The sequence below is a fragment of the Herbiconiux sp. L3-i23 genome (assembly GCF_023734115.1).
GTDB lineage: Bacteria > Actinomycetota > Actinomycetes > Actinomycetales > Microbacteriaceae > Naasia.
The window spans coordinates 223,785-339,127 of sequence record NZ_AP025737.1; the positions used below are offsets into that span (position 1 = coordinate 223,785).

General features: G+C 69.5%; 96 protein-coding genes, 3 tRNA genes, 1 other RNA gene and 2 pseudogenes (2 of these 102 cut by a window edge). 71 read left to right on the forward strand and 31 right to left on the reverse strand.

Annotated features, from left to right (window positions below):
* Positions 1–690, forward strand: partial view of a carbohydrate ABC transporter permease gene (locus NGH83_RS01180; RefSeq protein ID WP_251857256.1) — the 3' portion only. It extends 303 nt beyond the left edge of the window; only the last 690 of its 993 coding nucleotides appear in the window; the start codon falls outside the window, past its left edge; it ends in the stop codon at positions 688–690.
* A 133-nt stretch (positions 691–823) separates the two neighbouring features.
* On the opposite strand, the gene NGH83_RS01185 is transcribed toward NGH83_RS01180, so the two are convergent.
* Positions 824–1,303, reverse strand: a complete 480-nt coding sequence (locus NGH83_RS01185) for a hypothetical protein (RefSeq protein ID WP_251857257.1) — start codon at positions 1,301–1,303, stop codon at positions 824–826.
* 483 nt (positions 1,304–1,786) lie between these two features.
* Here NGH83_RS01185 and NGH83_RS01190 point away from each other — a divergent pair, with 483 nt between their 5' ends.
* On the forward strand, positions 1,787–2,173 hold the full coding sequence (locus NGH83_RS01190) for a ribbon-helix-helix protein, CopG family (RefSeq protein ID WP_251857258.1): 387 nt from the start codon (positions 1,787–1,789) through the stop codon (positions 2,171–2,173).
* A 2-nt stretch (positions 2,174–2,175) separates the two neighbouring features.
* Complete coding sequence (locus tag NGH83_RS01195) at positions 2,176–2,481, forward strand: YrhB domain-containing protein (RefSeq protein ID WP_251857259.1); 306 nt, start codon at positions 2,176–2,178, stop codon at positions 2,479–2,481.
* Between the two features lie 88 nt (positions 2,482–2,569).
* Here NGH83_RS01195 and NGH83_RS01200 read toward each other — a convergent pair whose 3' ends face one another.
* Positions 2,570–3,199 (reverse strand): CPBP family intramembrane glutamic endopeptidase, encoded by a 630-nt coding sequence (locus NGH83_RS01200; protein ID WP_251857260.1) that lies wholly within the window; start codon positions 3,197–3,199, stop codon positions 2,570–2,572.
* 25 nt (positions 3,200–3,224) lie between these two features.
* Here NGH83_RS01200 and NGH83_RS01205 point away from each other — a divergent pair, with 25 nt between their 5' ends.
* Together NGH83_RS01205 and NGH83_RS01210 are read left to right on the forward strand one after the other, a co-directional pair.
* Positions 3,225–3,992: an RHS repeat-associated core domain-containing protein gene (locus NGH83_RS01205; protein ID WP_251857261.1), complete on the forward strand. Its 768-nt coding sequence runs from the start codon at positions 3,225–3,227 to the stop codon at positions 3,990–3,992.
* A 995-nt stretch (positions 3,993–4,987) separates the two neighbouring features.
* Positions 4,988–5,326 (forward strand): hypothetical protein, encoded by a 339-nt coding sequence (locus tag NGH83_RS01210; protein WP_251857262.1) that lies wholly within the window; start codon positions 4,988–4,990, stop codon positions 5,324–5,326.
* 120 nt (positions 5,327–5,446) lie between these two features.
* Here NGH83_RS01210 and NGH83_RS01215 read toward each other — a convergent pair whose 3' ends face one another.
* From NGH83_RS01215 to NGH83_RS01235, 5 genes are all read right to left on the reverse strand, one after another.
* Positions 5,447–6,040: a recombinase family protein gene (locus NGH83_RS01215; RefSeq protein ID WP_251857263.1), complete on the reverse strand. Its 594-nt coding sequence runs from the start codon at positions 6,038–6,040 to the stop codon at positions 5,447–5,449.
* Positions 6,041–6,261: 221 nt separating this feature from the next.
* Positions 6,262–7,995, reverse strand: coding sequence for an ABC transporter ATP-binding protein (locus NGH83_RS01220; RefSeq protein ID WP_251857264.1), 1,734 nt, complete (start codon positions 7,993–7,995; stop codon positions 6,262–6,264).
* Positions 7,976–9,769 (reverse strand): ABC transporter ATP-binding protein, encoded by a 1,794-nt coding sequence (locus NGH83_RS01225; protein ID WP_251857265.1) that lies wholly within the window; start codon positions 9,767–9,769, stop codon positions 7,976–7,978. Before NGH83_RS01225 ends, NGH83_RS01220 begins: the two co-directional genes overlap by 20 nt.
* A gap of 54 nt (positions 9,770–9,823) precedes the next feature.
* Positions 9,824–10,444: a class II aldolase/adducin family protein gene (locus NGH83_RS01230; protein ID WP_251857266.1), complete on the reverse strand. Its 621-nt coding sequence runs from the start codon at positions 10,442–10,444 to the stop codon at positions 9,824–9,826.
* The gene (locus NGH83_RS01235; RefSeq protein ID WP_251857267.1) at positions 10,441–11,223 is read right to left on the reverse strand and encodes a DeoR/GlpR family DNA-binding transcription regulator; all 783 of its coding nucleotides are present in this window, start codon (positions 11,221–11,223) and stop codon (positions 10,441–10,443) included. The genes NGH83_RS01230 and NGH83_RS01235 overlap by 4 nt, the downstream gene beginning before the upstream one ends.
* 85 nt (positions 11,224–11,308) lie before the next feature.
* Between NGH83_RS01235 and NGH83_RS01240 the strand changes: the two genes are divergently transcribed.
* From NGH83_RS01240 to gtfA, 4 genes are read left to right on the forward strand one after another with little or no spacing between them, the layout of a single operon-like run.
* Positions 11,309–12,781: an L-fuculokinase gene (locus NGH83_RS01240; RefSeq protein ID WP_251857268.1), complete on the forward strand. Its 1,473-nt coding sequence runs from the start codon at positions 11,309–11,311 to the stop codon at positions 12,779–12,781.
* Between the two features lie 22 nt (positions 12,782–12,803).
* Positions 12,804–13,715 carry a hypothetical protein gene (locus NGH83_RS01245; protein ID WP_251857269.1) on the forward strand — a complete coding sequence of 304 codons (912 nt, stop codon included), beginning with the start codon at positions 12,804–12,806 and terminating at the stop codon, positions 13,713–13,715.
* Positions 13,715–14,389 carry an aspartate/glutamate racemase family protein gene (locus NGH83_RS01250; protein ID WP_251857270.1) on the forward strand — a complete coding sequence of 225 codons (675 nt, stop codon included), beginning with the start codon at positions 13,715–13,717 and terminating at the stop codon, positions 14,387–14,389. Before NGH83_RS01245 ends, NGH83_RS01250 begins: the two co-directional genes overlap by 1 nt.
* Positions 14,386–15,867 (forward strand): sucrose phosphorylase, encoded by a 1,482-nt coding sequence (gtfA, locus tag NGH83_RS01255; RefSeq protein ID WP_251857271.1) that lies wholly within the window; start codon positions 14,386–14,388, stop codon positions 15,865–15,867. Before NGH83_RS01250 ends, gtfA begins: the two co-directional genes overlap by 4 nt.
* A 48-nt stretch (positions 15,868–15,915) precedes the next feature.
* Here gtfA and NGH83_RS01260 read toward each other — a convergent pair whose 3' ends face one another.
* A complete protein-coding gene (locus NGH83_RS01260; RefSeq protein WP_251857272.1) occupies positions 15,916–18,399 on the reverse strand; it encodes a hypothetical protein in 2,484 nt (827 codons plus the stop codon).
* Positions 18,400–18,640: 241 nt separating this feature from the next.
* On the opposite strand from NGH83_RS01260, the gene NGH83_RS01265 reads away from it, so the two are divergent.
* A complete protein-coding gene (locus NGH83_RS01265) occupies positions 18,641–20,008 on the forward strand; it encodes an ABC transporter substrate-binding protein (RefSeq protein WP_251857273.1) in 1,368 nt (455 codons plus the stop codon).
* An 846-nt stretch (positions 20,009–20,854) separates the two neighbouring features.
* The gene (locus NGH83_RS01270) at positions 20,855–21,199 is read left to right on the forward strand and encodes a GIY-YIG nuclease family protein (protein ID WP_251857274.1); all 345 of its coding nucleotides are present in this window, start codon (positions 20,855–20,857) and stop codon (positions 21,197–21,199) included.
* 4 nt (positions 21,200–21,203) lie between these two features.
* Here NGH83_RS01270 and NGH83_RS01275 read toward each other — a convergent pair whose 3' ends face one another.
* From NGH83_RS01275 to NGH83_RS01285, 3 genes are all read right to left on the reverse strand, one after another.
* A complete protein-coding gene (locus NGH83_RS01275) occupies positions 21,204–22,421 on the reverse strand; it encodes a DUF3500 domain-containing protein (protein WP_251857275.1) in 1,218 nt (405 codons plus the stop codon).
* Positions 22,422–22,593: 172 nt separating this feature from the next.
* A complete protein-coding gene (locus NGH83_RS01280; RefSeq protein ID WP_371872806.1) occupies positions 22,594–23,454 on the reverse strand; it encodes a carbohydrate ABC transporter permease in 861 nt (286 codons plus the stop codon).
* Positions 23,455–23,531: 77 nt separating this feature from the next.
* Complete coding sequence (locus tag NGH83_RS01285; RefSeq protein WP_251857277.1) at positions 23,532–24,506, reverse strand: carbohydrate ABC transporter permease; 975 nt, start codon at positions 24,504–24,506, stop codon at positions 23,532–23,534.
* A 420-nt stretch (positions 24,507–24,926) separates the two neighbouring features.
* On the opposite strand from NGH83_RS01285, the gene NGH83_RS01290 reads away from it, so the two are divergent.
* From NGH83_RS01290 to NGH83_RS01300, 3 genes are all read left to right on the forward strand, one after another.
* Complete coding sequence (locus tag NGH83_RS01290) at positions 24,927–26,645, forward strand: ABC transporter ATP-binding protein (RefSeq protein ID WP_251858571.1); 1,719 nt, start codon at positions 24,927–24,929, stop codon at positions 26,643–26,645.
* Positions 26,646–26,792: 147 nt separating this feature from the next.
* Positions 26,793–28,157 carry a cystathionine beta-synthase gene (locus tag NGH83_RS01295; protein WP_251857278.1) on the forward strand — a complete coding sequence of 455 codons (1,365 nt, stop codon included), beginning with the start codon at positions 26,793–26,795 and terminating at the stop codon, positions 28,155–28,157.
* Between the two features lie 29 nt (positions 28,158–28,186).
* Positions 28,187–29,344 (forward strand): cystathionine gamma-synthase, encoded by a 1,158-nt coding sequence (locus NGH83_RS01300; protein WP_251857279.1) that lies wholly within the window; start codon positions 28,187–28,189, stop codon positions 29,342–29,344.
* A 25-nt stretch (positions 29,345–29,369) separates the two neighbouring features.
* On the opposite strand, the gene NGH83_RS01305 is transcribed toward NGH83_RS01300, so the two are convergent.
* Entirely contained in the window at positions 29,370–29,750 is a 381-nt protein-coding gene (locus NGH83_RS01305; RefSeq protein ID WP_251857280.1) for a helix-turn-helix domain-containing protein, read from the reverse strand.
* A gap of 109 nt (positions 29,751–29,859) precedes the next feature.
* On the opposite strand from NGH83_RS01305, the gene NGH83_RS01310 reads away from it, so the two are divergent.
* Positions 29,860–30,507, forward strand: a complete 648-nt coding sequence (locus NGH83_RS01310; protein WP_251857281.1) for an NAD(P)-dependent oxidoreductase — start codon at positions 29,860–29,862, stop codon at positions 30,505–30,507.
* Between the two features lie 39 nt (positions 30,508–30,546).
* Here the strand turns inward: NGH83_RS01310 and xylB are convergent, their stop codons facing one another.
* Both xylB and xylA read right to left on the reverse strand, forming a co-directional pair.
* Positions 30,547–31,998, reverse strand: a complete 1,452-nt coding sequence (xylB, locus tag NGH83_RS01315) for a xylulokinase (protein WP_251857282.1) — start codon at positions 31,996–31,998, stop codon at positions 30,547–30,549.
* A gap of 124 nt (positions 31,999–32,122) precedes the next feature.
* Entirely contained in the window at positions 32,123–33,313 is a 1,191-nt protein-coding gene (gene xylA / locus NGH83_RS01320) for a xylose isomerase (RefSeq protein ID WP_251857283.1), read from the reverse strand.
* Positions 33,314–33,419: 106 nt separating this feature from the next.
* On the opposite strand from xylA, the gene NGH83_RS01325 reads away from it, so the two are divergent.
* The 7 genes from NGH83_RS01325 to NGH83_RS01355 all read left to right on the forward strand — a co-directional run bounded on the left by NGH83_RS01325 (position 33,420) and on the right by NGH83_RS01355 (position 43,048).
* Positions 33,420–34,646 carry an ROK family transcriptional regulator gene (locus tag NGH83_RS01325; RefSeq protein ID WP_251857284.1) on the forward strand — a complete coding sequence of 409 codons (1,227 nt, stop codon included), beginning with the start codon at positions 33,420–33,422 and terminating at the stop codon, positions 34,644–34,646.
* Between the two features lie 9 nt (positions 34,647–34,655).
* The gene (locus NGH83_RS01330; protein WP_251857285.1) at positions 34,656–35,804 is read left to right on the forward strand and encodes an ROK family transcriptional regulator; all 1,149 of its coding nucleotides are present in this window, start codon (positions 34,656–34,658) and stop codon (positions 35,802–35,804) included.
* 143 nt (positions 35,805–35,947) lie between these two features.
* The gene (locus NGH83_RS01335) at positions 35,948–37,237 is read left to right on the forward strand and encodes an ABC transporter substrate-binding protein (RefSeq protein WP_371872722.1); all 1,290 of its coding nucleotides are present in this window, start codon (positions 35,948–35,950) and stop codon (positions 37,235–37,237) included.
* Positions 37,238–37,351: 114 nt separating this feature from the next.
* Entirely contained in the window at positions 37,352–38,335 is a 984-nt protein-coding gene (locus NGH83_RS01340) for a carbohydrate ABC transporter permease (protein ID WP_251857287.1), read from the forward strand.
* A 23-nt stretch (positions 38,336–38,358) separates the two neighbouring features.
* On the forward strand, positions 38,359–39,231 hold the full coding sequence (locus NGH83_RS01345; RefSeq protein WP_251858572.1) for a carbohydrate ABC transporter permease: 873 nt from the start codon (positions 38,359–38,361) through the stop codon (positions 39,229–39,231).
* Positions 39,232–39,293: 62 nt separating this feature from the next.
* Positions 39,294–41,633, forward strand: coding sequence for an alpha-xylosidase (gene yicI / locus NGH83_RS01350; RefSeq protein ID WP_251857288.1), 2,340 nt, complete (start codon positions 39,294–39,296; stop codon positions 41,631–41,633).
* On the forward strand, positions 41,627–43,048 hold the full coding sequence (locus tag NGH83_RS01355) for a GH1 family beta-glucosidase (RefSeq protein WP_251857289.1): 1,422 nt from the start codon (positions 41,627–41,629) through the stop codon (positions 43,046–43,048). Before yicI ends, NGH83_RS01355 begins: the two co-directional genes overlap by 7 nt.
* Before the next feature lie 514 nt (positions 43,049–43,562).
* Here the strand turns inward: NGH83_RS01355 and NGH83_RS01360 are convergent.
* Both NGH83_RS01360 and NGH83_RS01365 read right to left on the reverse strand, forming a co-directional pair.
* Positions 43,563–44,639, reverse strand: coding sequence for an ABC transporter permease (locus tag NGH83_RS01360; RefSeq protein ID WP_251857290.1), 1,077 nt, complete (start codon positions 44,637–44,639; stop codon positions 43,563–43,565).
* Positions 44,636–46,111 carry a sugar ABC transporter ATP-binding protein gene (locus NGH83_RS01365; protein ID WP_251858573.1) on the reverse strand — a complete coding sequence of 492 codons (1,476 nt, stop codon included), beginning with the start codon at positions 46,109–46,111 and terminating at the stop codon, positions 44,636–44,638. The genes NGH83_RS01360 and NGH83_RS01365 overlap by 4 nt, the downstream gene beginning before the upstream one ends.
* A 291-nt stretch (positions 46,112–46,402) precedes the next feature.
* Between NGH83_RS01365 and NGH83_RS01370 the strand changes: the two genes are divergently transcribed.
* The 5 genes from NGH83_RS01370 (at position 46,403) to NGH83_RS01390 (ending at position 52,399) form a co-directional block, all read left to right on the forward strand.
* The gene (locus NGH83_RS01370; protein ID WP_251857291.1) at positions 46,403–47,449 is read left to right on the forward strand and encodes a substrate-binding domain-containing protein; all 1,047 of its coding nucleotides are present in this window, start codon (positions 46,403–46,405) and stop codon (positions 47,447–47,449) included.
* Between the two features lie 95 nt (positions 47,450–47,544).
* Complete coding sequence (locus NGH83_RS01375) at positions 47,545–48,690, forward strand: Gfo/Idh/MocA family protein (RefSeq protein ID WP_251858574.1); 1,146 nt, start codon at positions 47,545–47,547, stop codon at positions 48,688–48,690.
* Between the two features lie 58 nt (positions 48,691–48,748).
* Positions 48,749–49,750 carry a sugar phosphate isomerase/epimerase gene (locus tag NGH83_RS01380; protein WP_251857292.1) on the forward strand — a complete coding sequence of 334 codons (1,002 nt, stop codon included), beginning with the start codon at positions 48,749–48,751 and terminating at the stop codon, positions 49,748–49,750.
* Positions 49,751–49,826: 76 nt separating this feature from the next.
* Positions 49,827–51,077, forward strand: coding sequence for an ROK family protein (locus NGH83_RS01385; protein WP_251857293.1), 1,251 nt, complete (start codon positions 49,827–49,829; stop codon positions 51,075–51,077).
* Positions 51,078–51,169: 92 nt separating this feature from the next.
* Entirely contained in the window at positions 51,170–52,399 is a 1,230-nt protein-coding gene (locus NGH83_RS01390) for a multidrug effflux MFS transporter (RefSeq protein WP_251857294.1), read from the forward strand.
* On the opposite strand, the gene NGH83_RS01395 is transcribed toward NGH83_RS01390, so the two are convergent.
* Positions 52,396–53,592 carry a cation:proton antiporter gene (locus tag NGH83_RS01395; RefSeq protein WP_251857295.1) on the reverse strand — a complete coding sequence of 399 codons (1,197 nt, stop codon included), beginning with the start codon at positions 53,590–53,592 and terminating at the stop codon, positions 52,396–52,398. The genes NGH83_RS01390 and NGH83_RS01395 overlap by 4 nt on opposite strands.
* 31 nt (positions 53,593–53,623) lie before the next feature.
* A complete protein-coding gene (locus NGH83_RS01400) occupies positions 53,624–54,118 on the reverse strand; it encodes a cation:proton antiporter regulatory subunit (RefSeq protein ID WP_251857296.1) in 495 nt (164 codons plus the stop codon).
* A gap of 81 nt (positions 54,119–54,199) precedes the next feature.
* Between NGH83_RS01400 and NGH83_RS01405 the strand changes: the two genes are divergently transcribed.
* Genes NGH83_RS01405 through menC form a run of 3 tightly spaced genes read left to right on the forward strand, consistent with a single transcriptional unit; the run spans position 54,200 to position 57,374 of the window.
* Complete coding sequence (locus NGH83_RS01405; protein WP_251857297.1) at positions 54,200–55,474, forward strand: saccharopine dehydrogenase family protein; 1,275 nt, start codon at positions 54,200–54,202, stop codon at positions 55,472–55,474.
* Positions 55,471–56,271, forward strand: coding sequence for a GNAT family N-acetyltransferase (locus NGH83_RS01410; RefSeq protein WP_251857298.1), 801 nt, complete (start codon positions 55,471–55,473; stop codon positions 56,269–56,271). The genes NGH83_RS01405 and NGH83_RS01410 overlap by 4 nt, the downstream gene beginning before the upstream one ends.
* Entirely contained in the window at positions 56,268–57,374 is a 1,107-nt protein-coding gene (menC, locus tag NGH83_RS01415) for an o-succinylbenzoate synthase (protein WP_251857299.1), read from the forward strand. The genes NGH83_RS01410 and menC overlap by 4 nt, the downstream gene beginning before the upstream one ends.
* Here the strand turns inward: menC and NGH83_RS01420 are convergent.
* Positions 57,371–57,991 (reverse strand): hypothetical protein, encoded by a 621-nt coding sequence (locus NGH83_RS01420; protein WP_251857300.1) that lies wholly within the window; start codon positions 57,989–57,991, stop codon positions 57,371–57,373. The two genes, menC and NGH83_RS01420, sit on opposite strands and share 4 nt — an antisense overlap.
* Before the next feature lie 668 nt (positions 57,992–58,659).
* Positions 58,660–58,744, reverse strand: a tRNA-Ser gene (locus tag NGH83_RS01425).
* 63 nt (positions 58,745–58,807) lie between these two features.
* On the opposite strand from NGH83_RS01425, the gene ffs reads away from it, so the two are divergent.
* Positions 58,808–58,904, forward strand: an RNA gene (gene ffs, locus NGH83_RS01430) — signal recognition particle sRNA small type.
* A gap of 13 nt (positions 58,905–58,917) precedes the next feature.
* Here ffs and NGH83_RS01435 read toward each other — a convergent pair.
* Positions 58,918–61,350 carry a LuxR C-terminal-related transcriptional regulator gene (locus NGH83_RS01435; protein ID WP_251857301.1) on the reverse strand — a complete coding sequence of 811 codons (2,433 nt, stop codon included), beginning with the start codon at positions 61,348–61,350 and terminating at the stop codon, positions 58,918–58,920.
* 320 nt (positions 61,351–61,670) lie between these two features.
* Between NGH83_RS01435 and NGH83_RS01440 the strand changes: the two genes are divergently transcribed.
* The 14 genes and pseudogenes from NGH83_RS01440 to NGH83_RS01505 all read left to right on the forward strand — a co-directional run bounded on the left by NGH83_RS01440 (position 61,671) and on the right by NGH83_RS01505 (position 77,145).
* Complete coding sequence (locus NGH83_RS01440; protein ID WP_251857302.1) at positions 61,671–62,339, forward strand: SipW-dependent-type signal peptide-containing protein; 669 nt, start codon at positions 61,671–61,673, stop codon at positions 62,337–62,339.
* 4 nt (positions 62,340–62,343) lie between these two features.
* Positions 62,344–62,889, forward strand: a complete 546-nt coding sequence (locus tag NGH83_RS01445) for a signal peptidase I (RefSeq protein WP_251857303.1) — start codon at positions 62,344–62,346, stop codon at positions 62,887–62,889.
* A complete protein-coding gene (locus tag NGH83_RS01450; RefSeq protein ID WP_251857304.1) occupies positions 62,886–63,635 on the forward strand; it encodes a hypothetical protein in 750 nt (249 codons plus the stop codon). Before NGH83_RS01445 ends, NGH83_RS01450 begins: the two co-directional genes overlap by 4 nt.
* A complete protein-coding gene (locus tag NGH83_RS01455; RefSeq protein ID WP_251857305.1) occupies positions 63,632–65,365 on the forward strand; it encodes a choice-of-anchor G family protein in 1,734 nt (577 codons plus the stop codon). The genes NGH83_RS01450 and NGH83_RS01455 overlap by 4 nt, the downstream gene beginning before the upstream one ends.
* Before the next feature lie 53 nt (positions 65,366–65,418).
* Positions 65,419–67,260 (forward strand): annotated as a pseudogene (locus NGH83_RS01460) (DNA polymerase III subunit gamma and tau); the annotation flags it as partial.
* A gap of 189 nt (positions 67,261–67,449) precedes the next feature.
* Complete coding sequence (recR, locus tag NGH83_RS01465; RefSeq protein WP_251857306.1) at positions 67,450–68,055, forward strand: recombination mediator RecR; 606 nt, start codon at positions 67,450–67,452, stop codon at positions 68,053–68,055.
* 55 nt (positions 68,056–68,110) lie between these two features.
* A complete protein-coding gene (locus NGH83_RS01470) occupies positions 68,111–69,394 on the forward strand; it encodes an aspartate kinase (protein WP_251857307.1) in 1,284 nt (427 codons plus the stop codon).
* 36 nt (positions 69,395–69,430) lie between these two features.
* Positions 69,431–70,519 carry an aspartate-semialdehyde dehydrogenase gene (locus NGH83_RS01475; RefSeq protein WP_251857308.1) on the forward strand — a complete coding sequence of 363 codons (1,089 nt, stop codon included), beginning with the start codon at positions 69,431–69,433 and terminating at the stop codon, positions 70,517–70,519.
* A 42-nt stretch (positions 70,520–70,561) separates the two neighbouring features.
* Positions 70,562–72,040: a malate:quinone oxidoreductase gene (locus NGH83_RS01480; RefSeq protein ID WP_251857309.1), complete on the forward strand. Its 1,479-nt coding sequence runs from the start codon at positions 70,562–70,564 to the stop codon at positions 72,038–72,040.
* A 44-nt stretch (positions 72,041–72,084) separates the two neighbouring features.
* A complete protein-coding gene (locus tag NGH83_RS01485) occupies positions 72,085–73,113 on the forward strand; it encodes an Rv2578c family radical SAM protein (protein WP_251857310.1) in 1,029 nt (342 codons plus the stop codon).
* A 232-nt stretch (positions 73,114–73,345) separates the two neighbouring features.
* Positions 73,346–74,599, forward strand: coding sequence for a sensor histidine kinase (locus NGH83_RS01490; RefSeq protein ID WP_251857311.1), 1,254 nt, complete (start codon positions 73,346–73,348; stop codon positions 74,597–74,599).
* On the forward strand, positions 74,596–75,744 hold the full coding sequence (locus tag NGH83_RS01495; protein ID WP_251857312.1) for a hypothetical protein: 1,149 nt from the start codon (positions 74,596–74,598) through the stop codon (positions 75,742–75,744). Before NGH83_RS01490 ends, NGH83_RS01495 begins: the two co-directional genes overlap by 4 nt.
* Before the next feature lie 10 nt (positions 75,745–75,754).
* Positions 75,755–76,471, forward strand: a complete 717-nt coding sequence (locus NGH83_RS01500; RefSeq protein WP_251857313.1) for a response regulator transcription factor — start codon at positions 75,755–75,757, stop codon at positions 76,469–76,471.
* 38 nt (positions 76,472–76,509) lie between these two features.
* Positions 76,510–77,145 (forward strand): thymidine kinase, encoded by a 636-nt coding sequence (locus NGH83_RS01505; RefSeq protein ID WP_251857314.1) that lies wholly within the window; start codon positions 76,510–76,512, stop codon positions 77,143–77,145.
* A 36-nt stretch (positions 77,146–77,181) separates the two neighbouring features.
* On the opposite strand, the gene NGH83_RS01510 is transcribed toward NGH83_RS01505, so the two are convergent.
* From NGH83_RS01510 to NGH83_RS01525, 4 genes are all read right to left on the reverse strand, one after another.
* A complete protein-coding gene (locus tag NGH83_RS01510; RefSeq protein WP_251857315.1) occupies positions 77,182–77,364 on the reverse strand; it encodes a hypothetical protein in 183 nt (60 codons plus the stop codon).
* A gap of 169 nt (positions 77,365–77,533) precedes the next feature.
* Positions 77,534–77,607, reverse strand: a tRNA-Pro gene (locus tag NGH83_RS01515).
* Positions 77,608–77,687: 80 nt separating this feature from the next.
* Positions 77,688–78,620 carry a metallophosphoesterase gene (locus NGH83_RS01520; RefSeq protein WP_371872723.1) on the reverse strand — a complete coding sequence of 311 codons (933 nt, stop codon included), beginning with the start codon at positions 78,618–78,620 and terminating at the stop codon, positions 77,688–77,690.
* Complete coding sequence (locus tag NGH83_RS01525; protein ID WP_251857317.1) at positions 78,608–81,214, reverse strand: transglycosylase domain-containing protein; 2,607 nt, start codon at positions 81,212–81,214, stop codon at positions 78,608–78,610. Before NGH83_RS01525 ends, NGH83_RS01520 begins: the two co-directional genes overlap by 13 nt.
* Positions 81,215–81,290: 76 nt before the next feature.
* Between NGH83_RS01525 and NGH83_RS01530 the strand changes: the two are divergent.
* Positions 81,291–81,434 (forward strand): annotated as a pseudogene (locus NGH83_RS01530) (DUF4177 domain-containing protein); the annotation flags it as partial.
* A gap of 14 nt (positions 81,435–81,448) precedes the next feature.
* A complete protein-coding gene (locus NGH83_RS01535; RefSeq protein WP_251857319.1) occupies positions 81,449–81,919 on the forward strand; it encodes a RidA family protein in 471 nt (156 codons plus the stop codon).
* A gap of 28 nt (positions 81,920–81,947) precedes the next feature.
* On the opposite strand, the gene acs is transcribed toward NGH83_RS01535, so the two are convergent.
* Entirely contained in the window at positions 81,948–83,954 is a 2,007-nt protein-coding gene (acs, locus tag NGH83_RS01540) for an acetate--CoA ligase (RefSeq protein ID WP_251857320.1), read from the reverse strand.
* A 777-nt stretch (positions 83,955–84,731) separates the two neighbouring features.
* On the opposite strand from acs, the gene NGH83_RS01545 reads away from it, so the two are divergent.
* From NGH83_RS01545 to NGH83_RS01590, 10 genes are all read left to right on the forward strand, one after another.
* Positions 84,732–85,808 carry a CpaF family protein gene (locus tag NGH83_RS01545; RefSeq protein WP_251857321.1) on the forward strand — a complete coding sequence of 359 codons (1,077 nt, stop codon included), beginning with the start codon at positions 84,732–84,734 and terminating at the stop codon, positions 85,806–85,808.
* Entirely contained in the window at positions 85,808–86,695 is an 888-nt protein-coding gene (locus NGH83_RS01550; RefSeq protein WP_251857322.1) for a hypothetical protein, read from the forward strand. Before NGH83_RS01545 ends, NGH83_RS01550 begins: the two co-directional genes overlap by 1 nt.
* A gap of 100 nt (positions 86,696–86,795) precedes the next feature.
* On the forward strand, positions 86,796–87,041 hold the full coding sequence (locus NGH83_RS01555; protein WP_251857323.1) for a DUF4244 domain-containing protein: 246 nt from the start codon (positions 86,796–86,798) through the stop codon (positions 87,039–87,041).
* Positions 87,042–87,081: 40 nt separating this feature from the next.
* The gene (locus NGH83_RS01560; RefSeq protein ID WP_251857324.1) at positions 87,082–87,381 is read left to right on the forward strand and encodes a TadE family type IV pilus minor pilin; all 300 of its coding nucleotides are present in this window, start codon (positions 87,082–87,084) and stop codon (positions 87,379–87,381) included.
* Positions 87,371–87,763: an Rv3654c family TadE-like protein gene (locus NGH83_RS01565; protein ID WP_251857325.1), complete on the forward strand. Its 393-nt coding sequence runs from the start codon at positions 87,371–87,373 to the stop codon at positions 87,761–87,763. Before NGH83_RS01560 ends, NGH83_RS01565 begins: the two co-directional genes overlap by 11 nt.
* Before the next feature lie 126 nt (positions 87,764–87,889).
* On the forward strand, positions 87,890–90,697 hold the full coding sequence (gene topA / locus NGH83_RS01570; RefSeq protein WP_251857326.1) for a type I DNA topoisomerase: 2,808 nt from the start codon (positions 87,890–87,892) through the stop codon (positions 90,695–90,697).
* A complete protein-coding gene (gene tmk / locus NGH83_RS01575; protein WP_251857327.1) occupies positions 90,694–91,314 on the forward strand; it encodes a dTMP kinase in 621 nt (206 codons plus the stop codon). The genes topA and tmk overlap by 4 nt, the downstream gene beginning before the upstream one ends.
* A gap of 16 nt (positions 91,315–91,330) precedes the next feature.
* Positions 91,331–92,494 (forward strand): DNA polymerase III subunit delta', encoded by a 1,164-nt coding sequence (locus tag NGH83_RS01580; RefSeq protein ID WP_251857328.1) that lies wholly within the window; start codon positions 91,331–91,333, stop codon positions 92,492–92,494.
* Entirely contained in the window at positions 92,491–94,026 is a 1,536-nt protein-coding gene (locus NGH83_RS01585) for an alpha/beta hydrolase (RefSeq protein WP_251857329.1), read from the forward strand. Before NGH83_RS01580 ends, NGH83_RS01585 begins: the two co-directional genes overlap by 4 nt.
* A gap of 59 nt (positions 94,027–94,085) precedes the next feature.
* Positions 94,086–94,161: transfer RNA gene (locus NGH83_RS01590), tRNA-Thr, on the forward strand.
* A gap of 137 nt (positions 94,162–94,298) precedes the next feature.
* On the opposite strand, the gene NGH83_RS01595 is transcribed toward NGH83_RS01590, so the two are convergent.
* Entirely contained in the window at positions 94,299–95,564 is a 1,266-nt protein-coding gene (locus NGH83_RS01595) for an MFS transporter (protein ID WP_251857330.1), read from the reverse strand.
* 350 nt (positions 95,565–95,914) lie between these two features.
* Here NGH83_RS01595 and NGH83_RS01600 point away from each other — a divergent pair, with 350 nt between their 5' ends.
* From NGH83_RS01600 to NGH83_RS01610, 3 genes are all read left to right on the forward strand, one after another.
* Positions 95,915–96,676, forward strand: coding sequence for a hypothetical protein (locus NGH83_RS01600; protein WP_251857331.1), 762 nt, complete (start codon positions 95,915–95,917; stop codon positions 96,674–96,676).
* 100 nt (positions 96,677–96,776) lie between these two features.
* Positions 96,777–97,769: a Gfo/Idh/MocA family protein gene (locus tag NGH83_RS01605; protein WP_251857332.1), complete on the forward strand. Its 993-nt coding sequence runs from the start codon at positions 96,777–96,779 to the stop codon at positions 97,767–97,769.
* Positions 97,770–97,788: 19 nt separating this feature from the next.
* On the forward strand, positions 97,789–99,192 hold the full coding sequence (locus tag NGH83_RS01610) for a D-alanyl-D-alanine carboxypeptidase/D-alanyl-D-alanine-endopeptidase (protein ID WP_251857333.1): 1,404 nt from the start codon (positions 97,789–97,791) through the stop codon (positions 99,190–99,192).
* Positions 99,193–99,682: 490 nt separating this feature from the next.
* Here the strand turns inward: NGH83_RS01610 and NGH83_RS01615 are convergent, their stop codons facing one another.
* Positions 99,683–100,579 (reverse strand): ribokinase, encoded by an 897-nt coding sequence (locus NGH83_RS01615; RefSeq protein WP_251857334.1) that lies wholly within the window; start codon positions 100,577–100,579, stop codon positions 99,683–99,685.
* 98 nt (positions 100,580–100,677) lie between these two features.
* Here NGH83_RS01615 and NGH83_RS01620 point away from each other — a divergent pair, with 98 nt between their 5' ends.
* On the forward strand, positions 100,678–101,256 hold the full coding sequence (locus tag NGH83_RS01620) for an isochorismatase family protein (protein WP_251857335.1): 579 nt from the start codon (positions 100,678–100,680) through the stop codon (positions 101,254–101,256).
* A gap of 37 nt (positions 101,257–101,293) precedes the next feature.
* Positions 101,294–102,781, forward strand: coding sequence for an NAD-dependent succinate-semialdehyde dehydrogenase (locus NGH83_RS01625; RefSeq protein ID WP_251857336.1), 1,488 nt, complete (start codon positions 101,294–101,296; stop codon positions 102,779–102,781).
* 127 nt (positions 102,782–102,908) lie between these two features.
* On the opposite strand, the gene NGH83_RS01630 is transcribed toward NGH83_RS01625, so the two are convergent.
* Both NGH83_RS01630 and NGH83_RS01635 read right to left on the reverse strand, forming a co-directional pair.
* The gene (locus NGH83_RS01630) at positions 102,909–104,798 is read right to left on the reverse strand and encodes an ABC transporter ATP-binding protein (RefSeq protein ID WP_251857337.1); all 1,890 of its coding nucleotides are present in this window, start codon (positions 104,796–104,798) and stop codon (positions 102,909–102,911) included.
* A gap of 77 nt (positions 104,799–104,875) precedes the next feature.
* Positions 104,876–105,091 carry a hypothetical protein gene (locus NGH83_RS01635; RefSeq protein ID WP_251857338.1) on the reverse strand — a complete coding sequence of 72 codons (216 nt, stop codon included), beginning with the start codon at positions 105,089–105,091 and terminating at the stop codon, positions 104,876–104,878.
* Between the two features lie 187 nt (positions 105,092–105,278).
* Here NGH83_RS01635 and NGH83_RS01640 point away from each other — a divergent pair, with 187 nt between their 5' ends.
* The 9 genes from NGH83_RS01640 to NGH83_RS01680 all read left to right on the forward strand — a co-directional run bounded on the left by NGH83_RS01640 (position 105,279) and on the right by NGH83_RS01680 (position 115,278).
* Positions 105,279–106,166 carry a transketolase gene (locus tag NGH83_RS01640; protein ID WP_251857339.1) on the forward strand — a complete coding sequence of 296 codons (888 nt, stop codon included), beginning with the start codon at positions 105,279–105,281 and terminating at the stop codon, positions 106,164–106,166.
* The gene (locus NGH83_RS01645; RefSeq protein WP_251857340.1) at positions 106,163–107,137 is read left to right on the forward strand and encodes a transketolase family protein; all 975 of its coding nucleotides are present in this window, start codon (positions 106,163–106,165) and stop codon (positions 107,135–107,137) included. The genes NGH83_RS01640 and NGH83_RS01645 overlap by 4 nt, the downstream gene beginning before the upstream one ends.
* Positions 107,130–108,632 (forward strand): FGGY family carbohydrate kinase, encoded by a 1,503-nt coding sequence (locus tag NGH83_RS01650; RefSeq protein ID WP_251857341.1) that lies wholly within the window; start codon positions 107,130–107,132, stop codon positions 108,630–108,632. Before NGH83_RS01645 ends, NGH83_RS01650 begins: the two co-directional genes overlap by 8 nt.
* A gap of 35 nt (positions 108,633–108,667) precedes the next feature.
* On the forward strand, positions 108,668–109,315 hold the full coding sequence (locus NGH83_RS01655; RefSeq protein ID WP_251857342.1) for a DUF2291 family protein: 648 nt from the start codon (positions 108,668–108,670) through the stop codon (positions 109,313–109,315).
* Positions 109,312–110,862 (forward strand): sugar ABC transporter ATP-binding protein, encoded by a 1,551-nt coding sequence (locus tag NGH83_RS01660; RefSeq protein WP_251857343.1) that lies wholly within the window; start codon positions 109,312–109,314, stop codon positions 110,860–110,862. Before NGH83_RS01655 ends, NGH83_RS01660 begins: the two co-directional genes overlap by 4 nt.
* Positions 110,859–112,022, forward strand: a complete 1,164-nt coding sequence (locus tag NGH83_RS01665) for an ABC transporter permease (RefSeq protein ID WP_251857344.1) — start codon at positions 110,859–110,861, stop codon at positions 112,020–112,022. Before NGH83_RS01660 ends, NGH83_RS01665 begins: the two co-directional genes overlap by 4 nt.
* A 111-nt stretch (positions 112,023–112,133) precedes the next feature.
* Positions 112,134–113,120, forward strand: a complete 987-nt coding sequence (locus NGH83_RS01670; RefSeq protein ID WP_251857345.1) for a D-ribose ABC transporter substrate-binding protein — start codon at positions 112,134–112,136, stop codon at positions 113,118–113,120.
* Between the two features lie 84 nt (positions 113,121–113,204).
* On the forward strand, positions 113,205–114,206 hold the full coding sequence (locus tag NGH83_RS01675) for a sugar phosphate isomerase/epimerase (RefSeq protein ID WP_251857346.1): 1,002 nt from the start codon (positions 113,205–113,207) through the stop codon (positions 114,204–114,206).
* 31 nt (positions 114,207–114,237) lie between these two features.
* Positions 114,238–115,278 carry a sugar-binding transcriptional regulator gene (locus NGH83_RS01680; protein WP_251857347.1) on the forward strand — a complete coding sequence of 347 codons (1,041 nt, stop codon included), beginning with the start codon at positions 114,238–114,240 and terminating at the stop codon, positions 115,276–115,278.
* A 25-nt stretch (positions 115,279–115,303) separates the two neighbouring features.
* Here the strand turns inward: NGH83_RS01680 and NGH83_RS01685 are convergent, their stop codons facing one another.
* Positions 115,304–115,343: the final stretch of an RbsD/FucU family protein gene (locus NGH83_RS01685; protein WP_251857348.1), read on the reverse strand. It continues 386 nt past the right edge of the window; 40 of the gene's 426 nt are visible here — the last part of the coding sequence; the start codon falls outside the window, past its right edge; it ends in the stop codon at positions 115,304–115,306.

The following is a 115,343-nucleotide window of genomic DNA, read 5'->3' on the forward strand; positions in this document are numbered from 1 at the left end:
TCGCCCCAGCTCGGCGCCTACTTCGCGAACTCGCTGTTCATCGCGATCCCGGCGACGCTGTTCCCGCTCGTGCTCGCCTCGATGGCCGCGTACGCCTTCGCGTGGATCAAGTTCAAGGGCAGTGGCGCTCTGTTCATCCTGGTGTTCGCGCTGCAGATCGTCCCGCTGCAGATGGCGCTCATCCCGCTGTTGCAGCTGTTCAGCGCCGCGCTGCGCCCCGGCCAGGAGTGGCTGCACGATGTCATCCCGTTCATCCCGACGCAGAACTATCTGCCGATCTGGATCGCGCACACGATCTTCGCCCTGCCGCTCGCGATCTTCCTGCTGCACAACTTCATCTCCGAGATCCCCGGTGAGGTGATCGAGGCGGCACGTGTCGACGGCGCGAGCCACACGCAGGTGTTCTTCCGGATCATCCTGCCCCTCGCGATCCCCGCCATCGCATCGTTCGCGATCTTCCAGTTCCTCTGGGTCTGGAACGACCTGCTGGTGGCGTTGATCTTCTCCGGCGGCACGCAGGACGCGGCCCCACTCACACAACGATTGGCCGAGCTGACAGGTTCGCGAGGTCAGGAGTGGCAACGTTTGACGGCGGCCGCGTTCGTCTCGCTGGTGGTGCCGCTGATCGTGTTCTTCAGCCTGCAGCGCTACTTCGTGAGAGGTCTGCTCGCGGGATCCACGAAGGGCTAGCGACTGATCGAAGCGCCGAGTTCTGTCGGTGTTGTTGCTGCAGCACCGACAGAACTGGGTGATTCATGGCGCGTCCGGGCTTGATGCCCCGTATCGGGTTCGCCGCCGCCTGGCGCGACGTCCGTCAAGTCGGCTAGAACGAACGAGGCGCGAACAGGCCCGACGCGTCCGGCATGATCAGCTCGTTCGTCAGCTCCTGCGGGGTCCGCCAGACGAGGTGGCTGACCTCGAGCGCCGACCAACGCCCCGGACGTCCGACCGAGAATTCGGCGTCACCGCCGGCATAGCGCAGCACGATCTTCTCCGCCCCCTCCTCGAGCTCCACCCCCGGCGCGAGCTCAGCGGTGTCGACGCGGGGCAGCCCCTCCTTGGCCCGCCAGATCCGGGCCAGGAGCAGAACCAGCAGCAACTCCGCCGTTGTCTGATCGGAGAAGGTGCCGATCAGGTTCGCGGACCGCTCCACCTTCACCACGGCGAACCGGTCGCCGGCCCGGCGGACCTCGTGAGCGACCTCGAAGTCACCCCACCCGACGATCGTGTCCGGCGACGCCGAGCTCGGAATGAGCCCCGCCATCGACGCCCACACGTTCAAGACCTCTTCGGTTTCCGCCACTGGGTGCCCTTCGGGATGCCGCGCGGGCGCGGCCGAGGAGGACCGCCGCGCGGCCGCCTAGTCGTTGTTCGTCTGCATGTCGTGCTGATCGTAGTTCCTCCGCGGGGACCGGGATCGCACCGCCGGAGCCCCCCGGAACGATCACCACCACTCACAACGCCGCTAACCAGGTCGCCGGAACGAGCGCTGACTACTCAGACTGGGACTGACCCGCTCCCCACAAAACGGTGAGCAGCATTTCTGCGCCTGAGCAACCGATTCGGTATTCGCTCACCGACGGTGTGCGTCTCGTGGGACGCGCGTCGACGGCGCCCCGTGGGCTGATCTGTTCGTCGGACCGAGCCGCGACGGCTCGACCGTGGTCGAATTGTTCGCGCATCTGGACGTCAGGGCGCAAAACGTCCTGATCTTTCACGTCATGCCCGCCCGCCCCTCGACTCTGCGACGGGCGAGGCAGATCATCGAAGAACGGAGGAACCCCAAATGAGCACCACTCAGAAGACGGACCCGCTGGTCGGCGGACCGGTCAGCGATGAGGAACAGGCCGCCTACTCGGCATGGTCCGACCGGATCGAAGCCGACGACTACGAGCCCGCCCCGGACGGGGAGGTCTTCGTCGGAGAAGACGCAGCGCGCAGCGCGACCGAGCTGCTGGAAGCGATCATCGGCGCCGACGCTCTCACCGAAGCGATCGGACGCGGCCGCCCAGGACTCGAGGGCAAGGCCGGCGTTGGGCCCTCGGTGAAGCGACAGGTGCGCCTCCCGCAGGACCTCGACGCACGGCTCGCCGCCCGCGCCGAAGCCGAGCACGTCGAGCTCAGCGTCATCATGCGCCGAGCCCTTGACGTCTACCTCAAACAGATCGCCTAGCGATGCGGACCCACGCCGAGGCCCGGGCCGAAGCGGCAGCGATCCTCGCCCAACTCTCAGAGCGGCAGGGCGTCGCCCTCGCGTTCTACGCCGGCCAGCACGGCGTGCCCGAGAGCGAAGACCACATCGACGTATGGGTGTTCAACTGGAACAGCGCCACCTACCAGCGCACCGGCAATATCCGCAATCAGATCCTCATGGGTCCAATCGCCGTGCCGAAAGACGACCGGCCGGCAGTGATTCTAGGTACCGCGGGCACGACGGCAGAAGAACTCGACCGCTGGAGATCCGGCGCCAAGCGGCGCTGAGCGACGTCCGTATGAGGATCCACAAGCGGGACTCGGCGCACATCAAAGCATCCTCGTCCCGTGACGGCCACACCGTCGTGAGGGCGATCTACCGGGTGAGCGTGCTGGCGGGAGTGGTGCGGCGGTTCTTGATGAGGAAGATCGCGACGAGCGCGAGCACGGTGTAGACGATGTTGATCGTCCCGGCGAGCGAGAGGAGGGTGCCGTCACCTTCGCTGCTGCCGTGGGCGTCGATGCCGCCGGTGGCGAGGATGGTCGTCGGGTCGGTGGCGGCGTGGAGCAGGATCGGCCAGATGAGGCGGCCGGTGAGGCGCAGCGAGAGGTACATCATGCCGCCGAACCCGAAGGTGTAGACCACCGTCACCAACACGGCGACGGGCGACTGGCCTGAGAACACATTTCCCGAGTGCAGCAGCGCGAAGTACAGGGTGGACAGTACGAACACGAGCCGTTCCCCGTAGCCGCCGCGGCGCAGCATCGTCACGACTAGGCCACGGGTGAGCAGTTCTTCGGCGAAGCCGACGCACAGCCCGAGGAACAGCAGCGACAGCACCACCGCGACCGAGTACGCCGACCAGTTCGTCGCGACCAGTCGCATGACGACGGGGATCAGGACCAGCGCAACAGCGATCCACATCCAGGCGCGCCCCCGCACTGGCTGAGGGCCGAACACCTCCCTAGTCCAGCCGACGGATCGGGCGAACAGGAGCAGCAGCACGCCGCCAAGGAGGATGGGAAGCGCGGTGGAGAAGAAGATGCTCAGCGGCGTCGACCGCGGCGGAGTGACCTCCTTCGACCCCGGCAGCACCTACTACCCAACCGGGCAGGGCAACACCGAAGCCCTCGGCACCTCCGGCGCCACCAACGCCTACTGGATCACCAGCCGACTCGGCCTCCTCGCCGAGAAGTACGTCGGAGCCAGCGCCGCCGTCTATGAACGCGACGGCAACGGGCGAGCGATCGGCGCCCGCGACGCCTCCGACCCCACGATGGCGTACTACGTCACCGACGCCCTCGGCTCAGTTATCGGCCTCTTCTTCGGCGACGGAAACTACGCCGGCGGCTACTCCTACGACCCCTACGGCCAAACCCGCTACCAAACCGCGGGCTACGTCATGGACCTCAACCACCTCCGCTACATCAGCGGCCAATGGGACTCCGACGCCGGCCTCTACAAGCTCGGAGCCCGCTTCTATGACCCCAGCATCGGCCGCTTCAACCAGGCTGACCCGTCGGGACAGGAAGAAAATCCCTATAGCTATGCCGGGTGCAACCCCGTCAATGCGACAGACCCCACCGGACTCGACGCGGCGTGCAATCTGGCAATCACTGCCTTCGTTCTCGCTGCGGTGGGCTTCGTTACGAGCGCCGCGACTCTAATCATCTCGGCCTTCGCCGCGGCACCGACCTTCGGAGTGTCCGCTGCGGTCGGCGCGTTGGGAGCCGCAGGGTTCATCGTGTCGGGCGCCGGCCGTGTGCTCGCAGGAAAAGGGATAGCAGACTTCTGCTGATGAGAAGGATTCCGAACGCCCTGCCCTTCGCGTTACTCGCAGCGGGAGCAGCTGCCTCCAGCGTTGCATTGTTCCTAATCGCCGCGATCGTCGCCTCCGAAGTGAGCTGGGTTGCGACAGTGTTCGGTGTAGTGGCGGCGGTTGTCGCTGCTGCTTCCATCGTTGGATTTGTGATCGTGAATGCGCGTCGGTAACCCTGACGACGGCCGTTCTAGAACCAACCCATGGCTGCCCGTCGAGACGGGGCAAGAGCCGGCGCCCGCGGGCTCAACTTGTTCGGCATAGCTGCCTCAAGCGCGCATTCGCGGCGTGGTTAGGAGCGGGCCCCTTGTGCGTCAGAAAGGGGATCCGAGCGGGCAGGAGGGCATCCCTACGCCTACGCCGCCTGTAACCCCGTGAATGCCTCAGACCCCTCCGGACTCGAATGCAACTTGGTGACCCTCGGAACGTATGCAGGATTCGGGGCGGCCCTCGGCGCGGTCGGCGGTGGAGCAATCGGCGGCTTTGTTGGGACGCTTGGAGGGCCGTTCGTGCCTGTCACCGTTCCGGGTGGAATTGGAGCAGGAGCTGCGATTGGCGGTCTCATTGGAGGGGTAGCGTCGACCGCGGCCGGCCTCAGTGAGGACTGCTATCTTGCGGAGTAACCGCTGGCAGAGAGGCGAGAATGTCCGATGACAGACCGTTGGCTAGTTCCTCTCCTTATTCCCGTCGTGCTCGGTGGCGCCGTTGTGGGTTACTTTGCGGCACCGCTTCCATCCGGTACCTGGCTGGTGGTGCTACTCGGATACTTGATCGGAGTGGTTCCGGTTTACCTCGCTTGCTACGGCGCCTGGAAACAGCAACGGAAGCGCGTCTGACACATCGGGGGTCGACGAACCGGTCCCGGTCCGAATGTGACGTTCGCTAAGGAGCGAGGCGAGATCGCCACCACGCGAGCCCCGCTTCCTTAAGGCGATCCCTATGGGGACAGCTGCGCTGCGCGGGACAATGCCGGGGTGATCTATCGCGCTCTGACTTTCACCGTCCAGGCATGGCAGGCAGTTGACGCAGCGATCGACAGCAGCGTATCGATCGACGTAGTCGAAGGCGACGTGGTGTCAGCCATGAGGGGGGCCGTCGTTCGCGACGCGGGCTGGCGCGCCAGCTTCCACGCGCACGGACAGAACTTCGGGAGCGGCTGGCCCCCGGGCGAGGAAGAGCTAACCCTCGAGCTGTCGAAGGAGCACTGGCAGTATGTGGCTGATCAGCTCGAGCGATGGCAGCGCGTCTCCGGTTCGGACGTGCTCGATGCGGTTCTCGATGACGTCCGAACGGCGCTTTCTACGCGTCCGTAACGGGTTCGTCCAGCGGGAGTCGCAAGTCGATGCGCGATGGCCGAGGCGGCGGGAGAGTAGCAGTCCCGTAAGACCCGTCCGAAAGGATTCCCGCTCAGGGGACCGTTACTGATCCCTCCGTCAGGTTACCGCCGACGTCGCGAGCTCACGCGATCGCCGGTAGAACGAGGCGCGAGACATTCCGAGGTCTCGCGCCACCTGGGCGGCAGGCTCGCCGCTTTCGACGAGTCGGATGGCGCTGCGGATCTGGCTGTCGGTGATGCGTTGCGGACGGCCGCCGAGATCCTTGCCGGCTTCGCGCCTCTTGCTGACCGAGTCGGTCACTCGCTCCCGTTTGATCTCGTACTCCATCTGAGCGAGGGCGGCCATGATCGTGAACAGCATCGACCCCATTGGGGTGGAGGTGTCGACGTCGCCGCCGCCGAGGTTGAGGACGCGGAGGCCGGCGCCTCTAGTTCGGAGCTCGTCGGCGAAGGCGAGCATGTTGTGTGTGGATCGGCCGAGTCGGTCGAGTGTGGTGATGACGAGAGTGTCGCCGGGGTGCAGGGCCTCGAGCGCTCGGTCGAATTGTGGCCGGGAGGCGAGTGCGCCCGAGACGCCATGATCGGTGTAGAGATCGTCTCTACGTATGCCGGCCGCGAGGAGGTCCGTTTCCTGCCGGTCAGTGGATTGGTTGCGGGTCGAGACCCGCGCGTACCCGATCAGCTTTGCCATCTCGACCTCTATGTGTCTCGTAACCAACGTTGCAGTCATGAGGATAGGCGCTCACTTGTGATACATAGTTGCGAGACTTACCGTTGCGCGGAAATGTGGACTCCGCCCCTGTTCGAATCGACTGTATACGAGACGTCTCGTATCCCAAGGGATATGGGACGGTTCCGTTGTTTGCAAGGGCTAGCCGTCGCGCTACTTGCAGGCGGAGACGATCGGCGACGTCAGGAGTTCCAGGTGCGCCAGAGTTCGGCGTAGTCGCCGTTCAGCGCCATGAGCTCCTCGTGGCTGCCGACCTCGGTGAGGTTGCCCGCCCGCATCACCGCGACCCGGTCGGCGTCGCGCGACGTGTGCAGGCGGTGGGCGATCGCGATGACGGTGCGTCCGCGCAGCACGGCCGACATGGTGCGCTCGAGGTCGCGGGCGGCACCCGGGTCGATGAGCGACGTCGCCTCGTCGAGCACCAGGATCGACGGATCGAGCAGGATGAGGCGGGCGAGCGCCAGCTGCTGCGACTGGCCGGGGCTCAGCGCCATGCCGCCGGATCCCACCATGGTCCGCACGCCCTCGGGCAGCACCGACACCCACGGCCACGCGTCGACCACCCGCAGCGCCGAGATCAGCTCCTCGTGCGTCGCGTCGGTCTTGGCGAGGCGCAGGTTCTCGGCGATCGAGCCGACGAAGAGGTGGTGCTCCTGGGTGACGAGCGCGACCTGCTTGCGGAGGTCTTCGACGGGAAGGTCGACGAGCCGCACGCCGCCCACGCGGACATCTCCGGAGGTCGGGGTGTCGATCCCGGTCATCAGGCGGGCGAGGGTCGACTTGCCGGAGCCCGACGGGCCGACGATCGCGAGGCGTTCGCCGGGTTCGAGGTCGAGGTCGATGCCCTTGAGCACGTCAATGCCCTCGCGGTAGGAGTAGCGGACGTCGCTCACTGTGAGCTCGTCGCCCTCGGGAGTCTCGCCGGTCGCATGCCGGTCGGGGGGTACCTGGCCGACTCCGACGATGCGGGACAGCGCCGTCGTCCCAACCTGGATCTCGTCCATCCACGCGATCAGCTCGTTGACCGGCCCGACGAGCTGGGTGGCGATGAGGGCGACCGAGGTCACCTCGCCGATCGTCGCGCCGCCGGTGCCGATCAGGTACGTGCCCCACGCCACCACGACGATGATCGGCAGCAGGAAGGCGAAGTCGGTGAGAGGGAAGAACACCGATCGCAGTCCGAGCGTGTAGCGCTCGGTGTCCCGGCGTTCGCGCAGTGCCGCGTCGACCTCACTGCGACGCACCGGCGCGAGCCCGAGCGCCTCGATCGTGCGAGCGCCCTCGACGGTCTCGCTGATGGTTCCGCTGAGGCGCGCGAACGAGGCGAGCTGTCGCTGGTAGCCGGCGCCCGCCCGCCGCAGGTACCAGCGGCTGGCGAGCACGAGGATCGGCACTCCGACGAACATCGCCAGCGCGACGACCGGGTTGATGAACAGCGCCGTCCCGGCGGTCAAGAGGGCGGTCACGCTGGCGACCAGGATGCGCGGCACCCCGAAGCGGACCGTCTGCGCGATGCTCTCGACGTCGTTGGTGGCACGGGAGAGCAGGTCGCCCGTGCCGGCCTTCTCGACGGTGGCGAGCGGCAGTCGGGTCACATCGTCGAGCAGGTTTTCGCGCAGGATGGCGAACACCGTCTCGCCGAGCACGAGCGACTGGCGCTGCGCGAACCGGATGAGCAGGGCCTGCGCGACGACGGTGCCGAGCAGCAGGCCGGCGGCCTGCAGGATGGACTGGTCGCTCGCGCGCCCCTCGGTGATGGAGTCGATCACCGCGCCGATGACGACGGGGCTCACGAGACCGGCGATCGCCGCCAGAGTGTGCAGGGCGAGCGCGACGGCGAGCTCGAGCTTGTGCGCCCTGATCAGGCGAGCGCCGGTGGCCCTGACGGCGGCGGTATCAGCGATCGGCAGCAGCATCGCGGTTCTCCTCAGGGGTCCGGGTGACGATCGAGCGGTAGACGCGAGCGGCGTCGTCGTCGCGCCCGAGCAGATCGCCGTGGCGACCCTCGCCGACGACGCGGCGGTCGTCGAGGACGAGTACGGTGTCCGCCTTCTCGAGCAGGAGGGGACTCGCGGTGACCACGACGGTCGTGCGGCCCTCCCGCGCGTCGGCGAGACGCTCGGCGATGCGCTGCTCGGTGCGCGAGTCGACCGCGCTCGTCGGCTCGATCAGTACGAGCACCTCGGCGTCGGTCAGCAATGCCCTCGCGAGGCTCAGGCGTTGCCGCTCGCCACCCGAGAACGAGCGGCCCCTCTCGGTGACGGTCTCCTCGAGTCCCTCGGGCAGGGCCGAGACGGTCTCGGCGACGGCCGCCGTCTCGATCGCGGAGTTGACGCGCCGGATCTGGCCCGTCGCCGTGCTCGTGTACTCGGCCTGCCGGATCGGTGCGAGGTCGAGGCCTTCGAGCAGCGAGCCGCGGAACATGTGCGGCATCGCGTCGTTCACGACGATGCGCTTGCGCACGACCGACAGGGGGACGCTCGTGCTGTCGATCCCGCCCCACAGCACCGGCGCATCCGACGCGGCGAGGTCGTCGAATCGCCCGAGCCGGGTGGCGACTGCGGCGGCCTCGTCGGGGTTGCGGGAGACGATGGCGGTGAACCGGCCCGGCGCGATGTGCGCGCCGCTCGCCACGTCGACGAGTTCCGCGTGCTCGGGCGGCACCTGGGTGGCGTCGGGTCGATCCTGCACCGCAGCCTCGACGCGCAGCACGTCGAGCACCCGGCGGCTGGCGACGAAGCCGCGGGTGAAGACGCCGATCGCCTCCACCCCCGTCGAGATCGGCTGCACCAGGAACGACGCGTAGCCGTAGACCGTGACGAGCTCGCCGGGTGTCGCGCGGCCGTCGAGCACGAGGCGTGCGCCGTAGATCGCCATTGCGGCAAGGAAGATGCCGGGGATCAGCACCTGGGCGGCGTTCAGCCACGACTGCACCGACGCGACCTCGGCGCCGGACCGGCGCACGGCCTGCGACCTGGTCGTGTAGCGCTCGACGAACGCCTCCTCGCCGCCGACGCCGCGGAGGATGCGCAGGCCCGCGACCGCGTCGGCGCCGAGGGTCGCAAGGGCGCCGAACTGTGCGCGCTGCTTGGCCTGCTTGTACTGCAGCGGGCGCACGAGGAAGGCGAGGATCAGCGACGAGACCGGAACGCTCAGCAGCGCGATCAGGCCGAGCTCGAACGACGAGGTGAAGAGGATGATCGACACCGCCGCCCAGGCGAGCACGGCTCCCGCGAGCCGCGCGACGACGTCGAACATCTCGCCGAGCCGGTTCGCGTCGGCGGTGACGGTCGCGACGATCTCGCCCGCGGTCTTCTCGCTGGTCAACGCCCGACCGGTGTCCGCCGAGTGATGCCCGATCAGCCGAGCGGTCGATAGCGACGATCGCAGGAAGTTCGACACGGCCATGCGATGGCGCAGCATCCCGGAGAGCGACTGCACCACGACGACGCCGAGAAGGGCGAGGAGCCACGGGCCGACGGCAGCCAGTGATCCCCCCGATCCGGCGTCGATGGCGCGTCCGAGCAGCAGCGGCCACACCGCCTGGCACGCCATCCAGACGATGCCGAAGGCGATGCCGAGAGCGAGGGTGCCGGGCTGGCGGCGGGCCAGCCAGCCGAGAAAGGTCCAGACCGAGCGCAGAGGAGGTCGCTCGGCGGACGGCGAATGCGCGGCGAAGGTGATCGACACGGCGGAAGACTCCTGAAGGAAGTGGGCGTGCGGAGTGCGGTGGACGGCTGCTGGTCAGCGGATGGTGTGCGCGACGTGCAGCCGGTCGGCCTCGCCGGGCGGAAGCGGCCGGACCCGGCGACCGGCGACCAGCAGCTGGATCTGCGCCGCCGCCTCGAGCTCTTCGCTCAGGTCGATCGCGGACGCGATGTCGGCGCCGGCGACGACCGTGCCGTGGTTGCCGAGCAGCATGGCTGCGGTGTCGGCCGCGGCTCGCGCGACCCCCGCCGCCAGATCGTCGCTGCCGGGTGGCGCATACGGGAGCAGCGGCACGGATCGCAGGCGCATCGCGTGGTACGGCGTGAGCGTCTCGAGCGGGAACTCGTTATCCGGCTCGAGGCAGGACAGCGCGGTCGCGTGCGGCGAATGCAGATGCACCACGGCGCCGCTACCCGGTCGCGTTCGATACACCGCGAGGTGCAGCGGCCACTCCTTCGACGGGCGTCCGCGGGGCGGCTCATCGCCGAGCGAGAGCTCTGCGAGATCGGCTTCCGTCACCCGCGACAGGCTCGAGCCGGTCGGGGTGATGAGGATGCGGTCGCCGTCCCGCGCGCTGACGTTGCCGGAACTACCGGGGGAGAGTCCTCGCGTTGCCAGATGACGTGCCGCCTCGATCAGGTCGGCCGCCCTGCTCATCGGACGCCCTCGAGCGGCATCGCCGCGTAGAGCAGCTCGGGCGCCTCGGCGAGAATCGCGCGTTCGACTTCCCCCGTGGCGTCGCTGGTGACCACGGTGTCGATCGACGACAGGCGGCCGAATCGGATGGGTGCTCGCCCGCCGATCTTCGTCGAGTCGACCACGAGGATGGTCCGGCGGGCCGCCGCGGCCATCGCCCGCTTGGTCTCGGCGTCGATCTCATTGACGCAGAGCAGGCCGGTCTCGTCGACCGCGGTGGCCGAGAGCACCGCCACGTCGATGGCGACCCGGTCGAGAACGGCGGTGACGCTGGAACCGCCAAAGGAGCGGGTGGACGGCTCGTACCGTCCGCCGAGCCCGATCAGCTCGATGTCGTCCCGCTCGGTGCACGCCGTGATGACCGGAACGGAGTGGGTGACGACGGTGGCCGGCCCCTCGAGCAGAGCGGCGACGGCCGCCGCGGTGGTGCCCGCGTCGATGGCGATCGTGCCCGCACCACGCAGCAGCTCGGCACAGCGAGCGGCGATCACCTGCTTCTCGAGACCGGCGTGACGGTCGCGCTCCTCGAACGGGGCGCCGCGGGACACGCCGCTCGGCAGGCTGGCGCCGCCGGCCACACGGCGCGCGGCTCCGTCGAGGTGCAGCTGCCGCAGATCGCGTCGGATGGTCATCTCGGAGACGCCGAACTCCTCGGCGATCGCCGAGGAGGAGACGTAGCCGTCGGACGCGATGCGCCGAAGCAACTCCTCGCGTCGAGCCGGAGCCTCCGTGTAGCGCACGACTCAATCCAACTCGCACCGACGAAAAGTTGTCAAGAAGACAACAGAACTTGACTCAAGTGTTCAGAACTGAACACAATCGAGTGTGAGGAGCGACGAGGCCGATGGCAGCACCACGACCGCCCTCGGTGTCGACGTCGGCAGCAGCAACGTCAAAGTCGTCCTCGTCCGCATCGGCGCGAGCGTCGACGAGCTCGCGGTCTGCGCGGCGCCGACCCCGGCCGACGCGGACTCCCTCGTCCGCGTGGTCTTCGATCTGATCCGGAGCGTGGTGGTCTCGGCTCCCGAGACTCCGTCCGCCATCGGGATCGCCTCCATGGCGGAATCGGGCGTGCCGCTCGGGGCCGATGATCGGCCGCTTCGCCCCATCGTGCGCTGGGACGGCGACGACGATTCCGTCGATCTCGAACGTCTGCTCGACGCCTTCGGCGCCGACGAGCTCTACCGCCGCACGGGAGTGCCGGCGCTCGCCAAGGCTCCGCTCGTGCTCTGGGCGGGGCTGCGTCGACGCGAGCCGGAGACCTGGGCGGCGATGAGTCGCTGGGCGGGCGTCGCGGACCTCGTCGGCCTCGCCTTGACCGGCGTGCTCGCGACCGACCACACCCTCGCCGCCCGCACAATGGCGTTCGCGGTGCCGCCCGACCGTGCGCTCGGCGGGTGGGACGAGGAGCTCCTCGCCACCGTCGGCCTCGACGCCAGCCGCCTGCCCGTTGTCCGCCCATCGGGCCAGCCCGTCGGACCCGTCACCGACTCCGTAGCCGCGCGGACCGGCCTTCCCTCCGGGGTTCCCGTGTACATCGCCGGGCACGACCACTCCGTCGGCGGCTGGGCCGCGGGAGCGAGGCGACCCGGCGAGGTCGCCGACTCCATCGGAACGGCCGAGGCGCTCGTGCGAGTGCTCGACGCGGAGCCCGACCGGTCGAGCATCAGACCGACCGGGATGAGCGTCACCCGCTCCGTCACCGGGTCGCCCGTCCTGCTCGCCGGATCCGCGTCGTCCGGCGCATTCGCCAAATGGTGGTTCACCCATCGGACGGGCGTACGCGATCCCGGGGAGGTCCTCGCGGCGCTCGCCGACGAGCCGGTCGCGCCCACCCCGTACACCGTCCTGCCCTACCTCTCGGGCCGTCAGACCCCTGAGCCCGATCGGCGAGCGGTGAGCCGAGTCCTCGACGAAGCGGGCCGCGATGTCGACGCTGCCCGTGGCGACGCGGTGCTGCTCGCTCGCGCGATGTTCGAAGGACTCTCGCTGCACGCGCGGTGGATGCTCGAGACCCAACGCGGCTTCGTGGGCCGCGAAGTCGGAGCCATCCGCGTCCTCGGCGGGCCCGGCGGCGGCAACCGCCCGTGGATGAGTGTCAAAGCGCAGGTGTTCACCGCCCCGACGCGGCTCGCCACCGTCTCGCAACCCGTCGCCACCGGGGCGGCGCTGCTCGCCGCAGTCCGCGCGGGAGCGGTCGCCGACGCCCCCGAACTGCCGTCCGTCGCACTCGAGCGCGATCCCGGAGACCCGTACGACGCCGCCTACCGACGATTCGTCACCGCGGCCACCGCCTGACATCCGACACACCTGGAGAGAGATGACCGACACCCCCACCGCCCCCGCCGTCCCCACGCTCGACGCGATCGCCCGCCCGGGAGGCGGCTTCGCGATGGTCGCCATGGACCAGCGCGAGAGCCTCCGCGCGATGTTCGACGCCGCCGGCGCCGGCCGACCCGACGACGAGGTCCTCATCCGCTTCAAGCTTGACGTCGCCGATGCCCTCGGCGACCTGGCCTCCGGCTTCCTCATCGACCGGCACTACGGCTTCGACCGCGTCCGCGACGGCGGAGTCCTGCCGGCCGATGACGGCCTGATCCTCGCCGCCGACGCCCTGCAGCAGGAGGACGGCGGACCGGTGGAGGAGACCGAGCTCGACGACGTGGTCGTCGGCGGCGAAACCGATCTGACCGGTGTCTCCGCGCTCAAGCTGCTCATCATCTGGCGCCGCGACGAGCGGCGCGAACACCGGGTCGAGCTGGCGCAGCGCTTCATCCAGCGCTCGGCTGAGCTCGGTCTGCTGTCGGTGCTCGAACCCGTCGTCCGTGCGACGCCGGCCGAACTGGACGCCGGCACGTGGGATCTCGACGCGGCGATCCGCGAGGCGGCGCGCGAGCTCTCGCCGCTGCGGCCGAGTCTCTACAAGGCGCAGGTGCCCATGTCGGGCGCGGGAACGCCCGCCGAGCAGCAGGCGGCGAGCGAGGCCCTCGGCGCTGCGATCCAAGGCCCCTGGGTCGTCCTGTCGCAGGGAGTCGAACGCGACCGCTTCCAGGACGCCGTCGAGGCGGCATGCCGTGCGGGAGCGAGCGGTTTGCTCGCCGGCCGGGCGCTGTGGAGCGACGTCGTCGGCGCAGCCGATACCCCCGCTCGACTCCGCGAACTCTCACGGCCGCGACTCGAACGCCTCATCGAGGTCGTCGACGCGTCGGCGCGCCCATGGACGGAGGCCTGATGCCCCGCGTCGGTCTGCTGCACACCGTCCCCGCCCTCGCAGGCTCATTCGACGCCATGCTCAACGGCAGCGATGCCGAGATCGTGCATGTGGTGGACGCGGGGCTGCTCGCCGCGGCGATCGACCACGGAGTCGACGACGCCGTGCGCGCCGAGGTGCTGCGGCACCTGCGCTTCCTCGCCAACGACGGAGCCGACGCGGTGCTCGTCACCTGCTCGTCGATCGGTGAGGCCGTCGAGGCCGCGGCCGCGCAGCTCTCCGTTCCCGTGATCCGCGTCGACGAGCCGATGGCGCACGAGGCGGTCGCGATCGTCCGCGGCGCCGCCGAGGGGCGCGTCCCGCGAGTCGCCGTGCTCGCGACCCTCGACGCGACGCTCGGACCCACCGGACGCCTGCTCGAGCGGGCGGTCGTCGAGGCGGGCGGGGGAGTCGACGTGCAGTCCTCGGTCGTCGCCGAGGCCGCGTCGGCGCGCGCCGCCGGCGACCAGGCCCGACACGACGCCCTCATCCGCGATGCGGCGACAGCGGCCGCCGCATCCGCCGACGTCCTCGTACTCGCGCAGGCCTCCATGGCCGCCGCGGTCGCCGACCTCGAGCTCGGAGTCCCGGTGCTCACCTCGCCCGAGGGTGGAGTCGCCGCCCTTCTCGACGCCGTCCAGGAGGCGCCGGCATGACCGACACCCGCCCCGTCCACCTGCTGACCTACGCCGAGCGCCTCGGCGGGGACCTCGCGGGCGTCGCGCGCCTGCTCGACGGACCGCTCTCCGACTTCGGCGGCGTGCACCTGCTGCCCTTCTTCGTGCCGTTCGACGGCGACGATGCCGGGTTCGATCCCGTCGATCACGCCAGCGTCGACCCGCGGCTCGGCACGTGGGACGACGTCCGCACGATCGCGGCCGACCGCGAGGTCACCGCCGACCTGATCGTCAACCACGTTTCGTCCGGCTCGGCGGAATTCGCCGACTGGCTCGAACGGCAGGAGCTGTCTCCCCACGACGGCATGTTCCTCACCTTCGACACCGTCTTCCCCGACGGCGCGTCCGAAGCGGCGATCACCGCGTTCTACCGGCCCCGCCCGGGCCTGCCCTTCACGGCGTACCGTGCGGCGGACGGGCGCCGCCGCCTGGTCTGGACCACGTTCATGCCGAGCCAGGTCGACCTCGACGTGCGCCATCCGGCCGCCGTCGCCTACCTCGAACGCCTCCTCCGCACCCTCGCCGACGGCGGGGTGACGACCGTGCGCCTCGACGCGGTCGGCTACGCGATCAAGACGCCCGGCAGCGACAGCTTCATGACGGACGAGACGCTCGCGTTCGTCCGGGACATCACGGCGCTCGCCCGCCGACACGGGCTGCGCGTGCTCGTCGAGGTGCACGCCCATTACTCGCAGCAGCTCGCGATCGCGCCGCTCGTCGACCTCGTCTACGACTTCGCGCTGCCGGCGCTGCTGCTGCACTCGCTCGGCACCGGCACGGTCGACCGCCTGACCGAGTGGTTCGCCATCCGCCCTGTCAACGCCATCACAGTGCTCGACACCCACGACGGCATCGGCATCATCGACGCAGGCCCCTCCGCGGAGTCGCCCGGCCTCATCTCGCACGACGAGATGGCGGCGATCTTCGAGCGCGCGAGCGTCGCGACCGTCGGCCACTCGGACATCGCGTCGGTGATCCCCGCGTGGATGACCCTGCCGCACCAGATCAACGCCACCTTCTTCAGTGCGCTCGGCGCCGATCCCACCGCCTACCTGCTGTGCCGCGCGGTGCAGATGTTCGTCCCGGGCGTCCCGCAGATCTACTACGTCGGCCTGCTCGGGGGCGAAGACGACACCGCCCTCTTCGAGCAGACCGGTCAGGGGCGCGACGTCAACCGCCACACCTACTCGCCCGACGAGTTCGAGCGTGCGCTCGGCGAGCCGGTCGCGCAGGCGATCCTCGGACTCGTCCGGCTTCGCAGCCGGCACCCCGCGTTCGACGGGGAGTTCGACTACGAGACCGCCAGTGACGGCGCGCTGTCGATGCGGTGGATCCACGACGCATCGACCGCGCGGCTCGACATCGTCACGGGCCCGACGCCGTCGTTCGTCGTGACGCTCACGGGAGACGAGGGCGAGCGCCGGTTCGACTCGGTCGAGGCGCTCGCCCTCCTCTGATCGTCGGACTCGGTTCCATGATCCGGGTCCGGTCGCCCGCCGTACCGCTCAGACGGTGCGGCGGGCGATGGTTTCCGCGAAGCCGTACGGCGCCAGTTCGACCTCGTCCTGATCGAAGGCCACCGATCCGTCCTCCCAGGCGAGGCTGACGGCAACCGGCTCGCCGCTGGGATTGCGCAGGCGGATCCTCACTCCGCCGTCGGCGAGCGGCCGGAGCTCGGTGAGCACGCGGTCTGCGGGCGAGACGGTGAGTCCGGCTTCCGCGGTCGTGCCGACGATGCCGTCGTAGCCGCGCGAGTGGAGCGGCTGCAGCAGGTCGCGCCCGAACCGGTGCACGGCCTCCTTCGAAACCGTCGCGACGGGGAGGAAGCGGTACCGGTACCGCCACGTGCCGTCCTGGCGGGCCTGGAAGTTCGTGAAGTGCAGGTTGTTCATCAGCCAGCTGTTGATGTGACCGTCGGGCGCCGCGAGCTCCCGCGCCCACCGTCCGGTCTGGAAGTCGCCGAGCTGCACCAGGGGAGCGTCGACCGAGCCCCACAAGACGGCACCGTCCGGTCCGTCGACACCGATGGCGTGCTGGATCGAGTACCAGTCCTTGCTCGTGTCGGGCAGCTGCTCGGCGTCGGCCTCGAACACCGCACCCGCCGTCTCGAGCAGGAACTGCGGGGACCGGATCGCGAACGGGAAGGCGACGAAGATGCTCTCGGGATCGAAGACCTCGGGCTTCACCAGCTCGACCTCGAGTTCGACCAGGTCGCTGTCGTCGAAGACGCGCAGCGTGCTCGTGACGCTGGGAGCCGTCGGCGCCGCGCCCGTCCATCGGATCTCGGTCATTCCGGCGTGCTGCAGCACCTGAGGCGAGCCGTCGCCGGAGGAGACGGATCGATCGAAGATCGGGCCCGGATGGTCCGGGTGGAAGTCCTTCGGGTTGGTCGTCACCATCGGGTGGGTGCTGCCCGCTTCGACCTGCTCGACGACGACGGCGCCGAGGCCGTGGCCCGCGTCCCGGTCGATGAGTTCCCGTCCCGACGCACGGTGCACGAGCGAGACGACGCCTCCGCGGGAGGGATCGACCGTGACCTCGTAACGTCCATTCGCCGCGGAGTCCGCCTCCCGCGTCTCGGGCAGTGACCGGTCGATCGGGACGACCTTCACGCTGAAGGCGGGCACGTCCTCGGCGAGGAAGGTCAGACGCCTCGTGCCGTCGATCTCGACCGTGATGGGCTCGGTTCGATCGACCTCGGTCGGGTTCACGATCGCGATGGAGTCGGACACAGCGTCCCCGCCGTTCCCGCTGGCGGTCAACCGGAAGAGTCCCTCGACGGCGAGGTCGCGGGCGAAGTCGTAGGCCGTGTAGGCGAACGCGGCCTTGCCGTTCCAGTGCGAGAAGCTGAACGTCGAGTACGGCTTCGAGTAGGTCTCCCACGAGCCCCAGGTGTGCTCGTTCCAGAGCATCAGCTGTTCGTCGACCTCGGCGAGATCGTGAGCGATTTCGTCGTCCGATCGGAGACGCACCGGAGCGCGCCGGTATCCCAAGACGGTCGAGAGCGTCGTGTCGCCGTCGCGCTCGCCGCGCAGACGTGCCAAGGCGAGGGACGACTGCGCCGACAGTGCGAGCGACCGAGCCTCCCGATAGACCGCCACCTCGCGGGCTGTCGAACCGTGACCGTGCGACCACCAGTCGGCCCACTCGCCGGAGACGACCGGGATGTCGGCGGCCTCCGCCTGCGGGATCAACAGGTCGAGGGCCGAGTCGATGGTCGCCGTCTCCATCGGGATGTCGGGGTGCGACGCGTTCCAGTGCCGCACCAGCTCGAGGAACAGGGCGGTCGGCCACCGGTTGTCGTTCGCGGCGTGCACCAGCGCGGTGTCGTAGGGGTAGTCGTCCCGCTCGCCGAGACGTTCGATGAAGCGCTCGATGTTCGCAGTGGCGAGGTCCAGGTCGGCGTCGATGATGCCCCACTCCTCGCCGAAGCCGTAGTGGGTCGACAGCCAGACGAAGATGCGCTCACGCGAGGGGGCCTCCCACCAGAAGCCGGTCGGTTGCTCGAACGGCGGCCGCCCGTGGTCGGGGTTCAGCGCCATGACCAGTCGCTCGATGCCGGCCCGTCGCATCGCGGCGACGGAGCCCCACGACAACCCGTTCACGTCGCCGTGCTGCTGGGTGCGCACCGGGATCCCCGCCTCCGCGAATGCGCCGAGCAGGTCGTAGGTTGCGTCGAGCTCCTGCTGCGAGGCCAACTGCGTCGGGTTCAGATAACCGCCCGTGACGGCGATCGCCCCCTCGTCGACACGGTGACGCAGGCGGGCGACGTCTCGTTCGGAGGCGGTGCGGAGAAATCCCAGTGAAGGGCGGGACACTTCGAAGGTCCAACGGAAACCGTCGGGTCCCTCGGTGCCGTGCGCATCGGCGAGATCGAGCACCTCGTGCACGATCTGTCGATGCATGCGATCGATGATGCGCGGGCTGTTGGTGTAGCCGACATCGTGATGCGTGTGGCCGACGAGGACGATTCTTCTGATGGCGCTCACGGAGCTCCTTTGCCCATGGATTCTGAGAACGATTCCACATCATCGTAGTGAGGCTGCAGAGGCAGAAACAACTAGAGATCCGCGGAAAGTCGCGGCAGTGCAGGAGAAGTGTGCGCGAAGGGGTTGTCAATAACGACGCCCTCAGTCATACTCCACCTGGGAAGGATTCCATGCCCCAGGCGTGGGTCGCCCCTCCGTCTGTGCGAGGACGCCTGGCGGATCTCTCCTGAGAGGAAAAGACATGAAGAAGAGGCAGAGGGTTCTTCTCGCTGCGACGGCTGTCCTGTCCGTCGCCGCGCTGACGGCCTGTGGATCAGGAGGGGGCAACACCGCAGCAGATGTTGACTTCTCCGCGGAGCCCACCGGCACGCTGAACGCGTGGGGCTTCGAGAACGCCGACGACGTCGGCCAGTCGCGTATCGATTTCGCGGCCGAGCAGCTCCCCGACGTGGAGGTCGAGCTCGACGCGACCGCGTTCGACGCTCAGAAGTTCACCGCCGCGACCGCGAGCGGCAACGTCCCCGACGTGGTGCAGATGAGCGCCCGCTTCGTGGGCACCTATGCGGCCCGCAACCTGATCGTGCCGCTCGACGAGTGCTACGCGCAGAACGACGTGGACAAGAGCCACTGGTACGAGTCGGTCATGGGCGATGTCACCTACGACGGCGAGATCTACGCCGTGCCGCAGTTCTACCAGCCCCCGGCGATCATCGTGAACACGCCGCTGCTCGAGCAGGCGGGCCTCACCCTCGACGACATCGACACCTCCGACCGCGAGGGCCTCCTCGCCGCGGTGACCGCGATGTACGCCGAGACCGGTGGCAACCCGTCGACCCTGGGACTCGACCCGGCTCTGCCCGGCAACGCGGGTCTGTGGATGCTCGGTGCGGGCGGAACGATCATCGACGACGAGGGTCGTCCGACGATCGACGACCCGACCAACGTCGAGACGCTCACGTACCTCAAGGAGCTGATGGACGCTCAGGGCGGCTACGCCAAGATCAAGAGCTTCATCGACACGTTCGACACCTTCGGTGCCGAGAACCAGTACGTGAAGAACCAGGTCGCGGGTCAGATCAACCAGCAGTGGTACCCGAACGTCCTCGCCGAGAACTCGCCTGAGCTGAGCCTCAACGCGGTTCCGTTCAAGGACTCCGACGGCAACAACTTCACCGTCTCGTCGGGCACCGCGTTCGTCATCCCCGTCGGGGCGAAGAACCCGGCCGCCGCGTGCGCGTGGATGCTGAACCTCACCTCGAACGACGCGTGGATGGCCGCCGGCCAGGCTCGTGCCGACAACATCGCCGCCGAGCCGGGTCGCATCAACACCGGTCTGTTCACGGGTTCGCCCGAGGCCGACCAGATGATCCGCGACGAGTACGTGGTTCCGACCGGTAGCGAGAGCTTCGACCAGATCATCGCCACCTACTACGACGTGGTCGGCAGCGGCCAGTCGTACGGTTCGTCGGCCGCCGGTCTCGAGATCCAGACGGAGCTCGAGAACGCCGTGGTCGCCGCGCTGAACGGTGAGAAGACGCCGGAGGAGGCTCTGGCCGACGGCCAGGCCGCCGCGGAGCGCGCCTACGACGAGGCCACCGCAGCCGGCTGATCCAGCTGAGCAAGAGGGAGGGGCGGCGCCGCAAGGCGCCGCCCCTCCTGCGTTGTGAAGGACCTCGCTCCGCAACGACTGATCTTTCTTCCTGGTCGCTGAGGAGGCCGTTCACGGCCGTCGCGATGCGACATGAGTTCTGGGTTGGCCGCTGTGGGGGATCTGCGGCTGGTGTCATTTCGCGACGGGCCTGGCGGCCCTCCTCAATGACCAGTGGGGCTCTTCGCTCGCGCGCCGTCGGACGTCGCTCCGCTACGACTGTCCTCTCCTTCTGGTCGCTGAGGAGGCCGTTCACGGCCGTCGCGATGCGACACGGGTTCTGGGTTCGCCGCTGCGGGGCATCTGCGGCCGGTGTCATCTCGCGACGGGCCTGGCGGCCCTCCTCAATGACCAGTGGGGCTCTTCTCGCGTGCCGTTGGATGTCGCTCCGCGACGACTGTCGTCTCCTTTTGGTCGCTGAGGAGGCCGTTCGCGGCCGTCGCGATGCGACATGAGTTCTGAGTTCGCCGCTGCGGGGGATTTGCGGCTGGTGTCATTTCGCTACGGGCCTGGCGGCCCTCCTCAACGACCAGTGAGGCTCTTCGCTCGCGCGCCGTCGGACGTCGCTCCGCGACGACTGTCCTCTCCTCCTGGTCGCTGAGGAGGCCGTTCACGGCCGTCGCGATGCGACATGAGTTCTGCGTTCGCCGCTGCGGGGGGATCTGCGGCTGGTGTCATTTCGCGACGGGCCTGGCGGCCCTCCTCAATGACCACGGAATGTCCTCCTCGGCTCCGCTCTCAACGCATCCATCCACGAAACGATGCGGCGAGGCTCTTGCCGACGAGCCGTTCGGCTTCCCTGGCCTCATGAAGAAGGGCTGGGTGTACATCCTCGAGTGTTCCGACGCGACCCTTTACGTCGGGAGCACGAGTCACCTCGAGATGCGGATCCGGCAGCACCTGCAAGGCGAGGGCGCCGCCTACACGCGGTCGCGTCGACCCGTCCGACTGCTCTGGGTAGGGGAGTTCGACCGAGTCGACGACGCGTTCGCCTTTGAGAAGAAGCTGCAGGGCTGGAGTCGTGCGAAGAAAATCGCACTGATCGAGGCCGCGCAGTCCGATCGGTTCAAGGCCGCGTCGCGGAGAGGTGTCCGTCCCTCGACGAGTCATGTCTCGACGGCGCACCTCCCCACGATCGACATCGGGGTGTAGCTGCTCAGCGGGGGGCCGGGCCGCCTTCCATGCCCGTCGAGGCCTGCTGGGTGACGCTGCCTGCGTAGTCGGTCTCCGGGTCGCGGTAGATGGTGTGGATGTGACCCCAGCCCGACGTGACGTACCCACTCACATCGGCGCCGGCCGAGCCCTGCTGGTTCGAGAACTCGATGTAGACATCCGGTCCGGAGATCTGGAAGTAGATGCCGTCGCCCTGAGTCATGTCGTACACCGTCGCCCCGGACCAGTTGACATACGTCTCGTCGAGGGTCGCCTCGATCTCGGCCAACGCGGTGGCGGTGGTCTCCTCGTCGGAGAGCCCGACCCAGTTCGCGATCACCGCAAGCAGCAGCTGCTTCTGCTCGTCGGTCAGCTCAGAGGCCGCGAGCCCGGTGCCCGTCGGGTAGTCGCAGGTGTCGCCGGGGGCGCAGACCAGGTTGCTCACCTCGGTGCCCTGGTAGAGCTCGGCCTTCTGGTCGTCGGTGAGGCTGTCGTAGAAGGCGAACGCCGTCTCGTACATGCCGGCGAGCGGCTGCACCTCGTTGCCCTCGGAGTCGGTGTAGACCGCTGGCTGCGACCCGAGATGCGTCGGCGCGAAGGTCACCGAGTCGGCGGTGCCGTCGAGGGTCGCGTTGATGCCGAGGTGGTGCCCGCCGAACTGGACCTCGAAGGCGCTGGTGTCGGAAGGGTCGCCGAAGAAGGCGATGTAGTACTGGCCGAGCGAGTCCTCGGTGCTGCTGCTGTTCTCCAGCAGGAACTCGTCGCCGCCGATGATGCCGGTCACCGTCTCGTAGCCCGCATCGCTGAGCAGGGCTTCGAGCACCGCCATCGCCGCGGTCCTCTGTTCGGCGGTGAGGTCCTCGAGATTGAGTCCCGCGCGCTCGACGAAGGTCACCGGGAAGTTCGACCACGAGGTCGTCTTCGTCTTGTCGTCGTAGGAGTAGAGGACCTGCTCGCGTTGCTCGTCGGTCAAGGTGGCGAGGAACGCCTCGGCGGCAGCCGTGGTGTCGACGACGGTCTGCTCGGTGGTCGTCGCCGGGGCCGAGGTCGACGCGACCTCGGACGTGGTCACCGTCGACTCGTTTGCGACGGTCGCGGATCCGGTCGCGGTGGTCGCGCATCCGCTCAGGGTGAGACCGCCGATCAGGAGCATGGAGGTGATGAGGAGGGGCCGGGCGCGGCGTCGGTGGAGGCCGCTCGAGTTGTCTCCGTGATCGCTCATGCGGTCGACGGTAGGCAGGAACGCTTTGCGTCCCCGATGCGCTCCCTATGTGGCCCCGATGCAATGCCTGAGGAGGCTAGGCCTTCGTATCGCTTCGCTCAACGGGCGGCGGTGGACAACGGGAGAGGGCCCCGCGCCGAAGCGCGAGGCCCTCTCCGTTACCGCGATGGGCTCAGCCCTTGCGGCCCTGGGTCGCGATTCCTTCGATGAAGTAGCGCTGACCGAAGGCGAACAGGATCAGCATCGGCAGCGTCACCAGCAGCGCCGCGACCATGACCAGCTGGTAGTCACCGTGTCCGCCGTTGGTCGGGGAGAACACGGTCATCGCGTAGGAGATACCGAGCGGGACCGTGAAGTTTTCGGGCGAACCGAAGTTCAGGTAGATCAGCGGTGCCTGCAAGTTGTTCCAGCTCGCCTGGAACTCGAAGATGAACACGATGATGAACGACGGGATCGACAGCGGCGCCGCGATCTTCCAGAACATCCGCCAGTAGCTCGCGCCGTCGACGCGCGCGGCCTCGAACAGCTCCCGCGGCAGCCCCAGGAAGAACTGGCGCTGCAGGAAGATGTAGAACGCCGACCCGAAGAGGTTCGCGCCCCACAGCGGGATGTTCGTGCCGACGAGGCCGACGTTGTTCCAGATCAGGTAGGTTGGGATCAGCGTGACCGCACCGGGGAGCATCATCGTCGCGAGGACCAGCGCGAAGAGCTGGTTTCGGAACGGGAACTTGAAGTACGCGAACCCGAACGCGACGATCGAGCTCGAGATGGTCACGAAACCGGCCGCGAGCACTGCGATCAGGAGGCTGTTGCCCATCCAGCTGAGCAGCGGCAGCTCGTTGAACACCTGGACGTAGTTCTCGGGAACGAGGGTGTTCGGAATGAGCCGGTTGTCGAAGACCTCGCCGCGCGGCTTGAGGCTTGCGGACAGCAGCCACGCGAACGGGTACAGGAACGCGAGCGAGAACAACCCGAGCAGGACCCACAGGGCGACCTTGCCGACGATGCTCGTGATGCTGCGGCCGGGCTTCAGCGGGTCGCCGCCGGTCTCCCGGACCGAGAGGGCCTGGCTCTGGACGGTGACGTTGCCGGATGGCGTGCCGATGGCGGTCACTTGTCATCCCCCTCGTAGTAGACGAACCGGTTGCCGTAGCGGAACTGGAAGAAGGTGATGATCGCGATGATCACGAACAGCAGCCACGCCATCGCCGACGCGAAGCCGAAGTTGAACTGCCGGAACGCCTGCTGGAACAGGTACACCGCGTAGAACAGGGACGATTCGGGTGCCGCGCTGGTCTGGTCGCGCCAGAACAGCAGGAACGCCTGGTCGAAGACCTGCAGAGCAGCGATGGTGAGCACCAGCACGTTGAAGAAGATCGAACCGGAGATCATCGGCAGCGTGATGGTGAAGAATTGACGCACCGGGCCGGCCCCGTCGAGCGACGCGACCTCGTAGAGGTCGCGGGGCACGTTCTTCAGCGCGGCGAGGAAGATGACCATCGTGCCGCTGACGCCCCAGAGCGTCATGATCACGATCGACGGCTTCACCCAGTTGGGGTCGGTCAGCCACTGCGGGCCCTGGATGCCGATGAAGGCGAGCCCCTGGTTGATGGCGCCGTAGTTGCCGTTCAACAGCAGGAGGAAGACCGAGGCGGTCGCGACCGACGGGGTCATCTTCGGCAGGTAGAACAGGGTGCGGAAGACGCCGGCACCGCGTCCGACCCGGTTCAGCAGCATGGCGAGGAACAGCGCGAAGATGATCTCGAGCGGCACTGCCATGACGGCGAAGAACAGCGTGTTCGACAGCGCGGTGAACACCTTCGGCTCTTCGAACAGACGCTCGTAGTTGGCGAAGCCGACGGGGGTCGCCGTGTCGGTCGCGAGCTGGTAGTTCGAGAACGAGATGACGAGGCTGTAGATCATCGCGCCGAGCGTGAAGATCAGGAAGCCGACGATCCAGGGGCTGATGAAGAGGAAACCGGCGGTCGCTTCACGACGGTTGTACTTCTGCTTGAACTTCGGCGGCTTGGCCGGCTTGTCGTCGGCGGGGGTGGCGGCCGCGGGACGCTCGGCGACGGCGGTCACCGTCGTGCCTCTCGTCCCTCGGATCGCTTCGGCGGCTGCGTGCCGTCGGCGCGTGTTGGCTCCATCGTCAATCCTCTCGGAACGCCGGCGTTCCTCATCGGGTGTGGCATCGATTCCACACAAGGTGACTATAAGTCGCGACCCACCCTCGTGCAAGCCGCGAAGGAGCGCTGACAGGCAGATGATAGGGCGCTGACCTGCGTGCCGGACGTGGGCACGCGACAGTGGCCCTGGGCGAACACCGGTCGGCGGTCAGCGAGCCGGTCGTAGGCTCCTCGGGTGAGTTTCGGGCAGGCGGGCAGACCGCGTCGAGGAGTGGCGTCGCAGGACGTCGAGGCGCAGCGTGCCGCGAACGCATCGGCGCCCCAGGTCGACCACCTGCTCCGCCGCATCGCGCGCCTCTTCACCCCGCACAAGGCCATGCTCGCGCTCACGATCACGCTCGTGTTGATCGATGCCGGACTCACCGTCCTGCCTCCGCTGCTCACCGAGCAGGCCTTCGACCGCGGGCTGTTCCCGGCAGGCGGCCCGAACGTGCCGGTGCTGCTCGAGATCGTCGGTCTGATGGTGCTCATCTGGATCGTCTCGGCGGGGCTCGGCATCTGGCAGACCTATCTCACGGCGAACGTCGGCACCAAGGTCATGGGCGCCATGCGGGTCGACCTGTTCCGTCACCTGCAGGGCATGGAGCTCGGCTTCTTCACCCGCACGAAGACCGGCGTCATCCAGTCGCGTCTCGCGAACGACGTCGGCGGGGTCGCCGGCGTGCTGAGCAACACCGTCTCGAGCGTCGTCGGCAACGTCGTCACCGTCACCGCTGCGCTGGTGGCGATGCTGCTGCTCAGCTGGCAGTTGACGCTCGTGGCCGTCGTCCTCCTCCCCGTCCTCGCATTGGCGCAGCGCCGCGTCGGCCGGGTCCGTGCGCGCATCGCGACGCAGACGCAGGAGTCGCTGTCCGACATGACGGCGATCACGCAGGAGTCGCTGAGCGTCTCCGGCATCCTGCTCGCGAAGAGCTTCGGTCGTCAGGGCAGCGAGACCGAGCGCTACGCGCAGCAGAACCGGCGGCAGATCTTCCTGCAGGTGCGGCAGGCGATGAGCGGTCAGGGCTTCTTCGCCCTGGTGCAGATCTTCCTCTCGGTCGTCCCCGCCGCCATCTACCTGGTGTCCGCCTACCTCATCACCGGGGGAGTCGACATCACGGCGGGAACGATCGTCGCGTTCACGACGGTGCAGGCCCGCCTGATGTGGCCGCTGCTCGGCCTCATGCGCGTCGCCCTCGACCTGCAGACGTCGGGTGCGCTGTTCGCTCGCATCTTCGAGTACTTCGACCTGAAGCCGGCGATCGCCGAACCGGCGTCGCCGCAGGCCATCACCGCCGCCGACCCGATCGGGAAGGTGGAGTACGACGACGTGCACTTCGCCTATCCGGACCAGACCGAGGAGGGTCGCGAGACGCTCGCCGGGGTGTCCTTCACGGCGGAGCCGGGCGAGCACGTCGCCTTCGTCGGGTCCTCCGGCGCCGGCAAAACGACCATCGGATACCTCCTGCCGCGTCTCTACGACGTCACCGGGGGAGCGGTGCGGGTGTCGGGGCACGACGTGCGCGACCTACTGCAGGACGACCTGCGGGCGCAGATCGGCATCGTGAGCCAGGAAACCTACCTCTTCCACGCGACCATCCGCGAGAACCTGCTCTACGCCGATCCCGACGCGACCGAGGAGCGGATGCGCGAAGCCGCGGAGGCCGCCGCGATCGCCGGGACCATCGAGTCGTTCCCCGACGGCTACGACACCGTCGTCGGCGAACGCGGCTACCGGCTGTCAGGCGGGGAGAAGCAGCGCATCGCGATCGCGCGGGTGCTGCTCAAGAACCCTCCGATCCTGATGCTCGACGAGGCGACCAGCGCCCTCGACTCGGTGTCCGAGCGCGCCGTGCAGGAGGCGCTCGACCGGCTCTCCGCAGGCCGCACCACGATCACGATCGCGCACCGGCTCTCCACCGTCGTCGACGCGGACGTCATTCACGTCGTCGACAAGGGCCGCATCGTCGAGAGCGGCACCCACGCCGAGCTGCTCGAGCGCGGCGGCGCCTACTTCGAGCTCGCCGTCCGCCAGGGGCTGCGCGAACCCGTGTGAGCGGGCGGGCCAGGAGACCCGCTAGCATGGGCCTCGTGTTCGTGACGTGTTGTTGTCGCTGCCGCTAGACGCCAGCCAACCTCTGTCCTGCCGCCCAGCCGTCGACGACTCCGCTCGACCCGGGCCCGGCCTCACACGAAAGCTCTCATGAAGTACGCGAACTCCGTGCTCGACCTCATCGGCGGCACCCCTCTCGTCAAGCTCAACCGCGTCACCGACGGCATCGCCGCCACGGTGCTCGCGAAGGTCGAGTACGTCAATCCGGGCGGCTCATCGAAGGACCGCATCGCGGTCAACATCATCGACGCCGCCGAGAAGGCGGGGCTGCTGAAGCCCGGCGGCACGATCGTCGAACCGACTTCCGGCAACACCGGGGTGGGGCTCGCGCTCGTAGCGCAGCAGCGCGGATACCGCTGCGTGTTCGTCGTCCCCGACAAGGTCGGCGAGGACAAGCGCAACGTGCTCACCGCGTACGGCGCCGAGGTCGTCGTGACACCGACGTCCGTCGCCCCCGACGATCCCGAGTCGTATTACAGCGTCTCCGATCGCCTCGCCCGCGAGATCCCCGGCGCGTTCAAGCCCAATCAGTACGCGAACCCGAACGGTCCGCGGTCGCACTACGAGACGACCGGGCCCGAGATCTGGAACGACACCGACGGGCGCATCACCCACTTCGTCGCGGGCGTCGGCACCGGCGGCACCATCAGCGGCACCGGTCGGTACCTCAAAGAGATCTCCGATGGGCGCGTCCAGGTGATCGGCGCCGACCCCGAAGGCTCCGTCTACTCGGGCGGGACCGGCCGGCCCTACCTCGTCGAGGGTGTTGGCGAGGACTTCTGGCCGAGCGCCTACGACCCCTCGGTCGTCGACCGCGTCATCGCGAAGAGCGACCAGGAATCGTTCGACCTCACCCTCCGACTCGCCCGCGAAGAGGGGCTCCTCGTCGGCGGATCCAGCGGCCTCGCCGTCGCGGTCGCCCTCGAGGTGGCCGCCGAACTGCCGCCCGACGCGGTCGTCGTCACCCTGCTGCCCGATGGCGGACGCGGCTACCTCGGCAAGATCTTCAGCGACCGGTGGATGCGCTCCTACGGGTTCGCGCAGCTCGGCGACGAGAAGTCGGTGGGCGACATCGTCCGCGCCAAGACCGGGAAGACACCCGGCCTCGTCTACGCGACGCCCGACGCGACGGTGCGCGACGCCATCGCCACCCTCGAGCGCTACGACGTGTCCCAGCTGCTGGTGCTCAAGAACGAGCCGCCCGTCGTGATGGGCGAGGTCGTCGGCGCCATCAGCGAGCGCGAACTGCTCGACCTCGTCTTCAGCGGACGCGCGGCGCTCGCCGATGCGGTTGCGCCCTTCGTCGGCGAGACGCTGCCGCTCATCGGCATCGGCGAGCCCGTCTCCGCCGCCCGCGCGGCGCTCGGCGCATCCGACGCCCTCCTCGTCACCGACGGCGGGAAGCCGACCGCGGTGCTCACCCGCTCAGACCTGCTCACCTTCCTGTCGGAATGACCTCCGGCCCAGAACACGGGAGTTCCACCATGCCCGAAGACGCCGACTACGGCTTCAGCACCCGCGCCATCCGCGCCGGCCAGCATTTCGACCCCACCACCGGCGCGGTCGTGCCGCCGATCTACCAGACCTCCACCTTCGTCCAGGACGGTATCGGCGGGCTGCGCGAAGGCTACGAGTACGCACGCAGCGGCAACCCGACGCGGGACTCGCTGCAGGTGCTGCTCGCCTCGCTCGAGCAGGCCGAGCACGGCATCGCCTTCGCCTCGGGTCTCGCCGCCGAGGACGCGCTGCTGCGCGCGGCCCTGCAGCCCGGCGACCACCTGATCCTGGGCAACGACGTCTACGGCGGCACCCACCGACTGCTACACCGACTCCACGTGCCGGCGGGGGTCGAAGTCACCACGGTCGAGATGAGCGACTCCGACGCGGTGCGGGCCGCGGTGCGGCCGAGCACCCGCATGGTCTGGGTCGAGACCCCGAGCAACCCGCTGATGAAGATCACCGACATCGCGACCCTCGCGGCGATCGGTCACGAAGCCGGCGCGATCGTCGTCGTCGACAACACCTTCGCGTCACCCGCGCTGCAGCGCCCGCTGGCGCTCGGTGCCGACGTGGTCGTGCACTCGACCACGAAGTACATCGGCGGGCACTCCGATGTGCTGGGTGGCGCCGTGCTGACGAGCGACGACGAGCTGGCCGAGAAGATCCGGTTCATCCAGTTCGCCGCCGGCGCGGTGCTCGCCCCGTTCGAGGCCTGGCTGACCGTGCGCGGCATCAAGACCCTTGCGGTGCGCATGGATCGGCACTCGAGCAACGCCCTCGCCATCGCCGAGCACTTCGCCGACCATCCCGCCATCGAGCGGGTCTACTACCCCGGCCTCGCCTCGCATCCCGGGCACGAGATCGCGGCGGCGCAGATGTCGGCGTTCGGCGGCATGATCTCGGTCGCGCTGGCCGGGGGAGAGGCGGCGGCCCGTACGTTCGCCGAGTCGACCGAGCTCTTCCAGCTCGCCGAGTCGCTCGGCGGCGTCGAGTCGCTGATCGGCTACCCCAGCGAGATGACTCACGCGTCGGTGCGCGGTACCCCGCTCGAGGTCGCGCCGAACATCGTGCGCCTCTCGGTCGGCATCGAAGAGGTCGGCGACCTCATCGCGGACCTCGAAACGGCGCTGCCCCGCTCCTGACCGCGTCGCGGTCACGCGGATGCGGTCAGACAGTCGGGACGGCGACCTTGCCGTCGTAGTCGGCCTGCGCATCCCGTACTTCGGCGAAGTGCTCGATCGACCACGTTTCGAGCGCCTTCAGGGGTGTGAGCAGTGAGCGGCCGGCGTCGGTGAGGGCGTATTCGACCCGCGGCGGCACCTCGAGATACGCCGTACGGGTGACGAGTCCGTCGCGCTCGAGGCCGCGCAGGGTCTGGGTCAGCATCTTCTGCGAGATGCCCTGCACCCGCCGTTGCACGTCCGAGAAGCGCAGCGCGCCGTCGGAGAGCGACCCGACGATGAGCACGGTCCACCGATCGCCGATGCGGTCGAGGATGCGCCGCGTCGGGCAGTCGTCCTGATAGGGGTCGAGCGCCGGTGTCGTCATCGTCTGTACCTCGGTTACCGCAAAGTGCCTACTTACTATCGGAAACCTAGTCTCCTACAGTGACTGAAGCAAGGATCGCGTCGATTGCGGCAGGAAGCAGGGAGAATCAATGACCACCATCACCGTTCTGGGCGGAACCGGCTACACCGGAGGGCACGTCGTCGAGGAGGCGTCACGTCGCGGACTCGATGTGCGGGCCGTCAGCCGCTCGACTCCCGAGAGCCCGGTCGAGGGTGTCGAGTACCGTTCGGTGTCGCTCGTCGACGAGTCGGCGCGCGCCGCGGCGGTCGAGGGGACCGACGTGATCGTCGCTGCTCTGTCGCCGCGCGGCGACCTCGCGCAGGGGCTGCCCGACATCTATCTCGACCTCGCGGGCAAAGCGGCCGCGGCAGGCGTCCGCTTCGGTGTGGTCGGTGGGTTCAGCTCACTGCGTCCCGAGGCCGGCGCCCCTCGTTTCGCGGAAGGCGACGACGTCCCGCCGGCGTTCGCCGACGAGGTGCGCACCATGAACGGCGTGCTCGAGTGGCTGCAGAACGAGGCGCCCGCCGAGCTCGACTGGTTCTTCGTGAGCCCGGCCCAGGCCTACGGCTCGTACGCGCCCGGCGAGAAGAAGGGTGCCTACCGCACCGGCGGCGACGTCGCACTGTTCGACGCCGACGGCAGCTCGGCGGTCTCGGGCGCCGACTTCGCGACCGCCATTCTCGACGAGGTCGAGTCGCCGGCGCATACGAAGGCCCACTTCTCCGTCGCCTACTGACCCCTTACCCCCGCGAGCGCGCTCGCGGGGTTGGTGGGACTAGTAGTGCGAGCGGGCTGCGGCGTACTGCTGGCGGATGACGGGTTGGGTGGCCGGCGTCAGGGCCGCAAGAGTGTCGACCGGCCAGGTCGGGCGTTCACCGGTCAGAGCCCACGCGGCCTGCACAGCTCCACCCGATGCCACGTACTCTCCCAGCGCCGGGACCTCGATGGGCGCGTCGAACACTTCGGCGGCGATCCGCTGCACCGCCTCGTTCTGCGATGCTCCGCCGATGAGGAGGATGCGCGTCTCGCGCACGCCGGTTGCCCGTACGGCGTCGAGGCCGTCGGCGAGCGCGCAGAGCATGCCTTCGATTGCGGCCCTGGCCAGGTTCGGGCGGGTGGTCGACGCGAGCGTCATGCCTGACAGCGTCGCGGTAGCGTCGGGGAGGTTCGGCGTGCGCTCGCCCTCGAAGTAGGGGACGAGCACAAGGCCGTCGGATCCGGCGCTCGCGTCCGCCGCGAGGCGCCCGAGCTCGGAATGGTCGACACCCAGCAGAGCGGCGGTCGAGTCGAGGACGCGGGCGGCGTTAAGAGTCGCGACCAGAGGCAGGAACAGGCCGGAGGCGTCGGCGAATCCGGCCACCGCACCGCTCGGGTCCGCGGCGGGCGCGCCGGTCACGGCGAAGACCGTGCCGCTCGTGCCGATCGAAATGACGACGTCGCCCTCGCGGGCCCCGAGGCCGAGCGCCGCTCCCGCGTTGTCACCGGCGCCGGGGCCCACCACTAGGTCAGCAGGGATGCCGGCGGCCGCGTTCGCGACGGTGCGTCCGCCGCTGTCCGACGGCCCGAGCACCCGCGGCAGGATGGCGTCGTGGCCGAGTGCGGCGACGAGCAGCTCGCGGTCGTAGTCATTGGCCTCGGGGTTCCAGTAGGAGGTGCCGCTCGCGTCGGAGCGGTCGGTGACCAAGGCATGGAGGTCGGGGCCGAGCGGCGACTCGCCCTCGGGGCCGTAGCCGAGAAGGCGCCAGGTCAGCCAGTCGTGGGGGAGCGCGACCGCGGCAACGCGTGCCGCGTTGTCGGGCTCGGCGTCGCGGAGCCAGCGCAGCTTGGTCGCGGTGAACGACGCGACCGGGACCGATCCGGTGCGGCGCACCAGCTCGTCCTCGCCGAATTCGTCGATCAGGGCGCGTGCTGCCCGGGCGCTGCGGGTGTCGTTCCAGAGCAGGGCATCGCGGATGACCCGGCCGTCGTCGTCGAGCACGACCATGCCGTGCTGCTGGCCGGCGATCGAGATCGCGGCGACGTCGTCCAGGCCTCCCGCGTCGGCGATGGCGGCGACCAGCGCATCCCACCACGCGGAGGGCGGCACCTCGGTGCCGTTCGGGTGCGAGGCGCGTCCGGTGCGGACGGTCTCTCCGGTCTCGAGGTCGCGGATGACGACCTTGCAGCTCTGCGTCGACGAGTCGACTCCGGCGACGAGCGCGCCGCCTTGAGCCTGTCGAAAGGGCATCGCTCCTCCAGTTTCAGTGAGTAGTCAGTCGCGAAAACGCACGTTCCGGCTGAATCTGCCAGCCGGAACGTGCGTTTATGCCCGCATCCCTGGCGCAAGCGTGCGCCATGGGCCCAATCGGATCTCAGCGGGCGCCGAGGAGGTGTTCGGTGGCCAGCTGCTGGAGGCGGACGAAGCCCGCGCCCTTGCCGCCGAGGTAGGCGTTCGCGTCGAAGTCCTCGTAGGCGGAGGTGTCCGCGAGCAGGTCGTCGTAGCTCTCGCCCGCGTTCAGGGTCGGGGTGCTGAGGTCGGGCACCTTGGCGGCCGCGAGGGCTTCCTGCACCTCGGGGTCGGCGCGGAAGGCGGCGGCGCGCTCCTTGAGCAGCAGGTAGGTGCGCATGTTCGCGGCGGCCGACTCCCACACGCCGGTCTCGTCCTCGGTGCGGCTCGGCTTGTAGTCGAAGTGACGGGGGCCGTCGTAGGCGGGTCCGCCGTTCGGGCCGCCGTTCTCGAGCAGGTCGACGAGGGCGAACGCGTTGTGCAGGTCGCCGTGCCCGAAGACGAGGTCCTGGTCGTACTTGATGCCGCGCTGGCCGTTGAGATCGATGTGGTAGAGCTTGCCGTGGTACAGCGCCTGCGCGATCCCGGCGGCGAAGTTGAGGCCCGCCATCTGCTCGTGCCCGACCTCGGGGTTCAGGCCGACGAGCTCGGGGCGCTCGAGGCTGTTGATGAACGCCAGCGCGTGGCCGAGGGTCGGCAGCAGGATGTCGCCGCGGGGCTCGTTCGGCTTCGGCTCGATCGCGAAGCGGATGTCGTAGCCCTTGTCGGTGACGTAGTCGCCGAGCAGGTTGACGGCCTCGCGGTAGCGCTCGAGCGCCGCGCGGATATCCTTCGCGGCGTCGTACTCGGCGCCCTCGCGGCCGCCCCACATGACGAAGGTCTTCGCGCCCAGCTCGGCGGCGAGGTCGATGTTGCGCAGCACCTTGCGCAGCGCGAAGCGGCGGACGTCGCGGTCGTTGGCCGTGAAGCCGCCGTCCTTGAAGACCGGTGCGCTGAAGAGGTTGGTGGTGACCATCGGAACGATCACGCCGGTGTCGGCGAGGGCCTGCTTGAGGCGGTCGATCTGGTTCTGACGTTCGGCGTCCGTGGAGCCAAACGCGAACAGGTCGTCGTCGTGGAAGGTGAGGCCGTAGGCGCCGAGCTCGGAGAGCTTCTCGACGACGTGCACCACGTCGAGTGCGGGCCGGGTGGGGCCGCCGAAGGGGTCGGTCCCGTTGTATCCGATGGTCCAGAGACCGAAGGAGAACTTGTCGTCGCGGGTGGGAGTGACGGTCACGGGGACATCCTTGTCTGCTAAATTGTCGTTGCCGCGTACATATTACTCGCACTGCGCGCCGCCGCAACCGGTAGCGTGCACGCGTCGAGACGACGAAAGGGTCGACGTGTCCATATCGGGTCGCAACGTCGACACGCTGCGTCGGGCGAACCTCTCGACGGTGCTCGAACTGGTGCACCGGTCGGGCGGCATCTCGCGGTCGCAGCTCACCGCGGCGACCGGTCTCACCCGGTCCACCGTCGCGGTGCTGGTCGGTGAACTCGTCGATCTGGAACTCGTCGTCGAGACCGACCCCGAGACCACGAATCGGGTCGGACGCCCCTCGCCGCTGGTCGTCCCCGCGCCCGGCCCCGTCGTGATCGCCGTCAATCCCGAGCTCGACGCCGTCACCATCGCGGTGGTGGGCCTGTCGGCGCGGGTGGAGCAGCGGATCCGGCGCGGGATGGATCACATCGTCACCCCCGGCGAGACGGTCGAGATCGTCGTCGAGACGCTCTCCGCACTGCGGAAGAGCGCCCTCCGCGGGCGCCGCGTCTTCGCAATCGCCCTCGCGGTGCCAGGCCTCGTCCGCGCCGACGGCCTCGTGAAGTGGGCCCCGCACCTCGACTGGGTCGACGCGCCCGTCGCCGATCTCGTCGCCGCGCGCACGGGCATCCCGACCGTGGCCGGCAACGACGCCAGTGCGGGTGGCGTCGCCGAGCTGCTCTTCGGAGTCGGTGCCGACTGCGCCGACCTCATCTACTTGAACGGCGGCGCGAGCGGCATCGGTGGCGCCGTCATCGCCGACGGGCGCCTCATCGGCGGAGCCTCCGGCTACGCGGGCGAGTTCGGTCAGAACCGCCCCGGCGTGCTCGACCCCGCCGACCGTCAGACTGCCCGAGGGGTCCTCGAAGACGAGGTGAGCCGCGACCGGCTGCTCGCGGTGCTCGGAGCCGGCAACGTCGACGAGGAGCAGCTCGAGGCGATGCTGCTGGGGAGCCGCGACGACGCGGTGGTGGGCGAGCTCGCCCGCCAACGCCGCGTCCTCGGCGCGGCCGTCAGCAACGCGGTGAATGTCCTCAATCCCTCGCTCGTGATCCTTGGCGGCTTCCTCGGGGCGGTGCTCGCCTCCGACCCGGACGACCTCGCCCGATCCGTCGCCGACAGCTCGGTCGCCGCATCCTGGAGCGACACCGTGATCAGCCCGGCCGGGCTCGCCGCCGATCGGCTCATGATCGGGGCTGCCGAGCTCGGCTTCGCCGCCCTCATCGCCGACCCCTCGGGCGCCGTCGCGGCCGCCGTCGAGCGGGAGTCGCACGCGCTGCATGCGCGACGAGACCCCGCGCGGTCATAGGCTCAGCGGATGGCCCGACCGCGCACTCCCGCTCCTTGGCCCGAGTTCGCAGAGGCCCAGCGGCGCGTGCTGCTCGAGCTGCTCATCGGCGGCGACGAGTCGCGCGTGCGTCTGGCGGAGCGCATCGGCCTGTCGCGGGCCAGCCTCACGCGCATCGCCCGTGAGCTCGTGCAGCTGGGATTCATCGCGCTGGGCGAGGCGCGTCCGAGCGCTTCGCGCGGGCGTCCCGAGGAGATGCTCGGGCTTCGACCCGGCGCGGCGACCTTCGTCGGAGTCAAGCTGACGGGCGACGCGCTCTACGCGGTCGCGCTCGACCTCGGCGCGAACGTCATCGGGCGCGAAGAGGCGCCGCTCGACACCCGCGAGCCGGAGGGCGTCGTCGACCTGATCGCCCAGGTCGCCGGTCGGCTGCTCGCCTCGCATCGGGTTCCCGCCGTCATCGGCATCGGCCTCGCCGGCGACGTCCTGCGCACCGGCGACACCGAGGTGGTCGAGCGGTCGAACTTCCTCGGCTGGAGACCGTCGGTGCCGCTCCGTGCGATGGTCGAGGAGGCGACCGGGGTGACCACGGTCGTCACCAACGACGTGCACGCGCTCGCCGCGGCGCATCACTGGTTCGGCGCGGGCCGATCCGACGCGTCGCTCGTCGTCTACGGGCTCGGCGCCGGCATCGGGTCCGGCGTCGTGATCGGGGGCGAGCTGATGGAGGGAGTCCACGGTCGCAGCGGCCGTATCGGGCACTCGCGCATCGGCGGCATCGGTCGCGTCTGCGACAACGGCCACACCGATTGCGTGCACAGCTTCGTCACGATGCCGGCGATCGAGTACAACTCGGGCGTGCAGCCGGGGGAGTATCCGCTCGTCGTGCAGCGGGCGCGCGACGGCGACCCGATCGCGCTCGACGCGTTCCGGATGGCCGCGTACGCGCTCGGATCGGTCATCGCCGAGTCGGTCAACGCCTTCGACCCCGAGCAGGTGACAGTCATGGGCGAGGGGCTCGACATGCTCGACTTCGCCTCGGACGAGGTGCGTCGGGCGCTCGCCGAGTACCTCGAGCAGCTGTCGCCCCATGACGTACGGATCGAACGGCCGCCGTTCGATTTCGGTCTCTACGCCTACGGCGCCGCGGTGTCGGCGATGCGGACCGTGCTGTCCTGAGCCTGTGCTTCCGGGGCGGATTTTGCGACACGCTGAGGCATATTGTTTTGTCGCTTGACAAAACCAAATCCGATACCAATAGTGGTGGGAGCGCGCTCACGACGAGCGCTGACACAGCAAACCAAGCAAAGGAGCTTCCCCTTATGCGTTCACGGTGGATCGCATCAGCTGCGGTCATGACGATCGGTGCCCTCGCACTGGCAGGCTGCTCGGGCTCCGGCTCCGAGGGCGACGACAACACCCTCACTCTCTGGCACTTCGAGAGCGAGACCAGCGCGATGGGTATCGCCTGGGAAGAGGCGATCAAGGTCTTCGAAGAGGAGACCGGCGCGAAGGTCGAGTTCGAGGCCAAGAGCTTCGAGCAGATCCGTCAGACCGCGAGCCAGGTGCTCAACTCGAACGAGGCGCCCGACATCCTCGAGTACAACAAGGGCAACGCCACCGCCGGCCTCCTCGCCAGCCAGGGCCTGCTCACCCCGATCACCGACGCGGTCGAGGAGTACGGCTGGGACGACAAGCTCGCCCCCGCACTGCAGACCACCGCTCGTTACAGCGACGAGGGCGTCATGGGCTCGGGTGACTGGTACGGCGTGCCGAACTACGGCGAGTACGTCACCGTCTACTACAACAAGAACGCGTTCGCGGCGAAGGGCCTCGAGGTCCCGACCACGCTCGACGAGTTCACCGCGGTCATGGACTCGTTCGTCGCCGACGGCACCACGCCGCTCGCCGAGGCCGGACTCGAGTACCCGCTCGGTCAGCTCTGGTACCAGCTCGCGCTGAGCCAGGCCGACCGCCAGTGGGTCAACGACTACCAGCTCTACGAGGCCCCCGTCGACTGGCAGGGCGAGCCGCTCACCTACGCGACCGACACCCTCACCGACTGGACCGACGCGGGCTACATTTCGACCGACGCGACCGGCCTCAAGGCCGAAGACGCGGGCGTCTCGTTCATCAACGGCGAGGCCCCGATCTTCTTCTCGGGCAGCTGGTGGTATGGCCGCTTCGTCAACGAGATCGACTCGTTCGACTGGGGCATCTTCCAGTTCCCCGCCTCCGAGCTGAGCCTCGGATCGGCCGGAAACATGTGGGTCGTCCCCGCCAAGGCGCCGAACGCCGACCTCGCCTACAAGTTCATCGACATCACGATGCGCCCGGAGATCCAGGCCCTCATCGGCAACAACGGCGGTCTCCCCGTCGCCGCCGATGTCGCCGACATCACTGACCCGAAGAGCCAGGAGCTCATCGAGGGCTTCAACGCCATCAACGACGTCGACGGCCTCTCGTTCTACCCCGACTGGCCGACGCCGACCTTCTACGACCAGATCGTCGCGAATCTGCAGGAACTTCTCAACGGAACCAAGGACACGACGACCGTCCTCACCGACCTCGGTGACGACTACGACTCGTACGTCGATGACTTCCGCGAGTAAGTAAGTAGCACCAGCACCACCAGCCCGGCCGGCCGGCCGACCAGTCGACCGGCCGGGCACCCTCCCCCACGAGGTGACGGAAGAGTCACCGACGCAGTTCCCGAGGTGGACCCCATGGCAACAGCAGTACCCTTCGTGCGCAAAGAGCGTCCGAAGCGATCGCAGCGGAACGCGGAGCAGAGCTCCTTCCCCGACCGGGGAACGCGGGCCGCCGGATGGTGGCTCTACCTCATCCCCGGACTCGCGCTCGTCACGTTCATCGTCGTGATCCCGCTGGTCTGGAACTTCTACCTCTCCTTCACCGAGTACCGCGGCATCCGCCCTCCGGAGTTCATCGGCCTCGAGAACTGGGTGCAGCTCGCCGGCGACGAGGACTTCTGGGCCTCGTTCCGCAACACGATCGCCATGGTCGTCGCGATGGTCATCGTGCCCACTGTGTTGGGCCTCGTCATCGCCGCGATCCTCTTCGACATCATCGGCAAGAAGTTCGGCGGGAAGATCGCGAGCTTCCTCCGCGCCACCTACTACCTGCCGCAGATCCTGCCCGTCGCCATCGCCGGCATCGTCATCGGCTGGATCCTGCGCCCGCAGAACGGCGCCCTCAACGAGATCCTCGAGTCGATCGGCCTCGGCGGGCTCGCCTCGAACTGGCTCGGCAGCCCCGACACCGCGCTGCTCAGCATCATGGCGGTGCTCATCTGGGTGCAGCTCGGCTACCCGGTCGTCATCTTCATGGCCGCCCTGCAGCGCGTCGACCCCGAGCTCTACGAAGCCGCAGAGCTCGACGGGGCCGGCTGGTGGCGTCGTTTCCGCGCGATCACCGTCGGCATGATCCGCCCCGAGATCTTCGTCGTCACCCTCACCTGCACCATCGCGGCCCTCAAGGTGTTCGGCCCGATCTACGTGCTCACCCGCGGCGGCCCCGGCAACAGCACGCTGGTGCCGAGCTACTACGCGTACAGCGAGTTCTTCCAGTCGCAGCAGGTCGGCTACGGCGCGACCATCGCAACGGCGCTCACGATCCTCATCGGCATCGTCGCCATCTTCTTCCTCCGCGCGCAGAGCGCAGCGGAGCGCGCAGACCGGGAGGGACTGTGACCACGACCGCCCCCGCACTCGAGATGGTGCAGACCAAGAGCGAGACGAAGGCGCCCCGCCGTCGTCGGCAGAACCGTCCCGGCGGAGTCGACTGGGTGATCCTCGGGCTCGCGATCGCCGGCGCGATCCTCATCGCGTTCCCGTTCATCCTCATCCTCATCAACAGCTTCAAGTCGCCTGCCGAGTACAACTCGACCGGCCCCCTGTCGCTGCCCGGCCAGTTCTACCTCGACGGTCTCATCAACTTCTGGAACCGCGTCAACTTCCCCGAGAAGCTGTGGAACTCGATCTGGATCTCGGGATCGGTCGCGATCCTGGCGGTGCTCGTCTCGATCCTCAACGCGTTCGCGATCGGCATCGGCCGTGTGCGCGGCAACACGTGGGTCGTCCTCGTCTTCCTGCTCGCGAACCTGCTGCCGCAGGAGGCGCTGCTCTACCCGCTCTACTTCATGTTCAAAGAGATCGGGTTGTACAACAACCCGTGGTCGGTCGTGATCATCTTCACGGTCATCCAGAGCGCGTTCGGCACCTACCTGCTCTCGTCGGTGTTCGGCACCTTCCCGAAGGAGGTGCTCGAAGCCTCGGCGCTCGACGGGGCCTCGCGGTGGACGACGCTGTGGCGCGTGATCGTGCCCATCAGCCGGCCGACGCTCAGCGTGCTGCTCATCTTCTTCTTCATCTGGACCTGGAACGAGTTCCTGATCCCGCTCACCTTCCTCGTCGACAACGCGACTCAGACGGTGCCCGTGGCGATCAGCGTGCTGCAGGGCGACCGCCTCATGGACGTGACCACGACGAGCGCCTCGGCGCTGCTCGGAGTCATCCCGACCCTCATCTTCTTCCTCATCTTCCAGCGGACCCTGACCCGCGGCGTCACCGCCGGCGCCGTCAAGTAGTCCCGCACCTCGCATCACCACGCACCACATTCGTCGGGCCGCGCCCGACGGGAAGGCACGTCATGAAGTTCACCGACGGGTTCTGGCAGATCCGCCCCGGCGTCACCGCGCTCTACGCCCAGGAGGCGTACGACGTGGAGAGCACCGCGACGGAGATCGTCGTCACCGCGCCCACCGCGGTCATCACCTCGCGCGGGGCGACCCTCAACCGGCCGACGTTCACCGTGACGATCTGGTCGCCGATGGAGGGCGTCATCGGCGTGCGCGCCGAGCACTTCCAGGGCGCGCCACGGCCCCTGGGCTTCGAGCTCGTCGGCGCGACCGAGGGCGTCGGCCGAGTGACGACAGATGAGGACGGCGTGGCGACCCTCACCTCCGGATCGCTCACCGCGACGGTCGGCAAGGGCGCCCCCTGGGCACTCACGTTCTCCTCCGGCGGGCGCGTGCTCACCGCCAGTGGGCACAAGTCGCTCGGCTACATGCAGCTCGCTCCCGACGCGCAGGTCGATCCCGGAGTGGTGGGCAACGCCCGCGCCGCGACCGCGTCGCCTGCCGCTTCCACCTACGTCCACGAGCAGCTCGACCTCGGCGTCGGCGAGACCATCTACGGTCTCGGCGAACGCTTCGGTCCCCTCGTCAAGAACGGCCAGACCGTCGAGATCTGGAACGCCGACGGCGGCACCTCCAGCGAGCAGGCGTACAAGAACATCCCGTTCTACCTCTCGAACCGCGGCTACGGCGTCCTCGTCAACGACGCCGGCCACGTCAGCTACGAGATCGGCTCCGAGGCCGTCGAGCGGGTGCAGTTCTCGGTGCCGGGCGAGAGCATCGAGTACTTCATCGTCGACGGGCCCACCCCGAAGGACGTGCTCACCCGCTACACAGCGCTCACCGGGCGTCCCGCCGAGGTGCCCGCCTGGTCGTACGGGCTGTGGCTGTCGACGAGCTTCACCACCGACTACGACGAAGCCACCGTCAACGAGTTCATCGACGGCATGTTCGAGCGCGACCTGCCGTTGGGCGTGTTCCACTTCGACTGCTTCTGGATGCGCGAGTTCAACTGGTGCGACTTCGAATGGGACCCCCGCGTCTTCCCGGACCCCGAGGGGATGCTCTCGCGCCTGCACGAGCGCGACCTGCGCGTCTGCGTCTGGATCAATCCGTACATCGGACAGCGTTCTCCGCTCTTCCGCGAGGCCGCCGACCAGGGCTTCCTCGTGAAGAAGCCCGACGGCTCGGTGTGGCAGTGGGACCTCTGGCAGGCCGGCATGGGGCTCGTCGACTTCACCAACCCCGCCGCGACGAAGTGGTACCAGGGCAAGCTGCGCGCACTGCTCGACCAGGGAGTCGACTGCTTCAAGACCGACTTCGGTGAGCGCATCCCGCTCGAGGTCGAGTACTTCGACGGCTCGAGCCCCGACCGCATGCACAACCTCTACACGCAGCGCTACAACGAGGCCGTGTTCGAGGTCCTCGAAGAGCGTCGCGGTGCCGGAGAAGCCGTGCTCTTCGCGCGGTCCGCGACCGCCGGCGGCCAGCGTCTGCCCGTGCACTGGGGCGGCGACTCGACCTCGACCTACGCGTCGATGGCGGAGACGCTGCGCGGCGGTCTGTCGCTCGCGCTCAGCGGCTTCGGCTTCTGGAGCCACGACATCGGCGGCTTCGAGGGGACCCCCGACGCCGGAGTCTTCAAGCGCTGGGTCGCGTTCGGCATGCTCGGCAGCCACTCGCGTCTGCACGGCTCCGGCTCCTACCGGGTGCCGTGGGTCTTCGACGACGGCACCGAGGAGCCCGGTCAGAGTGCCGTCGAGGTGACCCGTGCGTTCCTCGACCTGAAGCTGCGACTCATGCCGTACCTCTACGCGGCAGGACGCGAGGCGAGCGCCACCGGCGTCCCGCTCATGCGCCCGATGCTGCTCGAGTTCCCCGAGGACCCGACCGCGCTGCACCTCGACCGCCAGTACATGCTGGGCTCCGACCTGCTCGTCGCGCCGGTGTTCAGCGCCGACGGCGTCGTGGAGTTCTACCTGCCCGCGGGCACGTGGACCAACCACTGGACCGGCGAACGCATCGAGGGCGGGCGCTGGCTGCGCGAGACGCACCGCTTCGACACCCTGCCGCTGTACGTGCGCGAAGGCGCCGTCATCGCGTGGGGCGCCCGGGCCGACCGCGCCGACTACGACTACCTCGACGGACTCACCCTCGAGATCCACAAGACGCCGGGGGAGTGGAGCAAGACGCTCGTCATCAGCACCCCCGACGGCGATTCGGCCGAATTCGTGGTCAGCGCCGACGCCGACGGGGTTATCGTGACCTCGGAGGGCGCCGAGCGCTTCGCGGTCCGCGTCGCGGGCGGCAGCCCGGTCGTCGCTGCGAAGGGGAAGGCCGAGCTCGCATGGTGACCAAGGGATCCGCCGACTATCGGGACAGCGGACTTCAGTTCGCCCCCGACTTCGTGATCGGTTCGGCCACGGCGTCGTACCAGATCGAGGGCGCCGCGAACGAGGACGGCCGCGGCCCGTCGATCTGGGACACCTACTCGCACACGCCGGGCAAGGTGTGGAACGGCGACACCGGCGACGTGGCCGACGACCACTACCACCGGTTCGAGCAGGACCTCGACATCATGAAGGACCTCGGGCTCGACTCGTACCGGTTCTCGATCGCGTGGCCGCGCATCCAGGCCACCGGCGTCGGGGCGGCCAACGAGAAGGGTCTCGCCTTCTACTCGAAGCTCGTCGACGGGCTGCTCGAGCGGGGCATCCGCCCGATCGCGACGCTGTACCACTGGGATCTGCCCCAGGCGCTCGAAGACGAGGGCGGTTGGACCAACCGCGGCACCGCCTACCGCTTCGCCGAGTACACCGAGCACGCCGTGCGCGCGCTCGGCGACCGGGTGCACACCTGGACGACCCTCAACGAGCCGTGGTGCTCGGCCTACCTCGGCTACGGTTCCGGCGCCCACGCGCCCGGTCGCACCGACGGCGCTGCCGCGCTCACCGCGGTGCACCACCTCAACCTCGCGCACGGCCTCGCCATCCCGGTCATCCGCGAGACCGCGACGAACGATCCGCAGACCTCGGTGACGCTGAACTTCCACGTCATCCGCGGCGACGACGAGACGACGCCCGAGGCGGCCCGCCGCATCGACGCGCTCGCCAATCGTGCGTTCACCGGTCCGATGCTGAAGGGCGCCTACCCGGCTGATCTGCTCGAGGACACGGCGTCGGTCACCGACTGGTCGTTCGTGCAGGACGGCGACGAGAAGCTCATCCACCAGCCGATCGACATCCTCGGCGTCAATTACTACTCCACCGTCACGGTGAAGATGTGGGACGGCGTCTCGCCGCGCGAGAACGCCGACGGGCACAAGGACGTCGGCGGTTCGCCGTGGCCCGGCAGCCGCGACGTCGAGTTCCAGGTGCAGGCCGGGCCGTACACCGACATGGGCTGGAACATCGCGCCCGACGGTCTCGAGGAGCTGCTGCTGCACCTTCACGAGGAGTTCCCCGAGCAGGCGCTGATGATCACCGAGAACGGCGCCGCGTTCCCCGACACGGTCGAGGACGGTCGCGTGCACGACGTCGAGCGCACCGACTACTTGAACCGGCACTTCACGGCGGCGCACCGCGCGATCGAGAAGGGCGTCGACCTGCGCGGCTACACGGTGTGGTCACTGATGGACAACTTCGAGTGGGGCTACGGCTACTCCAAGCGCTTCGGCATCGTCCGCGTCGACTACGACACCCAGGAGCGCACCCTGAAGGACAGCGCCCTCTGGCTGAAGAGCTTGATCGCCACCCGCACCCTCCCCTGAGATCCGATATTGCGGGCATGAACGCACGTTCCGGCGGGCACACAAGCCCGGAACGTGCGTTCTCGCTCCTGGTGCTTGAGGAGGGCCGCCAGGCCCGTCCGGAATGACTCGAGTTGCCGGTACACACAGCGACGAACCCACCAGTCGTCGCTTCGCGTGGGCCGCTTCGCGGCTTCCTCAGCGACCAGCGATATCTGGTCGCTGAGAAGGGCCGTCAGGCCCGTCGCTAAGTGCCATGGGTCGCAGGGTCCACAGACTGGCAACCCACTAGTCGTCGCTTCGCGTGGGCCGCTTCGCGGCTTCCTCAGCGACCAGCGATATCTGGTCATTGAGGAGGGCCGCCAGGCCCGTCGCGGAATGACGCGAGCGGCAGAATCCGCACACCGACGACCCGGCAACCTGTCGCTCGCGAGGGTCGCTTAGTGGCTTCCTCAGCCACCAGATGTCACGCGAAAACGCACGTTCCGGGCGACATGCCGCGCCGGAACGTGCGTTCATGCCCGCAATATCGGATTCAGCGGCGGGAGGAGCGTTCGGCGAAGCGGCGCTGGAGGAGGACCGCGATCACGATGATCACGCCCTTGACGACCGCCTGCACCGAGGTGTTCAGGTTGTTGAGCGTGAAGATGTTCGTCAGCACCGCGAAGATCAGCACACCGAAGACGGTGCCGACGATGGTGCCGCGACCGCCGACGAGCAGCGTGCCGCCGACGACGATCGCCGCGATGACGTCGAGCTCGTACAGCGTGCCGTGCGTCGACGTGCCCACCGTGGTGCGCGCCATCATCATGACCGCGCCGATGCCGGCGGTGAGACCCGCGAGCACGTAGAGGTACATGGTGTGGCGCTTCACCTTGATACCGGCGAGACGGGCGGCCTCGAGGTTTCCACCGATCGCGATCGTGCGACGACCGAAGGTGGTGCGGTTGAGCAGCACCCAGCCGGCGATCGCGACGATGAGGAAGATCCAGATCAGCGGGGAGACGCCGAGGAAGTCGCCGCGGAAGAAGCTCAGGAAACCCTGGTCGCGCACGATCTGGGTCGACCGGTTGGCGAAGATCTCGGCGAGCCCGCGCGCCGCGACCAGCATCGACAGCGTCGCGATGAACGCCACCACGTTGCCGTAGGCGATCACGACGCCGTTGATGAGGCCGGCGACGGCTCCGACGGCGAGGGCGATGAGCACCATGACGAGCCACGACGACTGACCCGCGAACGTTTGCACCGCCGAGAGGGTCGGGATGACGGTCGCGAGGCCGAGTACCGATCCGACCGACAGATCGATGCCGCCCGCGATGATGACGAACGTGACGCCGATGCTCAGCACCCCGGTCACCGAGGCGAACCGGATGATCGTCATGAAGTTCTCGACGTCGGTGAAGCGCGGGCCCGCGCTGATCGCGCCGACGATGCACAGGGCGATCAGGGCGATGACGAGGCCGAGGTTGCGTCCGGCCGCGCCGCCCAGGATGCGCCCGAACGCCGACTTCGCGCCGCCCCGCGGATTACCGCCGACCGGCGGCTGACCTCCGACGCTCGGGTCGGTGATCTGACCGACGGATACGCCTGCTCCGTTGCTGGCGTCGCTCATGCTGCTGTTCCTTCCATGACGAGATCGAGCACGCGGTGCTCGTCGATGTCCTTCGCGGGTCCTTCGTGCACGACCCGGCCTTCTGCGATGACGAGCACCCGGTCCGAGAGGCCGAGCACCTCTTCGATCTCGCTCGAGACGACCACGATGGCGGCGCCCTCGGCGGCGAGTCGGGCGATGAGCGCGTAGATCTCGGCGCGGGCTCCGACGTCGACGCCGCGCGTCGGCTCGTCGAGCAGCAGGACCTTGGTGTCGTGCAGGAGCCAACGGCCGAGCAGGATCTTCTGCTGATTGCCGCCCGACAGCGTGCGCGTGGCGCGCTCGGGGTCGGCGGGGCGCAGTTCGAGTGCGTCGATCTGCTCCGAGGCGGCCCGGATCTCGGCGCGCTCACGGAGGAACCCGCCCCGGGCGAAGCGGGCGAACGTCGACAGCGTCACGTTGCGGTAGATCGGCTCGTCGAGGATCAGCCCTTGCGACTTGCGCTCCTCGGGCGACAGCCCGATGCCGGCATCGACCGCGCCGGGGACGGAGCCGCGCCCGAGCGGGCGGCCGCCGACGGTGACGGAGCCGCTCGTCGCCTTGCGCGCGCCGTACACGGTCTCGAGGATCTCGGATCGGCCCGACCCGACGAGCCCGGCGAGCCCCACGACCTCGCCCGCTCTCACCGAGAAGCTCACACCCTCGAACCAGCCGCGGAGCCCCAGGTCGTCGACTCGGAGCAGCTCTTCGGCACCCGGTCGGGGCGCCGGACGAGGCGGGAAGACGTTCGCGATGGCGCGGCCCGTCATGAGCGTGATCAGGTCGGCGGTGGGAGTGTCGGCCACAGCGAGACCCGACGCCGTCGTCGCCCCGTCCTTGATTACCGTGATGCGGTCGCCGATGCGGCGGATCTCTTCGAGGCGGTGGGAGATGTAGATCACCGCGATGCCCGAGGCGGTGAGGTCGCGGACCACCCGGAACAGGTTGTCGACCTCTTCGGAGTCGAGCACGGCGGAGGGCTCGTCCATGATGATCAGCCGGATGTCGTGCGAGAGCGCGCGGGCCATGCTCACGATCTGCTTCTCGGCGGCCGAGAGCGTGCCGACCTCGCGGGTGGGGGAGAGGTCGGGGTGGCCCAGCCGACGCAGCAGCTCCCGCACCCGGTTGTTCGCGTCGCGACTCTTCAGGAAGCCGACCGTCGCGAGCTCGTGACCGAGGTAGACGTTCTCGGTGATGCTGAGGCCGTCGACGACGTCGAGCTCCTGGTACATCGTCGCGATGCCGAGCCCGAGCGCAGCGACGGGGGAGCCGATCGCGGCCGGCTCACCGTTCCAGACGATCTCGCCCTCGTCGGGCTGATAGGCCCCCGCGAGGATCTTGATGAGGGTCGACTTGCCCGCGCCGTTCTGGCCGAGCACGCAGTGCACCTCGCCGGGCAGGACGTCGAGATGGACGCTTCGCAGGGCCTGAACGCCCGCGAAGCTCTTGCTCAAGCCGCTGACGGCGAGCAGAGGTTCCGCATAATCACCATTGATCACGCAGGCAACCTAACAGAGCCTTTGTTGCCGGTCCAGAGAAAACGGTGGCTCGGATCGATCGAGGTCGAATGGGGGCGCGACCACCCGATTCCGTTGTCAAATCGACACCTTGCGCCGCAGGACGCATCTGTTATGTTGCCTGAAACGTCAATGAGGACGTGCTCGGCAACGACGACCAAAGACGGTCGCCGCGTACCCCCTCGTGCGACGGGAACACTGCAGTTCACATACCTAGGAGGACGCATCATGCTGACACCACGTTCGACGCGGAGGCGGCTCGTCGCTGCTTCCGGTACGGCGCTGGTCGTTGCAGCCCTGATCACGGGCTGCACCTCGGGCGGCGGCGACACAGCCACCAACACCGCCCCCGCCAACAACACCGAGAACGAGGAGACCGGCGAGAACATCCGCATCGGTTTCTCGGGTCCCGCCGCCGACCACGGCTGGCTGGGCGCCATCAACTCGGCGGCCATCGCCGAAGCGGAGAAGTACCCGGACGTCGAGCTCATCGTCGCCGAGGGCACGAACGACGCCAACCTGCAGATCAGCCAGGTCGAGACCTTCATCAACGACGGTGTCGACGCGATCGTGCTGCTGCCGACCGACGGCGCCGCCCTCACCGATGTCGCGATCTCGGCGATGGAGGCCGGTATCCCGGTCATCAACGTCGACCGCGAGTTCTCGAGCACCTTCGCCGCCCGCGTCACCGTCCTCGGCGACAACTACGGCATGGGTGTCAGCGCCGGCACCTACATCTGCGAGCAGCTGGGCGACAACCCCGACGCGGTGATCGCCGAGATCGCGGGCATCGACTCGCTGCCGCTGACGCAGGACCGCAGCCGCGGCTTCGCCGACGCGCTCGACGACTGCGGCCTCGAGGTCAGTAACCGCGTCGCCGCGGACTTCACCGTCCAGGGCGGCGAGGCCGCGACCTCGCAGCTGTTGCAGGCGGCCCCGCAGATCGACGCCATCTGGAACCACGACGACGACCAGGGCATCGGCGTGCTCGCCGCGATCGACGCCGCCGGCCGTGACGAGTTCTTCATGGTGGGTGGCGCCGGCTCCGCGAACGCGATGCGGTCGATCGAAGCGGGTGACAGCGTGCTCCAGGCGACGGTCATCTACCCGTCGACGCAGGCCGCCGACGGCATCCGCCTCGCTCGTCTCGTCGCGCAGAACAAGTCGATGGGCGACCTCGTCGAGGTCGAGGTCCCGTCGCGGATCGTGCTGAACGCACCGGTCGTGACCGCCGACAACGTCGAGCAGTACCTGCCGACCGCGTTCGAGTCCTGATCGAACCAGGGCGGGCGTCCACCTCGGGCGCCCGCCCTTCCACACACCAGTAGTAAGGAGAGAGCATGGCAGCGACGGCACCGCTCCGGGTGGCGATGATCGGACACGGCTTCATGGGGGCCGCGCACTCGCAGGGGTGGCGCGTCGCGCCGCGATTCTTCGACCTGCCGCTCGATCCCACCATGGCGCTCCTCGTCGGACGCGACGCGTCGGCCGCTGCCGCCGCCGCCGAGCGATGGGGGTGGCAGGAGTCCGCCGACGACTGGCGCGCGGTCATCGAACGCGACGACATCGACCTGATCGACATCGTCACCCCGGGCGACTCGCACGCCGAGATCGCGATCGCGGCGCTCGCCGCCGGCAAGCACGTCCTCTGCGAGAAGCCGCTCGCCAACACCGTCGAGGAGGCGGTCGCCATGGCGGACGCCGCCGCGACCGCCGCCGAACGGGGCATCGCCGCGATGGTCGGCTTCACGTACCGCCGGGTTCCCGCCGTCACCTACGCCCGCGACCTCGTCGCCGAGGGACGGCTGGGCGAGATCCGGCAGGTCAGAGCCGCCTACCTCCAGGATTGGCTCTCCGACGCGGAAGCCCCCCTGACGTGGCGGCTCGACAAGGACCGCGCCGGGTCCGGCGCCCTCGGCGACATCGGTGCGCACGCCGTCGACATGGCGCAGTTCATCACCGGGCTCTCGCTGGAGAGCGTCTCCGGAGTGATGGAGACCCTCGTCGCCGAGCGCCCGCGGATGGCGTCGTCCGTCGGTCTCAGCGGCACCGCGTCGAGCGAACGCGGACCCGTCACCGTCGACGACCTCGCCCTCTTCACCGGACGGTTCGAGTCGGGCGCGCTCGGGTCGTTCGAGGCCAGCCGATTCGCCACTGGACGCAAGAACGCCCTGCGCATCGAGATCGCCGGTTCGCTCGGAGCGCTGAGCTTCGACCTCGAGGCCATGAACGAGCTGCAGTTCTTCGACGCCACCGCGCCGGCCGAGCTGCAGGGCTTCACCCGCATCATCGTCACCGAGCCCGGCCACCCCTACACCGGGTCGTGGTGGCCCGCGGGCCACATGCTGGGCTACGAGCACGGCTTCTCGCACCAGGTGAAGGACCTCGTCGACGCCATCGCCGGCGGAACGCAGCCGACTCCGTCCTTCGCCGACGGCCTCCAGGTGCAGCGGGTGCTCGATGCGGTCGAGCGCAGCTCCGACTCCGGGAGCGCCTGGACCCCGGTCGGCTCCTGACCGCCGCCCCACCTGCGTTCCCTGCGACACGACGAAACCCCTCGAAAAGGAGACGGACATGACGAGACCGATCACGCTCTTCACCGGCCAGTGGGCCGACCTGCCCTTCGAGGAGGTGGCGCGACTCGCGGGGGAGTGGGGCTTCGACGGCCTCGAGATCGCCTGCTGGGGCGATCACCTCGATCCCAACCGCGGAGCGACCGACGACGACTACATCGCCGACCGCCTCGAGATCCTCCGCAAGAACAACCTCGAAGTGTTCACGATCGCGAACCACCTCAAGGGTCAGGCCGTCTGCGACGACCCGATCGACGCGCGCCACCGCGGCATCCTTCCCGACTCGGTGTGGGGCGACGGCGACCCCGAGGGTGTGCGCGCCCGCGCTGCCGAGGAGCTGAAGAACACCGCCCGCACGGCGGCCCGCCTCGGCGCGAAGACCGTCACCGGGTTCACCGGATCGTCGGTCTGGAAGTACGTCGCCATGTTCCCGCCGGTCGCCGAGGAGCTCGTCGACGCCGGATACACGGACTTCGCCGACCGGTGGAACCCGATCCTCGACGTCTTCGACGAGGTCGGGGTGCGCTTCGCGAGCGAGACGCACCCGAGCGAGATCCACTACGACTACTGGACGACCAAGGCGGCTCTCGACGCGGTCGAGCACCGCGAGGCGTTCGGCATCAACTGGGATCCCAGCCACTTCGTCTGGCAGGACCTCGACCCCACCATGTACCTGTGGGACTTCAAGGACCGCATCTACCACGTGCACTGCAAGGACACGAAGAAGCGTCTGAACGGCCGCAACGGTCGGCTCGGCTCGCATCTGGCGTGGGCGGACCCGCGTCGCGGATGGGACTTCATCTCGACCGGTCACGGCGACGTGCCGTGGGAGGACTGCTTCCGGATGCTGAACGCCATCGGCTACGAGGGTCCGCTGTCGGTCGAATGGGAGGACGCGGGCATGGACCGCCTCGTGGGAGCGCCCGAAGCGCTCGAGTTCGTGCGCAAGTTCGGCTTCGACGCACCGTCCGCCGCGTTCGACGCGGCCTTCAGCACCCGGTAGCCGGTCGACAGGTGAACCGCCGCCTCGGTCGGTGCGACGACAGCCGCACCGACCGGCGCGGTCGAAGGGAGCGGCCGTGAGGATCTCCGCCGCAGACGCGGCCGGAACCGGGGGAGCGCCGACGTCGCTCGGCAGCAACCTCGAGAACGTCCGGCAGCACAACCTGTCGACGGTGCTCTCGCTCGTGCACGCGAACGGAGCGATGTCGAGGGCTCAGCTCACCCGCGCCACCGGGCTCAACCGATCGACCGTCGCGGATCTCTCCGCCGAGCTCGTCGGACTCGGCCTCGCCGTCGAGTCCGAGCCCGTCGGATCGCAGATCGGCCGCCCGAGTCCGGTGGTGGAGCCGTCGCGGGGCTCTGTCGTCATCTCGGTGAACCCCGACCTCGACGCCGTCGAGATCGGCGTCATCGGTCTCGGCGGCGACGTCCAGCGCCGGGTCACCTACCGCACCACGCGGATCCCCAGCGCGCTCGAGGTGGTCAACGTCGTCTCGGCCGTCGTGGCCGGGATGCGGGACGATCTCGAATCGGCGGGCCGGATCGTGGGTGTCGGGCTCGCCGTTCCGGGCATCGTGCGCACCTCCGACGGTCTCGTCGTCGACGCTCCTCATCTCGGCTGGGTCGGCGAGCCGCTGTCGACCCTGATCGGAGACGCGCTCGGCCTGCCGGTCTTCGCGGCGAACGATGCGCAGGTGGGCGCGTCGGCTCAGTGGGTGTTCGGTGCGGGACGGAACTCGGCGCACATGGCCTACCTCTACGGCGGCGCCAGCGGCATCGGCGGCGGTCTCGTCGCCGAAGGACGCTTGATCACGGGAACGAGCGGCTTCGCGGGTCAGATCGGTCACATGCTGGTCGACAGTGCCGGCTCGCGCTGCGACTGCGGTGCCATCGGCTGCCTCGAAGCGCAGGTCACCCGACGCGACCTGCTGGAAGCGGCAGGGGTCGTCGCGGGGGACCCGGTCGGGCTGGAGGCGGCGCTTCGGACCCGCCTCGCCGCCGGCGACACCCGCCTCACGGCGCTGATCGACCGTCAGATCCGGTTGCTGGGCGTCGCTCTGAAGAACATCGTCAACCTGCTGAACCCCGGGGTGATCGTGTTGGGCGGCTTCCTCGGCGTCCTGCTCGACGTCGCCGCCACCGCGCTTCCCGATCGGGTCGCGGCCTTGGCGATCCGCGGTCCTCGCGAGGACGTGATGATCCGCCGCGCCGACCTCGGCGCCGACCTGCTGCACGTCGGTGCCGCGGAACTGGTCTTCCGCGAGCTGCTGCGCGATCCGGCCGGCTACGTCGCGGCCCTCCGCCCGGGCGGCCGGGCCGTCGGGTGACGGTCGGCAGCGGCGGTTAGGCTCGATCCGCGGTGCCGACGAGGTCACCGGATCCTCCGCTCCGTCGACCCTCGAAAGCCGCGTCCGCACCAGTGACCTCCGTCGTCCACCCGGGTGATTCGCTCACCCGCTCGACTCGCATCCTCTACGTCATCGTCCTCGGCGCGCTCGTCGGGCTCGGGCCGTTCACCATCGACCTCTACCTTCCCGCGTTCCCGTCGTTGACGGGTGAGCTGGGGGTCACCGAGGCGGCGATCCAGCTCACCCTCACCGCGACGACGGTCGGTTTCGCGCTCGGCCAGCTCGTGGTCGGACCGTGGAGCGACCGGGTGGGGCGGCGCCTGCCGCTGCTCGTCGCGACCGGCCTCCACGTCGCCGCGTCGGTGGGGGCCGCTCTCGCTCCCGAGGTCGTCTCGCTCGGCGCGTTCCGCGTGCTGCAGGGCATCGGCGCCGCGGGCGGCGGTGTGGTGGCGATGGCGATGGTGCGCGACCTGTTCGGCGGCCGCCCCCTCGTGCGGATGCTGTCGCGGCTGGCGCTCGTCACCTCGCTCGCTCCGATCGTCGCTCCGCTCATCGGCAGTCAGCTGCTCCGGGTCGTCGATTGGCGCGGGATCTTCATCGTCCTCGCCGTGTACGGCATCCTCGTGCTGGTCGTCGCCGGCTTCTCGCTCGGCGAGACCATGCCCGAGTCGCGCGCCCACGACGCCGGGCACTCGACGATCGGCCAGCGGTACCGGGCGTTGTTCTCCGACAAGGTCTTCATCGGCGTCGCCGTGATCGGCGGCATGCAGTTCTCGGGACTGTTCTCCTACCTCTCGTCCTCGCCGTTCCTGTTCCAAGAGGTGTTCGGCCTGAGTCCGCAGGAGTACGGGCTGCTGTTCGGCATCAACTCGATCGGCATCCTCGTCGGCAATCAGACGGCGTCACGACTGACCCGGTGGGTCGGTCCCCAGTGGATCCTCGCCGGCACGACGACCGTGCACATCGTCTCGTCCGCGTTGATCATCCTCTCGGTCGTCGCCGGGTGGGGTTTCATCGGCGTCGTGATCCCGCTGTTCTTCTTCATCCTCGCCTGCGGTTTCGCCTTCCCCTGCGTGCAGGTGCTCGCCCTCGCCCATCACGGCAAGGAGGCGGGGACCGCCGCCTCCCTGCTCGGTGCGCTGAACTTCGGACTCGCGGGCGTCATCTCGCCGGTGGTCGGCGCTCTCGGCATCTCGAACGCGATGTCGATGGGCGCGGTGATGCTGGCGACCGCCGTCGTTGGCACCGCGTCGCTATGGTTCGTGGTGCGACCGAAGACCGTGCCGGCGCTCGAGGACTAGACCTCGGTCTGGGTGGCGGGGCGCGCGTCCGAGCGTCGGCGCAGCGACGACTTGAACCACTCGGCGTCCGGCACGCGCGCGAGCACAGGCCCCGCGATCACGGTGATGAGCACGTACGCGGTCGCGAGAGGCGCGAGCTGCGGCTCGATGCCGGCGCTCACCGCGAGGCCGGCGATGACGATGGAGAACTCGCCGCGCGCCGTGAGCGTGAATCCGGCACGCCAACGGCCTGGCACACCGATGCCCGCCCGCTTCGCCGAGAGATAGCCGGTGGCGACCTTCGTCGCGATGGTGACCGCCGCGAGCGCGAGCGCCGGGATGAGGACGGGCACGATGTCCGCCGGATCCGTCGAGAGCCCGAAGAACACGAAGAAGACCGCGGCGAACAGGTCGCGGATCGGAGTGAGCACCCGCTCCGCCGAGTGCGCCACCTGACCCGAGAGGGCGATGCCGACGAGGAACGCCCCGACGGCGGTCGACACGTTCGCCTGCTGCGCGATGCCCGCGATCAACAGGGTGAGGCCGAGGACGCCGAGCAGCAGCGACTCGGGGTGGTTCTCGGCGAAGAGGCGTGAGATCACGCGACCGTGCCGCAGCGCGAGGTAGAGGATGACGACCACGACGGCGATCGCGATGGCGAGAGTGGTCGCCCCCGCGACGAGTCCCGCGCCGACGAGCAGGGTCGAGAGCACGGGAAGGTAGAAGGCCATCGCGAGGTCTTCGATCACGAGCACCGAGAGGATCGTCGGCGTCTCCCGGTTGCCGAGGCGCCCGAGGTCGCCGATCACCTTCGCGATGACTCCGGACGAGGACACCCAGGTGACGCCCGCGAGTGCGACGGCGGCGACGGGTCCCCAGCCGAGCAGCAGCGCGAACGCGGCTCCGGGAAGCGCGTTGAGCAGCGCGTCGACGAGTCCGGCGATCCGCGAGCGTCTCAGCGAGTCGACCAGCTCGGTCGCCGTGTACTCGAGGCCGAGCATGGCGAGCAGCAGGATCACGCCGATCTCGCTGCCGACCTCGAGGAACTCCTCGCTCGCGTCGAGGGGCAGCCAGCCTCCGTGTCCGAAGGCGAGACCGGCGACGAGGTACAGCGGGATCGGTGAGATACCGACCTTGCCTGCGAGCCGCGCGAGGAGGCTGAGGCCGAGCAGCAGAGCGCCGACCTCGATCAGGAGAAGGGTGGACTCGCTCACTGAGGAATCGACGACGGGGTCGGGAGGGCGATCAACCGGCGCCGCGCGAAAGGAGCTCGGCGAGCGAGTCGAGACCCTGGCGGGTGCCGACCGCGATCACGGTGTCTCCCGCGTGCAGGGCGGCGTCGGGCGTGGGCGACGGGATGATGTGCGAGTCGCGCGCGATGGCCACGATCGAGGTGCCGGTGAGTGTGCGGGCGTGAGTGTCTCCGAGCACGCCGCCGGCGTACGGGGAGCCTGCCGGCAGGGTCAACTGCTCGGTGAACAGGCCGGTCGCCTGATCGCCGATTCCGGTCAGCTGGCTCAGCATCACCGACGCCCCGAGCACATCGGCGAGCGCGGATGCCTCGTCGTCGGTGAGCTTGACCGACTCGCGGCAGGCGTCGGGGTCGTCGACGTCGAAGAGCGCCAGGTTGCGCTTGCCGTCGCGGTGGGTGATCACCCCGATGCGCCGGCCGCTCTCGGTCAGCACGTCGTGGCGGGTGCCGATGCCCGGCAGCTCGACCTTCTCGATGCGCACTGTCACGTCCGAAACGGTAGCACCGGGCGGAAGGGGTGAGGCGCCCGACGCTGGTCAGGTGCGGGCCCGCGTCGCTAACGTCTAGCCATGAGGATCCTTCTGGTGGGTGCGGGCGGCGTCGGCGATGCGATCGCGAAGATCGCGGCGCGGCGGTCGTTCTTCGAATCGATCGTCGTGAGCGACTACGACATCGCTCGCGCGCAGCGCACGGTGGACTGGATCGCCGACCGTCACGGCAGCGAGGTCGCCGGCCGGTTCTCGGTCGCGGAGATCGACGCGTCGGACCCCGACGTGGTCGAACGGGTCGCTCGCGAGAGCCGCGCCACCCATGTCATGAACGCCGTCGAGCCGAAGTTCGTGCCGTCGATCTTCGCCGGCGCACTCGCCGCGGAGGCCGACTACCTCGACATGGCGATGAGCCTGTCGGAGCCCCACCCGGAGCACCCGTACGAACATACGGGGGTGAAGCTCGGCGACGAGCAGTTCGCGGCCGACGAGCAGTGGCGGCTCTCGTCGCGGCTCGCCCTCGTCGGCATGGGTGTCGAGCCGGGACTCAGCGACGTCTTCGCCCGCTACGCCGTCGACCACCTGTTCTCCGAGGTCGACGAGCTCGGCACCCGGGACGGAGCCAATCTGGTGGTGCGCGACGACGACGGCAACGAGATCTTCGCGCCGTCGTTCAGCATCTGGACCACCATCGAGGAATGCCTCAACCCGCCCGTCGTCTGGGAGAAGGACCGGGGCTGGTTCACGACGGCGCCGTTCAGCGAACCGGAGGTGTTCGACTTCCCGGAGGGCATCGGGCCAGTCGAGTGCGTCAACGTCGAGCACGAAGAGGTGCTGCTGATGCCCCGATTCCTCGACGCGCGACGGGTGACCTTCAAGTACGGTCTCGGCGCCGAGTTCATCGGCATCCTGAAGACGCTGCACCAGCTGCACCTCGACAAGACCGCGCCGGTGCGGGTGCGGTCGGCGAACGGTCCCGTCGAGGTCGCCCCTCGAGACGTCGTCGCGGCGTCGCTGCCGGATCCCGCGACCATCGGTCCGCGGATGACGGGCAAGACCTGTGCGGGGCTGTGGGTCACGGGCACCGGCAAGGACGGGGCGCCCCGTGAGGTGTACCTCTATCACGTGAGCGACAACGAGTGGACGATGGCCGAGTACGAGAGCCAGTGCGTCGTCTGGCAGACCGCGCTGAACCCCGTCGTCGCGCTCGAACTGCTCGCGGCCGGAACCTGGTCGGGCACCGGAGTGCGCGGGCCCGAGTCCTTCGACGCGGAGCCCTTCCTCGAGCTCATGGCCCGTCCGATGGAGGAAGGCGGATACGGGCAGGCCTGGCACCTCCAGGAGCGCTCGGTATGACGGACGCCACCGTCGACGCCCCCGTCGACGCCTGGCGGAGCGTCGACCGGTGGCGCCGACGAACCGGACTCGACGCGGCGCAGGCGCCGACCGAACGGCTCGGGGCGGTCGTCGAGGTGTTCGAGGCGACATGGGGTGTGGGACGCTCGCCCGACCGCTCGTTCTTCACCGCCCTGTCGCACGCCGGGAACCCCGTCATCCTCGTCACCGACGGCGATCAGCCGGTCGGCGCCGCCTTCGCGATGCTCGGCTGGAACGACGGGCTCCACCTGCACAGCCATATGGCGGCCGTGCTGCCCGGATACCGTGGGCGCGGGGTGGGCGGCCTGATGAAACTCGTCCAGCGGGCGGATGCGTTGGAGCACGGTATCCGCGAGATCCGGTGGACCTACGATCCGCTGGTGCTGAGGAACGCCCGCTTCAACCTCGGCCGGCTGGGCGCCCGAGTCGTCGCCTTCCACCGCGACTTCTACGGCCGCCTCGGCGACGCGGTCAGCGGTGACGACGCCAGCGACCGCTTCGAGGTGGCGTGGGAGCTCGACTCGCCGCGGGTCCTCGCGGCGCTCGCCGCCGACAGCAGCGCGACGCCGCAGTGGGTGGGCGAGCGACGGCTGGAGCTGACGCCCGACTATCACGCCCTGCGAGCGGAGGACCCGGCCGAGGCGTCCCGACTGCGCGCCCGGTCGCGACAGGTGATCGAGTCGGCGCTCACCGACGGTCTCCGGCCGGAGACGGATACCGCGGGGTACGTGTTCGTCGCCGACGAGCCGGGAGCGGAAGACAGGGGGAAGTCATGATCGTCGAGGCAGTCGAGCTGCACCGGATCGCGATGCCGTTGGTGCGTCCGTTCGAGACCTCCTTCGGAGTGCAGCACTCCCGGGACGTGCTGCTCGTGCACGTCAGAAGCGACGCGGGCGACGGGTGGGGCGAATGCGTCGCCATGGCCGACCCGTTCTACAGCGCCGAGTACGTCGACGGAGCGCAGCAGATCATCGAGCGGTACCTCGCTCCCCGCATCCTGGGCCGGCAGATCACCGCGGCGGGGTTCGCCGACGCCGTGCACGGTGTCGTCGGTCACCGGATGGCGAAGGCCGCCGTCGAGGCGGCGCTGCTGGACGCCGAACTGCGGGCTGCCGGAGCATCGCTCGCGTCGGCGCTCGGAGGGGTGCGCCAACGGGTCGAGTGCGGGGTGTCCGTCGGCATCGCGCCCGACCTCGACACACTGCTCGCCGAGGTCGACGGCTACCTCGCCGAGGGCTACCGGCGCATCAAGTTGAAGATCAAGCCCGGCTGGGACGTGGACCCCGTCGCGCGGGTGCGGGACCTCGTCGGCGACGGGTTCCCGCTGCAGGTCGACGCGAACACCGCGTACACGCTCGACGACCTCGCGCAGCTCGCGCGACTCGACGCCTTCGGGCTCCTGCTCATCGAGCAGCCCTTCGTCGAGGAGGACATCGCGTCGCACGTGGCGCTCGCCGCGGCCATCGACACGCCCGTCTGCCTCGACGAGTCGATCCTCGACGCCCGCATCGCCGCCGACGCCATCGACCGCGGAGCGACCAGCGTCGTCAACATCAAGGCCGGGCGTGTCGGCGGATACCTCGAGGCCGTCCGGGTGCACGACGTCGCACGCTCGCGCGGCGTCCCCGTCTGGTGCGGCGGGATGCTCGAGACCGGGATCGGCCGCGCCGCGAACGTCGCCCTGGCGTCACTCCCCGGATTCACCCTGCCGGGCGACACGTCGGCGAGCAGTCGTTACTTCGCCGAGGACATCACCGAACCGTTCGAACTCGACGACGGCACGCTCCACGTCCCCGACAGGCCGGGAATCGGCGTCACCGTGCGAACCGATCTCGTCGCCGACTTCGCCAGCCGGCCGGTCGTCACCGTCTCGGCCTAGACGGCCGACGTGAGGGCGGCGACCAGAGGGGTCGCCACGACGAGCAGCGCAGCGGCGCCCGCCGCATAGGTGAGGCTCGGGCGGCGTTCGTACAGGTAGAGGTTCTGCCGATAGCGGTGTCTCAGCTCCGAGCGCGCCATCGGCTCGGGGATCCGGTCGACGGGCAGTTCGTAGGCGTCGATGGCCGCGGCGATGTTCTTGTCGCCCCAGAACTGGCCTCGAAGTCGCAACCGGGTCCTGCCACCGGCGTCGAGGAAGAAGACGTTGGTGAGCGTGTCGAGCGAACGCCCGTTGTAGACCTCGGCGACGCAGATTTTCGCGAGATCCGTCCGTGGGGTGCGCACGGTGCGACCGAGGTACCCGAGTTCGATGATCGCGTCGGGAGTGAAGGTGACCCGCGCCGACCGCATCTGCGTGATGCCGACGTAGAGCGCGACGACGACGATCACGTTCGTGACGACGACTGTCGGCCAGGTTCCCGACGGGATGGTCAAGAAGTAGAGGGACACGAACGGCGGCAGCAGCGCCAGCAGTGACGAGAGGTACGCGGTGCCGGCGACCCGCACGAACAGCGGGCGCAGCGACACCGACTCGCCTGCCTTCAACCGAGCGCGCATCGCCCTCCCCCTGCCGCGACAGTACCGCGGCCCGCACCCGCGGGCTATCCCCTGACCAGGGGCCGACCGCCGGACTGTGCTGTGGTCTCGGTGCGCTTCGCTTACTCGACCCGTCTCGATACGCTCCTCCGTCGCTACTCGACGACCGGGTGAAAGGCCGCTCGTTGAGCGAAGCGATACGAAGGGGCACGGCTCGCATTCCGGTCGTCGAGTAGGGCCGCCAGGCCCGTATCGAGACGGCTCGGTTAAGCGAGGAACGAGCGCATCGAGAGCAGAGCGCAGATGGTCTCGACGCGCTCCGCTTACTCGACCCGTTTCGATACGCTCCTTCGTCGCTACTCAACGACCGGGATGGAGTCTGCCCGCCCCGCGAAGCGACACGAAGGACACGAGTCCCAACCCGGTCGTTGAGTAGGCGCGCCAGCGCCGTATCGAAACGGCTCGAGTAAGCGAGGAACGAGCGCATCGAGAGCACGCCGCTGTGGTCTCGCTGCGCTTCGCTTACTCGACGGCCGGTATGACAGAAGGCCGCCCCATAGGGCGGCCTTCGTTCTTGCGGAGGATGGGGGACTCCGTCGCGGTCCGCTTCGCGGGACGCTCCTCCCCGAATCCCTGGTCCTCCGCAACAACGACGGCGCCGCCCCGGGGGGCGGCGCCGTCGTTCTTTGCGGAGGATGGGGGATTCGAACCCCCGAGGGCTTTCACCCAACACGCTTTCCAAGCGTGCGCCATAGGCCACTAGGCGAATCCTCCGGTCGGATCGGGCGGACATGCCGCGCGAGCCATCAAGCATCCTACCGTGCCGCTAGACTCTTTCGTGGCTCCCCGCGTGGCGCCATCCAGGCCAACTCCCCCAGGGCGGAAACGCAGCAAGGGTAACCGGGCTCTGGCGGGTGCGCGGGGGGTCCTTTCTTTTCCCGCCCCGATCACCGAGGCGCGACGTCCGCCCCGGCGATCCGGCCGAGGTCTCGTCGAGTCGACGCCCCCGTCTTCAGGCGCGCGCTGTAGAGGTGCGACTCCACGGTGCGCACCGACAGGTACAGCTTCGCGGCGATCTCGCTGTTCGACAGCCCCGTTCCCGCCAGCCGGGCGACCTCCCGCTCGCGCTCACTGAGGCTTTCGCGGCTGTCCCCGGCCCCGCGGCCCGCCGACCGCGCATCCCCGCCGGCCTCCACGATCTGCTGGGCCAGCAGGGTGAGCCCCCGCTGCTCCGCGGTCCACCGGTCACGGCTCAGCGCCCGGGAGTCACGGGCGACCCAGTCGCGGGCGATGTCTGCCATGCCCCGGATCGCGTCGAGGCTCACCTGTGAGGTCGCCTCGGTGAGCAGCTCGAGCAGCCGGTCGTCGCGGGCGCCGTTGCGGATCGCCTCGTACACCATGACGACCGTGAACACCGGAGACATGGTCGCCTCGCGCAGCGCCTCGGCCACCAGCAGCTCGGTCGCGCCCTCCACATTGCCGCGGATGGCGAGCAGGTCGGCCCGGGCCTGGAGGAGCGCGTACTCCTCCCACGGCGACCGGGCCCTCCGCTCGGCCTCGATGCGACCGATGAGCAACGCGGCCAGAGCGTCATCGCCCAGTCGCACCGCGCTTCGAGACCACATCGCCAGCAGCCAGGGGCGGCTGAGCGGGGAAGCGCTCGCGTAGTCGCTCTCGGTGGCGCGTTCGAACTCGGCGGCGGCGAGGGCGAAGTCGCCCCGCCCGAAGGCCAGCATTCCGCGCGGCCCCGCGAGCAGCGGCAGCTGCGCCGCGAACCCGTGGGACAGCGTCCACTCGGTCATGTAGTCGAGACCGTCGTCGAGCTTGTCCCAGCCCATGCCCGCGAGGACGAGCGCAACCGAGCCGTGGATGGTGAAATGCACCAACGCCTCGTTCGTCGACGCGATCTCGTGCGGGGGAGCGACCCTCATCAGGTGGGGCCCGAGGGCGGCGAACTGCACGAGGGTGTCGCGGAGGGCGTCGGCGTCGCCGAGGGCGGCATTGGCGAGCGCCAACGGCCCGTAGGCGTTGACCTTCTCGAGCTGATCGTCGGAGTGCTCGAGGATCGACGATGCGCGCTCCTTCACCTGAACCCACTGCATCGCGCCGATCAGCTCGGCGAACTCGGCGGAGAGGAACGCGTCGCCGTCCTTCCCGAGGAGGGCGGCGCGCGCACGGTCGACCTCGTGTTGGGCTCCGTGAGCGTCGACCTTCTGCGCGGCGATGGCGAAGTCGAAGGAGCGCTCCAGTCGGCCGCGGGCGAGGCATTCCCGCGCCGCGGTCACGAACATGGGTCCGAGCAGATCGGCCGCGACGTCGCGCCTCAATGGCGGGTTGTTCAGCACCTCGCCGGCCGCGAACAGCGACTCCGCGGCGTCGAGCACGAATCCCGCCTGCAGGTCGTCGAGGATTCCGGCCACCAGCCTCTGCCGGTCGGCGTCGATACCGAGCGCGAGCACCCGCTCGGCCTCGATCCGCCGGACGGTGACCCGCTTCACGAACGTGTCGACCTGGGCGAGGTCCCGCGTGAGCAGCTCGGTGACCAGCTCCACCGGGACCCGCCGTCGAAGCCGCGACTCGCTGATACCGTCGAGCACCGCCACGCTGACCAGCGCTCGCTGCAACTCGACGGAGAGGTCGCGAAGGCGGGGCTCGACCAGGTCGAGCGCGCGGGACACGGGCGCGGGGTTCGGGGGGAACAGTGCCGAGACCCGCAACGGCGCGTCCGCCAGGTCGACCATGATCCGGGTGAGCTCTTTGAGCAGCACGGGCAGCGAGCCGCTGTCGCGCATGACCATGGCCCGCGATTCCCCGTTGAGCGCCCGCCCCGCGGAGGCGCTGGTGATGACCTCAGCGGCCGCCTCCCGAGGCAGAGGGCCGAGGTCGACGCGGATGGCGTACCCCTCGAGCCAGAGCCCGACCAGGTCGCAGATCGCCGCCAGGTCGCGGCGCAGCGGCCCGCCCTCGGACCGGATCATCGCCATCGCGGTCACCCGACCGGCCTTCACATTCTCGGAGAGCCATCGGCACGCCTCGTCGTCGAGGCTTCCGGCGGCGTCGAGGACGACGATCGGGGGACGGAGATGCTTGACGCCCTCGACCGCCTGACGGAGATCGCCGAGGGTGCGGACCACCCGAACCGGCTGGTCCCGTCCGAGGAACGCGGTGTTACGGGCGAGCAGAGCGATCACCTCGCCACCTTGCGCGACGAGCCGCTCGAGCACGGACCACGTGAAGCGGGAGAGGCCCGAACCCCAGGGCCCGACGAGCAGCACGGATTTCCCGGCCCACACCGCGGAGACCGCGGAGTCGAACTCGCGCGAGCGCCCTACCAGCTCGCCCGGAGGGGCGTCGGTGGAATTGGAAGTCGGAAGATTCATCGCCATGTCTATTCCATGTGAACACGCGTCGTTCCGTCAGTTATGCAGGCGCTCTCTGATAGCGCCCTGATCGTTCCACTGAGCGGCACTGGGAACTCCTACTGACCGCCACTGAATAGAACGGTCAGTGCACTTCTCCGCCCCTACTGCCTTTCCGTCGCGCGCCGCTGAAGCCGATGAATCCTCTTCATTGGCGGGAGTCCGCCTGCCTAGATTCGGCAGACCGGATCGGCGCCGGGGATTGGAGCGCCGGTGCGGCCGACTGGGGGGTCACCATGCACAACGCTGCCGATAGCGCGGTAAGAAAACGTCGTTCCGCTGTGTCCAAGCGGGGCAAGGCCATCGCTCTCGCCGTCCTTTCGGGTGGGGCGGTCATCGGACTCGGGCTCACCGTGACGCTCGCGTCGTGGTCCGATTCGGAGTGGGTCTACGCCGGAGACGGTCTCGGCGGTCCCGGACTCGCGACCTCGCGCTTCGAGGTGCAGCAGAACACGTCCTCGCCGTACAGCGACGTGACCGCGAACTGGGCCGACCGCGAGACGAACCCGGGTGGCTCGCTCGTCTTCAGTCCCGGGGCGCTCGCGCTGTCGCCCGGCGTTCCCGTCTACGCTCCCGTCTCGATCCGCACGACGGCCGATTCCATCGCCGGGTCGGTGTCGCTCGAGCGCGCCGTCGCCGCGACCGGCGTCACGATCACGGACGACGGAACGCTGTGGAACGCCGTCTCCGTGCGCGTCGCCGCGAGTCAGACGAACACCACCTGTGCGGCGACCAGCTTCACCACGCCGGCGAACGTCGTCGCGACCGGCACGCTCAACACGGCGGCGATCGCACCGGCGAACGCGCTCACCCTGAACGCGGCGTCCGGCAACGTGTGGCACTTCTGCTTCGAGGTCAGCATCCCGACCTCGGGCCTGGTGGGCGACGGCAGCAACCTGCAGGGCAAGTCCATCGCGCCGGCTTGGAAGTTCGCCTCGGTCTCGAGCTGAGCGCATGCATCGCAAGGAACGGGGGTTCTCCCTCCCGGAGACGCTTCTCGCTCTCACCGCATGCATCGGGCTGTTGAGCCTGCTCTGGCTCGTCTCATCGACTTCGCTCGGGTTGACGCTCGTCTCGTTCAAAACGGGGTCGATGTCGCCGACGATGCCGACGGACACGGTGGCCCTCACGGTGCCCACGCCGGCCGGCGAGATCGAAGTCGGCGACGTGATCACGGTCCAGCGCGCCGGCGAGCTTCCGATCACGCACCGCGTCACGGCGATCGAGTCGGGAACGGATTCCGCCGAGAGGCTGCTCACATTGCGCGGTGACGCCAACGACGACGACGACGCGCTGCCCTACGAGGTTTCGGAAGCGGGGCGCGTGGTCGCGTGGATTCCCGGGGCGGCCCCGTTGATGTCCCTCATGACCCAGCCGTCGGCGCTCGGTCTCCTCGTGATCGTCGTCGGTGCGCTACTCATCTGGGCGCTGTTCCCCGAGAAGGGGGCGTACACGAGCACAGCCCGCACCGGCAGAGCCGCTCACCGGAGGACCGCGTGACGACCCGCCTGCGGGCTCTCGCGGTCCTGCTGCCGGCGATCGCGTTGCTCGTGCTCGGGTCGATGTCGCTGGCGGAGCGGGCCTTCGCGGCCTGGTACTCCGACGATGAGACGGGCCCGGACGGCCGACTCGTGCTCGAGACCGACCGCGATCCGTCGACCCTTCTGGTGCTGCGCGCCGACCGTCCCGTCTACTGGATGGTCGCCGCCGGCCTCGAGGACCACGAGTCGGGCACCCTCAGCCTCGCGATGGCGAAGAGCGGGCCGCTCGCCGTGCTGCCCGCAGGTCTCCGGCTCGCGGTCGACCTCTGCTCGTCGGCATGGGAGGGGGCGGTGTCGCCGACCTGCCCCGGTGGCGCCCGGCACATCCTCGACGCCACCCCGGCCGACGACTTCACGGTCATCTCGCCCGAGTGGCAGCTGGGGCCGATCGAGGGCGGCGACCGCCAGTACCTCCTCGTCACCCTCGCGCTGCCGCCGGAGGCTGCCGCCGATCCCGCGATCGACCAGGGGAGGGGAACGCTCGGCCTCCGCCTCACCGCGCGATCGATCGACCCCGTTCCCGGTGGCGGTGACGGCGGAGAAGGCGGCGGCGCGGCGTCCGACGGCGCGGGCTCTCTTGGCGCCCCGGGCCGTCTCGCGGTCACGGGATCCGAGGTCGTCGCACTCGTCGCGGCGGCCGTCGGCCTCGTCGGCGTCGGCGTCGGGGCGCTCATGCTACGGCGCGAGGGGAGCAGCCCTCGATGAGGTTCAGGCCAGTGATGGTCGCGATCGTCACCGTCGTCGCCGTGCTCACCGGCGTCGTCGGTGCTCCCGGCGTGCAGCAGAGCCTCGCTGCCTGGAACGACGCCGAGTTCGTCCGCGCGTCGCTCCGCACCCTCGACTGCACCAGCCCGTCGATCTTCCGAAGCACGGCGAATGCACGCTTGGTGAGCGGCACCGCGTTCGCCGCCGCCCCCGACGATGCCGCCGCGAATTCGGTGACGGCGACCGCCGTCGGCGCCGGCACCACGGTCGACCGATCGAACGCGGTCGCCGTGGGCGGCGGCTATCGCAGCGTCGTCGACACGGCGGCCCTCGCCGCGAACGCGACCTACTCGATTCCGACGACCGTCGCGCTGCCGACGACCACGCCGACGCCCGCCGGATGGGTGTCCGCCACTGGGAACGGCAGGCAGGGCGCGACGAGCGGCATCCTCACCGCGTCCGGCGCCGTCGACAGCGCCGGCGTCGCGTCCGCGCCGTCGAGATGGACGTCCGTGCACCTCGCCTCCATCGTCGCGCAGGCGACGGGAGCGCCGCTCAGCACGGCCGCACCCGGAATCACCGCGCTCGAGCTGCGCACCGGCGGCTTCGCGTCGGCCGCCTCCATCGATGCGTGCGCGGCCCGGTGGACGGCGACCACGAACTCGCTGCTGCGCAGCTATCAGGTCGGAGCGATGCGGTACGAGCTCGCCTCGCCGTCCGTGCAGTCGCTCGTCGACACGGCGCGCACCGCGCGGACTTCGCTGGTCAACAGCGTGCAGGGCATCGCGAACAACACCACGCTGTCGTCGAACATCAGCTCCGGCGTCACCGCCCTGCTCGCGGGCCTGCTCGGTCTGCTCGGCCTCGGTACGGCGAGCTCCACGGTCAGCGCGACGCTCGCCACCAGCGAGCTGGCCGCTCTCGATGCCCTCCTCGTCGGGACCGCGTCCGACAGCACCGGCCTCGTGACGATCGACTTCGCCACGGGAACGGTGTCGATCGACGCGGCGAAACTCCAGGGGGCCTTGAACGGGCGAGACCCGAACTCGCCGCTCGTGTTCACCCCCGCGCAATCCGCTGCGGTCGCCACCGCCATCTCGGGTGCCGTCGCCACCTGGTCGGCGAGCGTGGTGGCCGCACTGCAGCGGGCGGCGGGAGCGGTGCGGGTCAGCTCGACGACCGTGATCGACCTGACCGCGACCGTCCTCGGCGCACAGCTCACGGTCGCGCGCATCGAGGCCAAGGTCATCGACACCCCGATCGCGTCGATGGCGGCGAGCCAGGCGACCGTCACGACGACGGTGCTGCCCGCGGCGGGTCTGCTGACCGGCGTGGTGTCCGCGCTCGTCGGCGGGCTGGTGTCCGGGCTCGTCAGCGGTGTCGGCACCGTCGTCGCCCAGCTGGTCGCCGCGTTGCTCGCTCCGACCTACAACACCGTCGTGCCGCAGGCCGCGACGATCGCGACGACGCTCGGCACCCAGGTCGGCGGGGCGATGACCACGGTCTTCGGTCCGAGCGGCATCGCGCTGCTCAGTCTCAACGCGCAGAACCAGCCGAAGACCGGGACCAATCCCGTCCCCGCCTCCCTCGCTGCGCTGCCCGCCGGACGCTACGACGTGGGCGCGGTGCGCGTCGAGATCCGGCCGCGGACCGGCGCCGTCTCCTCCGCCGTCGGACGCTGGCTCATGCTCGGCTCCTCGAGCGTCGGTCCGGCGACCCTGTTGAACTGAGCGGAGTCGATCCGCACGGCCTGCGTGTCGGTCCCGACGATTACCCTTGGAAGGTGGTCACCGCTCTCTACCGCCGCTACCGGCCCGAGTCCTTCGGCGAACTCATCGGGCAGGCCCAGGTGACCGATCCGCTGCGCACCGCGCTGCGCACCGACCGGGTCAACCACGCCTACCTGTTCAGCGGGCCCCGCGGCTGCGGCAAGACCACATCCGCCCGCATCCTCGCCCGCTGCCTGAACTGCGCCGAGGGTCCCACCGACACTCCGTGCGGCACCTGCGACAGCTGCGTCGAGCTCGGTCGTGGCGGAGGCGGATCGCTCGACGTCGTCGAGATCGACGCGGCGAGCCACAACGGCGTCGACGACGCCCGTGACCTGCGCGAGCGCGCCGTGTTCGCTCCGGCTCGCGACCGCTACAAGATCTTCATCCTCGACGAGGCGCACATGGTCACCCCTCAGGGGTTCAACGCGCTGCTCAAGATCGTCGAAGAACCGCCCGAGCACGTCATGTTCATCTTCGCGACGACCGAGCCCGAGAAGGTCATCGGCACCATCCGGTCGCGCACCCACCACTACCCGTTCCGGCTCGTGCCGCCCGCGCAGATGCTCGAGTACCTGGGCCAGCTCTGCGCCGCCGAGCAGGTCGCCGTCGAGCCCGGCGTGCTTCCGCTCGTCGTCCGGGCGGGAGGCGGATCCGTTCGCGACACCCTCTCCCTCCTCGATCAGCTCATCGCGGGATCCGAGGGCAGCACGGTCGGCTACGAGCGGGCCGTCGCCCTGCTGGGCTACACCCATGGCGCCCTTCTCGACGAGATCGTCCTCGCACTCGGCCAGCGCGACGCCGCCGCCGCCTTCGGGGCCGTCGACCGCGTCGTCCAGACCGGCCAGGACCCCCGGCGCTTCGTCGAGGACCTCCTCGAGCGGCTCCGCGACCTCATCGTCGTCGGCGCGACCGGCGCCGGCGCCGGGTCGGTGCTGCGTGGTGTCCCCGACGAGCAGATCGAGAACTACCGGGTGCAGGCCACCCACTTCGGCGCCGCCGAGCTCTCGCGCGCCGCCGATGTCGTCAACGACGCCCTGACCGAGATGACCGGGGCGACCTCACCCCGTCTCCACCTCGAGCTGATGATCGCCCGCACCCTCGTCCCCGCATCCGACGCCAGCGGGGCACTCGCCCGAGTCGAGCGGCTCGAGCGCCGTGTCGGGGTCGAGAACGCGCCCGACCCCGCTCCCGCCTCCGCGTCGCGTGCGCCTGCCGCAGCCGCCATTGCGTCGGCGGCGCCTCCGGCCGGGCGCCAGGCGCCTCCTCTGGAGCAGCAGGCTCACGCCCGTACGCCGCAGGCCGCTCCCGCGGCGCCGCCCGCGCCCGCCGCTCCGGCGGTGTCCGCAACGCCCTCGTCCCCGCCGGCCGCGCGGCAGAACGCCCCGGTGTCCGAGCCGGGATGGGAGGTCCGGGTTCCCGGCGCCCCTGCCGCCGACCCCGACTGGGAGGTCCGCATCCCGGGCGGCGCGGCACCGGCCGCCCCCGCCGAGCCCCAGCCCGAGCCCGAGCCGTCGCAGCCGACTCCCGCGCGCGAACCCGAAGCGATCGCCCCCACGGCGAAGGAACCCGCGTCCGCGCCGCCTGAGCCCATCCGTGCGGAGCCGGAGTCCGCTCCCGCGGCCGACCCCGCGCCGCTCGCGCTCGAGCAGATCCGTGACGCCTGGCCCGAGATCATTGACGTCGTGAAGCGCAGCAGCATGAACGCGTGGACCGTGGTGTTCACGGCTCAGCCGCTCATCCTCAACGGCGACGTCCTCACCCTCGGCTTCGTCAGCGAGGCCGACGTCACCAAGTTCCGTCAGCAGCAGAACTCGGGACAGGGCATCAGCGAGGTGCTGCGCACGGCGATCCTCGAGGTGCTCGGCACGCGGGTGAAGTTCCTCGTGCGCGTCGACGCGCCCGCCCCGGCGCCGGAACCCGTTCACGACCCGGCCGCCGCCGACGAGTCGCGCCGGTACGGCGAGGCGGTGGTGCGCGAGATCCTCGGCGCCAACTTCATCGAGGAGACGCCCCTGCCTCCGAAGACCAGGGACTGACGCCGCGTGTACGAGGGAATCGTTCAGGAGCTCATCGACGAGCTCGGCAGGCTGCCGGGCATCGGTCCGAAATCGGCGCAGCGCATCGCCTTCCACATCGTCCAGACCGAGACCTTCGACGTGCGGCGTCTCGGCGAGGTGCTGCTCGAGGTGCGCGAGAAGGTGCGATTCTGCGTCGAGTGCGGCAACGTCGCCGACCAGGAGCGCTGCAACATCTGCCGCGACCCGCGCCGCAACCGGGCCCTCATCTGCGTCGTCGAAGAGGCGAAGGACGTCGTCGCCATCGAACGCACCCGCGAATTCCGCGGCCTCTACCACGTGCTCGGCGGCGCCATCAGCCCCATCGACGGCATCGGGCCCGAGCAGCTGCGCATCCGGGAGCTGCTGCAGCGCCTCGCCGACGGCAGCGTCACCGAGGTCATCCTCGCCACCGACCCCAACCTGGAAGGCGAGGCGACCGCCACCTACCTCTCCCGCACCTTGCGCACCCTCGACGTCCCGGTCAGCCGCCTCGCGTCGGGCCTGCCCGTCGGCGGCGACCTCGAATACGCCGACGAGGTGACCCTCGGGCGCGCGTTCGAGGGCCGCCGACTCATGGACGAGTCGCGGTGACCTCGCACAGTAGACTCGCCTCGGCCTGAACCCGGCCGGTCCCAGGAGTTACACAGTGGCTTTGATCGTGCAGAAATTCGGTGGCTCGTCCGTCGCCGACGCCGAGAGCATCAAGCGCGTCGCCAAGCGCATCGTCGAGACCAAGCGCGCCGGCAACGAGGTCGTCGTCGCCGTGTCCGCGATGGGCGACACCACCGACGAACTGCTCGACCTCGCCCATGAGGTCGCGCCGATCCCCGCTCCGCGCGAGCTCGACATGCTCCTCACCGCGGGCGAGCGCATCTCGATGGCGCTGCTCGCGATGGCGATCGAGAACCTCGGCTTCGAGGCCCGCTCGTTCACCGGCAGCCAGGCGGGCATGATTACCGACGCGCAGCACGGCGCCGCCCGCATCGTCGACGTCACGCCGCGGCGCGTCCAGGAGGCGCTCGACGAGGGCGCCATCGCGATCGTCGCCGGCTTCCAGGGCTTCAACCGGGTGACCGGCGACATCACCACCCTCGGGCGCGGCGGATCCGACACGACCGCCGTAGCGCTGGCGGCCGCGCTGAAGGCCGACGTCTGCGAGATCTACACCGACGTCGACGGCATCTTCACCTCCGACCCGCGCATGGTGCCGCTCGCGCAGAAGATCGACCGCATCACGAGCGAGGAGATGCTCGAACTCGCCGCCGCCGGAGCGAAGGTGCTCTACATCCGCGCGGTCGAATACGCGCGCAGGCACGGCGTTACCCTTCACGTACGGTCGTCCTTCAACAACAACGAGGGCACCATCGTGTACAGCCCGGCGACGCCGGGGATCGACGAGAACGGAGAAGCCGTGGAAGAGCCGGTCATCGCGGGAGTCGCGGCCGACCTCAGCGAGGCGAAGATCACCGTCGTCGGCGTGCCCGACGTACCCGGCAAGGCGGCGCAGATCTTCACGATCGTCGCGCGATCGGGCGCCAACATCGACATGATCGTGCAGAACGTGTCGGCGGCGGTCTCCGGACTCACCGACATCTCCTTCACCCTGCCGAAGTCCGACGCGCAGACCGTGCTGACCGCCCTGACGAACTCGAAGGACGAGGTCGGCTTCGAGCGTCTCCAGCACGACGACCAGATCGGCAAGCTCTCGCTCGTCGGCGCCGGTATGCGCACCAACGTCGGAGTCTCGGCCGAGCTGTTCACCGCGCTTTCGGCGGCGGGCATCAACATCGAGATGATCTCGACGAGCGAGATCCGCATCTCGGTCGTCACGCGGGCCGACACCATCAAGGAAGCGGTCCGCGCCGTGCACACCGCGTTCGGACTCGACTCCGACACCGAAGCGGTCGTCCACGCCGGCACCGGGCGCTGACCGCCCGCACCGCAGCACCACGAGGAAGGAACTCCCATGGTCGATAGCACTGGAGCCCGCGTCGGCATCGTCGGCGCCACCGGTCAGGTCGGCGCGGTCATGCGCCGACTCCTCGAAGAGCGCGACTTCCCCATCGCGGAGATCCGCTACTTCGCCTCCGCCCGATCGGCGGGCACCACGCTGCCGTGGCGCGGCGAGGACATCGTCGTCGAGGACGCCGCCACCGCCGACCCCACCGGGCTCGACGTCGCGCTCTTCTCCGCCGGCGCCACCACCTCGAAGGCCCAGGCCCCGCGCTTCGCCGCGGCGGGCGTCACCGTCATCGACAACTCGTCGGCATGGCGCATGGATCCCGAGGTCCCCCTCGTGGTCAGCGAGGTGAACCCGCACGCGATCGCCGATGCGGTCAAGGGCATCATCGCCAATCCGAACTGCACAACGATGGCCGCGATGCCCGTGCTGAAGGTCCTGCACGACGAGGCCGGTCTCGAGCGACTGATCGTGAGCACCTACCAGGCCGTGTCGGGAGCGGGACTCGCCGGAGCCGACGAGCTGCTCGAGCAGGCGCGCGCCGCGGTGGGGCAGGATCTCGCGGGACTCGTCCACGACGGCTCCGCCGTCGACTTCCCCGCGCCGGTCAAGTTCCCGCGCACCATCGCATTCGACGTGATCCCGCTCGCGGGCTCGATCGTCGATGACGGGCTGTACGAGACCGATGAGGAGAAGAAGCTCCGCAACGAGAGCCGCAAGATCCTCGAACTCCCTGAGCTGCTGGTGAGCGGCACCTGCGTGCGGGTGCCGGTGTTCACCGGGCACTCGTTGTCGATCAACGCAGAGTTCTCGACGCCGATCTCGCCCGAGCGCGCCTACGAACTGCTCGACGGCGCTGCGGGCGTCGCCATCTCCGACGTGCCGACGCCGCTGCAAGCGGCGGGCAACGACCCCAGCTACGTGGGCCGCATCCGCACCGACGAGGGCGTTCCCGGGGGTCGTGGCCTCGCACTGTTCGTCAGCAACGACAACCTCCGCAAGGGCGCCGCGCTCAACGCGGTGCAGCTCGCCGAGCTCGTCGTCGCGTCGCTGTCGGCCGAAGCCCCGGTCGTCGACGCTCCCGCCGCTTCCTGAGTCTCGAAGGGTTCCAGGTCGCCGCCGACCTAAACTGAATCAATGGCCTCCGCTACGCCCGTCGACGTCGTCCTCATCGGTGGGGGCATCATGAGCGCCACGCTCGGCACCCTCCTGCAGCGCCTCGAGCCGACCTGGTCGATCCGCGTCTACGAGCGCCTCAGCGAGGTCGCGGGGGAGAGCAGCAACCCCTGGAACAACGCCGGCACCGGCCACGCGGCCTACTGCGAGCTCAACTACACGCCCGAGCGCGCCGACGGCACGATCGACATCACGAGCGCCGTCAAGGTGAACGAGCAGTTCCAGATCTCGCGGCAGTTCTGGGCCTCGCTCGTCGACGACGATCATCTCGGCAACCCGTCGCAGTTCATCAACCCGACGCCGCACATGACCTTCGTCCGCGGTGCCGAGAACGTCGCGTTCCTGCGCCGCCGCTTCGACGCGCTCCGCGCCCACCCGCTCTTCGCGAGCATGGAGTTCTCCGACGACCCCGCGACCATCCACGAGTGGGCCCCGCTGCTGGTGCTCGACCGCGCGAAGGACGAGCCGATCGCGGCGACCCGCATCGACGAGGGCACCGACGTCGACTTCGGGGCGCTCACCCGCGAGATGATGTCGCGCCTCGAGAGCGCCGGCGCCGAGGTGATGCTCGACACCGAGGTCCGAGGCTTGAAGAAGTTGCCGAACGGCAACTGGCGGGTCTCGGTGCGCGAACTCATCGGCCGGACCCCCGCCGAGGTCGAGGCGCGCTTCGTCTTCGTCGGCGCCGGTGGATGGGCCCTGAAGCTGCTGCAGAAGTCCGGCATCCGCGAGGCCCGCGGGTACGGGGTCTTCCCGATCAGCGGACAGTTCCTCCGCACCGACGACCCCGCGGTCGTCGCACGACACCGGGCCAAGGTGTACGGCAAGGCATCGGTCGGTGCCCCGCCGATGTCGGTGCCTCACCTCGACACCCGCGTGGTCGACGGCGACGCCGCCCTGATGTTCGGCCCCTACGCGGGCTTCAGCCCGAAATTCTTGAAGAAGGGGTCGCTGCTCGACCTGTTCGGCTCCATCCGGCTGCACAACATCGTGCCGTTGCTCGCCGTCGCGAAGGACAACTTCTCGCTGGTGCGCTACCTGATCGGGGAGCTGCTCGCGTCCCGGACGGCGAAGTTCCGCAGCCTGCGCGAGTTCTTCCCCGGCGCCGACCCGGCCGATTGGAGGCTCATCACCGCCGGCCAGCGTGCCCAGGTGATCAAGCCCGACAAGGCTAAGGGCGGCGTGCTCCAGTTCGGCACCGAGGTCATCGCGTCGGGCGACGGCACCATCGCAGGGCTCCTCGGCGCCTCGCCCGGTGCCTCCACGGCGGCACCCATCATGGTCGACCTGTTGAAGCGCTGCTTCCCCGACCGGTTCGCCGGATGGGAGCGCGGCATCCGCGACCTGATCCCCACCTACGGCACCCTGCTCTCCGACCACCCGAAGCTCGTCGACAGCGTCGAGCAGGAGACCTCGAGAGCGCTGCGCCTGCAAGGCTGACCACCACGCTTGCGAGACATTCGAACATGTGTTCGACTGTGCGCATGCGTTGGGCGGCTCAGGAACTCACCACCTCATCGCCCGGAACCCTGCCGGGCCTCGCGCGGCTGAGCGGATTCGTCCGCTCGGTGCGTACTCCCGAGTTCGCGGGCGTCACCTTCCACGAGGTGATGGCGAAATCCGCGCTCAACAAGGTGCCTGGGGGCAGCTACGGGTTCGGCTGGACGATCAATCCGTATCGGGGATGCACTCACGCCTGCGTCTACTGCTTCGCGCGTCCGACCCACAACTACCTCGAACTCGATGACGGCGATGATTTCGACCGGCAGATCATCGTCAAGGTGAACGTCGGCGACGTGCTCCGTCGTGAGCTCGCGAAGACCTCGTGGCAGCGCGACCCCGTGGCGCTCGGCACGAACACCGACCCCTACCAGCGCGCCGAGGGGAGATACCGCCTGATGCCCGAGATCGTGACCGCGTTGGCCGACTCCGGCACGCCGCTGTCGATCCTCACGAAGGGGACACTGCTGCGGCGAGACCTCGACCTTCTGGCGGAGCTGTCGAAGCGCGTGCCCGTCGACATCGCCATGTCGATCGCGGTCTACGACGACGAGTTGCAGCAGTCGGTGGAGCCGGGCACCCCCACGACCGCGGCGCGCCTGGCGACGGTCGCGGCGGTCCGAGAGCATGGCCTGCGGTGCAGCGTCTTCATGATGCCGGTGCTGCCGTACCTGACCGACACGAAGCGCCACCTGGACACGGCGCTGCGCGCCGTCGCCGATGCGGGGGCGACGTCGGTACTGCACTCGACCCTCTATCTGAAGCCCGGCACACGGGAGTGGTTCTTCGCCTGGTTGGAGCGGGTGCATCCCGACCTGGTTCCCCGCTACCGATCGCTGTACGCGCAGGGGGCGAACGCGCCGAAGGAGTATCGAGCGTGGCTCGGTGAGCGCTTCGAGCAGGCGCGGCGGCGGCACGGTATGAAGACCGGTCGCGCCGACCCTGCGACCGGCGTGATGTTCTCGCGGGCGCAGCGCCGCGCGGCGCCCGCGCCGACGCCCACCCTCTTCTGAGTCCGCCGTGCCCAGGTCGGCCGCTCCCGACCGCCGTCCGGTCGGGGCGATCTCGCCGTCCTCCCAGCGGGTGAGACGAGGATGTCTCGGGACCTCGCGCCCCCGAGTGGTACATGGCCCCAACATTCGGGGTACAAAAGGGGGCGTCTCGCTGTAATAATCGACTGCGGCGGCACCCCGCCGCCTCAGGACCCTCCCCGCCCGGGGAATGCCGCCCGAACAGGAGTGAAGCGTGTCGCTCGGCTTGCCAGGACACCTCGCCACCGACGTGGTCAGCAGCGGGATCGGCCGTGGCGCACGCGTGGTCGGGGGCGTCGCTCTCGCCGTCGCGGTCGCGGTCTACCTCGTCCTCTGCGCCCAGTTCTTCATCCCGGGAACTCTCGTCGTGCCCGTCGTCATCGGCGCTCTCGCGCTCGTGCTCACCGTGCTCGACCGGCGCGGTGGCCTCTCGGTGGCCATCATCTATCTGCTCTCGGGCGCGTCGGGTCTCGTCGTCATCGCGACGGCCCTCGCCGGTCTGCCGTCCGAACTCGCGCCCGCATCGCGCTACCTGATCACCGTCGTGTGGATCGCCCTCGTCATGGTGGGCGGCACCGGCGGGCGCTCCGGCCGAGGGATCGTGCTGTCGGTGGCGGGGTACGTCGCGGGTCTCGCCGGCGTGCTCGCCGGAGCGGCTCTCACGGGTACAGCACCGCCTCTCGACCCGACCGTCGCGCTGAGCGCCGCGCTCGTCGTCATCATCTACGCGATGACGGGACGATCGGCGCGAACCGCCCGTCAGGCTCAGCCGCGCATCCACCGCGCGGCGCGCGACGAGAAGCTCGCGGAGGTCCGCTCGGATGTCGAAGCGCGGGCCGCTGCGCTGCTGCACGACACCGTGCTCGGCTCGCTCGCGGCGGTCGCCACCAGCCGGACCGGTGAGCTCTCGCAGCGGCTGCGCACCGTCATCGAAGCGGACCTCGACGCCATCGTGGGTCAGGACTGGTCCGAGCAGCCGGAGCGGCGGGGCGGTCACGACGAGGCGGGCCCGATCGGAGTCGAGATCGGGCAGGCCGTGTCGCAGGGCCTCGCCATCGAGGTGACCGGCGACCTCGGTCAGCTCCGACGGCTCGATCCCGCGGTCGCGGAGACCGTGGGTCTCGCGCTCCGGCAGCTGCTCGTGAACGTGCGTCTGCATTCCGGCGCGCCGGGGGCCGAGGTCGTCGTGTTCGGCGAGGACGGCACGGTGTCGGTGATGGTCATCGACGCAGGCCGCGGGTTCGACCCCGACGCCGTGGCGGGCGACCGGCTCGGGTTGCGCAACTCGGTGTTCCGTCGACTCGAGATGGTGGGCGGCACGGTGAAGATCTGGTCGGCTCCCGGGCGCGGCACCTCGGTGCTCCTCACCGTCGCGTCGCCGTCGACCGCGTCGTCGTCCGCCTCGTCGTCCGAATCGACCTCATCCGCATCGACCGAGTTGGAGCGGGTCGTGGAGGAATCGCGGTGAACGGAACGCGCACCCTGCAACGGGCGGATCCGCTCGGCGCGCTCGCCGGACGCCAGCTCATCCTCGCGGCCGCGGTGGCCGTCGCGGGGTTCGCGATCGTGCTGACCATCGCGTCGGGCGAGAGGATCGTCAACTGGCCGCTCGCCGTCGTCGCGGTGATGCTCGCGGGCGTCGCCGCCTGCTATCTCGTCGTGCTCACCCATCCCCGCTTCGGGGCTCTCGGGCGCACCGTCACCGTCGCTGTCCTGCTCTTCGGCATGGCCGCGCACCTCGTCGAGGTGGTCTCGGTCTGGGGCAGCGCTCCCGGCGTCACCATGTGGGGGCCGTACACCTCGGCCCTCCTGCTCCTCGCCCTCGTCCCCTACCGCCCCATCGCCGAGATCGTCGTCGGCACCGTCGTCGTCGCGATCTGGGTCGTCGCCCTCACGGCCATCCAGGAGACGGTCTCGGAGACCCCGGTCGTCCCGGGGCTGCCGACGCTGATCGCCGTCACCCCCGTCCTCGCACTGCCGGCGGGCGGGGCCGCGTTCGTGCACCGCGTGTTGGGGTTCCTCGATCGCTGGCGGGCCGGAGCGCTCGCCGCGTCCGAGGCCGAGGCTCGGCGGCAGGAGACCGCCATCACGCGCGCGGTGCAGCAGACCCGCGTCAGCATCCTCAACCGCGACGTGGTGCCGTTCTACAGCGGACTCGTCGAACGCGGCGCGATCGCCGACGACGACATCGCGCGTGCCGGCCGGCTCGCCGGGTCGCTGAGGGCCGTGATGCTCGCCGACACGGAGCGGTCGTGGCTCGACGAGCTGATCACCCCCCAGCGGTTCGCCGACGGAGCCGTCGTGCCCAGCCGCGTCGACGACCGGGACGGCCTGGCGGGCGCCATGGACCTCGACCAGAGGACCGCGTTGAGGGCGCTGATCGGCGCCGTCCGAGACCTCCCGGGCGGGCGAACCGAGACCATCCGGGTCGTCATCGACGAGGCCGGGGGAGTGTGCGAGACCGTCCTGGTCGGCGCCCTGCGCGGGGCATCGTCGCGCGACGCTCGGCTCCTGCGTCCCTACCTCGCGGTGATGGCCGCCGTGTTCGCCGACTTCAGCTACGACTTCCGAGATGACGAGATGACTGTGAGATTCTGCTATGACAGGCCGTGAGCACCCGACCGTGACCGGAAGCATCCCGACCCTCATCGGCGGCGCCAAGCCGGCATCCGCCGAGGCGGTGGGGGCGGCGGCGGATCGTCCCCGCATCCGCCTCGCCATCCTCGATGATCACGAGGTGCTGCTCGACAGCATCAGCAGCTGGATCACCGCGAACGCTCCCGACTTCGACGTCGTGCTGAGCGCACGCACCTGGCTCGAGCTGGTGCACAGCGCCAACTTCCCGACCCAGCTCGTGTTCATCGACTTCCAGCTGAAGGAGCAGGTGTCGATCGAGGCGCGGGTGCGCACCTGCCGCGCGGCCGGGGCGAAGGTCATCGTGCTCAGCGGTCTCGAGACCGCCGAGGCCCGAGAGCGTGCACTCGCAGCGGGCGCCGCGGGCTTCGTGTCGAAGGCGCAGCCGCTGCGTGAAGTCATGGACCTCGCCCGCAGCGTCATGGGCGTCACCGCCGAGAGCGACCTGCAGCGGGACTGGCGTCCCCTCCCGGTCGGCGCGGCCTCCCCTCAGCGTCCGAAGCTCAGCGTCGGCGAGCAGGAGGCGCTGCGGCTCTACGTCGGCGGGCACTCGACCAATGAGGTGGCGGAGCTCATGAACGTGCGGTACGAGACCGCCAAGACGTACCTCCGCCGTGTGCGCGAGAAGTACGCTAGAGCGAACAGGCCGGCAAGTCGCAAGGCCGACTTGATCCGCCGAGCGGCCGAGGACGGCTACCTGCAGTAGTCCGAACGCTCAGGGGGCGAGCAGGAGCGGAGGCTCGGGTGGCGAAGCTGTACTTCCGGTACGGGGCGATGAACAGCGGCAAGAGCACGGCGCTGCTGCAGGCCGCCTACAACTACGAGGAGCGCGGCCAGAAGGTCCTCCTCGCGAAGCCGAGCGTCGATGTGAAGGGCGACACGAGCATCGTGTCCCGACTCGGGGTCGAGCGCACGGTCGACTTCACCGTCTCCGCCGACGACGACATTGCCCTGGCGTTCGCCCGGGAACGCGACCGTGTCGTGCGCGAGACCGGTGATGCCGTCGCCTGCCTCCTCGTCGACGAGGCGCAGTTCCTCACCGAGACGCAGGTCGACGACCTGTTGCGCATCGCGATCGTCGACGATGTGCCCGTGCTCGCGTACGGCATCCGTACCGATTTCCAGACCGTCGCGTTCCCGGGCAGCAGGCGGCTGCTCGAGATCGCCCACACCCTCGAAGAGCTGAAGACGATCTGCCGGTGCGGGCGCAAGGCGCTCTTCAATGCTCGGCGGATCGGCGATCGCTTCGTCTTCGCCGGTGACCAGGTCGCCATCGACACGATCGAGGACACCACCTACGAGTCGCTCTGCGCCGCCTGCTACCTCGATGAGAGCGCGGGGCTCTTGAGCGGGCATCTCGAGCACCTGCACGCCCGCTGAGCCGCTCGAGCGGGCGCAGCGGTCAGAGCGCAGAGGTCACAGGGGCAGCAGCGTCGCGAGCAGCGCGGCCGAGAGGGCGGTCACCGCGGTGGCCGTCGCGGTCCACATCAGGGCGAGCTCGCGGGGGCGGTCGTCGGTGAGCGGGGGAACCAGGAACGAGTCGTCGGTGAACGCGCGGCTGGCCGGAGTGGGGGCGGGTTCGCGTTCTTCGATCGACATGACGGCTCCTTCAGTGGCGCCGTGGGTGGTGCGCCGGGTGAGTCAATCCTCGTCGATAGTTAGAGCGTCTAGCAATATCAGCCGCCCGTTGGTGGGCGATTCTCAGCTTGGCGATAGCCAGGAGAACGACGAAGGGCCTCCGCCTGACGGCGAAGGCCCTTCGTATTTGTCGGGGTAGCGGGATTTGAACCCACGACCTCTTCGTCCCGAACGAAGCGCGCTACCAAACTGCGCCACACCCCGATTGCACTCCACCCGGACCAGGTCCGAAGAAGAGCAGACTCGATTCTAGCGGATGTCGGAGCCTCTCACATCCGCGTCGGTCACTCCGACGCGGTGAGAGTCAGAAGAGTCGCCTCGGGCCGGCACGCGAAGCGCACCGGAGCGTAGATCGAGGTGCCGAGACCGGCGGACACGTGCAGCCACGCGACCCGGCGGGCATGCGCCCACAGGCTCAGCCCCTTGACCTGTTCACGCGGGATGTCGCAGTTGGTGACCAGTGCGCCGAACCCCGGAACGCAGACCTGACCGCCATGGGTGTGCCCCGCCAGGATCAGGTCGGCGCCGTGGGTGACGAACGAATCGAGCACCCGCTGGTACGGCGCGTGGGTGACCGCCAGCACCAGGTCGGGACCCTCCGACTCGCGCTCGCGCAGGTCGTCCACCGCCGCGGAAACGACGTCGAGCCGGTCGAAATGCTTGTGCGCGTCGTCGGTGCCGAACAGCTCGATCCGCAGACCGCCGACCTCGACACGAGCGGCACGGTTGTCGAGATCGGCCCAGCCGAGCCCCTCCAGGTACCGTTCGAGACCCTCGCGGTCGAGGGGGACGAGCTTCGGCGGCTTCCGCACCGTGCGCGAGAAGTACAGGAACGGGTTCTTGAAGTGCGGGCCGAAGTAGTCGTTCGAACCCCAGACGAACGCGCCCGGTGTCCCGCGAAACACCTCAAGAGCCTGACGGATGCCCTCGATCCCACGGGCATGCCCCAGGTTGTCGCCGGTGTCGACCACGAAGTCGGGCCGGAGGTCGGCGAGCGATCGCACCCACTCCTGCTTGCGGCGCTGCCACGGAGCCATGTGCAGGTCCGAGAGGTGCAGGACCGTGATGGGGTCGGATCCGGCCGGCAGCACGGGCACGTCGACCCTGCGCAGCACGTACGCGTTGCGCTCGATCAGGCTTCCCCATGCGAACGCCGCAGCGCCCGCTCCTGCGAGGACGGCCAGCGCCTTGGCGACACCCCGGATCATCGAGGACATCCTCCACCGACCGGCGCGCTGCCCGTCGGGGAATACAGGGTCAGGGTGATCGGCGTGCTCGTATTGACCGACGAGCCCGCCGCCGGGTTCGTCGACGCGACCTGGCACAGGTTGGTCGCCGACGCTCCGCTGCCCGTGTAGGCGAACGTGATCGCCCCGTCGGGCACTCCCGCGTCGGTCAGCGCCTCGACCGCATCATCGCTCGGGACCCCGGTCAGGTTCGGCATCGGCGCCCCCGCGAGGGTGCCGTCGCTCGTGAACACGGTGATCGTCGAGCCGCGCGAGGCGGTCGAGCCGCCCGCCGGATCCGTGGCGGCCACCACGCCGACGGCGAGGTCGGATGCGCGCGGTCCGCCGTCCTGGAACGCGAAGCCGGCGCCCTCGATGATGCTGCGGGCCTGCTCGAGACTCTGGCCCGTCACATCGGGTACCGAGACCTGCACGCCGCGGAGGAACCGCGACTCGGGGGCCGCGAAATCGTCGCCGCCGTAGCGGTCGTCGAGCGCCTCCATGATCGGGCTGAAGATGCGGTGACGGGCAGTCGCCGCCTGACCGCTGTCGAGGTACAGCTGACGGAGGTCGGCGTACTCGTCGGCGCCGTCCGGCAGGGACGCCTGACCGACGAGGACCGAGAGGCCGATCTTCGAGCTCGCACCCGTGGTCCACGTCGTGGTGTTGCCGTCGGAGGTTCCGGTCTTCGCGATGTGCTCGACCCCGTCGTACGGGTTCGACGCGGTCGCCGACCCGCTCTCGATGACCGTCTGCAGCGCGTAGGCCGCGGCATCCGCCACCGGCGCCTCGATGCCCTGCTGGCAGGTCGACTGCGGGATGACCGCATCGGTGCCGTCGGGCTTCACCATGCGTTCGATCGCGATCGGCGAGCACACGTAGCCGTGGTTCGCGATGCCCGCGTAGGCGGCGGCCATGGTGAGGGGAGCCACCTCGTTGGTGCCGAGGATCGCGGCAGGGTTGGTGGTCAGCTCGGTGCCGTCGGCGCGGTGCACGAACAGGTCGGTCGCCGCCTTGCGGATCTCGCACTGGTCGAGCTTCTGACCCATCTGCATGAAGCCGCCGTTGATCGACGTGGTCGTCGACTGCAGCACGGTGCGGTTGCCGCGCTCGTTGGCGTCGTTCTCGATGTAGTCGGTGCCGCTTCCGGGGCCGTTGCAGCTCTGGAAGGTGGAGAAGTCGTAGTCCTTCTCGGATATGTTGAACGTGTCGCCGAGGGTGTTGCCGGCCCGCAGCCACGCGATCAGCGTGAACGTCTTATAGGTCGACGCGGCCTGGAAGCCGCTCGAGCCGCCGTAGTCGTAGTCGGTGTTGTAGTTGAGGGCCGAGAAGTTGCCGCCGAGCGCCGCGGCGTCACCGGAGTCGTTGAAGTCCTTGTTCTGGGCCATCGCCTTGATCTTGCCGGTGCCCGCCTCGACCGCGGTTGCCGCGGAAGCCAGGTCCACCCCTTCGTACCGGGTCTTCGGGACGTTCTCGTCGATCGAGGTCTGCGCCGCCCACTGCAGGTCGAGGTCGAGGGTCGTGTAGACATCGAACCCGCCGCGGATGAAGTTGCTGTAGCGCTCGTCCTCGGTCTCGCCGAACACCGGGTCGTTGCGGATCACGTTCACCACGTAGTCGCAGAAGAACCCGGCGTTGCCGGCGGAGGTGCAGCCGACCGGGGCGTCGTTGATGGCGGGCGTGATCGGCTCGGCGACGGTCGCGTCGTAGGTGGCCTGGTCGATCATCGTGTGCTCGAGCATCGCGGCGAGGATGTAGTCGCGCCGGTCTTTCGTCAGCGCGTACCCGGTGGCCGCCCCGTTGTCGGGATCGTCGGGCATGTCGAGGCGGAGGTTCGCCGGGTTGTTGACGATGGCGAGCAGGCTCGCGGCCTGGTTGAGGTTCAGGTCGGACGCGTTCACCCCGTAGTAGTACTGAGCGGCCGCCTGGATGCCGTAGACCCGTCCGCCGTAGAGCGCGATGTTCAGGTAGCCGAGCAGGATCTGGTCCTTGCTGAACTCCTTCTCGAGCGCGATGGCGTAGCGCATCTCCTTCAGCTTTCGGTCGAAGCTGACGCTCGTGGCCTCCTCGTAGGCGGCCTCGCGCTCCTCCTCGGTGGCGAGGCCGGTGGCCTGCGCGACGAGCACGTTCTTCACGTACTGCTGGGTGATCGTCGAGGCGCCCTGCACCTCACCGCCCAGGACGTTCGAGATGGCCGCGCGAACCACGCCGAGCGGGTCGACGCCGCCGTGCTCGTAGTACCGGGGGTCCTCGGCGGCGATCGCGGCGTTCTTCGCGACGTCGGCGACCTGCTCCCAGGCGACGCTCTCGCGGTTCTCGGCGTAGAACGAGGCGATGGGGACGTTCTGGTCCTGCCCGTCGATGCTCTGGTGGGCGTAGACGGTGGTCTTCTGGGGGAGGTTGTCGACGCGCAGGTAGTCGGGGAGGTTCTCGAACATCCCGATGGAGCTGTTGGCAGCGACCCCGGTCATGGCGATCGCAGGCGTGACGGCGACGGTCGCGAGGATACCCGCGGCGACGCTGAGGCCCACGAAGCTGAGGGTCGTGCCCAGGCGGCCCTGCGGCAGCCGGAATGGGGCAGACATAGGATCGAGGGTACGGGAGAAATCCTGTCAACGGGCCGCCCGCGCGAGGCTTGGGCCCCTCACGGAGAGGAACTCGATGACCACCTGGGAGTACATCACGACCCCGCTGTTGGTTCACAATACGACGGCCATCCTGAACAACTGGGGTTCCCAAGGATGGGAGCTGGTCCAGATCGTGCAGGGCCCCGAAGGCGGTCTCGTGGCTTACCTCAAGCGCCCGGTGGTGCAGGACTGATGGGACGCGTCGACTCGCGACTGGCCGAACTCGGCCTGGTCCTCCCCGAGGTCGCGGCCCCTGTGGCCGCGTACGTGCCGGCCGTGATCAGCGGCAACCTGGTCTACACCTCCGGTCAGCTGCCCTTCGTCGACGGCACGCTCCCCGAGACGGGCAAGTGCGGCGAGGGTGACGGGCTCGTCGCGCCCGACCGGGCCAAGGAATACGCCGCCACCTGCGCGCTCAACGCGCTCGCCGCGGCGAAGAGCGTGCTCGGCGACCTCGATCGGGTCACCCGTGTCGTCCGGGTCGGTGGATTCGTCGCCTCGCACCCCGACTTCACCGGGGCGCCCGGCGTCGTCAATGGCGCCTCCGAGTTGCTCGGCGAGATCTTCGGCGAGGCGGGTCAGCACGCACGCGCCGCGGTGGGGGTCGCCGTGCTCCCGCTCGACGCCCCCGTCGAGGTCGACGTCATCCTCGAGTTCGCCTGACCGATACCGCCCGAGGCATCGTGCGACGTCAGTCGCGCGAGTCGAGGACCTCGGCGGAGATCACCTGCATCACCGTGGTGTCGGCGAGGGTGGTCGTGTCGCCGACCTCCCGACCCTCGGCGAGGTCGCGCAGCAGACGACGCATGATCTTGCCGGAACGTGTCTTCGGCAGCTCGTCGACGACGAAGATGTGGCGGGGTCTCGCGATCGCACCGATCTGCTCGGCGACGTGGCCGCGCAGCCGCTCGACGCCGTTCTCCTCGACCGTGTCGCGGTGGCGGGCGCGCACGATCACGAACGCGACGACGGCCTGACCGGTCGTCTCATCGGAGGCGCCGACGACCGCCGCCTCCGCCACCCATTCGTGCGACACGAGCGCCGACTCGATCTCGGCGGTCGACAGTCGGTGCCCCGACACGTTCATGACGTCGTCGACCCGGCCGAGCAGCCAGATGTCGCCGTCCTCGTCGCGGCGGGCGCCGTCGCCGGCGAAGTACCACGGGCCGCCCGGAACGTCGGCGAAGCGCGACCAGTAGGTCTCGACGAAGCGGTCGGGATCCCCCCAGATGCCCCGGAGCATCCCCGGCCAGGGCTCGGTGATCACGAGCAGCCCTTCGCCCTCGCTCTGCGGGGTGCCCTGCTCGTCGACCACCTGGGCGGAGATGCCCGGCAGGGCGACCTGCGCGGCACCCGGCTTGGTCTCGGTGATCCCGGGGAGCGCCGAGATCATGATGCCGCCGGTCTCGGTCTGCCACCACGTGTCGACGACCGGGGTGCGCTCGCCGCCGATGACCGACCGGTACCAGAGCCAGGCCTCGGGGTTGATCGGCTCGCCGACCGAGCCGAGCAGACGCAGTGACGAGAGGTCGTATCCGCCCGGGATCTCGCGTCCCGCCTTCATGAACGAGCGGATCGCCGTCGGTGCGGTGTAGAGGATGGTGACGCCGTACTTTTGCACGAGCTCCCACCAGCGGCCGGGCCCCGGGGTGTCGGGAGTGCCCTCGTAGAGCACCTGGGTCGCGCCGTTCGCGAGCGGTCCGTAGATCACGTAGCTGTGCCCGGTGACCCAGCCGATGTCAGCCGTGCACCAGTAGACGTCGGTCTCGGGGTGCAGGTCGAAGACGTTGCGGTGGGTGAACGCGGCCTGGGTGAGGTAGCCGCCGCTGGTGTGCAGGATGCCTTTCGGCTTCCCGGTCGTTCCCGAGGTGTACAGGATGAATAGGGGGCTCTCGGCCTCGAACGCCTTCGCTTCGTGGTCGGCGTCGACCTGGGCGATCTCCTCGTCCCACCAGAGGTCGCGCCCCCTGACCCAGGGGAGCTCGTCGTCGGCCCAGGCGCGGCGCACCACGAGCACCGTCGAGACCGTGGTCTCGCCCTTCGCGAGGGCGGCGTCGACGGCGGGCTTCAGCGGGCTGACCCGTCCCTTGCGCCAACTCCCGTCGGCGGTGATCACCAGCTTCGCGGCGGCGTCGTCGATGCGCGCGCGGAGGCTCTCGGCGCTGAAGCCGCCGAAGACGACGGAGTGCACCGCGCCGATCCTCGCGACGGCGAGCATGGCGACGACCGCTTCCGGGATCATCGGCAGGTAGATCGCCACCCGGTCGCCGTATCCGACCCCGAGACTGGTGAGCAGGTTGGCGGCTCGCTTCACCTCGGCGGTCAACTCCGCGTAGGTCAGGGTGCGGGTGTCGCCGGGTTCGCCCTCCCAGTGCAGCGCGACGCGATCCCCGTTGCCCGCGAGCACATGGCGGTCGAGGCAGTTGTACGCGACGTTCAGGCGCCCGTCGGCGAACCAGCGCGCGAACGGCGGCGAGCTCCAGTCGAGCACCTCGGTGAACGGTTCATCCCAGTGCAGCGCCTCGCGTGCACGATCGGCCCAGAACTGCAGCCGGTCGGCCTGCGCCGCCGCGTACAGATCCGCGGAGGCGACGGAGTCGGAGGCGAACCGCTCCGGCGGCGGGAACCGGTGCGCGGCAGGTCGTGTCGCCACGCCCTCGGCGTCGTCGTGGCCACCGCCGGTGCTCTCGGTCGTCATCGCTCGTGCGCTCCTTCGCGTCGATAGAGGAATGGCGCGACATCGACGTCCGCGCGTTCCGCTTCCGACCCTACTTCGACACCCGGGATGTCGCAGGTGGTGGGGCGCGGGAACGGGCGTCGGGACCGCCTGAAAAACTACCGTCGGAAGGCTATCGATCCGGTGAAAGGGGACCTTGCGAAGTACCTCGAAAGGGGTACACTGAACTCGTCAAACACGCTTTGACTCGCAGCGTCAGTGATTCCCCCCAATCCAGCGTTGCTGTGGCGGCATCCGTTCCCCCCAATGGATGCCGCCCCTTCTCGTTAACGGGCGTCTTCGCGCGAGCCGGTTCGTCGACTTCGATCGCATGCGACGGCATCGACCACAACTCCTTGGGGTTCCTCCTCGCTCGGAGCGGGAGATGTTGGGGGTAGCGGGTGTCTCCGGTTCGACGCCTACTCCACCGGCGCGACGTGCGGCGCGAGGCGCGGCGCTTCTCGGCTCACGCTCAGCCGACGTCGGCGACGAGGTGACCCCGGCCGCGTGCTCATCGTCACCCGCTGGGGGACGATGAACCCGGCTTCGGGGTACAGGAGGGCGTTCCGAGCATCGCGAGAAGGCGGTATTCGAACGGAACGTCGTCCCGAGGTGCCCGGAAGGCGGCACATACCGGTTTGTCTGCTTCGGCCGGACGGCGTCGCGTAGGTCCTCCCCACCGGTCCCCGCCCCCATACTTTCCCCATCCCGAATCGTCCGAATCTCCCGCCGCCTTCGGGCCTCGGTACGGTCGGCGCTGTGCGATGGTTCGATTCGGAGCGGAGCTCGTCCCTCGACCTCGATGCGTCCGCGATCCACGCATCGGTCGATCCGGCGGATCGGGCGGCAGTCGGTCGGGGAGACGAGCCGGACCGCGCGGGAGCTCCGTCGTCCGCGCCGATCGCGCCGGTGGTCCGCGAACTGCTCGGACCTCTTTCGGTCCATGTCGGTCCCGGAGTCACCGATGTCCTCGTCACGCCGGGAGGCCGGATCTGGCTCGACGACGGGCGCGGGTTGCGCCCGGTGGACGAGTGGGAGCCGTTATCGGGCGACACCGTCACCGACCTCGCCCACGCCCTCATCGAGGCGGGCGGTCGGCATCTCGATCACGCGTCCCCCTGCGTCGACGCACGACTCGAGGGCGGAGTCAGAGTGCACGCCGCCATCCCTCCCGTCGCCGTCGACGGCACGAGCCTCGCCATCCGCATCCCGGCGGCGCGGGGCTGGTCGCTCGACGACCTCGTCCGCTCCGGCGCCGTCGACGAGGATCAGCGGGACGTCCTCGCCGAGCACGTCGCGCGCCGATCGAACATCCTCATCACGGGCGCCGCGGGGACAGGCAAGACGACCCTGCTCGCAGCCCTGATGTCCGCGGCCCCGGCCGGTGAGCGGATCATCACGATCGAGGACGTCGCCGAACTGCGCATCGACCATCCCCACGTGGTCGCACTCGAGGCCCGGCAGGCCAACACCGAGGGCGTCGGCGCGATCGAGCCGTCGCGTCTCGTCCGCGAAGCCCTTCGGATGCGCCCCGACCGACTCGTGCTCGGCGAATGCCGGGGCCCGGAGATCCGCGACGTGCTCACCGCACTCGGAACCGGCCACGACGGCGGGGCGAGCACGCTGCACGCCCGCTCGCTCCGCGAGGTACCCGCTCGGCTCGAGGCGCTCGGGGCGCTCGCCGGCCTCCCCTCCTTCTCGCTCGCGCTGCTGGCATCGAGCGCCATCGACCTCGTCGTGCATCTCGAGCGGCGCGACGGGGTGCGCCGTGTCGCCGAGATCGGCGTGCTCGAACTCCGCGACGCACAACTCGTCGCCCTGCCGCACGTCGCCTGATGACGACCGCCGACGACTTCGACGCGGCCGCCGGCTCCCTCGAGCGCCTCATCGTCCTCGCCCGAGCCGGGGTCCCGCCGACGACGGCGTGGACCCGCCTCCGTCAAGGCGACGAGAAGGGGCGCGGCGACGCGTCGCCGGCTCGGACACGGTGGCGACGTCGGCGCGAGCCCGATCCGCATCCGCACCTCGCGGACGAGGTGGTGGAGGCGGTGTTCCTCGTCGCGACCCGGGCGGGCGCACCGATCGCCGCGGCGATGCGCGCGCAGGCCGTCGCGCTGCGCGAACGAGCCCAGCATGCGAGGGAGGCCGAGATCGCGGCGACCGGCCCGCGGATGACCGCGAGGGTGCTGCTCGGTCTCCCCATCGGGGGCGCGCTGCTCGCCACGGCGCTCGGCTTCGACGTCGTCGGCGCACTGACCCGATCTCCGCTCGGCTGGACGGCACTGATCATCGGGATGGCGCTGGCCGCCTCGGGTGCCGTGTGGACGGCCCGCATGGTGGGCTCGATCGCAGCATCCCCCCGAGCGCCAGGTCTGCTGCTCGATCTCGCGGCGGTCGCGGTGCTCGGCGGGATGCCGCCGGAGTCCTCGATCACGATCGCGACCCGCGCCATTCCGCCGCGACTCCGAGACGATGACGACGTCGCTGCCGCCACGCGCACCATCGCCTTCGCGCGGCGATCGGGCGCCCCGATCGCAAGCCTGCTCGTCGAGGAGGCGGCGATGCGGCGGCGCGTCGACGCCGCCCGGTCGCGCAGGGAGGTGGAGCGGCTCTCCACTCGGCTGCTGGCTCCGCTCGGAGTGTGCATCCTCCCCTCATTCCTTCTCATCGGAGTGCTGCCCGTGCTGACCGCGGTCATCTCCTCCACCGTGACGGCTCCGTGAAGCTCTCCCCAGATCCGGAACATCCCCGCCCGTGCGCGCGACGCCGTGCGGAGCATGGGAACGTGCCGGCCCACACCGTCCCGATCGAGCAGGAGAGTCCATGTCCATCCACCGCCCGTCCCTTCCTCATGCCGAGAGCCGTTCTCCGCGAGCACGCCGTCCGCGACCTCTCGGCTCGCTGATCGCGCGGCTGCGCGACGACGGCGGCGCCGCCACCGCCGAGTACGCCGTCGCGACGATGGCCGCAGTCGGTTTCGCGGGACTGCTCGTCGTCATCCTGCGCTCCGACGAGGTCCGCGAGATCCTCACCGAACTGGTGCGCAATGCGCTCACCTTCACCGGCTGAGACGCTCGACGAACGGGGGAGCGTCACGGCGGAACTCGCCGTGGCGGTCCCCGCCGTCCTGCTCGTCCTCGCGACCTGTCTCGGCATGCTGCAGATCGCCGCCCAGCAGGTCCGCTACACCGACGCCGCTGCCGTGGGCGCGAGGTCGCTCGCGCGAGGCGAGACCGAAGCCACCGCCTCGGCACGGGCGCTCACCGTCGCGGGACCCGGCGACTTCGCGAGCACCGTTCGAGGCGAGTTCGTCTGCGCCACCGTGTCCGGGCGCGGCGCACCCGTCCTGACCAGCGTCGTCGGGATCGAGCTGTCGGCCTCGAGCTGCGCTCTCGCCGGTGGTCTCTGAGATGCGTGCCGCCGGCGACCGGGGCGCGGGGAGCGCCCTCGCGATCGGGCTCGTCGCGGCGGTCGTCATCGTCACGGTCACGCTCGTTCCTCTATATACGGCGTTCGCGTCGGCGCGGCGGTTGGCGGTCACGGCAGACGCCGCGGCGCTCGCGGCGGCGGATACCGCGTCGGGCGCGGTTCCCGGAGTGCCCTGCGAGGCGGCCGAGGCCGTCGCTCGACTCGGGGGAGCGCGTCTCGTCGAGTGCGACGTCGAGTCCGCCATCGCGGCGGTGACGCTCTCCGCATCGGTGCTCGGCATGGAACTCGACGCGCCGTCGAGGGCCGGTCCGCCCACCGCTGTGGGCGAACGACACGACGTCGGGGGTCGCGGCGATGATTAGGTATGGGGAGAGCGCACCTGTGTATGGTGTGCGGTGATGCGCCCCGGAACGGGCGCCCCCGCGATCGACGCGATCTCCGACTGCTCGAAGTCGAGTCGATTCCGCATATCGACAAGGAAGAACCACGTGCCTGCCACCAAGAAACTCGTCATCGTCGAGTCGCCCGCGAAGGCCAAGACGATCGCCCAGTACCTCGGGCCGGGCTTCGAGGTGCAGGCCTCCGTCGGCCACATCCGCGACCTGATCGAACCGAAGAACCTCCCGGCCGAGCTCAAGACCGGATCTCTCGGCAAGTTCTCGGTCGACGTCGACAACGGCTTCGAGCCCTACTACGTGGTGTCCGACCAGAAGAAGAAGACCGTCGCCGATCTGAAGCGAGCGCTGAAGGACGCCGACGAGCTCTACCTCGCAACAGATGAAGACCGCGAAGGCGAGGCCATCGCGTGGCACCTGCTCGAGGTGCTGAAGCCCAAAGTCCCCGTCAAGCGCATGGTCTTCCACGAGATCACGAAGGACGCGATCGAGAAGGCACGCGAGAACACCCGCGAACTCGACACCGCGCTCGTCGATGCGCAGGAGACCCGTCGCATCCTCGACCGCCTCTACGGCTACGAGGTCTCGCCGGTGCTCTGGCGCAAGGTCGGGCCAGGACTCTCGGCGGGCCGCGTTCAGTCCGCCGCCACGCGACTCGTCGTCGACCGCGAGCGCGAGCGCCTCGCCTTCGTCGCGGCGAGCTATTGGGACATCACGGCGCGCTTCGCCCCCGGCGAGGCCGAGAGCGACCGATTCGACGCCCGACTGGTGCGTCTCGACGGCCGCCGGGTGGCGACCGGTCGCGACTTCGACGACAAGGGCGCGCTGACCGACGGGGTGCACGCCCTCGACGAGACGGCCGCCATGGCGCTCGCCGAAGCACTGCGCGACGCGGCGACCACCTCCACAGTGGCCTCCGTCGAAGCGAAGCCCTACACGCGGCGTCCCGCCGCACCGTTCACCACCTCGACCCTGCAGCAGGAGGCCGCACGCAAGCTGCGGTTCTCGGCCCGGCAGACGATGAGCGTCGCCCAGTCGCTCTACGAGAACGGCTACATCACCTATATGCGCACCGACTCGAACTCGCTGTCGGGTCAGGCCATCAACGCCGCCCGTGCGCAGGCGACCGCGCTGTACGGCGCCGAGACGGTCCCCGACAAGCCGCGCGTCTACTCGGGCAAGTCCAAGAACGCGCAGGAGGCCCACGAGGCGATCCGACCCTCCGGTGACGTGTTCCGCACTCCCAGCCAGCTGACCGGAGAGCTCCGCGGCAACGACCTGAAGCTCTACGACCTCATCTGGAAGCGCACCGTCGCGTCGCAGATGGCCGACGCCCGTGGATCGACCGCCACCGTCACCATCGACGCCCGGCCCGCGGGCACCGACACCATCGCGACGTTCTCCGCGAGCGGCACGGTCATCACCTTCCGCGGCTTCCTGCTCGCCTACGAGGAGGGTCGCGACGAAGAGCGCGGCGCCGACAAGGATCAGGGCGACGCGAAGCTCCCGCCCCTCGAGCAGGGTCAGGCGCTCTCCGTCGCCGAAACCGAGGCGAAGGGGCACGAGACCTCGCCGCCTCCGCGCTACACCGAGGCGAGCCTCGTCAAGACGCTGGAAGAGCTCGGCGTCGGGCGCCCGTCGACATACGCGTCGATCATCTCCACCATCATCGACCGCGGGTACGTGACCCCGCGCGGCACCGCTCTCGTGCCGAGCTGGATCGCCTTCTCCGTGGTCCGGCTCCTCGAAGATCACTTCCACGACCTCGTCGAGTACGACTTCACGGCCGCGATGGAGAACGACCTCGACCGCATCGCCGACGGCGAAGAGGACCGCGTCGACTGGTTGCGCGGCTTCTACTTCGGCAACGATGCGCACGCGGGCTTGCGATCCGTCGTCGACAACCTCGGCGACATCGACGCCCGCGGCATCAACTCGGTCGCCATCGCCGACGGCATCACCCTGCGCATCGGAAAGTACGGTCCCTATCTCGAGGTCGCGCAGGAAGGTGAGGAGAGCCCGCGACGGGTGAACGTCCCCGCAGAACTCGCACCCGACGAGTTGACCGCGGTGAAGGCCCAGGAGCTCGTCGACGCGCCCATCCAGACCGACAGGGTGCTCGGTCGGGACCCCGAGAACGGCCGCGACATCGTCCTGAAGGACGGCCGCTTCGGCCCCTACGTCACCGAGGTCGAGCCCGAGACCCCCGAGACCGAGATAGCCGGCAAGAAGAAGGCGAAGGCCGAGAAGCCGCGCACCGCCTCCCTGTTCAAGAGCATGCAGCCGGCCGAGATCGATCTCGCCACCGCCCTCAAGCTCCTCACCCTTCCCCGCACGGTCGGCGCCGATCCCGAGTCGGGCGAGGAGATCACCGCGCAGAACGGCCGCTACGGCGCCTACCTCAAGAAGGGCACCGACACCCGGTCGCTGGCGAGCGAGGATCAGATCTTCGACATCGACCTCGCGGGCGCCCTCGAGCTGTTCGCGCAGCCGAAGTACGGTGCCGCCCGCCAGTCGTCGGCCCTCAAGGAGTTCGACGCCGACCCCGAGAGCGGCAAGCCGATCCGCATCAAGGACGGCCGCTTCGGCGCGTACGTCACCGACGGCGTCACCAACGTGACGGTGCCGCGGGGCGAGAGCATCGACGACATCGACTTCGAGCGCGCGGTGCAGATGCTCGCCGACAAGCGCGCCAAGGGCCCCGCCCCGAAGCGCGGCAGCAAGGCGGCGGCGAGCAAGTCGACGGCCGCCAAAAAGCCGGCCGCGAAGAAGCCGGCCGCGAAGTCGACGACGGCGAAGGCGACCACCGCCAAGAAGGCGACCGCCGCGAAGAAGCCGGCGGCCGCGAAGAAGACGACCGCGGCGTCAGCGCCGGCCGAGGGAGCGACGAGCGCCACGTGAGCGGTCTCTTCGTGACCTTCGAAGGCGGCGACGGAGCGGGCAAGACCACTCAGTCCGACCTCCTCGAGTCCTGGCTGCACGAGCGTGGCGAAGAGGTGCTGCGCACCCGAGAACCCGGCGGCACCGACCTCGGCCTCGAGGTGCGGCAGATGGTCCTGCACCGGCGCGGGCACATCGCCTCCCGCGCCGAGGCACTGCTCTACGCCGCCGACCGTGCGCACCACATCGCCACCGTGGTGAGGCCGGCGCTCGAGGCGGGCACGGTCGTCGTCCAAGACCGCTACCTCGACTCATCGGTCGCCTACCAGGGCGCCGGCCGCGTCCTCGACGCCGACGAGATCCGATCCCTGTCGCTGTGGGCCGTCGAAGGCCTGTTGCCCGATCTGACGGTGCTGCTCGACCTCGACGTCGAAGGCGGACGCTCCCGACTCGCGGAGCGCACGACCTACGACCGGCTCGAAGCCGAAGCGGCCGACTTCCACTCGCGCGTGCGCGAGGCCTATCTCGCGCTGGCGGCCGCCGAGCCCGAGCGCTTCCTCGTGCTCGACGCGTCGCGCCCCGTCGACGACCTCGCGGGTGACATCCGCGACCGCGTCGAATCCCTGCTGAGTCGCTGATGACGGGGCAGTTCTGATGTCGGGGATGTGGGACGACCTCGTGGGGCAGTCCGCGGCGATCGAGACGATGCGCCAGGCGGCGACGGCGGCGCACGACCGAACCTCCGCGCCCGGCGCGATGACGCACTCGTGGCTGATCACCGGGCCGCCCGGATCCGGCCGCTCGAACCTCGCCTACGCGTTCGCCGCCGCACTGCTGGGCGATGGTCCGGACTCCGACCCCGCGACGATCCGGCAGGTCGTCGCCCGCACGCATCCCGACCTCGCCGTGCTCAGCACCGAGAAGGTCATCATCTCCATCGACGAGGTGCGCACCCTCGTCACCTCATCGCAGTACTCGCCGTCGGTGTCGAACTACCGGGTCATGGTCATCGAGGACGCCGACCGCATGACCGAGCGCACCTCGAACCTGCTGCTCAAAGCGCTCGAAGAGCCGCCGCCCCGCACGGTATGGATCCTCTGCGCGCCGAGCGACGCCGATCTGCTGCCCACGATCCGATCGCGAGTGCGCACCGTGCGGCTGCGCATCCCCGAAGCGGAGGACGTGGCCGACCTCCTCGTGGCCCGCGACGGCGTCGAGCGCGGCGTGGCCTTGGCGGCCGCCCGTGAGGCGCAGAGTCACATCGGCATGGCGCGCCGCCTCGCGAAGAACCCCGACGCACGGGAGCGCCGCGCCGAAACTCTGCGACTGGCCCTCGGCCTGCGATCCGTTCCGTCGGCCGTCGAGGCGGCGGCGCGACTCGTCGAGCTGGCGAAGGCGGATGCCGAATCGACATCCGCAGAGCGCGACGCCGCCGAGCGCGAGCAGCTGCTCCGCACGCTCGGCATCGAGCCCGGGGGCACGATCCCGCCCGCGCTGCGTTCGCAGGTGAAGGCGCTCGAAGACGACCAGAAGCGTCGATCGACCCGCAGCCTCCGCGACGGCATCGACCGAATCCTCCTCGACTACCTGTCGCTCTACCGGGACATCCTGCTGCGACAGCTGGGCGCCGAGGTGCCGCTGATGAACTCGTCCGTGAGCACCGAACTCGAGGCGGCGGCACTCGCCGGCACCGCGGCGCACACCCTCGAGGTGATGGACGCCGTCGCGGCGGCCCGCCGCCGCATCGAGGCGAACGTCCCGCCCGCTCTCGCGCTCGAGGCGATGCTGGTGAGCGCGGCGCGCAAGGGGGCGGCATGAGGATTCAGCGTCTGGTCGCGGCCGCCGCGACATCGGTGCTGCTGCTCGGGTCCCTGGCCGGATGCTTCCTGCTGCCCGCCCCGCAGGCGACGTCGACGCCGACCGGCGAATCCGTCGATGGGCAGATCGCTCCGTACTACGGGCAGGAGCTCGTCTGGGAGTCGTGCGGCGACGGCATGCAGTGCACGACGGCGATCGCGCCCATGGACTGGGACGACCCCGGCGCGCACGAGGACATCGAGCTGGCGCTCGTGCGCCAGGTGGCGCAAGGGGAGCGGCAGGGGTCGCTCTTCGTCAATCCCGGCGGCCCCGGCAGTTCGGGGTGGAACCTCATCCACGACAGCATCGACTACGCGGTCGACGAGGAGATCCAGTCCGCCTACGACGTGATCGGCTGGGATCCGCGTGGAGTCGGCCGCTCCAGCGCCGTCGAATGCTACGGCGATGCCGACCTCGACGAATTCCTCTTCGGCCTGCCCGACGGCGAGCCCGGAACTCCCGAGTACATCGAGGAGGTCACCGCGGCGGGCACCGCCTTCGCGGAGGCCTGCGCGGCGAACACGGGCGAGCTGCTCGGCTTCATCGACACCGACAGCACGGTGCGCGATCTCGACATGCTTCGCGCGGCGGTCGGCGATGACAGCCTCAACTACCTCGGCTACTCGTACGGCAGCGACATCGGGGCGAAGTACATCGACGCGTTCGCCGATCGGGTGGGGCGGGTGGTCCTCGACGGCGCCACCGACCCGACGGTCTCGATCTTCGACGTGCAGATGGCGCAGACCACCGCGTTCGCCGACGCGCTCCGCGCCTACCTGGCCGACTGCCTACAAGGGCGGGACTGCCCCTTCACCGGCAGCGTCGACGACGCCATCGCGCAGATCAACGACACGCTCGACCGACTCGACGACGCCCCGCTGCGCGGCGAGGACGGGAGGCTGCTGACGAGCGCGTACGTGTCGACGGCGATCACCGCCGCCCTGTACGACGAGCAGACGTGGCCGTACCTGTCGCAGGCGTTCGACGAGATCGCACGCGGCTCGTCGACCACCGCGTTCCTGCTGGCGGACAGCTACGTCGACCGCGATTCGGACGGCACCTACCGCAGCAACTTCTTCGAAGCCTTCTTCGCCATCAACTGCATCGACTACCCCGTGGAGCGCGACCCCGCCGTCCTTCAGCAGCAGGCCGAGGCGGTAGCCGCCGCCGACCCGCTCGTCGACGACGACGAGGTCGACGCACTCGGCGACGTGGTCTGCGCCAACTGGCCGTATCAGTTCGACGGCGAGATCGGCGCGGTATCCGGAGCAGGGGCCGCCCCGGTGCTGGTCGTCGGCACGACGGGAGACCCGGCGACGCCGTACCAGTGGGCGGTCGCGTTGTCCGGCCAGCTCGAGAGCGGCGTGCTCGTCACCTACGAAGGCGAAGGGCACATCGCCTACGACTCGGGCGATCCCTGCGTGACGGCGGCGGTGGACTCGTACTTCGTCGACGGAGTCGTTCCGACCGACGGTGTGACGTGCGGACGGTGACGCGACGTGCGGGACGAAAGTTCGGCTAAGCTGTGATGCCGTGCCGGTTCCCGGCGCACGCCGCCTTAGCTCAGTCGGCAGAGCGATTCACTCGTAATGAATAGGTCGTCGGTTCGATTCCGACAGGCGGCTCCACATGGAGAAGGCCACCCCTCTGGGGTGGCCTTCTTCGTCGGCCCGACATCGACCTGGGCGCATCTCGACCGACGGGACTTGTCCAGGTGCCCAGTTCTGCGGGTCATGAGCGCGAAACACCCGCAGAAGTGGGCATCTCAACGGGCAGTCGCGCCGTCCGAGCCCCAGGGGTCGATCTCCTCGACGTCGCGCACCCCGCGCAGCGCGAGGAACATCGGCAGCGGAGTGATGACGATGATGAGCCCCGAGATGAGCAGAGTGAGGCGGGCGCCGATGAGATCGCCGAGCACACCGCCGAGGAGGGCGCCGATGGGGAAGCCGAACATGATGAGTACCCGCACTGTGGCGTTGACGCGGCCCAGGAGGTGGTCGGGGCACAGTCGTTGGCGGAGGCTGACGTTCGTGATCGAGTAGATGATCTGGCCGAGCTCCCCGGCCGCGCCGCCGACGATCAGCAGCACGATGCCGAACCACCCGGGCTGCGCCAGAACGTTCACCAACGAGAGCGGTGCGGTCACCGCGAGCGACAGCCAGATGATGCGCGCCGACCCGAAGGCGCCGGCGAGGCGCGGAGTGAGGGCGGCTCCGGCGATGACGGTGACCGACCCGACGGCGAACACGATGCCGATGACCGGCGCGGACAGTCCGAGGGTGCGGGCGGCGAAGATGATGGTCACGGCCGAGGCGATCGCGAAGGCGAAGTTGCCGCCGGCGCTCGCCAGCGCCGTGGCGCGGAGGATCCGGTTACCGAGAACGAAGCGGAGCCCCTCGGCGATGTCGGTGCGCAGTCGCGGCCGCACCGCGGGCACGGGCAGCGCGGTCTCGCGGGTGCGGATCGCCATCAGCGACAGCGCCGACGCGGCGAACGTCGCCGACTGCACGAGCACGACGTTCGCGGCGCCGATCAGCGCCACGAGGAAGCCGCCGATGCCGGGACCCGCGACCTGGCCCGACGCGCGCAGCGTCTCCATCGCCGAGTTGCCGGCGAGCACCTTGTCGCGTCCGATGACCGAGGGGATGTAGCTCTGATAGCCGACGTCGAAGAACACTCGGGCGGCGCCCAGCAGGAGCGAGACGACGATGAGCTGGGCGATGCTGAGCGCCCCGAACAATGCGGCGAGGGGGATCGTCGCCAGGAGTACCGCTCGGGCGATGTCGCTCGCGATGAGGATGGGGCGCCGGTGCATGCGGTCGACCCACGCGCCGGCCGGCAGACCGATGAGCGCGAACGCGATGGTCGACGCGGCGGAGACCAGGCCGACCTCCAACGCGGATGCGTCGAGGTCGAGCACGGCGAGCAGCGGGATCGCGACCGCGCTGACCTGGCTGCCGAGTTGGCTGGTGGTCTGGCCCGCGAGCAGCAGCCGGAAATCACGGTGGGCGAACAACGAAGCACCGGACACGGTGGGCCTCCTAGAGCGTTACTGACGGTGGACCCCGAACCCGTCAGCTCGACCGAAGTCGTCGCTAGGGGAGGGAAACGCTACCAGATGCACAGACCTCCACCAAAATCCGACGGCCGGTCTCCCCGCCCGATGGCGGGTCGCGGACTGCCGTGGGACGTGCCCCGCGAACGGGTGACGAATCCCCCGGCATGAGGCTGCGAGTGCCCCCAAAACGCGGCTGATCGGGCCTTTTTTCTCCTGTGAGCGCTTGTTCGCAGAGCGAACACCTTCTTACTGTGGCAACGCGGCGCATCCGGGGGGATGGACGCCGTGAAACATCAACCGGGGGGACAGTCGTCGTGAGGACGATGATCAGATCGATCGTGGCGACCGCGCTCGTCACGGCAGCGGTGACGGTGAGCGTGCCGCTCACGGTCGCGGTCGGCGCGTGGACCGCAACGGCGGTTCCCGTCGTCTCCGCGAGTGCGGGCACCGGAGCCGACTCGCTCGGCAGGCTCTTCCGCGCCGCAGGATCGGCCGCTCGCGCCGCCTCGTCCGCCGCTCCCGCGAGCGTCGGCGTCGGCGAGGGGAGCATGACGATCGCCGTCACCATCCCCGAGCGCAGCGCACCGGCCTGCCCGGCCGACGTGTCGGGCTCGACGAACACGGCGCCGTCGATGACGGCCGGAGACGGCGCCATCGCGGGCACCAGCTCGGCCGACCTCGCCCAGTTCGCGGCGAGCTTCAACGCGATCCGCGTCGCGAACTGCCTGGAGCCGGTTCCCACGGACCACTTCGTCTACGACTCCTGCATGGAGCAGCGCCTCATCTGGATGGCGGAGGACCCGAGCACCGACCCCGCCAGCGCGTGGGGGCATGAGGGATCCGTCCGCAGCGACGGTCTCGCCAGCGTCGGCTGCGACGGCAACCTCGCGGGCGGATCCGACAACACGTCCGAGACCGTCGCGCAGAAGTGGTGGGATTCACCGGCGCACCGCGCGTCCCTGTTCCGCCCCGACATTCCGTTCGGCGTCGATGACGTCTGCGTCCGGTTCGCGATGACTCACGGCGGGGTGCCGAACGAGCCCTACTCGTTCACGCGCGCCGCAGCCCGCTGGACCAGCTGCTGATTCGCCGACCGCCGTCGTTCGTCTCCGTGCAGGGAGCGCTCTCGGCAGCCCTCTAGCATGGGAGCCGTCCGGAACGAGCCGGACGGTGAGGAGCACGTGCGTGAGCATCCGATGGGGCATTCTGGCGACGGGCGGCATCGCCGCCGCATTCACGAAGGACCTCGCGACCGCGGGGCTCACGGCGACCGCGGTCGGTAGTCGCTCCCTCGAGAAGGCGCAGGCCTTCGCCTCGAAGTACGGCCTCGCCAACGCGCACGGCAGCTATGAGGAGCTCGTCGCCGACCCCGAGGTCGATATCGTCTACGTCGCGACGCCGCACCCCGGTCACGTCGACGGCGCGATCCTCGCGCTCGAAGCCGGCAAGCACGTGCTCGTCGAGAAGCCGTTCACGCTGAACGCCGACGAAGCCCGCCGCATCACCGAGCTCGCCTCCCGCAAGGGGCTGCTCGTGCTCGAGGCGATGTGGACCCGATTCCTGCCGCACATCGTGCGCCTCCACGAGATCCTCGACGCCGGCACCCTCGGCGATGTCCGCACCGTCTTCGCCGACCACAACCAGAACCTGCCGAAGGATCCGGAGCACCGCCTGAACAACCCCGACCTCGGCGGGGGAGCGCTGCTTGACCTCGGCATCTACCCGGTGTCCTTCGCGGTCGACGTCCTCGGTGTGCCGACATCGGTCAAGGCGATCGCCGCGAAGACGGCGACCGGAGTCGATCGCCAGACGGCGATGGTCCTCGGGCACGAGGGCGGGCGCCAGTCGCTGCTGCACGCCGCGCTCGACACCCGCGGCCCGAACCGGTCGGTCGTCATCGGAACCCTCGGCCGGGTCGAGATCGAGGAAGGGTGGGGCGTGGCCCAGTCGTTCACCGTCTTCGACGAGGCAGGCGAGGTGGCCGAGCGCTTCGAGACGCACATCGACGGGCGCGGGATGCAGTTCCAGGCGCTCGAAGCGGAACGGCTGATCGAGGCCGGCGAGATCGCGAGCCCTCGATTGAGTCCTGCCGAGTCCGTCGCCATCATGGCGGTGCTCGACGAGGTCCGTGCCCAGATCGGGCTCGTCTATCCGGGCGAGCAGCCGAAGGGCGAGTAGCCGCTCGTACACTGTTGCGGTGACGAAGACCCGGCGCCGTGCACTCCTCATCACCGGGGGTGCGCTCGTCTACGCGCTGCTCGTCGGCGCCGCCGGTGTCGCCGGCGCGTCGACCAGGAGCGCGACCCCGATGCCGGCACCCGCCACGGCGAGTCCGAGTGCCACAGCGACCCCGACGATCGAGCCTCGCGCGGTGCCGGCCGCTCCGGTCGGTGCCGCGCGGCTGCGCACCTGCTCGGTCGCGGGCGCGGCGAGCGACGGCAGGCTGGCGGAATTCCAGGCGATGGTCGTCAACGCGAGCACCGGGGAGGTGCTGTACGACCGTGGCGGATACCAGCCGTCACGGACGGCGAGCGTGCTGAAGGTCCTCACGTCGGCCGCAGCGCTGTCGGTTCTCGGTCCGGACTACCGGCTGGCGACCACGGTGGTGCGCGGTGCGGAGCCGGGCCAGGTGGTGCTGATCGGTGGCGGGGATCCGACCCTGTCGCGTACGCCCTCCGGCGACGAGTCGGCCTACGACGGAGCGCCGCACCTCGACGATCTGGCCGCACAGGTCCGCGCCGCATGGAACGCCGACCCGCAGACGGCCGGCACCCCCATCACGAGTCTCGTGCTCGACTCCTCGTACTTCTCGGGCGACACCTGGGAGCCGAGCTGGAACCGCAAAGAGCTCTACGACGGGTACATGCCCGAGATCACCGCCCTGATGGTCGACGGCGACCGGGACAACGCCTACAACAACACCTCGGCCCGCAGCGAGGATCCCGTGGGTCGGGCGGGCGATGCGTTCGCGTCCGCGCTCGGCGGCGGCGTCGCAGTCTCGCGCGGCGTGGCGCCGCAGGGCGCGCCGCAGCTCGGGCGCGTGGAGTCGCAGCCGGTGTCGACGCTCGTCTACCAGACCCTCATCGTGAGCGACAACACGATCGCCGAGGCGCTCGCCCGCGTCACCGCCATCCAGGCCGGCGCGGGCAACAGCTTCGGTTCGCTGCAGCAGGGCATCACCGCGGGGCTCGCCGCGTACGGTCTGGACACCTCGCAGCTGCGCATCGCCGACGGGTCCGGGCTCAGCCCGAACAACGCGGTTCCGCCGTCGTATCTCACCTCGCTGTTCATCAAGGTCAACAACCGCGAGGGCAACCTCTGGGCGGTCTTCGACGGGCTGCCCGTGTCCGGCCGGGCCGGGTCACTGAGCTACTCCGACCGTTTCTCCGGCGCGAGTTCGCGCGCCGACGGTGCGGTGCACGCGAAGACCGGGTGGATCGACGACGGCTACACCCTGTCCGGCATCGTCTACGCCGCCGACGGCACCCCGCTGACGTTCGCGATCTACGCGCTCGGCGACGTCTCGGACAGTGCGAAGCAGGCCATCGACGCACTCACCGCGGCGTTCTGGGACTGCGGCAACAACCTGTCCAACCTCTGACCGAGGAGTCGTTCCACCCGGTCGTCGAGTAAGCGAAGCGCACCGAGACCATGCCCCTGTGCTCTCGATACGCTCGTTCCTCGCTACTCGAGCCGTCTCGATACGGCGCTGGCGCGCCTACTCGACGACCGGGTGGGGACTCGTGCCCTTCGTATCGCTTCGCTCAACGCGCGGGCCCCTATTCGGTCGTTGAGTAGCGACGAAGGAGCGTATCGAAACGGGTCGAGTAAGCGGAGCGCATCGAGACCATGCCCCCTGTGCTCTCGATACGCTCGTTCCTCGCTACTCGAGCCGTCCCGATACGGGCCTGGCGGCCCTACTCGACGACCGGGTCTGCGACTCGTGCCCTCCGTATCGCTTCGCTCGCGAGCGTGCCTGGACCCGGTCGTCGAGTAGCGACGGAGGAGCGTATCGAGTCCCCCGCGCAAGCGTGCGCGGTGGGCTCAGGGTCGAGTAAGCGGAGCGCATCGAGACCGCAGGCCCCCCGGAATCAGAGGGTGGCGGCGATCTCGGACCAGACCGGCATCGAGGAGGTCGCGCCCGCGCGGGTGACCGAGATGGCGGCGCCCGCCGTCGCCGCGTGCAGCGCGGTCTCGAGCTCGTCGCCGGCAGCGAGACGCGCGGCCAGGACACCGACGAACGTGTCGCCCGCGCCCGTGGTGTCGACGGCATCGACCTTCCGGGCGGCGACCTCGACGACGACGGCGCCCTCGCGGCAGACGAGCGCTCCGCGCGAGCCCCGCGTCATCACGACCGTACCGACCCGTTCGCTCAGCCAGACGGCGGCGTCCTGCTCGTCGTCGAGGCCCGCGAGTTCGCAGGCCTCGTGCTCGTTCGGGACCAGTACGTCGACGAAGCTCCACAGCTCCTCGTCGACGGGCTGCACCGGCGCGGGGGTCAGCATCGTCTTGGTGCCCACCGATCGGGCGTGACGCAGCGCCTCGGCGACGAGCGGCTGCGGGCGCTCGAACTGCACGAGAAGCCAATCGGAGTCGGCGATCGCGCCGCGGTCGTTGTCGTCGAGCTCGGGGATGGCGGCGTTCGCGCCCGACACGACGACGATGCTGTTCTCGCCCCCGTCGACCACCGAGATGTGAGCGGTGCCGGTCGGGGCGTCGGTCACGCGGAGCGTCGAGACGGCGATGCCGTCGGCCTCCATCTGGATGCGCAGCTCGGTTCCGAACGCATCGTCGCCGATCGCGCCGGCGAAGGTCACCGCGCCGCCCGCTCGGGCAGCGGCGACGGCCTGGTTGAGGCCTTTCCCGCCCGGCACCGTCGAGAAGTGGGAGCCGAACATGGTCTCGCCCGGCTTCGGCAGGCGGGGTTGGCGCACGACGAGATCCATGTTGGCGCTGCCCAGCACCGTGATGCGTCCCCGTCGATCCATCGTCATACGCCCCTTCGCACAGTCCGCAGCAACCCTACCGGGCGCCCGTCGGTGGCCATCGCCGCCCGCAGGCCGGCGGCTCTCCGTAGAATCGGGGCATGAAGCGAGCGCTCTTCATCATCGACGTCCAGAACGACTTCACCGAGGGCGGTGCCCTCGGCGTCGCCGGCGGCGCCGCGGTCGCTGCCGGCGTGAGCCGCTACCTCGACGAACACGAGGGCGATTACGACCTCGTCTTCGCCTCGCGCGACTGGCACGATGCCGAGAACGACAACGGCGGCCACTTCGCGACCGATGAGGCGCCCGACTTCGTCGACTCCTGGCCGGTGCACTGCGTCGCCGGCACACCGGGCGCCGACTACCACCCCGACCTCGACCTCAGCGACGTGGACTTCCACATCCACAAGGGGCAGGGGGTCCCCGCGTACTCCATCTACGAGGGCACCACCACCGAGGGCGTCCCGGTCCGTCGGCTCATCGAGCAGCACGGCATCGACGAGATCGACGTCGTGGGCATCGCCACCGACTACTGCGTGCGGGCGTCCGCCCTCGACGCGAAGGAGCACGGCAAGCGGGTACGCGTCTTCACCGACCTGGTCGCCGGTGTCGCGGAAGACTCCAGCGAGCGGGCGTTCCGGGAGCTCGAAGCGGCCGGGGTCGAGCTCGCGCATTCCTGACGGTCCAGCCCGCGCTCCCGGTCGTTAGGCTGAGCGCGTGTCAGCAACCGCCCCCACCGCCGCCGACGAGTCCCGAGTTCTCGGGAGCGTCCCCACCGACCTGCTGATCGGCGCCGACTGGTCGCCGAGTTCCAGCGGAGCCACCTTCGACGTGCGCGACCCCGCGACGGGCGCGGTGCTCGCGACCATCGCCGACGCGACGCCCGAGGACGGCATCCGCGCGCTCGACGCCGCCGTCGCCGCGTCCGAGCAATGGGCGGCGACGGCTCCGCGCGTGCGGTCGGACCTGCTGCGGGCCGCGTTCGATCGGGTCCGCGAGCGCGCGGAGGACCTCGCCCTGCTGATGACGCTCGAGATGGGCAAGCCGCTCGCCGAGTCGCGCGGCGAGGTCGCCTACGGGGGCGAGTTCCTGCGCTGGTTCTCGGAGGAGGCGGTGCGCATCAGCGGCCGTTACGGCATCAACCCCGAGGGCACCGGCCGCACGATCGTGTCGCAGCACCCCGTCGGGCCGAGCTTCTTCATCACTCCGTGGAACTTCCCGCTGGCGATGGCGACCCGCAAGATCGCTCCCGCCCTCGCCGCGGGCTGCACCGTGGTCGTGAAGCCCGCCGAGCTCACCCCGCTCACCACGCTCGCGCTCGGCTCCATCTTCCGCGAGGTCGGTCTGCCCGACGGTGTGCTGAACATCGTCACGACGACCGACTCGAAGGGCGTCTCGTCGCCGATCATCGCCGACCCGCGGCTGCGCAAGCTGAGCTTCACCGGCTCGACGCCGGTCGGTGTGACCCTGATGAAGCAGGCCGCCGACAACGTCTTGCGCACCTCGATGGAACTCGGCGGCAACGCGCCGTTCCTCGTCTTCGAGGACGCGGACCTCGACGCCGCGGTCGCGGGTGCGATGCTTGCGAAGTTCCGCAACATCGGCGAGGCCTGCACCGCGGCGAATCGCTTCCTCGTGCACGAGAGCATCGCCGACGAGTTCACTCGGCGCATCACCGACGCCGTCTCCGAGCTTCCGGTCGGCCGCGGCACCGAGGACGGCGTCCGTATCGGTCCGCTGATCAACGAGAGCGCCGTCGCGAAGGCCGACGAGCTGGTGCGCGACGCGGTCGAGCGGGGGGCCACAGTGCGCACCGGCGGATCGCCGATCGACGGCGACGGCACCTTCTACGCGCCGACCGTGGTGTCGGGCGTGCAGCAGGGCAGCGACATCCTGCGCACCGAGATCTTCGGACCGGTCGTCTCGATCGTCACCTTCGCCGACGAGGACGAGGCGGTGCGCATCGCCAACGACACCGAGTTCGGTCTCGTCTCTTACGCGTTCACGCGCGATCTGGCCCGCGGTCAGCGCCTCATCGAACGGTTGAGGACCGGGATGATGGGGCTCAACGTCGGGGTCATCTCCAACGCATCCGCCCCGTTCGGCGGCGTCAAGCAGTCGGGTGTCGGACGCGAGGGCGGCTTCGAGGGCATCCACGAATACCTCGACACGAAGTACACGATGACGCCCAACCCCTTCGCCTGAGGTCAGGCCCTCCGGGGCGGGTGCACGGATCAGGAGATCCGGCCGGAAATCGGGCGAGTCGCACACGGATCAGGACCGATCCGCCGACTTCTCCTGATCCGTGTACCCGCTGCGGGGATGCCCCGGGTCAGACGAGCAGCTGGTGGCGGGCGAGGTCGCGGTAGAGCGGCACCGACTTCACCAGTTCGGAGTGGGTCCCGATGCCCTGCACGCGGCCGTGGTCCATCACCACGATCTGGTCGGAGTCGACGACCGTCGACAGGCGGTGCGCGATCACGATCAGGGTCCGCCGCTGCGCGACCGCGTCGATCGCGTCGCGCAGACGCTGCTCGTTGAGGCCGTCGAGCGACGACGTCGACTCGTCGAGCAGCAGCACCGGTGGAGCGGCGAGTAGGGTCCGGGCGATCGCCAGCCTCTGACGCTCGCCGCCCGAGAGCAGGATGCCGTCCTCGCCGACCTGCGCGCCGAGGCCTGCGGGGTCGCGAGCGAGCACCTCGCCGAGATTGACGCGCTCGAGCACGTCGATGCATTCCTCGTCGCTCGCCTGCGGGCTCGCGAGCAGGAGGTTCTCCCGCAGGGTGCCGGCGAGCACCGGGGCGTCCTGCTCGACGTAGCCGATCTGCGAGCGCAGTGCCTCGCGATCGAGGGTGCGCAGGTCGAGCCCGCCGAAGCGGATCTCGCCCTGGTCGGGGTCGTAGAAGCGCTCGATCAGCGACAGCGTCGTGCTCTTGCCCGCACCCGACGGTCCGACCAGCGCGGTGCGGGAACCGCGCGGCACCGCGAAGCTCACGCCGTGCAGCACCTCCTGGCGCTCGATCCGGGCCGTGGTCGGGGCCGGCGCCTCGGCGGACTCGTCGTCATCGGCCGGCTCCGCTTCGCGGAGTGCGACATACGAGAAGGTCACGTCGTCGAACTCGATGGCGGGCGCTTCGGGACGGATCGCGTCGTTCGCGGGCCCGACGAGCACCGCGAGCGGGGCGATGTCGCGGTCCTTCGCCGATTCGGTGGGCAGCTCGAGGACCTCCTGGATGCGGCCGAGCGCGCCGAGGGCCTGGTTGACCGCGTTGATCGCTCCGAAGAACTGACCGAGCGGCAGGATCATCATGAACAGGAAGAGGATGAACGCGACGAGATTCGCGACCGATATGGCGCCGCTCGCCACACGGAATCCGCCGACGCCGAGCACGACGAGGAACGACGCCTGCATCGCGATGCCGGCGATGGGGACGATCAGCGCCGAGATGCGTGCGACCTTCACGCCCTGCTCGTAGGCGCCGCGAGCGTCCTCCTCGATGGCGGCGACCTCGCGGTCGGTCGCGTTCGAGGCGCGGACGGTGCGGATGGCGCTGATGGAGCGTTCGACCGCGGCGGCGAGGTCGCCGACCTTCTTCTGCGACTCCTTCACGGTGGGCCGGATGCGCGCGGACAGGGTCACGACGGTGACGACGGACACGGCGACCACGAGCAGGGTGAGCAGGAGCAGCAGCGGGTCGAGGATCGCCATGGCGATCAACGCGCCGACGAAGGTGAGCGCCCCGCCGACCGATTCGACGACACCCTGCGTGAGCACCGCCCGCAGGAGCGTGGTGTCCGAGCCGACGCGGGACACGAGATCGCCGACCCGGCGGGTGTCGAACTCGCCGATGGGGAGGTTCAGCATCCGCGCGACGAGCTGACGCCTCGAGCTGAACACGACGCCCTCGCCGGTGCGCTGGAGCAGGTAGTGCTGGTAGCCGCTGATGAGGCCGGATACGACGACGAGCGCGACCAGCAGCCAGACCAGGCCGCCGAGCGGATCACCGGCCTCGACGGTGCTGATGACACCGCTGACCAGCAGCGGCTGCGCCAGCGACGCGACGGCTCCGACGATGCTGAGGGTCAGGATGATCGCCATCACGCGCCGGTGCTCGAGGAGGTAGGGCAGCAGCTGACGGAGGGAGGCGCGGGGGCCCTCCTCCTTCTGCGGTCGGCGGAGGAAGCCCCGTCGGCGGGTGTCCGATGCCTGCGGCGATGTCACGTCTCGTCCTCGTTCTGTATCGAATGCAGCGTTCGTTGTCGGAAGCGGCGTTTCGGCCGCGCGTCCGGCGTGCGGCGTCAGCCGCGTCCGTACTTCTTGTGCACCGCTTGGCGCGTCACGCCGAGCGCCAGGGCGACCAATTGCCATGACGCCCCGGCGACGCGCGCGCGTCGCACGGCGACCGCCTCGACGCGGTCGATCTCCCGGCGCAGGCCCGCGATGGCGCGTAGCGCGACGATCGGGTCGTCGGCGCCGGCGTCTCCGACGAGCGTGCGGATGGTGCCGTTGTCCATCTGTCAACCGTAGTTGACAGGCCTTCGAATCGTCAATCTTGGTTGACGTCTCTCGGTCGTTCCGAACCGGCCTCTTGACACTAGCCCGACCCTGGTGGGAGAGTGCTCATGCACATCAACGCGACGGTGAATAGATATGCAGGGCGAAGCCCGAACTCGGTACCGTCGCCGATTCGAAAGAACTGGCGTGACCACCACTCTCCACTCCGATGCCGCCCAGGCCGAGGCCTATCGCGAGCTCCGCCGCGAACTCGACGCGGCGACGACCGACGCGCGAAGCGCCATCCTCACCGAACGGGCGAAGGAGACGCGGCGCTCGATCGTCCGCATGATCGACGCCGCGAAGCAGGGCCACATCGGCGGCGACCTCTCGGTCACCGACATCCTGACGACCCTCTTCAACGCGGTCCTGCGCCTCGACCCCGCCGACCCGACTTGGGCGGATCGCGATCGCTTCGTGCTCAGCAAGGGGCACTGCGCCGCCGCGCTCTACTCGACGCTCGCTCACTGCGGCTACTTCCCCGCGAGCGAGCTGGCCACCTTCATGGAGCCCCTCTCGGCGCTCAATGGCCACCCGAACCGCACCAAGGTGCCGGGCGTGGAGACCAACACCGGCCCCCTCGGTCACGGACTGCCCGTCGCCGTCGGCGCCGCGGTCGGCGCGAAGCTCACCGGAGCGGACAACCGGGTGTTCGTCGTCCTCGGCGACGGCGAGATGCAGGAGGGCAGCAACTGGGAGGCCCTCATGTCGGCCGCCCACTTCGAGCTCGACAACCTCACCGTGGTGGTCGACCGCAACCGGCTGCAGCAGGGTGCCCGCACCGAGGAGACAAGCAGCCTCGACCCGCTCGACGACAAGCTCGCCGCCTTCGGCCTCGAGGTCCGCGTCATCGACGGCCACGACTACGGCCAGCTCTTCGACGCCTTCGGCCCCTCGACCACCGGCAAGCCGGTCGGCGTGATCGCGAACACGATCAAGGGCAAGGGCGTCTCGTTCATCGAGGACCGCGTCGAGTGGCACCACAAGGTGCCGAACGCCGAGCAGGTCGCCATCGCATTGGAGGAGCTCGCGTGAGCACCGAGACCCAGGTCGTGGCCGACGCCGCCGCGCCCGTCTACGACAACCGCGCCGCCTTCGCCGACGAGCTCATCGCGCTCGCGCGGGTCGACTCCCGCATCGTCGCCGTCTGCAACGACTCGGTCGGATCGAGCAACCTCACCGCCTTCCGCGACGAGTTCCCCGACCGGCTGATCAACGTCGGCATCGCCGAGCAGAACATGGTCGGCGTCGGCGCGGGACTCGCGAACGCCGGGCTCATCCCCTTCGTCTGCGCCGCATCCCCGTTCCTCACCGGACGCTCGCTCGAGCAGGTCAAGGCCGACGTGGCGTACAGCCAGCAGAACGTCGTGCTCTGCGGCATGAGCCCGGGGATGGCCTACGGCGAACTCGGCCCCACTCACCACTCGGTCGAAGACCTCTCGTGGCTGCGGGCGCTGCCCGGGCTCGACATCATGGTCCCCGCCGACCGCCAGCAGACCCGCCAGGCGATCCGGTCCCTCGTCGGGCAGCCGCGCCCCTCGTTCCTGCGCGTCGGCCGCCACAAGGTTCCCGATGTGACTCCCGAGGGCGCCCCGTGGGAGCGCGGACGCTTCACCGCGCTGCGTGAGGGCTCCGATGTGACCCTGATCGGCACCGGGACGATGGTCTCCCGCGTCCTGGCCGCCGCCGACGCGCTCGCCGCCGACGGCATCTCGGCCCGAGTCCTCAACGCCGCCTGGATCGCTCCGTTCGACACCGAGGCCGTCCGGGCCGCCGCCGACACCGGTGCGATCGTCGTCGCGGAAGAGGCGAACCTCGCCGGGGGACTCGGCGCCGCCGTCGCCTCCCTCGTCGCCCAGCAGGGTGCCGGCTCCCGTCCGCCGGTGCGTCTGCTCGGTCTGACCGAGTTCGCTCCGACGGGCAGCACCGACTTCCTCCTCGACTACTTCGGCCTCACCGCCGAGGGCGTGGCGCGCGCGGCTAGGGAAGCATTGGTACATGGCTGATGACACCGCAGTCCTGATCGCCGTCGATCAGGGCACGAGCTCGACCAAGACGGTCGCGGTCGACGAGCACGGAACCGTGCTCTCGACCACCGCGACCGCGCTCGGTGCCGAGCATCCCGCTCCCGGATGGGTGCAGCAGGATGCGCGGGAGATCCTCGCCGGAGTGCGAGCCGGGATCGACGCCGCGTCCGAGCGCTTCGGCGCACGGATCGCGGGCGTCGGCCTCAGCAGCCAGCGCGAGTCGGCGATCGCCTGGTCGCGGCGCACCGGTGAGCCGCTCGGGCCGGTGCTCGGCTGGCAGGACCGCCGCACCGCCGATCGTGCCGAATCGCTCGCCGACTCCGCCGGCCGGGTGCGCGCGATCAGCGGACTTCCGCTCGACCCGATGTTCTCGGCTCTCAAGTTCGCGTACCTCCTCGATGAGATCGACCCCGACCGCTCGCGCAGCCGATCGGGCGAGATCGCGCTCGGCACCGTCGACTCGTGGCTGCTGTACGCGTTGACCGGTGAGCACCGCATCGAGGTCGGCAACGCCAGCCGCACCCAGCTGCTCGACCTCGCGACGGCCGACTGGAGCGGCGAGCTGCTCGACACCTTCGGCATCCCCGCCGAGGCGCTGCCGCGGATCGCCGCCTCCGACGAGGCGAGCGAGATCATCGTGGGTACCGACGGGCTGCGATTCCACGCGGTGCTCGGCGACTCGCACGCGGCGCTCTTCGGACACGGCGCGCGCGGCGCCGGAGCGGTGAAGGTCACCTACGGCACAGGATCCTCGATCATGGGCCTCGAGGCCGATGGCGCCGGTGTCTCGCACACCGGGCTCGTGCGCACGATCGCCTGGCAGACCGGCGGTGCCGTCGCCCGGGCATTCGAGGGCAACATCCTCTCCACCGGCGCGACCCTCGTCTGGCTCGCCGAGGTCCTCGGGACCACTCCCACCGAACTCGTCGCGCTCGCCGCCGACGCGCAGCCCTCCGCCGTCGACCTGGTGCCCGCGTTCTCGGGCCTCGGCGCCCCCTGGTGGGACGAACGGGCCACCGCGGTGCTGACCGGATTCGAACTCGGCACCTCGCGGGCCGCCATCGCCCGTGCCGCGGTCGAGTCGATCCCGTTGCAGATCGAGGACGTGCTCGTCGAAGCCGACGACGCCGCCGGCCGGGTCGACACGATCCTCGCCGACGGGGGTCCCTCCTCGAACGACTGGCTCGTGCAGTTGCAGGCCGACCTCAGCCAGCGGACCGTCGTGCGCTCCGGCATCGCCGAGCTCTCGGCGCTCGGAGCGGCTCATCTCGCGGGGATCGCGTCCGGAGTCTGGAGCGCCGACGACGTCGACGCCCTTCCCCGCTCCTCCGACACCTTCACCCCGATCCTCGGCGCGGACGCGGCGTCGGAGCGGCGGGCGCGCTGGCTCGGCGCGGTTTCGCGCTCGCGGTCCACCCCGCGCGTCGACGCCGACATCCCCCCACTCTCCCGGTCGACCGACGACCGCAACTGACACGCAGAGAACCTTGCTGCAAAGGAGCAGACGACATGACTTCGAGAACTAAGCGACGCGGACCGGTCCGCCCGTGGATGGTGCTGACGGCCCTCGCCGTCATCGTCGTCGTCGCGGCGGGCTTCTCCACCGAGGTCGTGACCGGAGAGGAGGCCGAGGCGCAGACCGCCGACCAGTTCGACGCAGCGACCTACGCCGCCGAGCACTACGAGGCCGACCTGGTGCCCTACATCGAGGACAACGCGGTCGACCTCAGCACCCTGCTCGCCGACCTCGAGGGCGGCGCGGACGAGAACGAGGCGGGCAACACGTCGGGGGCGAGCAGCGCGTACGCCTTCCCTGTCACCTTCACCGCGGTCGCGGGGCAGCCCACCCCGCCGATCCTGCCGCTCACCGTCGAAGGCGTGCCCGCCGGCACCACCGTGCAGCTGCAGATCGGTCCGGCCCTCAACGGCACCGCCCTCCGCGACGTGTCCGGCGAGATCTCCTTCAACGAGTTCACCAACCAGCTCGAGTATCAGAACGTCGCCACCGAGCTCAACAATCAGGTGCGCACGAATCTGCTCGACGGCCTCGACCCGGCCACCCTCGCGGGCAAGACGCTCACCATCACCGGGGCGTTCCTCCGGGTCAACCCGGCCCTCGTCTCGGTCGTGCCGATCTCGATCGAGGTCGCCCCGTGAGCGCCGTCGCCACCGATGTCGTGATGCGCGCCGTCGGCATCACCAAGACCTATGGCGGAACGCGCGCGCTGAAGGGCGTCGACTTCGAGGTGCGCCGCGGCACGGTGACCGTGCTGTTCGGCGAGAACGGCGCCGGCAAGTCGACACTCATGAAGATCCTGTCGGGTGTCGAGTCGCCGACGAGCGGCACCCTCGTGCTCGACGACGAGCCCGTCAGCCTGCGCAACACGGTCGACGCCTCCGAGCGCGGCATCGCGATCATCCACCAGGAGCTCAGCCTCTGCCCCAACCTGAGCGTGCGCGACAACATCTTCATGGGCCGCGAGCGCACCCGCGGCGGCCTGCTCGTCGACTACAGGAGCGAAGCCGACGAGACCGCCGGGCTGCTCACCCGTCTCGAAGAGGAGCTCGACCCGAAGACGCTCGTGGCCGACCTTCGCCTCGGCCAGCAGCAGGTAGTCGAGATCGCCCGAGCGCTCGCCGGCAATGCCCGAGTCCTGATCATGGACGAGCCGACCTCCGCGCTGTCGGGCAGCGAGGTCGAGGTGCTCTTCCGCGTCATCCACGAGCTGAAGGATGCGGGCGTCGCGATCGTCTACATCTCGCACCACCTCGAGGAGGCGCTCGAGATCGCCGACCAGGCCGTCGTCTTCCGCGACGGGTCGCTCGTCGCCACGGCGGCCGCCGCGGACATCGACATAGAGTGGGTCATCGCCAACATGGTGGGCCGCAACGCCGAAGACCTCGCGCCCGACCTGCTGCAGGAATTCGGCGAGCCCGTCCTCAGCCTGCGCGACGTGTCGGTCGCCGACCCGAGCAACGCCTCGCGCCTCGCCGTCGATCGCATCTCGCTCGACGTGCGCGCCGGCGAGATCGTCTGCCTCTACGGCCTGATGGGCGCCGGACGCACGGAACTGCTCGAGGCGCTCGCGGGCCGCTCGCCCGTGCAGGCCGGCACCGTCACGGTGAAGGGCAGCATCATCGACAAGCAGAGCATTGCCGAACGCATCGGCTTGGGGCTCGCCCTCGTTCCGGAAGACCGCCAGAGGGACGGCCTCGTGCAGACGATGTCCGTCGGCGAGAACATGACGCTCGCAAGCCTGCTGAAGTACGTGCGCGGCCTCTTCCTCTCGGCGAAGCCCGAGCGCGCCGCCGTCGTCGACGAGGTGCGCGATGTGCGCGTCAAGACCTCGGGGCCGGCGGCCGCGATCACCTCGCTCTCGGGCGGCAACCAGCAGAAGGTCGTCATCGGCAAGGTGCTGCTCACAGACCCCGACGTCCTGCTGCTGGACGAGCCCTCCCGCGGAATCGACGTCGGCGCCAAGGCCGAGATCTTCGGGCTCATGGCCCGCGAAGCCCGCCGCGGGCTCGGGGTGCTCTACGCCACCAGCGAGGTCGGCGAGGCCCTCACCACCGCCAACCGGATCATCGTCATGTCCAAGGGACGCATCGTGCGGGAGTTCGACCCGCGCAGCTCCACCCGCGAAGAACTCATGGTCGCCTCAGGCGAGGCCGCCGTCGACAGCCACGAAGGGAGCGACCGATGAGCGTCGCGCAGACCGAGACCAAGCCCGCGGGCGCCGCCCCCGAGCCGCCGAAGCGCAACCCGCTGTTCGGCGGCGGCGAGAAGCTCGACATCGGCAGCATCCTGCTTGAAGGGCGCGCGTTCATCGCCCTGGCCGTACTGATCATCGTGTTCGCGCTGCTGTCGGACTCGTTCCTCAGCGTGAACAACCTGATCACGATGACCAAGCACGTCGCCTACAACGCGATCCTCGCGCTCGGCATGCTCTTCGTCATCCTGAAGGGCGGCATCGACCTCTCCGTCGGCTCGACCGTCGGCCTCTCCGGCATCATCGCCGGTGTGCTGCTCGAGGGCCTCGGCATCCCGAGCCTCGACGTGGTGCTCTACCCGGCCGTCTGGGTCGTCGTGCTCTGCTCGCTGGCGATCGGCACGCTCGTCGGCTTCATCAACGGCATCCTCGTCACGCGGTTCAACGTCGCCCCCTTCATCGCGACTCTGGGCATGCTCTACGTCGCTCGAGGCACAGCCCTGCTGATATCCAACGGCTCGACCTATCCGCGACTCGGCGGCAGCCCCGAGCTCGGCAACACCGGCTTCGGCTTCATCGGCGGCGGCCGCATCCTCGGCGTGCCGAACGGCATCTGGATCATGATCATCTTCGCGATCATCGCCCTCATCGTGCTCCGCCAGACGCCGTTCGGGCGCTGGGTCTACGCCACCGGCGGCAACGAGCGCGCCGCCGAGCTCGCGGGTGTCCCGGTCAAGCGGGTGAAGCTCTGGGTCTACATGATCAGCGGATTCTGCGCCGCGACCGCGGGCGTCATCCTCACCTCCGAGCTCACCAGCGCCGCCCCGCAGCTCGGTGAGAGCTTCGAGCTCAACGCCATCGCCGCAGTCGTCATCGGCGGCGCCGCCCTCACCGGTGGACGCGGAAACGTCCGAGGCGTACTGCTCGGCGCCTTCGTCATCGGCTTCCTCAGCGACGGACTCGTCATCGTCGGCGTCTCGACGTTCTGGCAGACCGTGATCAAGGGCGCCGTCATCGTGCTCGCGGTCATGCTCGACCAGGCCCAGCAGAAGATCAAGCGCAACAAGAACGCGGCCCTCGCCGCAGCCGAGAAATCGGCGTCGCGCGCCGCCCAGGGCACCCCGCCCGAGGACACGGGGATCAAGACCCCGTAAGCACAGGATTCCGGCCGGGTGAGGCACTATCAGCACCACTCACGCTCGGACGGATCTGACCGGCAAGGACGTCGGTCAGCACCAGGAGAAGAGAAGAAAGGTACCGAACACATGTTTGGACGTAAGGCACTCGCGGCCGCCGCGTTCGCGGGCGCTGCCGCCCTCGTGCTCGTCGGCTGCGCTGGCGGAGGCGACGACGCCGCAGGTTCCGATTCCGGATCGTCGGACGAGGCCGGCGGCCTCATCGCGATCATCACCCCGGCGCAGGAGAACCCGTTCTTCAAGGCAGAAGCCGACGCAGCCAAGGCAGAGGCGGAGAAGCTCGGATACGAGACCTCCGTCGCCTCGCACGACGACGACCCGAACAAGCAGTCGGAGCTCATCGACGCGGCGATCAGCCAGGGCGCGAAGGCGATCATCCTCGACAACGCCGGCGCCGACGCGTCGATCGGGCCGATCCAGAAGGCCGAGGACGCCGGTGTGCCGGTGTTCCTCATCGACCGCGAGATCAACGAGACCGGTATCGCCAAGGCGCAGATCGTCGCGAACAACGCGCAGGGTGCTGCCGCGGTCGCCGAGGACTTCGTCGCCGCGCTGCCCGACGGCGGCAACTACATCGAGCTCACCGGTAAGGAGTCGGACACCAACGCCGGCGTCCGCTCCGAGGCGTTCGCGAGCGTCATCTCCCAGTACCCGAACCTCGTGTCGGTCGCGAAGGAGACGGCGAACTGGAGCCAGGACGAGGCCTTCGCGAAGGTCGAGACCCTGCTGCAGCGCGACTCGAACATCCAGGGCATCATCGCCGGCAACGACACCATGGCGCTCGGCGCCGTCGCCGCCGTCGAGGCGGCCGGGCTGCTCGACCAGATCAAGATCGTCGGCTTCGACGGCAGCCCCGACGCGGTCGAGGCGATCAAGGCCGGCAAGCTCGTCGCCACGGGCCTCCAGCCCGCCGTGCTGATCTCGCAGCTCGCGGTGCAGCAGGCCGACAAGTTCATCAAGGACGGCGAGACCGACGAGGACGAGAAGCAGTCGATCGACTGCATCGTCATCAACGCCGAGAACGCCGACAGCTACACCCTGTTCGCTCTCGAGTGAGCATCCTGAGGGGGCGGCGCGAATGCCGCCCCCTCAGCACCCTCCGTACCACCGTCACCACGCCACCAGGGAAGAAGGACCATCGTGGGTCAGTCCGCCACCAATCCGTCGGGTCAGCGCTACGGCGCGGGGATCTGGCACTTCGCCACCTACGTCGACCGCTACGCGACCGACGGTTACGGTGAGCCGCGCAGCATCATCGACGCGATCGAGCTGGCCGGGCGCGTCCGCGACCTCGACGTCGTCGACCTCAACTGGCCCTTCTTCGGGGGCGACTTCAGCAACGAGCAGGTCAAGGCCGCGCTCGACAAGGAGAACCTCGGCGTCATCGGCATCACGCCCGAGATCTACACGCGGGTGTTCGCGAAGGGCTCCTTCACGAACCCCGACCCCGGCGTCCGCGAGCTCGCCCACGACCTGATCAGCCAGTCGGCCGACGTCGTCCGCTACTTCGGTGCCGAATACGTGAAGCTCTGGCCGGGCCAGGACGGCTGGGACTACCCGTTCCAGGTCGACTACGGCACCGTCTGGAAGAACTCCCTCGACGGCGTCGGTCGTCTCGCCTCCGAGAACCCCGACGTGAAGTTCGTCATCGAGTACAAGCCGCGCGAGCCCCGCGTGCACATGAGCTTCGACTCGGTCGCCCGCACCCTTCTCGGCATCGAGAGGATCGGACTGCCGAACGTCGGCATCCTGCTCGACTTCGGGCACGCCCTCTTCGGCGGCGAATCGCCCTCGGACTCGGCGCAGCTCGCCATCGACTACGGCCGCCTCTTCGGCATGGACGTCAACGACAACCTCCGCAACTGGGATGACGACATGGTCGCCGGCACCGTTCACCCGATCGAACTGTTCGAGTTCTTCTACACGCTGAAGAAGAACAACTGGGAGGGCGTCTGGCAGCTCGACCAGTTCCCGTTCCGCGAGGACAGCGTCGAGGCGGCCGACTCGGCGATCGACTTCCTGAAGGCCGTGCAGCGCGGACTCGACAAGCTCGACGTCGACGCGCTCGTCGCCCTGCAGGACAAGCACGACGCGGTGGGGGCACTGAAGCTCGTGCAGCACGCACTCTTCACCTCCTACTGAAGAAACACCCGCTGAGAGAGGCCGACGGCCCGTGACCGATACAGTCGTGATCGCGGGCCGTCGGTCCGGTGTCGACGTGGCGGGAGCGATGGGCGTGCTGAGCAGGGGGAGTCGGTTGCCGCCCGAGCGGATGGCGCTGCTCGTCAAGGTCGCCCGGATGTACCACGAGCAGGGCCTGCGCCAGCCCGAGATCGCGGAGCGGCTGCACATCTCGCAGTCCCGCGCCTCCCGCCTGTTGAAGGAGGCCGTGGCACTCGGCATCGTTCGGACCATCGTCGTGCCGCCGCCCGGCGTCTACCCCGAACTGGAGGACGCCGTCCGCGACCGGTACGGGCTCTCCGACATGGTCGTCGCCGACGCGGGCGGCGCCGACGACAACTCGCTGATCGCGGCGCTCGGTGCGGCAGGAGCCGCCTACCTCGAGACGACGCTCAGCGCATCGGACCACGTCGGGATCTCCTCGTGGTCGGCGACCCTGATCGCGGCGGTCGAGGCCATGACCCCGCGGCCCGCGCGATCGGCCGCGAAGATCGTCCAGCTCCTCGGCGGCGTCGGCGCACCCCAGGTGCAGGTGCAGGCGACTCGGCTGACCGAGCGGTTCGCGGCCGCCACCGGCGCGGAGCCGGTGTTCTTCCCCGCGCCCGGCATCGTGGCGAGCGACGCCGCACGCGACGCGATCCTCTCGGACCCTTACATCGCGAGCGTCGCCGACGAGTGGAACCATCTGACGGTGGCCCTCGTCGGCATCGGCACCCTCAGCCCGTCACCGCTGCTCGCGGTCTCGGGCAACGCCGTGCCCGACGAGATCGTCTCCCGGCTGCGCGATCTCGGCGCGGTCGGCGACGTGTGCCTGCGCTACTTCGACGCCGACGGCGAGTACGTCGCGTCCGAACTCGGCGAACGGGTGCTCGGCATGACCGCCTCGGCCCTTCGGGCCGTGCCGCGTCGCGTCGGCATCGCGGGAGGGGAGCGCAAGCACGAGGCGATCCGCGCCGCGCTACGCGGGAAGTGGGTCGACGTGCTCATCACCGACCACGCCACCGCCGAGCGTCTGGCCGCGGACGAAGCCTGACCCGCCGCTCGTCGAACGCGACGCTTCAGACGACGCCCTTCTTCAGGACGAAGCAGCCGTAGGGG

What these genes read in the sequence shown, in the direction of transcription:
- NGH83_RS01190 (WP_251857258.1), top strand. Translation starts at nt 1,787, where the DNA reads ATGAGCACCACTCAGAAGACGGACCCGCTGGTCGGCGGACCGGTCAGC.
- NGH83_RS01195 (WP_251857259.1), top strand. Translation starts at nt 2,176, where the DNA reads ATGCGGACCCACGCCGAGGCCCGGGCCGAAGCGGCAGCGATCCTCGCC.
- NGH83_RS01215 (WP_251857263.1), bottom strand. Translation starts at nt 6,040, where the DNA reads ATGGCAAAGCTGATCGGGTACGCGCGGGTCTCGACCCGCAACCAATCC.
- NGH83_RS01220 (WP_251857264.1), bottom strand. Translation starts at nt 7,995, where the DNA reads ATGCTGCTGCCGATCGCTGATACCGCCGCCGTCAGGGCCACCGGCGCT.
- NGH83_RS01230 (WP_251857266.1), bottom strand. Translation starts at nt 10,444, where the DNA reads ATGAGCAGGGCGGCCGACCTGATCGAGGCGGCACGTCATCTGGCAACG.
- NGH83_RS01245 (WP_251857269.1), top strand. Translation starts at nt 12,804, where the DNA reads ATGACCGACACCCCCACCGCCCCCGCCGTCCCCACGCTCGACGCGATC.
- NGH83_RS01250 (WP_251857270.1), top strand. Translation starts at nt 13,715, where the DNA reads ATGCCCCGCGTCGGTCTGCTGCACACCGTCCCCGCCCTCGCAGGCTCA.
- gtfA (WP_251857271.1), top strand. Translation starts at nt 14,386, where the DNA reads ATGACCGACACCCGCCCCGTCCACCTGCTGACCTACGCCGAGCGCCTC.
- NGH83_RS01265 (WP_251857273.1), top strand. Translation starts at nt 18,641, where the DNA reads ATGAAGAAGAGGCAGAGGGTTCTTCTCGCTGCGACGGCTGTCCTGTCC.
- NGH83_RS01270 (WP_251857274.1), top strand. Translation starts at nt 20,855, where the DNA reads ATGAAGAAGGGCTGGGTGTACATCCTCGAGTGTTCCGACGCGACCCTT.
- NGH83_RS01275 (WP_251857275.1), bottom strand. Translation starts at nt 22,421, where the DNA reads ATGAGCGATCACGGAGACAACTCGAGCGGCCTCCACCGACGCCGCGCC.
- NGH83_RS01290 (WP_251858571.1), top strand. Translation starts at nt 24,927, where the DNA reads ATGCTCGCGCTCACGATCACGCTCGTGTTGATCGATGCCGGACTCACC.
- NGH83_RS01295 (WP_251857278.1), top strand. Translation starts at nt 26,793, where the DNA reads ATGAAGTACGCGAACTCCGTGCTCGACCTCATCGGCGGCACCCCTCTC.
- NGH83_RS01300 (WP_251857279.1), top strand. Translation starts at nt 28,187, where the DNA reads ATGCCCGAAGACGCCGACTACGGCTTCAGCACCCGCGCCATCCGCGCC.
- NGH83_RS01305 (WP_251857280.1), bottom strand. Translation starts at nt 29,750, where the DNA reads ATGACGACACCGGCGCTCGACCCCTATCAGGACGACTGCCCGACGCGG.
- NGH83_RS01310 (WP_251857281.1), top strand. Translation starts at nt 29,860, where the DNA reads ATGACCACCATCACCGTTCTGGGCGGAACCGGCTACACCGGAGGGCAC.
- xylB (WP_251857282.1), bottom strand. Translation starts at nt 31,998, where the DNA reads ATGCCCTTTCGACAGGCTCAAGGCGGCGCGCTCGTCGCCGGAGTCGAC.
- NGH83_RS01330 (WP_251857285.1), top strand. Translation starts at nt 34,656, where the DNA reads ATGGCCCGACCGCGCACTCCCGCTCCTTGGCCCGAGTTCGCAGAGGCC.
- NGH83_RS01335 (WP_371872722.1), top strand. Translation starts at nt 35,948, where the DNA reads ATGCGTTCACGGTGGATCGCATCAGCTGCGGTCATGACGATCGGTGCC.
- NGH83_RS01340 (WP_251857287.1), top strand. Translation starts at nt 37,352, where the DNA reads ATGGCAACAGCAGTACCCTTCGTGCGCAAAGAGCGTCCGAAGCGATCG.
- NGH83_RS01345 (WP_251858572.1), top strand. Translation starts at nt 38,359, where the DNA reads ATGGTGCAGACCAAGAGCGAGACGAAGGCGCCCCGCCGTCGTCGGCAG.
- yicI (WP_251857288.1), top strand. Translation starts at nt 39,294, where the DNA reads ATGAAGTTCACCGACGGGTTCTGGCAGATCCGCCCCGGCGTCACCGCG.
- NGH83_RS01355 (WP_251857289.1), top strand. Translation starts at nt 41,627, where the DNA reads ATGGTGACCAAGGGATCCGCCGACTATCGGGACAGCGGACTTCAGTTC.
- NGH83_RS01360 (WP_251857290.1), bottom strand. Translation starts at nt 44,639, where the DNA reads ATGAGCGACGCCAGCAACGGAGCAGGCGTATCCGTCGGTCAGATCACC.
- NGH83_RS01370 (WP_251857291.1), top strand. Translation starts at nt 46,403, where the DNA reads ATGCTGACACCACGTTCGACGCGGAGGCGGCTCGTCGCTGCTTCCGGT.
- NGH83_RS01375 (WP_251858574.1), top strand. Translation starts at nt 47,545, where the DNA reads ATGATCGGACACGGCTTCATGGGGGCCGCGCACTCGCAGGGGTGGCGC.
- NGH83_RS01380 (WP_251857292.1), top strand. Translation starts at nt 48,749, where the DNA reads ATGACGAGACCGATCACGCTCTTCACCGGCCAGTGGGCCGACCTGCCC.
- NGH83_RS01405 (WP_251857297.1), top strand. Translation starts at nt 54,200, where the DNA reads ATGAGGATCCTTCTGGTGGGTGCGGGCGGCGTCGGCGATGCGATCGCG.
- NGH83_RS01410 (WP_251857298.1), top strand. Translation starts at nt 55,471, where the DNA reads ATGACGGACGCCACCGTCGACGCCCCCGTCGACGCCTGGCGGAGCGTC.
- menC (WP_251857299.1), top strand. Translation starts at nt 56,268, where the DNA reads ATGATCGTCGAGGCAGTCGAGCTGCACCGGATCGCGATGCCGTTGGTG.
- NGH83_RS01420 (WP_251857300.1), bottom strand. Translation starts at nt 57,991, where the DNA reads ATGCGCGCTCGGTTGAAGGCAGGCGAGTCGGTGTCGCTGCGCCCGCTG.
- NGH83_RS01435 (WP_251857301.1), bottom strand. Translation starts at nt 61,350, where the DNA reads ATGAATCTTCCGACTTCCAATTCCACCGACGCCCCTCCGGGCGAGCTG.
- NGH83_RS01445 (WP_251857303.1), top strand. Translation starts at nt 62,344, where the DNA reads ATGCATCGCAAGGAACGGGGGTTCTCCCTCCCGGAGACGCTTCTCGCT.
- NGH83_RS01455 (WP_251857305.1), top strand. Translation starts at nt 63,632, where the DNA reads ATGAGGTTCAGGCCAGTGATGGTCGCGATCGTCACCGTCGTCGCCGTG.
- NGH83_RS01475 (WP_251857308.1), top strand. Translation starts at nt 69,431, where the DNA reads ATGGTCGATAGCACTGGAGCCCGCGTCGGCATCGTCGGCGCCACCGGT.
- NGH83_RS01480 (WP_251857309.1), top strand. Translation starts at nt 70,562, where the DNA reads ATGGCCTCCGCTACGCCCGTCGACGTCGTCCTCATCGGTGGGGGCATC.
- NGH83_RS01485 (WP_251857310.1), top strand. Translation starts at nt 72,085, where the DNA reads ATGCGTTGGGCGGCTCAGGAACTCACCACCTCATCGCCCGGAACCCTG.
- NGH83_RS01510 (WP_251857315.1), bottom strand. Translation starts at nt 77,364, where the DNA reads ATGTCGATCGAAGAACGCGAACCCGCCCCCACTCCGGCCAGCCGCGCG.
- NGH83_RS01520 (WP_371872723.1), bottom strand. Translation starts at nt 78,620, where the DNA reads ATGTCCTCGATGATCCGGGGTGTCGCCAAGGCGCTGGCCGTCCTCGCA.
- NGH83_RS01525 (WP_251857317.1), bottom strand. Translation starts at nt 81,214, where the DNA reads ATGTCTGCCCCATTCCGGCTGCCGCAGGGCCGCCTGGGCACGACCCTC.
- NGH83_RS01535 (WP_251857319.1), top strand. Translation starts at nt 81,449, where the DNA reads ATGGGACGCGTCGACTCGCGACTGGCCGAACTCGGCCTGGTCCTCCCC.
- acs (WP_251857320.1), bottom strand. Translation starts at nt 83,954, where the DNA reads ATGACGACCGAGAGCACCGGCGGTGGCCACGACGACGCCGAGGGCGTG.
- NGH83_RS01550 (WP_251857322.1), top strand. Translation starts at nt 85,808, where the DNA reads ATGACGACCGCCGACGACTTCGACGCGGCCGCCGGCTCCCTCGAGCGC.
- NGH83_RS01555 (WP_251857323.1), top strand. Translation starts at nt 86,796, where the DNA reads ATGTCCATCCACCGCCCGTCCCTTCCTCATGCCGAGAGCCGTTCTCCG.
- NGH83_RS01580 (WP_251857328.1), top strand. Translation starts at nt 91,331, where the DNA reads ATGTCGGGGATGTGGGACGACCTCGTGGGGCAGTCCGCGGCGATCGAG.
- NGH83_RS01585 (WP_251857329.1), top strand. Translation starts at nt 92,491, where the DNA reads ATGAGGATTCAGCGTCTGGTCGCGGCCGCCGCGACATCGGTGCTGCTG.
- NGH83_RS01600 (WP_251857331.1), top strand. Translation starts at nt 95,915, where the DNA reads ATGATCAGATCGATCGTGGCGACCGCGCTCGTCACGGCAGCGGTGACG.
- NGH83_RS01615 (WP_251857334.1), bottom strand. Translation starts at nt 100,579, where the DNA reads ATGGATCGACGGGGACGCATCACGGTGCTGGGCAGCGCCAACATGGAT.
- NGH83_RS01620 (WP_251857335.1), top strand. Translation starts at nt 100,678, where the DNA reads ATGAAGCGAGCGCTCTTCATCATCGACGTCCAGAACGACTTCACCGAG.
- NGH83_RS01635 (WP_251857338.1), bottom strand. Translation starts at nt 105,091, where the DNA reads ATGGACAACGGCACCATCCGCACGCTCGTCGGAGACGCCGGCGCCGAC.
- NGH83_RS01650 (WP_251857341.1), top strand. Translation starts at nt 107,130, where the DNA reads ATGGCTGATGACACCGCAGTCCTGATCGCCGTCGATCAGGGCACGAGC.
- NGH83_RS01655 (WP_251857342.1), top strand. Translation starts at nt 108,668, where the DNA reads ATGACTTCGAGAACTAAGCGACGCGGACCGGTCCGCCCGTGGATGGTG.
- NGH83_RS01665 (WP_251857344.1), top strand. Translation starts at nt 110,859, where the DNA reads ATGAGCGTCGCGCAGACCGAGACCAAGCCCGCGGGCGCCGCCCCCGAG.
- NGH83_RS01670 (WP_251857345.1), top strand. Translation starts at nt 112,134, where the DNA reads ATGTTTGGACGTAAGGCACTCGCGGCCGCCGCGTTCGCGGGCGCTGCC.